This is a genomic window from Microvirga medicaginis, assembly GCF_052658925.1.
Map to the genome: position 1 here is coordinate 1 of NZ_JBQWEL010000005.1, position 113,052 is coordinate 113,052.

106 protein-coding genes and 1 pseudogene (1 of these 107 only partly in view) are annotated in these 113,052 nt (G+C 62.6%); 65 read left to right on the forward strand and 42 right to left on the reverse strand.

Annotated elements, in window-relative coordinates:
- Positions 1-86: 86 nt before the first annotated feature.
- A complete protein-coding gene (locus tag ACUXUR_RS08580) occupies positions 87-989 on the reverse strand; it encodes an MBL fold metallo-hydrolase (protein WP_445501933.1) in 903 nt (300 codons plus the stop codon).
- A gap of 93 nt (positions 990-1,082) precedes the next feature.
- Entirely contained in the window at positions 1,083-3,602 is a 2,520-nt protein-coding gene (locus ACUXUR_RS08585; RefSeq protein WP_445501934.1) for an ABC transporter ATP-binding protein, read from the reverse strand.
- Positions 3,603-3,770: 168 nt separating this feature from the next.
- Here ACUXUR_RS08585 and ACUXUR_RS08590 point away from each other — a divergent pair, with 168 nt between their 5' ends.
- Together ACUXUR_RS08590 and ACUXUR_RS08595 are read left to right on the forward strand one after the other, a co-directional pair.
- Entirely contained in the window at positions 3,771-4,325 is a 555-nt protein-coding gene (locus ACUXUR_RS08590) for a tetratricopeptide repeat protein (RefSeq protein WP_445501935.1), read from the forward strand.
- Between the two features lie 134 nt (positions 4,326-4,459).
- Positions 4,460-4,957 (forward strand): MmcB family DNA repair protein, encoded by a 498-nt coding sequence (locus ACUXUR_RS08595; RefSeq protein WP_445502161.1) that lies wholly within the window; start codon positions 4,460-4,462, stop codon positions 4,955-4,957.
- Positions 4,958-5,013: 56 nt separating this feature from the next.
- On the opposite strand, the gene ACUXUR_RS08600 is transcribed toward ACUXUR_RS08595, so the two are convergent.
- Both ACUXUR_RS08600 and ACUXUR_RS08605 read right to left on the reverse strand, forming a co-directional pair.
- Positions 5,014-5,571: an ActR/PrrA/RegA family redox response regulator transcription factor gene (locus ACUXUR_RS08600; protein ID WP_133239247.1), complete on the reverse strand. Its 558-nt coding sequence runs from the start codon at positions 5,569-5,571 to the stop codon at positions 5,014-5,016.
- Positions 5,572-5,652: 81 nt separating this feature from the next.
- On the reverse strand, positions 5,653-7,008 hold the full coding sequence (locus ACUXUR_RS08605; RefSeq protein WP_445501936.1) for an ActS/PrrB/RegB family redox-sensitive histidine kinase: 1,356 nt from the start codon (positions 7,006-7,008) through the stop codon (positions 5,653-5,655).
- Positions 7,009-7,242: 234 nt separating this feature from the next.
- Here ACUXUR_RS08605 and ACUXUR_RS08610 point away from each other — a divergent pair, with 234 nt between their 5' ends.
- Positions 7,243-8,484, forward strand: coding sequence for a polyhydroxyalkanoate depolymerase (locus ACUXUR_RS08610; protein WP_445501937.1), 1,242 nt, complete (start codon positions 7,243-7,245; stop codon positions 8,482-8,484).
- Between the two features lie 97 nt (positions 8,485-8,581).
- Positions 8,582-9,325 (forward strand): M48 family metallopeptidase, encoded by a 744-nt coding sequence (locus tag ACUXUR_RS08615; RefSeq protein ID WP_445501938.1) that lies wholly within the window; start codon positions 8,582-8,584, stop codon positions 9,323-9,325.
- A gap of 268 nt (positions 9,326-9,593) precedes the next feature.
- Here the strand turns inward: ACUXUR_RS08615 and ACUXUR_RS08620 are convergent, their stop codons facing one another.
- Positions 9,594-14,909 (reverse strand): hypothetical protein, encoded by a 5,316-nt coding sequence (locus tag ACUXUR_RS08620; RefSeq protein WP_445501939.1) that lies wholly within the window; start codon positions 14,907-14,909, stop codon positions 9,594-9,596.
- 559 nt (positions 14,910-15,468) lie between these two features.
- Here ACUXUR_RS08620 and ACUXUR_RS08625 point away from each other — a divergent pair.
- Positions 15,469-16,656, forward strand: a complete 1,188-nt coding sequence (locus ACUXUR_RS08625; RefSeq protein ID WP_445501940.1) for a multidrug effflux MFS transporter — start codon at positions 15,469-15,471, stop codon at positions 16,654-16,656.
- On the opposite strand, the gene ACUXUR_RS08630 is transcribed toward ACUXUR_RS08625, so the two are convergent.
- A complete protein-coding gene (locus ACUXUR_RS08630; protein ID WP_445501941.1) occupies positions 16,653-18,791 on the reverse strand; it encodes a transglycosylase domain-containing protein in 2,139 nt (712 codons plus the stop codon). The two genes, ACUXUR_RS08625 and ACUXUR_RS08630, sit on opposite strands and share 4 nt — an antisense overlap.
- Before the next feature lie 139 nt (positions 18,792-18,930).
- Here ACUXUR_RS08630 and ACUXUR_RS08635 point away from each other — a divergent pair, with 139 nt between their 5' ends.
- The gene (locus ACUXUR_RS08635; protein ID WP_445501942.1) at positions 18,931-20,172 is read left to right on the forward strand and encodes a cation:proton antiporter; all 1,242 of its coding nucleotides are present in this window, start codon (positions 18,931-18,933) and stop codon (positions 20,170-20,172) included.
- A 3-nt stretch (positions 20,173-20,175) separates the two neighbouring features.
- On the opposite strand, the gene ACUXUR_RS08640 is transcribed toward ACUXUR_RS08635, so the two are convergent.
- Positions 20,176-21,615 (reverse strand): UdgX family uracil-DNA binding protein, encoded by a 1,440-nt coding sequence (locus ACUXUR_RS08640; protein WP_445501943.1) that lies wholly within the window; start codon positions 21,613-21,615, stop codon positions 20,176-20,178.
- 395 nt (positions 21,616-22,010) lie between these two features.
- Here ACUXUR_RS08640 and ACUXUR_RS08645 point away from each other — a divergent pair, with 395 nt between their 5' ends.
- Genes ACUXUR_RS08645 through ACUXUR_RS08655 form a run of 3 tightly spaced genes read left to right on the forward strand, consistent with a single transcriptional unit; the run spans position 22,011 to position 24,889 of the window.
- Positions 22,011-22,556, forward strand: coding sequence for a TRAP transporter small permease (locus ACUXUR_RS08645; RefSeq protein ID WP_445501944.1), 546 nt, complete (start codon positions 22,011-22,013; stop codon positions 22,554-22,556).
- Positions 22,557-22,559: 3 nt separating this feature from the next.
- Entirely contained in the window at positions 22,560-23,876 is a 1,317-nt protein-coding gene (locus ACUXUR_RS08650) for a TRAP transporter large permease (protein ID WP_445501945.1), read from the forward strand.
- A gap of 29 nt (positions 23,877-23,905) precedes the next feature.
- Positions 23,906-24,889 (forward strand): TRAP transporter substrate-binding protein, encoded by a 984-nt coding sequence (locus ACUXUR_RS08655; protein WP_445501946.1) that lies wholly within the window; start codon positions 23,906-23,908, stop codon positions 24,887-24,889.
- Positions 24,890-24,966: 77 nt separating this feature from the next.
- On the opposite strand, the gene ACUXUR_RS08660 is transcribed toward ACUXUR_RS08655, so the two are convergent.
- Both ACUXUR_RS08660 and ACUXUR_RS08665 read right to left on the reverse strand, forming a co-directional pair.
- Complete coding sequence (locus tag ACUXUR_RS08660) at positions 24,967-25,566, reverse strand: PRC-barrel domain-containing protein (RefSeq protein ID WP_445501947.1); 600 nt, start codon at positions 25,564-25,566, stop codon at positions 24,967-24,969.
- A 183-nt stretch (positions 25,567-25,749) separates the two neighbouring features.
- Positions 25,750-26,172 (reverse strand): OsmC family protein, encoded by a 423-nt coding sequence (locus ACUXUR_RS08665; protein ID WP_445501948.1) that lies wholly within the window; start codon positions 26,170-26,172, stop codon positions 25,750-25,752.
- A 123-nt stretch (positions 26,173-26,295) separates the two neighbouring features.
- Here ACUXUR_RS08665 and ACUXUR_RS08670 point away from each other — a divergent pair, with 123 nt between their 5' ends.
- Both ACUXUR_RS08670 and ACUXUR_RS08675 read left to right on the forward strand, forming a co-directional pair.
- Positions 26,296-26,934, forward strand: coding sequence for a DUF1345 domain-containing protein (locus ACUXUR_RS08670; protein ID WP_445501949.1), 639 nt, complete (start codon positions 26,296-26,298; stop codon positions 26,932-26,934).
- Between the two features lie 141 nt (positions 26,935-27,075).
- The gene (locus ACUXUR_RS08675; protein WP_445501950.1) at positions 27,076-27,627 is read left to right on the forward strand and encodes a GNAT family N-acetyltransferase; all 552 of its coding nucleotides are present in this window, start codon (positions 27,076-27,078) and stop codon (positions 27,625-27,627) included.
- Here ACUXUR_RS08675 and ACUXUR_RS08680 read toward each other — a convergent pair.
- From ACUXUR_RS08680 to ACUXUR_RS08695, 4 genes are read right to left on the reverse strand one after another with little or no spacing between them, the layout of a single operon-like run.
- Entirely contained in the window at positions 27,624-28,169 is a 546-nt protein-coding gene (locus tag ACUXUR_RS08680; protein ID WP_445501951.1) for a regulatory protein RecX, read from the reverse strand. The two genes, ACUXUR_RS08675 and ACUXUR_RS08680, sit on opposite strands and share 4 nt — an antisense overlap.
- On the reverse strand, positions 28,166-28,918 hold the full coding sequence (locus ACUXUR_RS08685) for a phosphatase PAP2 family protein (RefSeq protein WP_445502162.1): 753 nt from the start codon (positions 28,916-28,918) through the stop codon (positions 28,166-28,168). The genes ACUXUR_RS08680 and ACUXUR_RS08685 overlap by 4 nt, the downstream gene beginning before the upstream one ends.
- A 50-nt stretch (positions 28,919-28,968) precedes the next feature.
- Positions 28,969-30,162 (reverse strand): winged helix-turn-helix domain-containing protein, encoded by a 1,194-nt coding sequence (locus tag ACUXUR_RS08690; RefSeq protein ID WP_445501952.1) that lies wholly within the window; start codon positions 30,160-30,162, stop codon positions 28,969-28,971.
- A 28-nt stretch (positions 30,163-30,190) separates the two neighbouring features.
- A complete protein-coding gene (locus tag ACUXUR_RS08695) occupies positions 30,191-30,685 on the reverse strand; it encodes a DUF1772 domain-containing protein (protein WP_445501953.1) in 495 nt (164 codons plus the stop codon).
- Between the two features lie 196 nt (positions 30,686-30,881).
- On the opposite strand from ACUXUR_RS08695, the gene ACUXUR_RS08700 reads away from it, so the two are divergent.
- Positions 30,882-32,384, forward strand: a complete 1,503-nt coding sequence (locus ACUXUR_RS08700) for an MDR family MFS transporter (RefSeq protein WP_445501954.1) — start codon at positions 30,882-30,884, stop codon at positions 32,382-32,384.
- 109 nt (positions 32,385-32,493) lie between these two features.
- On the opposite strand, the gene ACUXUR_RS08705 is transcribed toward ACUXUR_RS08700, so the two are convergent.
- A complete protein-coding gene (locus ACUXUR_RS08705; protein ID WP_445501955.1) occupies positions 32,494-32,652 on the reverse strand; it encodes a hypothetical protein in 159 nt (52 codons plus the stop codon).
- A 425-nt stretch (positions 32,653-33,077) separates the two neighbouring features.
- Between ACUXUR_RS08705 and ACUXUR_RS08710 the strand changes: the two genes are divergently transcribed.
- The 8 genes from ACUXUR_RS08710 to ACUXUR_RS08745 all read left to right on the forward strand — a co-directional run bounded on the left by ACUXUR_RS08710 (position 33,078) and on the right by ACUXUR_RS08745 (position 42,195).
- A complete protein-coding gene (locus ACUXUR_RS08710) occupies positions 33,078-34,622 on the forward strand; it encodes a helicase HerA domain-containing protein (protein WP_445501956.1) in 1,545 nt (514 codons plus the stop codon).
- A 144-nt stretch (positions 34,623-34,766) separates the two neighbouring features.
- Positions 34,767-35,189 (forward strand): GFA family protein, encoded by a 423-nt coding sequence (locus tag ACUXUR_RS08715; RefSeq protein WP_445501957.1) that lies wholly within the window; start codon positions 34,767-34,769, stop codon positions 35,187-35,189.
- A gap of 289 nt (positions 35,190-35,478) precedes the next feature.
- Positions 35,479-35,715 carry a hypothetical protein gene (locus tag ACUXUR_RS08720; protein WP_445501958.1) on the forward strand — a complete coding sequence of 79 codons (237 nt, stop codon included), beginning with the start codon at positions 35,479-35,481 and terminating at the stop codon, positions 35,713-35,715.
- Positions 35,716-35,790: 75 nt separating this feature from the next.
- Positions 35,791-37,227: a M20 family metallopeptidase gene (locus ACUXUR_RS08725; protein WP_445501959.1), complete on the forward strand. Its 1,437-nt coding sequence runs from the start codon at positions 35,791-35,793 to the stop codon at positions 37,225-37,227.
- A 141-nt stretch (positions 37,228-37,368) separates the two neighbouring features.
- On the forward strand, positions 37,369-38,313 hold the full coding sequence (locus tag ACUXUR_RS08730; protein WP_445501960.1) for a ring-cleaving dioxygenase: 945 nt from the start codon (positions 37,369-37,371) through the stop codon (positions 38,311-38,313).
- A gap of 484 nt (positions 38,314-38,797) precedes the next feature.
- Positions 38,798-39,313, forward strand: a complete 516-nt coding sequence (locus tag ACUXUR_RS08735; RefSeq protein ID WP_445502163.1) for a putative pterin-binding protein — start codon at positions 38,798-38,800, stop codon at positions 39,311-39,313.
- Between the two features lie 28 nt (positions 39,314-39,341).
- Entirely contained in the window at positions 39,342-41,765 is a 2,424-nt protein-coding gene (locus ACUXUR_RS08740) for a putative bifunctional diguanylate cyclase/phosphodiesterase (RefSeq protein WP_445501961.1), read from the forward strand.
- 40 nt (positions 41,766-41,805) lie between these two features.
- Positions 41,806-42,195: a 6-carboxytetrahydropterin synthase gene (locus ACUXUR_RS08745; protein WP_445501962.1), complete on the forward strand. Its 390-nt coding sequence runs from the start codon at positions 41,806-41,808 to the stop codon at positions 42,193-42,195.
- Between the two features lie 65 nt (positions 42,196-42,260).
- On the opposite strand, the gene ACUXUR_RS08750 is transcribed toward ACUXUR_RS08745, so the two are convergent.
- On the reverse strand, positions 42,261-43,097 hold the full coding sequence (locus ACUXUR_RS08750; protein ID WP_445501963.1) for a MipA/OmpV family protein: 837 nt from the start codon (positions 43,095-43,097) through the stop codon (positions 42,261-42,263).
- Between the two features lie 138 nt (positions 43,098-43,235).
- Here ACUXUR_RS08750 and ACUXUR_RS08755 point away from each other — a divergent pair, with 138 nt between their 5' ends.
- Entirely contained in the window at positions 43,236-43,679 is a 444-nt protein-coding gene (locus ACUXUR_RS08755) for a host attachment protein (RefSeq protein WP_445501964.1), read from the forward strand.
- Positions 43,680-43,773: 94 nt separating this feature from the next.
- Complete coding sequence (locus ACUXUR_RS08760; protein ID WP_445501965.1) at positions 43,774-43,977, forward strand: hypothetical protein; 204 nt, start codon at positions 43,774-43,776, stop codon at positions 43,975-43,977.
- Here the strand turns inward: ACUXUR_RS08760 and ACUXUR_RS08765 are convergent.
- The 3 genes from ACUXUR_RS08765 to ACUXUR_RS08775 all read right to left on the reverse strand — a co-directional run bounded on the left by ACUXUR_RS08765 (position 43,974) and on the right by ACUXUR_RS08775 (position 46,457).
- Entirely contained in the window at positions 43,974-44,825 is an 852-nt protein-coding gene (locus ACUXUR_RS08765) for a sulfite exporter TauE/SafE family protein (RefSeq protein ID WP_445502164.1), read from the reverse strand. The two genes, ACUXUR_RS08760 and ACUXUR_RS08765, sit on opposite strands and share 4 nt — an antisense overlap.
- 63 nt (positions 44,826-44,888) lie before the next feature.
- The gene (locus ACUXUR_RS08770; RefSeq protein ID WP_445501966.1) at positions 44,889-45,758 is read right to left on the reverse strand and encodes a Clp1/GlmU family protein; all 870 of its coding nucleotides are present in this window, start codon (positions 45,756-45,758) and stop codon (positions 44,889-44,891) included.
- A 9-nt stretch (positions 45,759-45,767) separates the two neighbouring features.
- Positions 45,768-46,457: an alpha/beta hydrolase gene (locus ACUXUR_RS08775; protein ID WP_445501967.1), complete on the reverse strand. Its 690-nt coding sequence runs from the start codon at positions 46,455-46,457 to the stop codon at positions 45,768-45,770.
- On the opposite strand from ACUXUR_RS08775, the gene ACUXUR_RS08780 reads away from it, so the two are divergent.
- Positions 46,447-46,641 carry a hypothetical protein gene (locus tag ACUXUR_RS08780; RefSeq protein WP_445501968.1) on the forward strand — a complete coding sequence of 65 codons (195 nt, stop codon included), beginning with the start codon at positions 46,447-46,449 and terminating at the stop codon, positions 46,639-46,641. The genes ACUXUR_RS08775 and ACUXUR_RS08780 overlap by 11 nt on opposite strands.
- Here ACUXUR_RS08780 and ACUXUR_RS08785 read toward each other — a convergent pair.
- The gene (locus ACUXUR_RS08785; protein ID WP_445501969.1) at positions 46,638-47,189 is read right to left on the reverse strand and encodes a BON domain-containing protein; all 552 of its coding nucleotides are present in this window, start codon (positions 47,187-47,189) and stop codon (positions 46,638-46,640) included. The two genes, ACUXUR_RS08780 and ACUXUR_RS08785, sit on opposite strands and share 4 nt — an antisense overlap.
- A gap of 60 nt (positions 47,190-47,249) precedes the next feature.
- Here ACUXUR_RS08785 and ACUXUR_RS08790 point away from each other — a divergent pair, with 60 nt between their 5' ends.
- Positions 47,250-47,522, forward strand: coding sequence for an HNH endonuclease (locus tag ACUXUR_RS08790; RefSeq protein WP_445501970.1), 273 nt, complete (start codon positions 47,250-47,252; stop codon positions 47,520-47,522).
- Positions 47,523-47,602: 80 nt separating this feature from the next.
- Positions 47,603-47,782, forward strand: a complete 180-nt coding sequence (locus ACUXUR_RS08795) for a hypothetical protein (protein WP_445501971.1) — start codon at positions 47,603-47,605, stop codon at positions 47,780-47,782.
- On the opposite strand, the gene ACUXUR_RS08800 is transcribed toward ACUXUR_RS08795, so the two are convergent.
- The gene (locus tag ACUXUR_RS08800) at positions 47,779-48,864 is read right to left on the reverse strand and encodes a patatin-like phospholipase family protein (RefSeq protein WP_445501972.1); all 1,086 of its coding nucleotides are present in this window, start codon (positions 48,862-48,864) and stop codon (positions 47,779-47,781) included. The two genes, ACUXUR_RS08795 and ACUXUR_RS08800, sit on opposite strands and share 4 nt — an antisense overlap.
- Before the next feature lie 158 nt (positions 48,865-49,022).
- A complete protein-coding gene (locus tag ACUXUR_RS08805; RefSeq protein ID WP_445501973.1) occupies positions 49,023-49,724 on the reverse strand; it encodes a winged helix-turn-helix transcriptional regulator in 702 nt (233 codons plus the stop codon).
- Positions 49,725-49,781: 57 nt separating this feature from the next.
- Between ACUXUR_RS08805 and ACUXUR_RS08810 the strand changes: the two genes are divergently transcribed.
- The 3 genes from ACUXUR_RS08810 (at position 49,782) to ACUXUR_RS08820 (ending at position 51,219) form a co-directional block, all read left to right on the forward strand.
- Positions 49,782-50,213 carry a VOC family protein gene (locus ACUXUR_RS08810; protein ID WP_445501974.1) on the forward strand — a complete coding sequence of 144 codons (432 nt, stop codon included), beginning with the start codon at positions 49,782-49,784 and terminating at the stop codon, positions 50,211-50,213.
- Between the two features lie 67 nt (positions 50,214-50,280).
- Complete coding sequence (locus ACUXUR_RS08815) at positions 50,281-50,703, forward strand: YciI family protein (RefSeq protein WP_445501975.1); 423 nt, start codon at positions 50,281-50,283, stop codon at positions 50,701-50,703.
- A 30-nt stretch (positions 50,704-50,733) separates the two neighbouring features.
- The gene (locus ACUXUR_RS08820) at positions 50,734-51,219 is read left to right on the forward strand and encodes a VOC family protein (protein WP_445501976.1); all 486 of its coding nucleotides are present in this window, start codon (positions 50,734-50,736) and stop codon (positions 51,217-51,219) included.
- A 68-nt stretch (positions 51,220-51,287) separates the two neighbouring features.
- On the opposite strand, the gene ACUXUR_RS08825 is transcribed toward ACUXUR_RS08820, so the two are convergent.
- The gene (locus ACUXUR_RS08825; protein WP_445501977.1) at positions 51,288-51,953 is read right to left on the reverse strand and encodes a GntR family transcriptional regulator; all 666 of its coding nucleotides are present in this window, start codon (positions 51,951-51,953) and stop codon (positions 51,288-51,290) included.
- 176 nt (positions 51,954-52,129) lie between these two features.
- On the opposite strand from ACUXUR_RS08825, the gene ACUXUR_RS08830 reads away from it, so the two are divergent.
- The 12 genes from ACUXUR_RS08830 to ACUXUR_RS08885 all read left to right on the forward strand — a co-directional run bounded on the left by ACUXUR_RS08830 (position 52,130) and on the right by ACUXUR_RS08885 (position 64,728).
- Entirely contained in the window at positions 52,130-53,059 is a 930-nt protein-coding gene (locus ACUXUR_RS08830) for a dihydrodipicolinate synthase family protein (protein ID WP_445501978.1), read from the forward strand.
- An 82-nt stretch (positions 53,060-53,141) separates the two neighbouring features.
- Entirely contained in the window at positions 53,142-54,164 is a 1,023-nt protein-coding gene (locus ACUXUR_RS08835; protein WP_445501979.1) for a 4-hydroxyproline epimerase, read from the forward strand.
- 70 nt (positions 54,165-54,234) lie between these two features.
- Positions 54,235-55,473 carry an NAD(P)/FAD-dependent oxidoreductase gene (locus ACUXUR_RS08840; protein WP_445501980.1) on the forward strand — a complete coding sequence of 413 codons (1,239 nt, stop codon included), beginning with the start codon at positions 54,235-54,237 and terminating at the stop codon, positions 55,471-55,473.
- 301 nt (positions 55,474-55,774) lie between these two features.
- Positions 55,775-56,581, forward strand: coding sequence for an ABC transporter substrate-binding protein (locus ACUXUR_RS08845; RefSeq protein ID WP_445501981.1), 807 nt, complete (start codon positions 55,775-55,777; stop codon positions 56,579-56,581).
- A 78-nt stretch (positions 56,582-56,659) separates the two neighbouring features.
- Positions 56,660-57,325 (forward strand): amino acid ABC transporter permease, encoded by a 666-nt coding sequence (locus tag ACUXUR_RS08850; protein WP_445501982.1) that lies wholly within the window; start codon positions 56,660-56,662, stop codon positions 57,323-57,325.
- 10 nt (positions 57,326-57,335) lie between these two features.
- Positions 57,336-57,989: an amino acid ABC transporter permease gene (locus ACUXUR_RS08855; protein ID WP_445501983.1), complete on the forward strand. Its 654-nt coding sequence runs from the start codon at positions 57,336-57,338 to the stop codon at positions 57,987-57,989.
- The gene (locus ACUXUR_RS08860) at positions 57,982-58,704 is read left to right on the forward strand and encodes an amino acid ABC transporter ATP-binding protein (protein ID WP_445501984.1); all 723 of its coding nucleotides are present in this window, start codon (positions 57,982-57,984) and stop codon (positions 58,702-58,704) included. The genes ACUXUR_RS08855 and ACUXUR_RS08860 overlap by 8 nt, the downstream gene beginning before the upstream one ends.
- A 65-nt stretch (positions 58,705-58,769) precedes the next feature.
- Positions 58,770-59,798 (forward strand): trans-3-hydroxy-L-proline dehydratase, encoded by a 1,029-nt coding sequence (locus ACUXUR_RS08865; RefSeq protein WP_445501985.1) that lies wholly within the window; start codon positions 58,770-58,772, stop codon positions 59,796-59,798.
- Positions 59,799-59,852: 54 nt separating this feature from the next.
- On the forward strand, positions 59,853-60,869 hold the full coding sequence (locus tag ACUXUR_RS08870; RefSeq protein ID WP_445501986.1) for an Ldh family oxidoreductase: 1,017 nt from the start codon (positions 59,853-59,855) through the stop codon (positions 60,867-60,869).
- A 14-nt stretch (positions 60,870-60,883) separates the two neighbouring features.
- Positions 60,884-62,626 carry a cis-3-hydroxy-L-proline dehydratase gene (gene lhpI / locus ACUXUR_RS08875; RefSeq protein WP_445501987.1) on the forward strand — a complete coding sequence of 581 codons (1,743 nt, stop codon included), beginning with the start codon at positions 60,884-60,886 and terminating at the stop codon, positions 62,624-62,626.
- A gap of 226 nt (positions 62,627-62,852) precedes the next feature.
- Positions 62,853-63,377, forward strand: coding sequence for a PAS domain-containing protein (locus ACUXUR_RS08880; protein ID WP_445501988.1), 525 nt, complete (start codon positions 62,853-62,855; stop codon positions 63,375-63,377).
- Positions 63,361-64,728 carry a methyl-accepting chemotaxis protein gene (locus ACUXUR_RS08885; RefSeq protein WP_445501989.1) on the forward strand — a complete coding sequence of 456 codons (1,368 nt, stop codon included), beginning with the start codon at positions 63,361-63,363 and terminating at the stop codon, positions 64,726-64,728. The genes ACUXUR_RS08880 and ACUXUR_RS08885 overlap by 17 nt, the downstream gene beginning before the upstream one ends.
- Before the next feature lie 72 nt (positions 64,729-64,800).
- Here ACUXUR_RS08885 and gyrB read toward each other — a convergent pair whose 3' ends face one another.
- The 11 genes from gyrB to mutM all read right to left on the reverse strand — a co-directional run bounded on the left by gyrB (position 64,801) and on the right by mutM (position 78,244).
- Positions 64,801-67,227 carry a DNA topoisomerase (ATP-hydrolyzing) subunit B gene (gene gyrB, locus ACUXUR_RS08890; RefSeq protein ID WP_445501990.1) on the reverse strand — a complete coding sequence of 809 codons (2,427 nt, stop codon included), beginning with the start codon at positions 67,225-67,227 and terminating at the stop codon, positions 64,801-64,803.
- 202 nt (positions 67,228-67,429) lie between these two features.
- Positions 67,430-68,044, reverse strand: coding sequence for a LysE family translocator (locus ACUXUR_RS08895; protein ID WP_445501991.1), 615 nt, complete (start codon positions 68,042-68,044; stop codon positions 67,430-67,432).
- Positions 68,045-68,144: 100 nt separating this feature from the next.
- Complete coding sequence (locus ACUXUR_RS08900; protein WP_445501992.1) at positions 68,145-68,942, reverse strand: CPBP family glutamic-type intramembrane protease; 798 nt, start codon at positions 68,940-68,942, stop codon at positions 68,145-68,147.
- Positions 68,939-70,099 (reverse strand): DNA replication/repair protein RecF, encoded by a 1,161-nt coding sequence (gene recF, locus ACUXUR_RS08905; protein ID WP_445501993.1) that lies wholly within the window; start codon positions 70,097-70,099, stop codon positions 68,939-68,941. Before recF ends, ACUXUR_RS08900 begins: the two co-directional genes overlap by 4 nt.
- 299 nt (positions 70,100-70,398) lie before the next feature.
- Positions 70,399-71,517, reverse strand: coding sequence for a DNA polymerase III subunit beta (gene dnaN, locus ACUXUR_RS08910; protein WP_445501994.1), 1,119 nt, complete (start codon positions 71,515-71,517; stop codon positions 70,399-70,401).
- A gap of 141 nt (positions 71,518-71,658) precedes the next feature.
- Positions 71,659-73,110: a chromosomal replication initiator protein DnaA gene (gene dnaA / locus ACUXUR_RS08915; protein ID WP_445502165.1), complete on the reverse strand. Its 1,452-nt coding sequence runs from the start codon at positions 73,108-73,110 to the stop codon at positions 71,659-71,661.
- 1,016 nt (positions 73,111-74,126) lie between these two features.
- Positions 74,127-74,393 carry a 30S ribosomal protein S20 gene (gene rpsT / locus ACUXUR_RS08920; RefSeq protein ID WP_445501995.1) on the reverse strand — a complete coding sequence of 89 codons (267 nt, stop codon included), beginning with the start codon at positions 74,391-74,393 and terminating at the stop codon, positions 74,127-74,129.
- Positions 74,394-74,561: 168 nt separating this feature from the next.
- Positions 74,562-75,377, reverse strand: a complete 816-nt coding sequence (locus ACUXUR_RS08925; RefSeq protein ID WP_445501996.1) for a TSUP family transporter — start codon at positions 75,375-75,377, stop codon at positions 74,562-74,564.
- 2 nt (positions 75,378-75,379) lie between these two features.
- Entirely contained in the window at positions 75,380-76,153 is a 774-nt protein-coding gene (locus ACUXUR_RS08930; RefSeq protein ID WP_445501997.1) for an enoyl-CoA hydratase, read from the reverse strand.
- 249 nt (positions 76,154-76,402) lie between these two features.
- Positions 76,403-77,200, reverse strand: coding sequence for a DUF2189 domain-containing protein (locus ACUXUR_RS08935; protein ID WP_445501998.1), 798 nt, complete (start codon positions 77,198-77,200; stop codon positions 76,403-76,405).
- A 147-nt stretch (positions 77,201-77,347) separates the two neighbouring features.
- Positions 77,348-78,244 carry a bifunctional DNA-formamidopyrimidine glycosylase/DNA-(apurinic or apyrimidinic site) lyase gene (mutM, locus tag ACUXUR_RS08940; protein ID WP_445501999.1) on the reverse strand — a complete coding sequence of 299 codons (897 nt, stop codon included), beginning with the start codon at positions 78,242-78,244 and terminating at the stop codon, positions 77,348-77,350.
- Between the two features lie 183 nt (positions 78,245-78,427).
- Here mutM and ubiE point away from each other — a divergent pair, with 183 nt between their 5' ends.
- From ubiE to ACUXUR_RS08990, 10 genes are all read left to right on the forward strand, one after another.
- A complete protein-coding gene (ubiE, locus tag ACUXUR_RS08945) occupies positions 78,428-79,177 on the forward strand; it encodes a bifunctional demethylmenaquinone methyltransferase/2-methoxy-6-polyprenyl-1,4-benzoquinol methylase UbiE (RefSeq protein WP_445502000.1) in 750 nt (249 codons plus the stop codon).
- Positions 79,178-79,180: 3 nt separating this feature from the next.
- Positions 79,181-80,755 (forward strand): 2-polyprenylphenol 6-hydroxylase, encoded by a 1,575-nt coding sequence (gene ubiB, locus ACUXUR_RS08950; protein ID WP_445502001.1) that lies wholly within the window; start codon positions 79,181-79,183, stop codon positions 80,753-80,755.
- Positions 80,752-81,966, forward strand: a complete 1,215-nt coding sequence (gene coaBC / locus ACUXUR_RS08955; RefSeq protein ID WP_445502002.1) for a bifunctional phosphopantothenoylcysteine decarboxylase/phosphopantothenate--cysteine ligase CoaBC — start codon at positions 80,752-80,754, stop codon at positions 81,964-81,966. Before ubiB ends, coaBC begins: the two co-directional genes overlap by 4 nt.
- On the forward strand, positions 81,963-82,418 hold the full coding sequence (dut, locus tag ACUXUR_RS08960; RefSeq protein WP_445502003.1) for a dUTP diphosphatase: 456 nt from the start codon (positions 81,963-81,965) through the stop codon (positions 82,416-82,418). Before coaBC ends, dut begins: the two co-directional genes overlap by 4 nt.
- Before the next feature lie 10 nt (positions 82,419-82,428).
- Positions 82,429-82,878 carry an RrF2 family transcriptional regulator gene (locus ACUXUR_RS08965; protein ID WP_445502004.1) on the forward strand — a complete coding sequence of 150 codons (450 nt, stop codon included), beginning with the start codon at positions 82,429-82,431 and terminating at the stop codon, positions 82,876-82,878.
- Positions 82,879-82,952: 74 nt separating this feature from the next.
- A complete protein-coding gene (gene cysK, locus ACUXUR_RS08970; RefSeq protein WP_445502005.1) occupies positions 82,953-83,933 on the forward strand; it encodes a cysteine synthase A in 981 nt (326 codons plus the stop codon).
- Positions 83,934-84,079: 146 nt separating this feature from the next.
- Positions 84,080-84,436 carry a hypothetical protein gene (locus tag ACUXUR_RS08975; protein ID WP_445502006.1) on the forward strand — a complete coding sequence of 119 codons (357 nt, stop codon included), beginning with the start codon at positions 84,080-84,082 and terminating at the stop codon, positions 84,434-84,436.
- A gap of 12 nt (positions 84,437-84,448) precedes the next feature.
- Entirely contained in the window at positions 84,449-84,682 is a 234-nt protein-coding gene (locus tag ACUXUR_RS08980; RefSeq protein ID WP_445502007.1) for a hypothetical protein, read from the forward strand.
- A 12-nt stretch (positions 84,683-84,694) separates the two neighbouring features.
- Entirely contained in the window at positions 84,695-84,937 is a 243-nt protein-coding gene (locus tag ACUXUR_RS08985; protein WP_445502008.1) for a hypothetical protein, read from the forward strand.
- A 20-nt stretch (positions 84,938-84,957) separates the two neighbouring features.
- Positions 84,958-85,122: a hypothetical protein gene (locus ACUXUR_RS08990; RefSeq protein WP_445502009.1), complete on the forward strand. Its 165-nt coding sequence runs from the start codon at positions 84,958-84,960 to the stop codon at positions 85,120-85,122.
- A gap of 173 nt (positions 85,123-85,295) precedes the next feature.
- Here the strand turns inward: ACUXUR_RS08990 and typA are convergent, their stop codons facing one another.
- From typA to ACUXUR_RS09020, 6 genes and pseudogenes are all read right to left on the reverse strand, one after another.
- Complete coding sequence (typA, locus tag ACUXUR_RS08995; RefSeq protein WP_445502010.1) at positions 85,296-87,125, reverse strand: translational GTPase TypA; 1,830 nt, start codon at positions 87,123-87,125, stop codon at positions 85,296-85,298.
- Between the two features lie 226 nt (positions 87,126-87,351).
- Positions 87,352-88,473, reverse strand: a complete 1,122-nt coding sequence (locus tag ACUXUR_RS09000; RefSeq protein WP_445502011.1) for a site-2 protease family protein — start codon at positions 88,471-88,473, stop codon at positions 87,352-87,354.
- Positions 88,474-89,289: 816 nt separating this feature from the next.
- Positions 89,290-90,618: pseudogene (locus ACUXUR_RS09005) on the reverse strand (PQQ-dependent sugar dehydrogenase); the annotation flags it as partial.
- Entirely contained in the window at positions 90,611-91,075 is a 465-nt protein-coding gene (locus tag ACUXUR_RS09010) for a DUF2231 domain-containing protein (RefSeq protein ID WP_445502012.1), read from the reverse strand. The gene ACUXUR_RS09010 and the pseudogene ACUXUR_RS09005, both read right to left, overlap by 8 nt.
- Positions 91,076-91,270: 195 nt before the next feature.
- Positions 91,271-91,813 (reverse strand): MOSC domain-containing protein, encoded by a 543-nt coding sequence (locus ACUXUR_RS09015; protein WP_445502013.1) that lies wholly within the window; start codon positions 91,811-91,813, stop codon positions 91,271-91,273.
- 4 nt (positions 91,814-91,817) lie between these two features.
- On the reverse strand, positions 91,818-93,050 hold the full coding sequence (locus ACUXUR_RS09020) for an argininosuccinate synthase (RefSeq protein WP_445502014.1): 1,233 nt from the start codon (positions 93,048-93,050) through the stop codon (positions 91,818-91,820).
- A 178-nt stretch (positions 93,051-93,228) separates the two neighbouring features.
- Here ACUXUR_RS09020 and ACUXUR_RS09025 point away from each other — a divergent pair, with 178 nt between their 5' ends.
- The 15 genes from ACUXUR_RS09025 to ACUXUR_RS09095 all read left to right on the forward strand — a co-directional run bounded on the left by ACUXUR_RS09025 (position 93,229) and on the right by ACUXUR_RS09095 (position 107,573).
- Positions 93,229-93,858: a 2-hydroxychromene-2-carboxylate isomerase gene (locus ACUXUR_RS09025; RefSeq protein WP_445502015.1), complete on the forward strand. Its 630-nt coding sequence runs from the start codon at positions 93,229-93,231 to the stop codon at positions 93,856-93,858.
- Between the two features lie 427 nt (positions 93,859-94,285).
- Positions 94,286-95,581 carry an MFS transporter gene (locus ACUXUR_RS09030; RefSeq protein WP_445502016.1) on the forward strand — a complete coding sequence of 432 codons (1,296 nt, stop codon included), beginning with the start codon at positions 94,286-94,288 and terminating at the stop codon, positions 95,579-95,581.
- Positions 95,582-95,921: 340 nt separating this feature from the next.
- Positions 95,922-97,619, forward strand: coding sequence for a 30S ribosomal protein S1 (gene rpsA, locus ACUXUR_RS09035; RefSeq protein WP_445502017.1), 1,698 nt, complete (start codon positions 95,922-95,924; stop codon positions 97,617-97,619).
- A gap of 416 nt (positions 97,620-98,035) precedes the next feature.
- A complete protein-coding gene (gene sppA, locus ACUXUR_RS09040; protein WP_445502018.1) occupies positions 98,036-99,004 on the forward strand; it encodes a signal peptide peptidase SppA in 969 nt (322 codons plus the stop codon).
- A 26-nt stretch (positions 99,005-99,030) separates the two neighbouring features.
- Positions 99,031-99,345 (forward strand): integration host factor subunit beta, encoded by a 315-nt coding sequence (ihfB, locus tag ACUXUR_RS09045; protein ID WP_047188125.1) that lies wholly within the window; start codon positions 99,031-99,033, stop codon positions 99,343-99,345.
- Positions 99,346-99,362: 17 nt separating this feature from the next.
- Positions 99,363-99,722, forward strand: a complete 360-nt coding sequence (locus tag ACUXUR_RS09050; RefSeq protein WP_445502019.1) for a lipopolysaccharide assembly protein LapA domain-containing protein — start codon at positions 99,363-99,365, stop codon at positions 99,720-99,722.
- Between the two features lie 15 nt (positions 99,723-99,737).
- Positions 99,738-100,685, forward strand: coding sequence for a bifunctional Delta(1)-pyrroline-2-carboxylate/Delta(1)-piperideine-2-carboxylate reductase (gene lhpI, locus ACUXUR_RS09055; RefSeq protein ID WP_445502020.1), 948 nt, complete (start codon positions 99,738-99,740; stop codon positions 100,683-100,685).
- A gap of 9 nt (positions 100,686-100,694) precedes the next feature.
- The gene (locus ACUXUR_RS09060; protein ID WP_445502021.1) at positions 100,695-101,357 is read left to right on the forward strand and encodes a phosphoribosylanthranilate isomerase; all 663 of its coding nucleotides are present in this window, start codon (positions 100,695-100,697) and stop codon (positions 101,355-101,357) included.
- 15 nt (positions 101,358-101,372) lie between these two features.
- Positions 101,373-102,623 carry a tryptophan synthase subunit beta gene (gene trpB, locus ACUXUR_RS09065; protein WP_445502022.1) on the forward strand — a complete coding sequence of 417 codons (1,251 nt, stop codon included), beginning with the start codon at positions 101,373-101,375 and terminating at the stop codon, positions 102,621-102,623.
- Positions 102,624-102,773: 150 nt separating this feature from the next.
- Positions 102,774-103,613, forward strand: a complete 840-nt coding sequence (trpA, locus tag ACUXUR_RS09070; RefSeq protein ID WP_445502023.1) for a tryptophan synthase subunit alpha — start codon at positions 102,774-102,776, stop codon at positions 103,611-103,613.
- Between the two features lie 148 nt (positions 103,614-103,761).
- Positions 103,762-104,664 carry an acetyl-CoA carboxylase, carboxyltransferase subunit beta gene (gene accD / locus ACUXUR_RS09075; protein WP_445502024.1) on the forward strand — a complete coding sequence of 301 codons (903 nt, stop codon included), beginning with the start codon at positions 103,762-103,764 and terminating at the stop codon, positions 104,662-104,664.
- Between the two features lie 14 nt (positions 104,665-104,678).
- Entirely contained in the window at positions 104,679-106,004 is a 1,326-nt protein-coding gene (locus tag ACUXUR_RS09080) for a bifunctional folylpolyglutamate synthase/dihydrofolate synthase (protein ID WP_445502025.1), read from the forward strand.
- A gap of 11 nt (positions 106,005-106,015) precedes the next feature.
- On the forward strand, positions 106,016-106,414 hold the full coding sequence (locus tag ACUXUR_RS09085) for a VOC family protein (protein ID WP_445502026.1): 399 nt from the start codon (positions 106,016-106,018) through the stop codon (positions 106,412-106,414).
- A 277-nt stretch (positions 106,415-106,691) separates the two neighbouring features.
- On the forward strand, positions 106,692-107,162 hold the full coding sequence (locus ACUXUR_RS09090; protein ID WP_445502027.1) for a methyltransferase family protein: 471 nt from the start codon (positions 106,692-106,694) through the stop codon (positions 107,160-107,162).
- A gap of 78 nt (positions 107,163-107,240) precedes the next feature.
- The gene (locus ACUXUR_RS09095; protein WP_445502028.1) at positions 107,241-107,573 is read left to right on the forward strand and encodes a DUF4242 domain-containing protein; all 333 of its coding nucleotides are present in this window, start codon (positions 107,241-107,243) and stop codon (positions 107,571-107,573) included.
- A 65-nt stretch (positions 107,574-107,638) separates the two neighbouring features.
- Here ACUXUR_RS09095 and trxA read toward each other — a convergent pair whose 3' ends face one another.
- From trxA to addB, 3 genes are all read right to left on the reverse strand, one after another.
- Entirely contained in the window at positions 107,639-107,959 is a 321-nt protein-coding gene (gene trxA / locus ACUXUR_RS09100; protein WP_445502029.1) for a thioredoxin, read from the reverse strand.
- A 104-nt stretch (positions 107,960-108,063) separates the two neighbouring features.
- The gene (gene addA / locus ACUXUR_RS09105; RefSeq protein ID WP_445502030.1) at positions 108,064-111,501 is read right to left on the reverse strand and encodes a double-strand break repair helicase AddA; all 3,438 of its coding nucleotides are present in this window, start codon (positions 111,499-111,501) and stop codon (positions 108,064-108,066) included.
- Positions 111,498-113,052, reverse strand: partial view of a double-strand break repair protein AddB gene (addB, locus tag ACUXUR_RS09110; RefSeq protein ID WP_445502031.1) — the end only. 1,616 nt of this gene lie beyond the right edge of the window; 1,555 of the gene's 3,171 nt are visible here — the last part of the coding sequence; its start codon lies beyond the right edge, outside the window; the stop codon is at positions 111,498-111,500. Before addB ends, addA begins: the two co-directional genes overlap by 4 nt.

The window sequence follows — 113,052 nt, forward strand, 5'->3', positions numbered from 1 at the left end:
GAAGGACATCGAAAAAGCCCGCTTGAACATTTCTGCTGGAGCATTGGCTTATCGACGAACCGGTGTCCACTTCGCCCGACAATGCTCTAAACGGCGGGCACCTTAGCGGCCTTGGGCCAATCCGCAACCGCCTCTCTGCCGGAAGCGTCCAGGATGATGGATTGCCGTTCGCGGGCCACGAAGGCTGTCGGCATCACGGCCTTCATCTCGGTTTCCATGGCGCGGATGAAGGCGTCGTCATGCCCCGGATAGAGATGGAAAATGGCCAGAGCCTTCACGCCGGCGGCCTTGGCGAGATCTACGCCCTTTTCCCAGGTGGAATGGCCCCAGCCCCGGCAGCGCGGATATTCGGCCTCGGAGAACATGCCGTCATAAATCATGAGGTCGGCATCGCGCACGAAATCGGTGAGACCTTGATCCGGCCAGGCTTCGCTGTGCTCGACGTCGCTGATGTAGCAGATGCTGCGATTCCCATGCCGGAAGCGGTAGCCCGTAGCACCGCCCGGATGGTTCAGGGAATGGGTCTCGACGCGGGCGCCGTCGTCGAAGGTCAGGATTTCTCCGGCCTTGAACCCCACATGCTCGAACCGGGCCGGGAACTGGCCGAGGCGCACCGGAAAGAGCGGCGGCGAGAACAGCTTGTCGAGAGACTCCATGGCGCTTTCGCCATCGAGATTGCCGCAATAGGTGCGCACTAGGCGCTCTTTGGTGAGCGCCGGCTTGAAAAAGGCCAGGCCGCCCACATGATCGAGGTGAAGGTGGCTGAAGAGGATATCGATGGTGTCGGGGACATCCTCGCCGAGCGCACTGCCCAATGCTGAAATTCCCGTTCCGGCATCGACGATGAAGAGACGCTGGCCGCAGCGGATCTCGACACAGGCCGTATGACCGCCGAATTCCATGAACTGAGGGCCGGAGGCGCAGGTGGAGCCGCGGATACCCCAGAAGCGGACCTGTAGCTCGTCAGAAGATGCAACTCGGCTTACCATCGCTGGATCATGCCCAACCGAAAACCCCATATCTGTGCGATAGCACACATGATGAGATGACCCCAGGCGCCGCCGGATAGCAAGTGCGGGCTTTCATGCACTCAAGGCCTCCGGCTGCCTGATGCGGGGAGCCACCACGGGTTCGCCCCGCTCGAAACGGATAACGGCGTCGAAGGGCGGTTGATCCATGATGGGGGAAACCGAAGGCGTGACGACGACGAGCCCACGCCCGACCATGGCGCGGCGAAGCGCTGCCACCAGCCTATCGGCGGCCGGACCCGGCAGGCCATCGAGCGCCCGTTGAACCACGAGAATGCTCGGCCGGCGCACGAGACAGCGCACCAGATCGACGGCCGCGATTTCGGTGAGGCTGAGATCATCGCCCTGAGGGTCGATGGGCAGGTCGAGGCCGATGCGGGAGACCTCGCCGTCAAGGCCCCGCTCGGTGAGGACGCATCGGATGACACCCTGCACAGCTTCCGCCGCGCCGGCCTGATCGGCGGCGATGCGCCCGAAGAGCAGGTTATCCTGCACGCTCGCGGCCGAGCAGAAGAGCGCCTGATCGTAGAACTCGATGGAAGGTCTGAGGCTCACCGGCAGCATGCGGGCGAAATCCGCCCGTGCCGTGAGAATGCGCGCTTCGAGCGCCTCATCGAGAAGGCCCAAGCGGTGGCGGCTTTCGTTATAGCGGAGGGCGAGGCCGATCAGGCGCTCCTGATCGCGTCCGGGCCGGCGCTGGCCGCTTTGGCGCTCCACGAGATCCTGAAAATAGGCCCTGTCGGCAGCCGAGAAGAACGAGAAGCGTTCGAAGAGAGGATGTCCATCCGGGATATCGGCAAAAATCTCGATCATGCTCGATGCGATGGACAGGCCGATTTGGCTCAGGATCTTGGTGAGGTCGTTGGCCTCGAGAATGGCCCGCACGTAAGGATGCGCGGAAAGCCTGTCCTCTCGGAACGTGTCGCCGACCGGCTTTCCGAACAGCAGGTTTTCGCCGATCGTGGCGTAGCGGTTGTAGCGAGCGGCATCGAATGGATCGACGAAACGGTCAAGCTGCTCCCGGGCCAGCGCCGCCTGAACGAAGCGGCGGGCCTCCACGATAGCCGCTGCGATCGCGGGTTCCTTTCGGGGATCGAGTGTGCCGGACAGGCCGCGTGCATGGGTGAGGCGGTCAAGACCCGTGATGGCAATGGCTTCCGAGAGCCGATGCTCGAGTTCTTCTGCCGGCGCCTGGCAGCCATAGAGCAGGTTTTCCTTCAGGCTGCCTTCGATCAGCACTGTCTCACCGGCAAAGGCGATGCGCTGACTGCGCTCATAAGGATTGGCCTCGACCAGATCCACGCCGCCATAGGTCATGCGGCCGACGGAAGGGTGAATCTGTCCGCTCATGAGGGCGGCGAGCAGACGAGAGCCGGAATCGCCATCGCCCACGAGAGCGACATGGGAGGGGAAGGCGAGGTTCAGATTGACGGAGGTGATGCGCGCGCCGCTCGCCGGGTCATAGGCCGAGACGCCCTGCGCCACGAGGGCACCGTTTTCAGGCAGTGACGCCTTGCCCTTCCTGATGTCACGCGGCTTAAGCGCGGAAAGGCTCTGTGCCACGTCGGTGAGCAGAGCGCGAGCCCGCAAGGCCATGCGGTGCCACTGCACGAGTTCGCGGACGCCGTAAGCCGCGAGCGCGGAGGCGAGAGCACAGGCTGCCACCATGCCTGCCGTCAACGGGTGAGATCCGGCGAACCATGCACCAAGCGCCAGCACCGCGACGGGTGCGAGCATCAGCACGATGGCAGCGGTGGAATCGACGAGTGCCAGACGGTACTCGCGCCGTGCGACGGGGCGATGGCCTTCGATGAGGAGATTGTGCACCCGGTCCCGCTCATAAAACCCCGTGCCATGGGCGCGCATCGCCGGAATGCGGTGTTCGAGATCGGCCAGAATGCTTTCGGCGCTCTCGCCTTCCTTGTGGCGTGCGGCCGTCGCATCAAACCGCAGCAGCGCGCGGCGAGCATTCAGGATGGCGCCGACGCTCAGGGCCACAGCCAGAGTGGCACCGAGATACCAGTTCATCGCGAGCACATAGGCAAACGACAATCCGATCATGCCGCCGAGCTTGACCGGGACGAACAGGCTCAATCCCAGCACCGAGTTCTCGCGGGCAAGCCCATGGGCTGCGAGCGCCGTCGCCGTCGAGAGATCGTCCTGCGCCGAAGGCGGTGCCTTGAGGATGGCTTCAAGGGCCAGGGCGCGAAGCTTGGCCAAAGCCCGCGAGCCAATGCTGACCGCAATCCCGTCGACGGGGATCAGCAGCAGCGCAATCAGAATGGGAACAAGCAGGATGCCGCCGATGGAGGCAAGCGTGAAGGTCTCCGGGCTGAGCGCGATGCCTGAAAACAGCACGAGCGATTCCGGCCAGAGGCTCGCGGGTGGGGTGAGGACGATGCGGAGCAGGGCGGGTGGAGCAGAAACTCCCCCTGCAACGGCCCGGTCCACCACGATGCGGATCAGCTCGAGCCCGACGAGCAGGCAGAAGCCGGCCAGTGCCAGAAGACAAAATCCGAAGACATGGCGAATCCGAGAGGTCTTCCACGCCAGGCGCAACGGGTCGCGCTCCATGCCACCTCCCTCGACAGTTTTCTCGTTGGTTGAGCTTTGGGAGTGAAACTAGCGAAGCCTGGGCCGTCCGACCAGCCTAAACTCCGCAATTGGCCCCTCGCCGCCCCTGCCTTCGCGCCTATCTCACCTTTCCTGCAGTATTTCCAGAGAGGGAGATCGGGCTCCATTATGTCGTCGTCCCTGCCGGTCGATCCCGTTTTCCAGCTCATCCTCGAAACACCCGGCCGCACGCCGTCTTCCGTGTTGCCGAGCCGTTTGAATGGTCTTTTCAAGGAGCTGGCCGATGTCGATTCCGTCACGCCGGTCGAGGAGGTCGAAGAGCAGATCTGGACGCTCTGGGGCTCTCACGAGGATCGGCTGGCAGAAGAAACCCTGGCAGCGGCAGTTGAGGCCATCGCGTCAGGAGAGTTGCAGAGGGCGCGGCCTCTTCTCGATCACCTCGTCATCAAGCATCCCGATTGGGCGGAGGCGTGGAACAAGCGCGCGACGCTCGCTTATATCGAGAAGCGCGATGCGGACAGCCTCTTCGATATCGCTCAGACCTTGAGACTCGAGCCCCGCCATTTTGGTGCAATTTCCGGCTTCGGCAACGTGTGCCTGCGTCATGGGCATCTCAACGAAGCCCGCGCGGCTTTCCAGATCGCTCTTTCCATCAATCCGCACATGGAAGAGCTGCGTGACATGCTCGAGAACCTCTCCCCGCATAATCTGATGCTGCATTGAAGGCTGCTGAGGGAGCAGAGCGGCGGCCACCATGAAGCGCTCTCCTCATCCTGAGGAGGCAGGATCGAAAGAGCTGTCTAATGCGCGACATTCCTGCCGTTGCAGCCATGCGCGGAGAGGCTACTCTGCGTCCCATGCCCGATTCGTCCGCAGCCCGTCTCTCCAACATCATTCTTCCCGCCGATGGAAGGCAATCGCCTGTCGCCGCCGGAATTCAGCGTGGTGTGCGCCGACTCTTTGCCGAGTTCGGCCATGTGACCCTGCCGGAATTCACGCTCGCCAATGGCAGGCGCGCCGATCTCATTGCCCTGGCACCCGACGGAATGCTCACCATCATCGAGATCAAGTCGAGCGTTGCGGATTTCCGAGCCGACCGGAAATGGCCGGATTACGAAGATTTTTGTGATCGGTTCTATTTCGCCGTGCCGGAAACGGTGCCCTTCGACATTCTGCCGGAGGATCGCGGGCTCATCATCGCGGACAGTTTCGGCGCAGCGGTGATGCGCGAATCGGCACATCATCCGCTTGCCGGTGCGCGCCGCAAGGCGGTGACGCTCCGCTTTGCCCATGCGGCGGCCGCCGCCCTGCATGCCTTGGCCGATCCGGACAGAATTGCGGACGGACGCCTGTAAGGACTGGAGCACCGTGTGGAAAGTAGACCCGGTTTTCCGCTTTTGGGTCCGATGCTTTAGCGCGGAGCGCGCTTGGCGAGGATGCGCTGCAGCGTGCGGCGATGCATGTTGAGCCGGCGTGCGGTTTCCGAGACGTTGCGGCCGCACAATTCATAAACCCGCTGAATGTGCTCCCAACGCACCCGGTCCGCGGACATGGGATTCTCCGGCGGCAGCGCACGCTCGCCCGGCTGGGCCATGAGAGCCGCATGGATCTCGTCCGCATCGGCGGGTTTGGCAAGATAGTCGAAGGCACCCATCTTTACCGCCGTCACGGCGGTGGCGATGTTGCCGTATCCGGTGAGAATGACGCCCCGCGCATCGGGGCGGCGGTTTTTTAACCGCTCGATCACGTCGAGGCCGTTGCCGTCGCCGAGGCGCATGTCGATCACGGCAAAGGCCGGAGGATTGGTTTCGATCTCGGCGATGCCGTCGGCCACGCTTTCGGCCACGCGCACCTGATAGCCGCGGCCTTCCATCGCGCGGGCGAGACGGGTCGAGAAGGGCCGGTCGTCATCCACGATCAAGAGGCTCTTGTCGGCACGATCCTCGAACGCAACAGGCGCGTCGGCCATCAGAACTTCTCCTTGCATAACGGAACAATTCCTTCCTGAAACGGGCCGATCGGGCCCGTCCTCAATATGGGAATTCTTCCTCTATTCTTTGAGAGACCCCTTGGATTCTCCCTGCGGCGAAATTGCCGCACCCTGTGCAAACGCGTGACGCGGCCAAACGATCCGTGCGACCGCTCCTGTGGCAGGTGGCGCGGCATTGGTCAGAGTCAATTCGGCGCCCGAGCGTTCGATCAGCGTCTTGGCGATAAAGAGCCCTAAGCCCAACCCCCCTCCCTCGTCATTGTCGGCTTCCGTGCGCTCCGCCGCGCTGCGGGTCGTCACATAGGGTTCCCCCACCCGCAGCAGGATATCGGGCGCGTAACCCGGTCCGTCATCGCGGATCTCGATGAAAACCTCGTGAGGTGTCCACGAAGCCTCGATGGTGACCTGGCTCGCAGCGAAGTCGGTGGCATTGTCGAGAATGTTGGAAAGGCCATACACGACGCCAGGGTTGCGGCGGCCCACAGGCTCGGGTCCTTCGCCGTGGGCCAAGACCCGTACATCGAATCCGACGGCCCGCTGCGGTTCGACGATCTCTTCCACCAGATGACTCAAGGCAATCGTTTCCAGGAAGCCTTCTTCCTCCTCTCCCATGGAGGTGAGTTTGGTGAGGATCGAGCGGCAGCGATCCACCTGCTCCTGCAGGAGCCGCAGATCGTCCGCCACCGGGCCGTCCTTCGGCAGGGCATGGCCAAGCTCCTTGGCCACGAGCGCGATGGTGGCCAGTGGCGTCCCCAGCTCATGGGCGGCGGCGGCGGCGAGACCGTCGAGCTGCGAGAGGTGCTGTTCGCGGGCGAGAACGAGCTCCGTTGCGGCCAGCGCCTGCGCGAGCTGGCGTGCCTCCTCCGCGACACGCCAGGCATAGATGCCGGTAAACACCGTTCCGAGAAGGATCGCCGTCCAGATTCCCGATACGTAGAGGAAGGGCAGGCTCAAGGTTTGCCCCGGAAACCATGGCAAAGGCCTGTGGGCAAGCACGAGAAAAGTGGCGGAGCCCACCGCGAGAAGGCCGAGAGCGAGAGTTCTCTCCGGGGTCAGCGCCGTCGCCGAGATCAGCACAGGCGCGAGGAAGAGCATGGCGAAGGGGTTTTCCAGTCCGCCCGTGAGATACAGCAACGCCGCCAGCTGCAGGATGTCGAAGCCGAGCAACGCCGTGGCGGCATTGTCGCTGAGTCGGTGGCTTGCCGGATACTGGATGCGCAGCAGCAGGTTGGTCCAGACCGATGCGGCGATGACGAGAAAACACAGCTCGAAGGGCAGCGGGAATCCAAGGCCGAAGCGCACGCCTGCGACAGCTGCCGCCTGTCCCACGATTGCGAGCCAGCGGAGCCTGACCAAGGTATCGAGGCGCAGCTGGCGGGGAGACGGTTTGAGACTATTGGCTGGGATGGCGACCATGAACGAACAGAATAGGGTTAAAAAAACTGTTCGCCAAGCAACAGCATAAAGGCAGAAAGTCCTAAATTGTCGCCGGAGGGATGCTTCGGAGGAGGTAAATCGCAGGCGTTTTCGGCTATCACGACAATGGTGTTGCAATAAGCGGAAGGAACTTTAATCTTAAAATTACGGTTGAGGATAAAGCCTACCCCGCGGTGCGGGAGAAACCAGGCGCCCGGCCTTTGGGGACATGTGATGAATTTTTCTTATTACTGGTACGATACGGCGCATTGGCTCCTGAGCCCCGCCCGCGCAGCGTCCGATATTACAAAGCTCTTCTTCGACAACCCCGTCAACCCGCTCAACAACACGCCCTACGGCCGCACCGTTTCTGCTGCCTGCGAGCTCTTCGAGCGCACCACCCGCCGCTATACGAAACCTGAATTCGGCTTGGCTACCACCACCCTCGGCAACCAGGAGGTCGCCGTTACCGAAGAGGTCGTGTGGGAGCGCCCCTTCTGCCGCGTGATTTCCTTCGAGCGCGACCATGCACTCGCTGCGAATCAGCCTAAGCTTCTGATCGTCGCTCCCATGTCCGGCCATTACGCCACATTGTTGCGCGGCACGGTGGAAGCCTTCCTGCCCACCCATCAGGTGATGATCACCGACTGGGCCGATGCGAGCATGGTGCCGCTTTCGGAGGGCCGCTTCGATCTCGACGATTATATCGACTATCTTAAAGCCATGTTCCGGGAGTTCGGCCCGGACCTGCACGTGATGGCCGTGTGTCAGCCGGCGGTTCCGGTCGTGGCAGCCGTTTCGCGGCTCGAGGCCGAGGACGATCCGGGTATCCCGCGCTCCATGATTCTCATGGGCGGCCCCATCGACACCCGCCGTTCGCCCACCGCCGTGAACCGGCTGGCGGAGGAGCGCGGCATCGAGTGGTTCAAGCAGCACTGCATCGTGAAAGTGCCGCCGACCCACCCGGGCTTCTGGCGCGATGTCTATCCGGGCTTTCTGCAGCTTTCCGGCTTCATGGCCATGAATATCGACCGGCACCTGACGGCCCATTGGGAGATGTTCAACCACCTCGTGGAAGGTGACGGCGATTCGGCCGAGAAGCATCGCGACTTCTATGACGAATACCTCGCCGTCATGGACCTGACCGCCGAGTTCTATCTCCAGACGGTGGAAACGGTGTTCGTGAAGCATCAGCTGCCGAAGGGCGAGATGATGCATCGGGGCGAACCGGTGGATCTCAAGGCCATCCGCCGCTGCGCCATCATGGCGATCGAAGGCGAGAGGGACGACATTTCAGGTGTCGGCCAGACCCTGGCGACCCTGGACTTGACCCCCAATCTCCCCTCCGACAAGAAGCTCTATCACCTGCAGACCGGGGTCGGTCACTATGGCGTCTTCAACGGTTCTCGTTTCAGGGCTCAAATCGCTCCTCGAATCGTTGAATTCATTGAGAATCACGGCCGAGAGGCAGCCTGAAAGGCCACGTCAAGAGCCGGATCCTGTTCTCCATACGTTCTTGGGAGCGGCAAACGGCTGCGCTGACAGAATCGATGTGAGCGGGCAGATTGCGGACATGAAATCCGCTCTGTTCCGCCGCGTTCCTGCGGACCCGCCTCATTTGAAAGTCTCCCATGAGGGCCAGTCATTTAAAGTGGCTCTCAAACGGCGTCCGACTGCCAAGCGAATCACGCTGCGCGTCTCCCACGCGACGGGCGAGGTCGTGCTCACCATCCCCGAGCGCACCGATGTGGGCCTAGCGCAAAAATTCGCTGACAGCCACAGCGAGTGGATCGCAAGCCGTCTCGCCAAGGTGCCTGACCGGGTGCTGTTCGAGCCGGGTGCGCTCGTTCCCTTACGGGGCGTGCCGCACCGCATCGTCCATTGGTCCTCGATTCGGGGTGTCACTCAGGCGACCCGCGACAATGCGGGTGAGCCGATCATTGCGGTGGCGGGCGAAGCCGTCCACGTCGCGCGCCGCGTGCGCGATTTTCTTGAGGCTGAGGCCAAGCGCGATTTCGCGGTGGCCGTGAAGAAGCATACGGCTCAGCTTGGCATCCCGGCAAAGCGCATCACCGTGCGCGATACCAAGAGCCGCTGGGGCTCCTGCTCGGCCAATGGGGCGCTCAACTTCTCTTGGCGCCTCATCATGGCTCCGCCCTTCGTGCTGGATTACCTCGCCGCCCATGAGGTGGCGCACTTACGCGAGCTCAACCATTCCCAGCGCTTCTGGAAGATCACCTACCAGCTCTGCCCGCGCACGGACGAGGCGGAGGCCTGGCTCAAGACCTATGGCAGTGCCCTGCACCGCATCGGCTAGAGCTTTGGACGAGAAAAGGGGACCTGCACTTTCGGATTGATCCGATGCTCATTCTTGAGAGGAGCGCATCGTTGGACGCGGAAAACCGGAGGTCCGCGTCAGCGAAAAGTGGACCTGGTTTTCCGCAAAGAGCGATGCGCCACGCCGAAGTCCTGCGCGCTCCGAAAGCCGAGCGGGTTCAAACAAGGGCTGTGCAGCGGAGGAAACTCTGAGACACGGAAGGCGGCTCTTCCAGAGAAGAGTCGCCTTCACGCCGATCGAGCTCTCGTCAGATGACGTAGAAGCTGGCGTGCGTCAGATCTGGCTTTGCACCATCTGGGTTGAGCGTGGCGAACAGGACCGGCCTGATATCTCTCGTTGTACCGCCGGTGCCATCCAGGTCATAGAAGAGTTGCCCCGTCGCCCGGTCGTAGATGATCCGGTCGTCCTGATCCCGTGCTTCGGTGCCGAGCACGAAGACGCTGGCATCCAGCTGGCCAAGTCCGAGGCCGCTGAAGATCTTGTGCGACAGGCAGATCCGGTCTCCCTCGGCGATGCTGAAATCAAGGATCGTGTCGGCGGCGGTCTTCATCACGGCCGTATCGAAGACGAAGGCATCCGCCCCCGCACCGCCGGTCAGCAGATCGCGTCCCTCACCGCCATGCAGCGTGTCGTTTCCGGCCGCACCATTGAGAGTGTCGCTTCCAACGCCGCCGCGGATCACGTTATCGCCGGCATTGCCGACCACATTCTCGCGACGCAGATCTTCCAGGGTGATCGTGAAGGTCCTGTTCACGGTCTCCAATCCGTCGCTCACGGCGACGGTAACCGTGAACTGAGCGTGCTGCTCATAGTCGATCTTCGTCGCATCCTTGACCCGCAGTTGGTTGCCCGCGAGTTCCACGCTACCACCGGCATTATCCAGAAGAGTGTAGGATAAAGCCGTTCCATTCGGATCGCTGGCCGAGACCAGCCCGATGACTTGCCCTTCAGCAAAATTCTCCTCGACAAGGGAATTGGAGAGCTGAAGATTCGTCGGAGCCTTGTTGATGTCGGCAACCACGATGGAAATGCCGCCGGAGGTATGGCCCCCATGCCCATCCGATGCGATCACGTTGTATGTGAAGGTGGAGTCCTGCGAGACCTGGATGAGCTTCGGATCGCGGAGGACGACCACATTATTGACGATCTCGAACCGTCCATCCGCGCTGATCAGGCCGTTGGAATCTGCCAGAGCTTCACTGAAGGTATAGATGAGAGCATCGCCGTTTTGATCGATGGCCGAAAGAGTGCCGACCTGGCTTCCAGCATTTGCCATGTCGCTGATCGAGCCGTCCGTCAGCTGGGGTGCGGTCGGCGCAATGTTCGAGGCTGTGGATGCGACCGAGACGTTGCTGTTCGGCTGACCCTCGACCCCGTTGCTGTCGATGACGGAAATCGTGAAGCTCGTCGTTTGCACGGAGCCGACCGACGCAATGCGATCCTCGGGGTCGAACTGCAGAGCCTGGATCGCCGCCTGAACCTGAGCCGCCGTTCCGGTCACCGTGTAGGTTCCGGCGCTCTTGTTGTATGTGCCGATGCCCAGATTCGTGAACTCACCCTCCGTGGCGGTGTCCATCGTAACGGTGACCGTCACCGTCGAGCTATCGTCCGTGATCGTCACATTTGCGAACGGCGAGGCTATCTCCGTATCCGCTATCGTTACCGTCACGGGAGCATCGGCTCCACCGATCACGGGGGCTAGGTTCACGGTGTGAACCGAATCCACACTGATATTAGTGTTCGGAGCGGTCGACAAGCCGCCCGCATCCGTCACCACGATCGAGAAGCGAGAGGTCTCGATGCCGTTCTCTGCGTCAGGACGATCGCTCGGGTTGTACTGCAGGGCACGGACTGCCGCCTGCGCTGCGACCGCCGAACCGGTGAAGGTGAAGATACCCGTCTGCGCATCATAGGCACCACCATTCACCGGCACCAGAACGCCCTTGCCGGCGGCATCGAGCGTAATCGTCACGGTGATTGTATCGTTGGCGTTCGTGTCTCCGATCGTCACTGCGGAGAATGGAGTGGCGAGATGGGTGTTCTCGTCATCGGCGATCGTCACGGTCACGACCGGCGCGTCGAGCGTGGGAGCGCGGTTCGTCGCCGTCGCATTCACGGCGATGTTGGTATTCGTCGCCACATGGGTGCCGTCCGAAGCCGTGATTGTGAAGGCGGTTGTCTGGATGGATCCTACCTGCGCATTCGGGCGATCCTCGGGATCGAACTGCAGAGCCTGGATCGCCGCCTGAACCTGGGCCGCCGTTCCGGTCACCGTGTACGTTCCGGCGCTCTTGTTGTATGTGCCGATGCCCAAATTGGTAAATTCGCCTTCCCACGGTGAATCCATGGCGATGATAACCGTCACGGTCGGGTCATCATCCGTGATCGTCACATTTGCGAAGGGCGTTGTCAGGTCGACGTCGGTAACGGTCACCGCCACAGGGGCATCAGCGCCTCCGATGACAGGAGCCGCGCCTGGAAGCGTACCGTGAACTGAATCCACCTTGATGCTGGTGTTCACATCGCTCGACAGACCGCGGACATCGATGACTCGAATCGAAAACGTGGTGGTCTCGATGCCGGGCTCGCCATCACGATCACGCGGATCGTACTGCAAGGCCCTCAGCGCAGCTTGGACAGCCGCAACGGTTCCCGTGAACGTGTAGAGGCCGTTTGCATAGGTGCCTCCGCTGCCCGGCACCAGAACGCCCTTGGCCGGATCGTCGAGGGATACCCTGACGGTTACGGTATCGTTGAGATTCACATCGTCAATCGCGACTTCGGAGAAGGGTCGCGCAAGGTCATCGTTCTCGTTGTCTGTGATCGTGACCGTCCGGGCCTGCGCAACAAGGGTCGGTGCCTGGTTGGCGACCGATGGGTTCAGCGTGAAACTCGTACTGGTCGACGTGAAGCTGTCGTCAGTCACCGTAATGGTGAACTTCCTTGTAAAGGTCGAACCGATCTGACCGTAGGTCGGAAGGTTCGCATCATACTTCAAGGCCCAGATGGCTGCCTGAACCTCGGCGACGGTTCCGGTCACCGTATAGATTCCGTTGACGGCATCGTAGGACCCGATGCCGAGATTCAGGAACTCGCCGCCGCTCGGGGAGTCCATCGCAACCGTCGCTGTGATTCTCGCACTATCGTCGGAGATCGACAGCTTGGTGAATGGGTTTATGGGACCGGTGTCATTGTAAGTGATTGTATCGGAGCCTGAAATGATCGGTGCTGTACCCGCAGGAAGCGTGCCGTGAACGGAATTGACGCGAATGGTGCTGAACGGACCATTGGAGAGGCCCCCGGCATCAGTCACGTTGATGGTGAAGGTAGTCGTCTCGATGCTGCCGGGTTCGGCGCCCATGCGATCCGTCGCATTGAACTTCAGCGCCCGCACGGCTGACTGCACGTCGGAGGCCGACCCGGTAAACGTGTAGACGCCCGTAGCAGTGTCGTAAGAGCCTTTTGTGAAGACCAAAGAGCCCTTAGTTGGCAAGTCCAATGTGATCGTCACAGTGACGATGTCACTTAAATTCGTATCATTGATCGCAACGTTGGCGAACGGCGACACAAGATTGACGTTCTCCGTGTCGACGACGGTGTAGGCTGCCGACGGGGCAACGAGGATCGGCGTCCGGTTGGTGGCAACGATGTCGACGGAGATGTTGCTGTTGGGCGCCGACGTAATGCCACGATCATCGACAACACTGATCGTGAAGGTCTCCGTCCTGATGCTTCCGACTGCCCCGGACGGGGTTTCCGCTGGATCGAACCGCAGGGCCCGCAGCGCCGCCTGCACCGTCGCAATATCGCCGCTGACCGTGTAAGTGCCGGCGATTCTGTCGTAAACTCCAGGGCCGAGATTGGTGAAGAAGCCCTTCTGCGAACCTTGAGAGGGTGGGGTCATCTGAACCGTGACTTTCACCCATGCACCGTTGTCCGTGACTGTGAGGTTTGAGAAGGGTGCGGCAATGCCCGTGTCCGCAATGGTGAACCTTGTCGGACTCGATGCGCCGAGGATCTCCGGCGCGCGGTTGCTGTAGTCGATGGTGCCTTCGCCCACGAGAACCACGTTCTCGATATTGGCCAGCTTGAGATGATCGTAGCCTCTGACGGATACGTAGACGGTATCGGTGCCGCCACCGGCCAGCTCCGTCATGGAATCGTTGATGTCGTCCACGTAGTAAGTATCGTTGCCGCTGCCGCCTACCATGCTGTCGGCGCCGATGCCGCCGTCGAGCGTGTCGTCGCCGTTCCCGCCCTCCAGCGTATCTCTGCCGCTGCCGGCCAGAAGATTATCGTGACCGTCTCCGCCCTTGAGAGAATCATTATTGGCGCCACCGTCCAGCGTGTCGTTGCCGATGCCACCATCGAGCATATCGCTGCCGTCACCACCGTCGAGCACATCGTTGCCGTCGGCTCCCCAGATGTTGTCATCGCCGGCAAGACCCGTCAGGCGATTGTCCAGCGTATTGCCTCTGACGTAGTCTCGTCCTCTGGTGGCGACGAGATCGTAGACGATCCCCGGAGTAATGTTGTCTTCTCCGAGCCTGTCGAGGTCCGTAACCGTACCGCTCGAATTGTTCTTATACTTGTAGACATACCCCATCTCCAGGTCTGCTGAGATGAAGCCAGCGATATTGTGCCCAAGGGTATCGAGCCATACGAATTGGTCGTAGCGAAGGGTTGTCACGCCGTCGACTGTAATCCCGTCGCTCCCCGCCGACCCGTAAACCACGTTGGTCCCTGATCCTGTATAGAGATCGTCGTTGCCAGCTCCGCCATACAGGGTGTCATCCCCGGCGCCGCCGTCCAGCGTCGCAGATGCGTCGGCAGCCCTGATCAGGTCGTTGCCGTCGCCGCCGATCACGTAAGAGATCGATTGCAGGGTGTCCGTGCCCTGCCCCGTGGCGATCCCCGCCCGCAGATCCACCTGAACGGCATCGGCACCTTCGAAATAAGCTATTCCGCCGATCAGGACGTCGTCGCCCTGACCGCCGATGAGAAGATCGAGCCCCCACGGGTCGCTATCCCCGCCCATAAGCGTATCGTTCCCGGCTCCGCCGTAAAGAACGAACTGGTCCGGCGTATCGCTCGCATTGATGATGTCGTTTCCTCGGGATCCGACCAACGCCTCGATTTGAGCATAGCTGTCGATGGATCCCCAGGTGTCCTTTCCCGTCATTGACGCATAGGTCCGGCCCCCATAGGTCCAGGATGAGGCCGTCAGATTGACCACGATGCCCGCACTCCCGGTCTCCGTCTCGTAAGAGACCGTGTCGTACCCGTCGCCGCCATCGAGCGTGTCGCCGCCCTGCCAGCCGATCAGAAGATCGCTGTCTTCATCTCCATAGAGCTTGTCGTTGCCGGTGCCGCCCCGCAGAGTGTCGTCTCCAAGCCCCCCATGGATCGTGTTGGAGGTAGTGCTGCCATGGCTGCCGAGATCGTTGTTGCCGGAATCACCGGTGATCACGGCCTGAGTTCCAACGCTGGCGATCCCGAACCCCGTGGTGTCCTGCGCCGATGACTCTTTGTCAGCCTCAACTGGCAGAGCGATATCAGACAAGACATCTCCTGACTGGATGACGATAAGATCAAGGGCAGATTTATCCATTGGAAACACCCTTCCATAGGCTTCTTGGAGCCAACACGTTTCAACGGATCATACGTGAACTGTTATATTGTACATGCTCCCTGAACAAACAGGTGCTTTGTGAAAAAATGCAAATTGGAATAATGTTCGGAAATTTGGCTTAGAGATCAGGTATTTAGCTCGTAAATAGGATATCGCAAAGATGGTTTGCGAAAGGGCAAAATGCGCTAATCGCCAGCAATGCCAACCACTTAGCGAGCCGGCGGAGATTCGGAATAAAAGCCGCCTCATCTGAGATTTGCTACTTACAGGTGCAATTCCGCTCTCCCTGCAGGAGCTGAGGCTTGGGTCGGGAAGCGGCAACGGCATGCATTGGATCCGCTGGCCTATTTCGAGCGCGCTTATCCCTCTCCCGGCTGATTGCCGAAGCCACGCTGAGCTTTCGTATGAGGGATTCGCAATGGCTTAAGCTCGTGACAGACGGTGCTTTTCGGCTTAGTCCGAGCCCCACTCTGTCTTTGCTGTGATCATCATGCTCAAGCCCGATACCCTGGCCCTCACCGTCGTCCTGGCGCTGCTCACTGCGCTCGGTCCTCTCTCGACGGACATGTACCTGCCTTCATTGCCGGCGATTGCGGCGGGTCTTCAGGCGAGCACGGCACAGACGCAGCTCACGCTGTCGGCCTTCCTCTTCGGCTTCGCGGCAGGGCAGTTCTTCTATGGGCCGATTTCCGACCGGGTGGGACGCAAGCCCGTGCTGCTCTTCGGGCTCGGCCTCTTTGCATTGGCGAGCCTCGTTTGCGCGCTGGCGCCCAACATCGAGGTCCTCATTGCCGCCCGCTTTGTTCAGGCGCTCGGCGCATCAGGCCCTATTGTGCTGGGACGCGCCATCGTACGCGACTTTTACGAGGGGCCTCGTGCGGGACGGGAATTGTCGCGCATGGGGACGATCATGGGTGTCGTGCCGGCGCTTGCGCCCGTTCTCGGCGGGCTGATCGCGCAGTTCTATGAGTGGCGAGTCACTTTTGGCGTGATGCTCGTCTGCAGCATGGCGCTGGCCGCAACTGTTCTGCTGCGCCTGCCTGAGAGCATCCGCAGGAAATCCGATGCACCGATCTCCTTCGGCTCGATCTTGAAGGGCTTCGGGACGCTGCTGCAACACCCCGGCTATCGCACCTATGTGAGCTTTTCGATGCTCGCCTATGGCGGTCTCTTCGCTTTCATCTCCGGCTCATCGTTCGTGCTGCAGGGCGTCTACCATCTCGATGAGTTGTCTTACGCCTTCTCCTTCGCCTTCATGGTCGTAGGCTATATCGGCGGCACACTTTCTGCGCAGCATCTTGTCGGCCGATATGGCCTGGACGGCACAATCCGTTTCGGCGTGACGAGCCTCGCCATCGGCGGCGTGCTGATGATTGCGCTCGTCGTCTCCGGCGTCCCGTCATCCTTCGCAATCACAGGACCGATGGCGATCTACGCATTGGGCGTGGGCCTCACCATGCCGCAGGCCATGGCCTCGGCTCTCATGCCGTTTCCTGAGCGCGCGGGCGCGGCCTCGTCATTGCTTGGCATCTGCCAGATGAGTTTTGCCGCCATCCTCGGCATCGTATTGGGGCAGAACCTCGGCGCCTCCGCGCTGCCGCTGCCGGCCGCCATCGCGACCACGGGCGTGCTGGCGCTTCTGGTGTTCGCGGCAACGGGTCGAGCGCGGAAGGCTTAAAGCCCGAACAGTTTCTCGAAGAAGTTCTTCTCGCGCACGCTGGCCCGACGCTGGGGCTGGGGTTGCGGCTGAGCCCAGGCGTCGCCGCCATTACCGACAGTGGCATAGCGGGGATCGCCGCCGGTATCGGCCATGGGCACGTCGTCGCGGAAGCGCTCACCGCCCGGCAGAGCCACAGGCTGCTTGTCCTTCAGTGCGATCTTCATGAAGTTGTGCCAGACTTCTGTGGGCAGATTGCCGCCGGTCACGCGCTTCGTCAGTTCCCCGTCATCGTTGCCAAGCCAGACGCCAGCGACGAGATTGCCGGTAAAGCCGACGAACCACGCATCCTTGTAATCGTCCGTCGTGCCGGTCTTGCCGGCCATGGGCCAGCCCGGAATCTGCGCCTTCCGCGCGGTGCCGATGACGAAGGTGTTGTGCATCATCTCGTTCATCATCGCGACGGCGGATGGGTCGATGACGCGGCCGAGGCTGCCGGCAGAGGCCGGGCGCTTGTAGACGATCTTGCCGTCGAGGGTCTTCACCTCGGTGATCACGTAAGGCGTCACACCGATGCCGCCATTGGCGAAGGCCGCATAGGCGCTGACCAGTTCGAGCGGCGTCACTTCGGAAGTGCCCAGCGCGAGCGAGCCGTTGGCCTGAAGCGGGGAGGTGATGCCGAGCCGCTGCGCCGTCTGCACCACGGCCTTCGGCCCGACCTCCATGTTGAGTTTGATGGCAATGGTGTTGAGCGAGAGCGCCAGGGCATCGCGCAGGGCGATCGGCCCGCGGTACTTGCGATCATAGTTCTGGGGAGCCCAACCCTTGTAGTTCACCGGGGCATCCTCGAGAACCGTATCGGGCGTATAGCCCCGCTCGATCGCCGTGAGATAGACGAAGGGCTTGAACGACGAGCCCGGCTGGCGGCGGGCTGACGTGGCCCGGTTGAACTGGCTCGTTTCGTAATTCTTGCCGCCCACCAGAGCCCGCACGGCGCCGTCCGGCTGCAAGGCGACGAAGGCGCCCTGACTGACATTGAACTTCTGCCCTTTGGCGTTGAGTTCATCCACGAGCACCCGCTCCGCGGCAGACTGCATCATGGGGTCGATGGTGGTGAAGACCGCGATGTCCGTGTCGATGGTGCCGACGAAATCGTCGAGCACATCCATCACGTAATCGGCCGCATAGTTCGCGGAACCCGCACCGTTCGGGCGCACGGGTTCGGCGGGCTGCCCAAGCGCGGTCTTGCGCATGTCCGGCGTGATGAAGCCGAGCTCGTTCATGGCCGCGATCACGAGTTCCGCGCGCGCCTGCGCCGCTTTCGGATTCCGGTTGGGCGCAAGGCGCGAGGGCGATTGCACAAGGCCTGCGAGCACGGCTGCTTCGGAGAGCGACACATAACGCGCGGACTTGCCGTAATAACGCTGGGCGGCGGCCTCGACGCCATAGGCGCCCGCGCCGAAATAGACGCGGTTGAGATAAAGCTCGAGAATCTGGTCCTTCGAGTAGTTGCGCTCCAGCCAAAGGGCGAGGATCGCCTCCTGGATCTTGCGGGAGGCGGTGCGTTCCTGCGTGAGGAAGAGGTTCTTTGCCAGCTGCTGCGTCAGTGTCGAGCCGCCCTGCAGGCCGCCGGAACGGCTGAGGTTGCGATAGGCCGCACGGGCGATGCCCATCGGGTCGACGCCGAGATGATCGTAGAAGCGCCGGTCCTCGATGGCCACGAAAGCCTTCGGCAGGTAGGGTGGCAGCTCTTTCAAGGTGACGGTGCGTCCGCCCGTCTCGCCGCGATTGGTGATCAGCGAGCCGTCATTGGCCATGATGGCGATGTTCGGTGGCCGCTTCGGAACGGTGAGCTGGTCGATGGGAGGCAGCTGCGAGGCATAATAGGCTACCACGCCGCCGAGGGCGATGATGCCCCAGAGGCCCAGCACGACACCGGCATAGATCAGCTTCCCGAGAAACGAGCGGCCCTTGCGCTTGGATTTCTTCGAGCGCGAGCGTCGGGGCGGCCTGTCCTCGTCATTCTGCCTAGAAGCACGCCGTCTTGCCATGGATCCCCCTGCCCGGTCTTCGGGCGAGAGGTAGAAATCCATCTCCCCCGCTTCCGTAGCGGGCGCATCGAAAACCGGCTCCCGCCGGCCACGTCCGTTCGCCACGTCTTTTAAAACCCCGCATTCTGTGAACCGGTCGATTCCGGCCTTTTACGCTCTGGAGCACCCTAATTGTGGCGGTTTAAGGGGCAGTTAACCTCCTGAGACACTGGAACTGCCGAGTCTACACAGCGTTCGCTGCCTTATGAGTGCTTACATCGTCGTGCTGGCCGGTTTCGGAGTCGTCGTCCTGCTAACCGCCTGGCTTCCCATGGTCCTGAAGGAGCTGCCTCTGTCCCTGCCGATCTTCTGCGTGGGCCTGGGCGCACTCATCTTCGCCATTCCCGACGTTCCCGGCGTGATTCCCCATCCCAGCGAACAAATCGCCTTGGTCGAGCGGTTGAGCGAGCTGGTCGTGATCATATCGCTCATGGGGGCGGGCTTGAAGATCGACCGGCCGTTCGGCTGGAAGCGATGGAGGCTCACCTGGCGGCTGCTTGGCATCTCCATGCCCCTGACCATTCTTGGTCTCGCCTGGCTCGGGTACAGCCTTCTGGGCTTAAGCTTGGCCGCGGCCGTTCTGTTGGCCGGGGCGCTCGCACCGACCGATCCTGTGCTCGCAAGCGACGTGCAGGTGGGACCGCCGGGCGGGGGGCAGGAGGACGAGGTGCGTTTCACGCTGACCTCGGAAGCGGGTCTCAACGATGGCCTCGCCTTCCCCTTCATCCTGCTCGCGATCACCTTCGTCCATGAGATCACCACGACAAGCGTGGCGGACTGGTTCGTCTATGCGGTGATCTGGAAAATCGGGGCTGGCATCGCCATGGGCTATGTGGTCGGGCGCGTTCTCGGCTGGCTCACCTTCCACCTGCCGAACCGAGCGAAGCTCTCGCGCACCGGCTCGGGCTTCGTGGCGCTCGGCATCACGTGCTTGGCTTATGGGGCGACCGAGATGGTGAAGGGCTACGGCTTTCTCGCCGTCTTCGTCGCCGCCCTGGCGTTGCGCGCGACCAAGCGCGAGGACGCCTATCATGAAAAGCTCCACGATTTCGCGGAGGAGTTGGAGCGCCTTCTCATGATGGTGCTGCTCGTGCTGCTCGGCGGTACCATGACGGGCGGGCAGCTGTTTCGCGCGCTGAGCTGGGAGGCAGCGGTCTTCGGCTTGTTGGCGCTGTTCGTCATCCGCCCGCTCGCCGGATGGATCGGGCTGATCGGAACCCATCCTCCTTCTGGTGAGAAACTGGCGATCAGCTTCTTCGGCATTCGCGGCCTCGGCTCGATCTACTATCTTGCCTATGCCCTGAACCATGAGGAATTCGACAATGAGGATGTCCTTTGGAGCACGGCGGGCTTCATCATCCTCGTCTCCATCGTGCTGCATGGCATCACGGTGACGCCGGTAATGCGCCGTCTCGATCACCGGCGAAAGCTCGCGGCACGAGCGTAAGACCTACTCCGCCGCGAGCGGCAATTCACCCGTCTCCGGATCGGCTTGTGCCAGATCGTGGATACGGCGAAGGTCGTTGACGAAAGCCTCATAAGCCTCGCGCTTCGAGGCCTCATCGGGCAAGCGCAGCAGATAGCTCGGGTGCACGCTGATATAGCCGCGCCAGGGGCCGAATTGCGCGCGCCCGCGCGAACGGGAGATTGGTGTCGATTTGCCGGTGAGCGCGAGAAGGGCGGTTCCGCCGAGCGCCACCACAAGCTTGGGCCGCACCAGCTCCAGCTCCTTCATCAGCCAGGGCCGGTAATGCTTCACCTCGCCTGCTGTGGGCTTCGAGTGAATGCGGCGATGGCCGCGCTGCTCGAATTTGAAATGTTTCACCGCATTTGTGAGATAAGCCTTCGAACGGTCGATACCGGCTTCTTTCATGGCCTTGTCAAAAAGCCTGCCTGCAGGTCCCACGAAGGGGCGGCCCTGCAGATCCTCCTGATCGCCGGGCTGTTCGCCGACGAAGGCGATATCCGCATGTTTGGGCCCTTCACCGAACACGGCCTGCGTGGCGCCGGGCACCAGCGGTCCTGCCTTGGCAATGATGGCGTTGAGTTCGTCGAGCGTCTTGGGCTCCTGATCCCACATGGCTTCAAGAGCGCGCTCCGGCATGCGCTTGGCGGGCATGGTCGCCTCCTGTTCGATCATGGTATCAACGCGTTGAGAGGCGGTTTGGATCAGGCCGGGAATAGGGACGGTTTCCGGCAGGTTGCGCCAGTACTTTTTAGGCATCTCCGCACGCGTGGCGGGGTTCACCCGCGCGGAATTGAAAACCCTCTCGTCATAGCCGCGCCAACTCTCCTCGAAGCCGTCCTTCGAGGGCGCATCCTCACGCTGGGCAGGCGGGCCGAAGGTCAGTTCGTGCCGGCTCCAGCGCATCGAGCCGATGGGCGTGAGGATCGTCCAGTCGAGAGAACGGAAGCGGTCAATGAAAAATGGAGCCGAGGCCTCAAGAATGAAGTGCTCCGGCTCATACCAGGCAGCAAAGCGTTCCAGATGCTCACCCTTCATGCGCCGGAAGCGCACGAAGGCATACATCTTGTGAAGATCGCGCCTGACCGCATGCGCCATCATGTCGATGCAATGGACCAGCGGATCACTCGCGATCTCCAGAAGATCACGCTCGCCGTTCAGGACACGCCAGACGAGCTGGTAGAGCAGGGCATAGCGCTCAGGGTCCCTGTGGCACACGCCAAGCTCAATGAGGCGTGCCACGCTTCGCGGCAGCGAAACGGGTGGTGCGCTGCTCATGCCCTCGTCTCCAAAAAGGCCCGATGTCTCATCGAGCGACCAGACGATGTGCTGCGGCGCAAGCTCCTCGGCGATCAGCCAGCGCACGGCCCGGCGAAAGCCGTCGAGATCCGCGCCGTCTTTCAAGGTGATGCAGTGCAGGCTCATGCATTTCCCCTCTCGGCACCCCGGACGAAGTACGGCGAAGATCCAGAATCGTGTGCAGAACAGGATGCCATATCGGTCTTGTGCCCAGGCACGCGGAAAGAGGAACAGGAGGCATCGTATGTCGCCGCATCCGCCAGGATGCGCGGCTTGCGGCTGAGCGTCTCGTCCATGGAATCAAAGGCCTTCCGCTGGATTGTTCGTGCTTTGTTCTAGCACGGAAAAGCAGGCGAGGCGAGGGAGAGAGACGTGGGCGGGAGGTCGCATGCGGATGCAACTGCCCAAAGCTCTGGCGGGAAAGATGCATCCTTCAGCACCCTCGCCCATCAAGACCCTTGTCCTAGGCTTGCCGAACGGTAATCTCATTTCACGCATTCCGCGCGGAAAGAATGTTCTTGATGATCCGCTCCGTTCTAGACGGCCTTTATCTTCTCGCCGGCTACCTCGCCGGTCTGTTCCTCATCCTGATCTTTCTCCTGATGATGAGCCTGTCGCTTGGACGGGAGGTCGGAATCAATATTCCCGCAGGCGATGACTTTGCCGCCTGGTCCATGGCTGCCATGGCTTTCCTCGGTCTTGCTCATACCTTCAAGTCAGGAGAGCTGATCCGCGTCGGGCTTATTCTCGAGCGGTGGCCGACAGGGGCGCGGCGCATCGTCGAAATCCTTTGCCTTCTGATCGGCACTGCAGTGATCGGCTACTTCGCCTGGTATGCCGTGCAGATGACCTATGACAGCTGGCGCTTCAACGACATCTCTCAGGGCGTGGTCGCGGTGCCGCTCTGGATCCCGCAGCTCGGCTATTCCTCCGGTCTCGTGATTCTGGCCATTGCCTTCCTGGACGAACTTGTTCATGTGCTGGCGGGTCATCCGCCTCGATACGAGAAGCCCCCTGCGGCTACACCTGAAGAGGTCGTGGAACGCGCCATCGAGAGCGGGATCTGAACAATGTTTGCAGATCTCGGTCTCGTTCCCGTCGCTGCCATTCTCTTCGGACTCTTGGCTGTTCTTCTGGCGTTCGGCGTCTGGATCGGCATTGCGCTGTTCATCGTCGGATTTGCCGCAATCCTTCTGGTGACCAGCGTGCCGATCGGGCCGGTGCTCGCCACGACAGTCTGGGCGAGTTCCGCCTCCTGGTCTCTTGCTGCCCTGCCTCTGTTCATCTGGATGGGCGAAATCCTGTTCCGGACGCGCCTTTCGGAGCAGATGTTCCTAGGGCTTGCCCCCTGGCTCAACTGGCTCCCCGGTCGCCTGCTGCATGTGAATGTGGTGGGCTGCGGAATTTTCGCGGCCGTATCGGGTTCCTCCGCCGCCACCTGCGCTACCGTCGGCAAGATCGCGCTGCCGGAGCTGAAGAAGCGCGGATATGACGAGCAGATGAGTTTGGGAAGCCTTGCCGGTTCCGGCACGCTCGGCCTGCTGATCCCGCCTTCGATCCCCATGGTGGTCTATGCGATCGCGGCGAATGTCTCGGTCATACAGGTGTTCTTGGCGGGCTTCCTCCCGGGCCTTCTCGTGATGGCGCTTTATTCGGGATACATCCTCGTCTGGTCTCTGCTGAATCCAGACAAGTCGCCACGGCCCGAGCCCAGAACATCCTTCGGCTTCAAGCTGCGCCAATCGGCAAAGCTCCTGCCGGTTTTCCTGCTCATCGCCTTCATCTTCTCGGCCCTGATCTTTGGGTGGGCGACGGCGACCGAATGCGCGGCCTGGGGTGTGACAGGCGCTCTCCTTCTCGCCTGGTGGTCGGGCACGCTGACCTGGAAAACCTTCGTCGAAAGCGTGCTGAGTGCCACGCGCCTGACCGTCACGATCATGATCATCCTGGCAGGAGCGGCCTTCACTACGGCTGCCATGGCCTATACGGGCATTCCCGCCGCCTTGGCGTCCTGGGTCGAGTCGCTTCAGCTTTCGCCCTATGTGCTGATCGCGGCGCTCACCCTCATGTACATCCTCCTGGGATGCCTCATCGATGGAATCTCGATGATCGTGCTGACCACCGTCGTGGTGCTGCCCATGATCAAGCAGGCCGGCTTCGATCTCATCTGGTTCGGCGTGTTCCTCATCATCCTGGTGGAGATGGCGCAGATCACGCCGCCGGTCGGGTTCAACCTCTTTGTGCTGCAGAACATGAGCGGGCGGGATAGTTTTGCGGTCGCCAGGGCGGCGCTGCCTTTCTTCTTTCTGCTCGTAGCGGCAGTCGCGGTTATCACTGCATTCCCGGACATCGCCCTGTTCGTGCCGAGACTCGCTTTTCCAGAATAGAAACATCGAAACCAGAGGGAGACGGATCGATGAAACGCATGACACGTTGGGGTCTTGGCCTCGCAGGAGCCCTGCTTCTGAGCCTGCCTGCTCAGGCGCAAACCAAATGGAACCTGCCTGCGGCTTACCCCGCCGACAACTTCCACACGGAAAACCTCAATGCTTTCGCCAAGGACGTGGCGGATGCGACCGGCGGCAAGCTGCAGGTCACGGTTCACGCCAACGCTTCGCTCTTCAAGGCGCCTGAGATCAAGCGCGCGGTTCAGACCGGACAGGCACAGGCCGGCGAAGTGCTGATGTCGCTCCACGAAAACGAGGATCCGATCTACGGGCTCGACGTGGTGCCGTTCCTCGCCACCTCCTTCGATCAGTCGAAGAAGCTCTGGGACGTGCAAAGGCCGGCCATCGAGAAGAAGCTGGCAAGCCAGGGCCTGATGCTGCTCTTCGCCGTGCCGTGGCCGCCGCAGGGCATCTTCGCCAAGAAAGACATCAACACCGTCGAGGATCTGAAAGGGGTGAAGTGGCGCTCCTACAATCCCGGCACCGCCCGCATCGCGGAACTCGTCGGCGCGCAGCCGGTGACGGTCCAGGCAGCGGACCTGCCGCAGGCGCTCGCCACGGGCGTGGTCAACACCTTCATGACCTCGGGCGCCACCGGTTACGATTCGAAGGTGTGGGAGTCGCTCACTCACTTCTACGACACGCAGGCCTGGATTCCGAAGAACATCACCTTCGTCAACAAGGCGGCTTTTGATGCCCTCGACAAGCCGACGCAGGAAGCGGTTCTGAAGGCCGCCAGGACGGCGGAGGAGCGCGGCTGGAAGACGGCTCAGGAAAAGACCAAGTGGTACACGGAGCAGATGGCCTCGAAGGGCATGAAGGTCCAGCCGCCGAGCCCGGAACTCAAGGCGGGCCTTCTGAAGATCGGCGAGCAGCTGACGCAGGATTGGCTGAAGAAAGCGGGTCCTGACGGCCAGGCCATCATCGACAGCTACAAGAAGGCAGCGATGTAACCACTCTCGTTGAATGTGGCGCAGAAAAGGAAAGGGGCCCCTGTAGGGCCCCTTTCTCATGTCAGTCCTCATCCAGCTTAGCGGGTGTACTTGAACTCCGGCATCGCCTTGAGCTGATCCTTGGTCATGTTGACCATGGCGTGATCCGGGGCCGAGCGGTCTCCAGTGTCAGCCGTGGTCGCTGTGGTGCCGGCGGTGGAACCCGTGGTGCTCGGCGCGGTGGTCGTCGTGCTCGGAGCCGTGGCGCCAGTGCCAGCGGTACCGGTCGTGGTGGTGGTCGTCGTCGCAGCGGTGCGGCGCGGCTCGTTCACGAACTTGACCTGGTCGAAGGGAATGGCCACGTCGTGCTCGCCGATGCCGAGGAAGCCGCCGACGCCGACCACGATGGCCTGGACCTTGCCGCTCTGGTCGACAAGCATTTCGCTGATGTCGCCGATCTTCTCATCATTTTGATTGTAGACGTTCAGACCCTCGAGTTTTGAGGCGCGCCACTGGCCGGGCTGCATCTGGGTCATGGAACCGGCGGCACCGGCTGCCGGAGCGGTAGTGGTCGTCGTCGTGGAAGTCGCGGCCGGGGCGCTGGTCGTGCCGGAGCCGGCCGGCTGGTTCTGCGCCAATGCCGGTGCGCCGATCAGAGCCGAGCCGAGAAGTGCTATTGCAAGATGTTTCGCAACCATGTTGTTCCTCCTGAGGTCGAATGCGGCGCGAAGCACCGCTTGCCTTCTCAACGGGCCAGCTGGGAATTGGTTCTATCTTCAGGCTTCACAGAATGCGGGCAGCTTGGCAGTATCCGGGATTTTTTAAAGAAAGTAGATGGCCGGGACGAGCCCGGCCACCGTAACAGGACCATCAAACTGACCTCAGGCCAGCGTGAAATCCATCGTGATGTCGGCGTTGAGCACCTTCGAGACAGGGCAGTTCTTCTCGGCCGCGCGGGCAAGCTCCTCGAACTTGGCGCGGTCGATGCCCGGCACATTGGCGTTGAGCGTGAGAGCCGACTTGGTGATCGTGAAGCCGCCACCCTGTTGCTCGATGGAAACTACGGCTTCGGTCGCCAGCTCCGTCGGCGTGAAGCCGGCATTCTGAAGCTGGAAGGCAAGGGCCATGGTGAAGCAGCCTGCATGCGCCGCGGCGATCAACTCCTCCGGGTTCGTACCCTTCTCGTTCTCGAAGCGGGTCTTGAAAGAATAGGGCGTGGATGACAGCACCCCGGAATCGGATGTCAGGTGTCCGGTGCCATCCTTGCCCGTGCCCTGCCAGACGGCTCTTGCCTTGCGGTTCATCGTGATCTCCTTTGAAGGTCGCGGAGGGTGATGTAGGACAAGGCAAGCCGGGCTCCAGACCGTGAGGGCGCAAAACGGGTTTGCGTCATGCCTGCTTGGAGTCCGGCCCAACGAGACATGTCGATGATCCATCTCCAGTCCCGCCTGCGTCCTCGGCTCCTCGGCTCGACCCTTCTGGCCATTCTCGTCTATGTCCTCCTGCCGGAGGCCTGGAGCGTAAACACGCGGCTTCTGATGGCTTGGGATATCGGTGTTGCTTGCTATCTGGTGCTCGCCTGGGCTATGGCCGCACGCTCCTCCACCGTCCAGATGCAGCAGAGGGCGGCGGCAGAAGACGAGGCGGCGGTGGTTTTCCTGATCCTGACCCTGGGGGCCGCCGTGGTGAGCCTTGCGGCCATCGCCGTCGAGCTTTACGGGATCCACGGTGCGGGAAACGAGGAAGTCTTCCGGCTCACCATCGCCGGGATCACCATCCTGTGCTCCTGGTTCTTCGTGCACACGATTTACGCCATCCATTACGCGCATGAATATTACGGCGACGAGGGCGAGCGGCAAGGCTTGGCCTTCCCGCACAACGACAAACCCGACTACTGGGACTTTTTCTACTTTTCGTTCAACTTTGGCGCGGCGGCCCAGACCTCCGACGTAGTGATCGTCTCCAAGCGGATGCGGCGCTTGAGCCTGGCTCATTCGATCCTGGCCTTCCTGTTCAACACCACCATCCTGGCCCTGGCCGTGAATGTGGGAGCGGGGCTGCTCTAAGGAGTCCGGCAAACAAGCGACAGATCATAGAAGCCTGACGACGTCATGAGCCGGAGCGCTCACCGCCTCTCCTGTGGAGCGGAATATGTGGTGGAAAGGCCGGCCATTGCACGGGGTCGGAGATCAACGCAAAATCACCCCATGCAATCCGCGTCTCACCCAGTCGCCGCTCCAACGCTCGAAACGGAACGACTCGTTCTCCGGGCCCATCGCGTTTCCGATTTTGCCGATAGTCTCGATCTCTGGAGTGATCCGGAGGTGACGCGCTTCATCGGCGGAAGGCCCTTCACGCAAGAAGAGATTTGGGCGCGGCTCGTCCGCTATGTCGGACATTGGGTGCTGTTGGGCTACGGCTATTGGGTCGTGACGGACAAGAAGACAGGCTGTTTCCTTGGCGAAGTCGGCTTTGCCGATTTCAAGCGCGATATCGAACCGTCATTCGAAGGGATGCCGGAGATCGGCTGGGTGCTGGCAGCTCATGCTCATGGCAGAGGCTATGCGACGGAGGCCGTGCGCGCGGCGATTGCCTGGGGTGACGATCACTTCAAGGCTTCGCGCACGGTCTGTATCATCGCGCCGGAAAACCGTTCCTCGATCCGCGTGGCGGAGAAATGCGGATACCGGGAGTTCCTGCACACGACCTACAAGGACAAGCCGACAATCATGTTCGTGCGGGATCGAGCAACGATTTAAATCCCGCCGTCTTCCTTCTCTCCATCTATGACCTGACGCGCTATGTCGAAGCGAAAGCCCGCGCGGGCGAGGGTCGCGAGATCCTTGTCGCGATGGGGAGCACGCTCACCGGGACGGTAGGGCCCGAGCTTGCGGCGGCGGGCGAGCGCGTGCGCCGCCTTCTCCTCATCGTCCTCTTCGCCGCCTTCGAGCGCTGTCGCGATCGTGGCGCGGTCGATGCCCTTGGCCGAGAGCTTGGCCTGTATGGCGCGCGCCGATCCGCCGCGACGGCGCAGGGTCGCGATGCGGGCTTCCGCATAGCGCGTGTCGTTGACGAGGCCGGTGCGCAGGCTCTTGGCCACCACCTCGTCGATCATCTCCTGGAACTCCGCCGGATCCTCGCCGCGCAGGCGGCAGCGCTTGTCCACCTTGCGCTTCAGGACGCGCCGCAGGTTCTCGGCGGAGGAGGCATAGCGTTCGAGATAGGCGAGCGCCGCCCGCTGCAGATAAGTGGGCGTGACCTTCCGTGGGGGTTTTGGAGCCGGCTTCTCGTGATCCGTCATGCCGAATCGGCCTCGGACGGCAGGGAGGTCTCGCCCGGCTTTTCCACCTGGCCCTTGCGCTGCAATTGCAGGGCCACGAACCAGCACAGCGAAGCCCAGGCCGCGCCGACAGCCCAGCCAGCGAGGACATCGCTCGGCCAGTGAACGCCGAGATACACGCGGCTTGCACCCACGAGCAGGGTCATGACGATGGCAAGCCCCATGATGAAGGCGCTGAGGCGCCGGCTCTTCTCGACGCGGGCCAGCAGGGCGCCGAGCGTCAGATAAGTGATGGCTGACAGCATGGCATGGCCGCTCGGAAAGCTTGCCGTGTAAACTCGCGCGGCATGGGGCACGAGATCAGGACGGGGCCGCTCGAAGCCGATCTTGAGGCCCGTCGAGAGAAGTGTTCCGCCCACGATGGAGATCAGCACGAGAACGGCCGCACCTCGCTTTCCCGCCATCAGAAGATAGGCGACGGAGGCTGCGGTCAGAAGCGTAAGGATTGCGTAGCCGCCGAGGCCGGTGATGTCTCGTGCGGCCTCCTCCAGCCAGCTGGGCCCCAAGGGATTGGCGATATCCTGAGGATTGCGCAAGGCGAGCAGGATCGCGCTGTCGAAGGCATGGGTCTCGCCTTCGAAAACCTCATCGGCCAATGCTATGAAGGCCCACGCGAAGAAGCCGCAGGCGGCCAGGGACAGGAGTGGTCCGACCTCGTTCAGCCGCAAGCGAAACCACAAGCCGGTGATGGGAGATAGAAAGCGCTTCATGACCGCAGGAGATAGGGGCAGGGCGCGATCCGGCGAGGGCATGGTTTCTCTCAAACTCCCAAGCGCTTGCGCCAGTCCTTTGGCGCTTTGATGTCGTCAAGGCCAAGCCAATTGGCCATCAGGCGAAGCTCTTCGCCGAGTAAAGGCGCAATGTCCTCGGGGGAGGCCGACGCTTCCGGATGGATGGAATGGACGATGAGATGACCCTTGGCACGGTCCGCCTTCAAGTCCACGCGAGCGACGATGTTTTCGCCGAGCAGGAACGGCAGGCAGTAATAACCGAACTCGCGCTTCTCGGCAGGGGTGTAGATCTCGATGCGATAGCGAAAACCAAATAGGCGCTCCGTGCGTGTCCGCTCCCAGACGATGGGGTCGAATGGCGAGACGAGCGCCTGCGCCTCGACACGGCGCGGGGCCTTGGCCTGAGGATCGAGATAGACGGGACCGCTCCAGCCATCGACGGTGACGGGAATGAGATCGCCCGCTTCTACGAGTTCCGGAATGCGTGCCTTCGCGTCCTGCGTCTCCAGACGGAAATAGTCGCGCAGGCAGCGCTCGGAGGCGATGCCCAGCGCGCGGATGGAGCGCCGGAGAAGCTCACGCTGCGCTTCGTCCTCGGCAGGCGTGGGTGTGTCGAGCACCTCGGAGGGAATCACTCTCTCCGGCAGGTCGTAGATGCGCTCGAAGCCGCGCCGCGTGGCCGTGGTCACTTCGCCGGCCCAGAACAGCCACTCGAGAGCGCGCTTGCCGTCGCTCCAGCCCCACCAGGCGCCCTGGCCCTTGCCTCCGATGGAGAGTTCGCCCGCGCCCATGGGCCCTCGCGTTGCAATCTCGCGCCGCACCTCTTCGATGAAGGCGCGCTTTTCGCGTCCGAAGCGGGCCAACCCTCCATAAATGCCCTCGCCCTTTGCCGCCCGCGCCATGCGCCAGCGGAACAGGGGATGAAGGTCGAGGGAGATCAGGGAAGCCTCGTGGCCCCAGTATTCGAATGTCTCGCGCTTCTTCGGGTGATAGGCGGCCTTTTCGAGCAGATTCCGGTCGTAGGCCCCGAGCCGCGAGAAGAGCGGCATGTAGTGGGCCCGCACGAGCACGTTCACTGAATCGATCTGAAGCAGGTGCGAGCGCTGCAGCAGGCGCTTCACATGGCGAAGATTGGCGCCGCCCGGCCGCGCCTCGTGAAAGCCTTGGGCGGCAAGGGCGATGCGGCGGGCCTGGGCGAGGGAGAGCTTGGTGCGGGCGGTCATGGTTCAAGAACGGAACAAGGATCTCCAGCTAGCGCGACCGCGACGCTTCCGGCAAGGGCCTTGCAGTGGGCGTAACGGCAAGCGCCGTCGCCATGAAGCCGAGGAGCTTGAGGGCGGCGACAGCCATATGGCCTGTTTCCCAGCGGTTGCGAACAGTGACGAAGTTTTCGGGGAGAGGACCCGGCTGCCATGTGGCGAGCACGCTGTTGGCCGGAGCAACCCAGCCGAACCACACGGCAAGGCCAAGTGCGAAGAGAAGGGCCCCTGCCAAAGCGAACCGGAATCGGCTTTTGTCGCCTCGCAGGAGAAAGGCCAGAACGGCTGTGGTGAAAATAGCCGCAAGATCGAGAGGGCCGCCGATCAGGGCGAAGAGCTCGAACTGGCCGTTGAAGACCGTTGCCTCGCGCCACAGCTCCGGCGACCAGACGGTCAGGCGTGGCGGAGCCTCCAATACATGGGCGAAGGAGGGGCCGAGGCTCAGCGCCGCCAGAGTGAGGGCCACAAGGCCCCAAATCCGAAGCATCGTGCCGGTCCTTTCACGAAATCACGTGGGGAAACACTCGATTGCGTGAACCGTTCTCTCCAATGGCCGCTATCCTCCTGCCGAGAGGCCGATTCGTTGCGCCGTAAACCGAATGCATATCTGCTCTGCGCCGATGAGTAAGGCAAAGCGGGGCCGGGTCCTCTAGATGGGACCTCCCCAAATGCGAAGGACACAGATGGACCAGCCAGCACCCCAGGCCGCGAGGGGCCATGCGCATTCTGCCCTCAGCCATGCCGAAATCCGCACGATCATCATCGGCATCATGCTGGCGATGCTGCTGGCGGCCCTGGACCAGACCATCATCGCGACGGCGCTTCCCACCATCGGCCGGGAACTCGGCGATCTCGAACATCTGCCCTGGGTGGTGACGGTCTATCTCCTGACCTCGACAGCCGTGACGCCGCTCTATGGAAAATTCAGCGACAGCCACGGCCGGCGCGTCACCATGCTCATCGGCATCGTGATCTTCATCATCGGCTCCATCGCCTGCGCCATTGCGCCGAATATGCTCATTCTCATTCTCGCGCGCGGCTTGCAGGGTCTTGGCGGCGGAGGATTGATTGCTCTTGCACAGACCATCGTCGCCGATCTGGTCCCGCCGAAGGAACGCGGGAAGTACCAGGTCTATTTTGCCAGCGTCTTCATGGCATCGAGCCTTCTCGGCCCGGTCCTTGGCGGCTTCTTTGCAGAACATCTGCACTGGTCGGTGATTTTCTGGATCAACCTGCCGCTCGGCCTTATCGCCCTGTTCATCACCTTCCACACGCTCAAGAAACTGCCGCGCCATGACAGGCCGCATAAGCTCGATGTGCTCGGCGCATTGCTGATGGTCGCCGCGACGGTGTCGCTGCTGCTAGCCTTGAGCTGGGGCGGCCTGCGTTATCCCTGGATGTCGCTGCCGGTCATCGGTCTCGTTGCCGGTTCGCTGGTTCTGTGGGCTCTGTTCGCCATGCGCATGCGCGTAGCGCCCGAGCCGCTGATCCCGCCCGGTGTGCTGCACAATCCGGTCGTGCGCATGGGCGTGCTCTCGGCCTGTTTCGGCATGGGCACCTACATCGGCCTGACCATCTATCTGCCGGTTTATTTCGAGGCCGTGCGCGGCCTCTCGGCCTCTGAGTCGGGGCTTGCGCTCATTCCGCTCATGGCCGGCACCGTCTGCGGGGCGACGCTCTCCGGGCGCAGCATGGCCAAGGTGAAGCATTACAAGCGCCTGCCGCTGGCGGGCCTTCTCGTTGCGATGCTGGCGACGGGTGTTCTGGCAGCCTTCGCGCGCGATCTGTCCATCACGCTGGTCGAGGTGCTGCTCGCCGTCATCAGCATCGGGCTCGGCACGCTGCTGCCGGTCTCGACGGTGTCGATCCAGAATGCGGTGGCACCCCACGAACTCGGCACCGCGACGGGCACGGCCAACTTCTTCCGCTCGCTCGGTGGCGCGCTCATCGTCGCCGCGTTTGGCGCCATCGTGCTGAGTGGCTCGGGCCTGTCGGGGGCTGCGAGCTTCGAGACCTTAGGCGCCGCAGCGGCGCAGAGCGGGATCGATCTGGCCGATGTCTTTTCCGACGTGTTCGTCGCCGCCATCGTCGGATTTGGGCTGGCGCTCGCGTTCCTCGTCGCCATGGAGGAGCGGCCCCTGCGCGGCGGTGCCGTGAAGGCGGCGGAAGCGGCGATTGCCGATTGACGCGTGTCGGGCCCAAAAGTGGGGTGCACTTTTGGACCCATCCGATGCTCATTTCCTTAGGGAGCGCATCACCTTACGCAGGCCTTCGGTTCCGCATGATGCGTGAGCGTCAAATCCGATTTCGGATGAGAATCCAGGCGGCGGCGAGAACGATCAGAAGCACCAGAATGAGGCCCATGGTCTCAAAGACCGTCTCGGCGCGCTCAGTGGCAGCCGGAGGAGGGCTTATCTCCGTTCCCTCGTCGAGCGCCGGGCGCTGGCCGAGCACCTTTATGATCCGCGGGTCCGAATCCCCTTTCGGAAAGGTCGGGGCAGAGGGAAAAGCGCCAGGAGCCAAGGGAGGAGCCAAGGGATTCGAAGGCATGGTTTTTCCGAAGAGCTTCTGGAAAAATCCCAGCCTGATCTTGATCATGGCCGGAAACGTGGCCTGTTTCCGTCAAACCTGCGGCGTCATGCCTGGGGATAGCATTGCAAGTCTGTGGAGGAGTCCGTAAACCCGGGCACTGAGCCACGCTTTGCCGTGTTAGGAGGAGCGCATCGTGCGGACCCGGAGGGCCGCGTCAGCGAAAAGTGGATCCGGTTTTACGCGCAAAACGATGCGCTGTTTAAGACAGGAGCATCGGACCCAAAAGTGGAGACCACTTTTCTCGTCTGATGCTCTAGCGCGGTTTCAAACGTGGAAGAGGGAGGCTGATGAAGGTCGGCATCGACATGGGAGCGGTTTCCTCCACCCCCGGAGGACAGAGGGCTCAGCTCGATCTGGAGGAACTTCTGGCGACGCGTCTGCTCGTCCAGGGCAATTCCGGCTCCGGCAAGTCCCACCTCCTGCGCCGCCTTCTCGAGCAGAGCGCCTCCCTCGTCCAGCAGGCCGTGATCGACCCTGAGGGTGATTTCGTCACGCTTGCCGACAAGTTCGGCCATGTGGTGGTCGATGCCTCGCGATCGGAGGGCGACATCCAGCGCATCGCCGCCCGCGTGCGCCAGCATCGGGTCTCCGTCGTCTTGAGCCTGGAAGGCCTCGATGCCGAGGCGCAGATGCGCTGCGCGGCGGCCTTCCTCGGCGGCCTCTTCGATGCGGACCGCGATTTCTGGTATCCCATGCTCGTGGTGGTGGACGAGGCCCAGCTCTTTGCGCCCGCCGCCGCAGGCGAGGTGTCGGACGAGGCCAGAAAGGTCTCGCTCGGCGCGATGACCAATCTCATGTGCCGCGGCCGCAAGCGCGGGCTCGCGGGCATCATCGCCACGCAGCGCCTCGCCAAGCTCGCCAAGAACGTGGCGGCGGAAGCCTCCAACTTCCTCATGGGCCGCACCTTCCTCGACATCGATATGGCCCGCGCCGCCGATCTTCTGGGCATGGAGCGCCGCCAGGCCGAGATGTTCCGCGATCTCGATCGCGGCCACTTCGTGGCGCTCGGCCCCGCGCTGTCGCGCCGCCCGCTGCCGATTCGCATCGGCGAGGTGGAGACCTCCACCCGTTCCGGCACCTTCAAGCTCATGCCGCTGCCCGAGCAGCCGAAGGAAGATGCGCGCGACCTCATCTTCAAGGCCGGCGAGGACGAAGTGGTCGCCCGCCCGGTCATGCCGCGCCGCGCCCCACCGCCGCCGGCTCCCTCCACCAACGATCTTCTGGCCCAGCTCGCCCGCACCCGCGCGGTGGCAACGCCCGAGCCTCAGCCGGAGGTGACGGAGGAAACGAAGGCCGAGCGTGAGGCTGCAATCGATGGAATCTTACGCGAAATTCTCGATGATCCCGAAGCGGCCTTCCGCTCGGTCGCCGTGCTCTATCAGGATTTCCTCGTGCGCTGCCGCATTCGCCGCGTGACTGGCGAGCCCTTGAACCTCAACGCCTTCCGCCGCCGCCTCGCGGTGGCGCGCGCTGGCGTCGACACCGCGACGGCCGAGGGCACCGAATGGGATCGCGCGGTGGCTTTCGCGAACGATCTCGAAGAAGACATCCAGGGCGTCTATCTGCTCCTCGCCCGCGCGGCGATGGAAAGCGCACCTTGCCCGCCCGACGGCGAAATTGCGCGTGCCTGCGGCAGCCGCTCCCCCGGCCGCGCGCGCCGCCTCATCGCCTATATGGAAACCCGCAACATCGTCGTGACCCGCAACGACCCGCGGGGCCTACGCATCATCGCGCTGCCGGATCTAGGCTGGGAGACGGGACCGGGCGATCCGAATGCGTTCGAGGAGCCGGTGTCGTCATCGGACAATCGGGATTTGTTTGCGGCTGGATAGGAGGGCCAACATCCTCGTCAGCCGAGCTCAAAGGTATAAGGGTTGGTTTTGTCCCTTGTCAGGGCACCTATTCGTTGTTCAATGGGCCGTTGAACAGGCCGTCCCGTTTGCTGACGCGACTGCCGACGAACCAAGGAGAGAGCCATGGCTCACTTGGGAAGCTGCTTTTGCGGTGCCGTTCAAGTTGAAGTCACCGGATCGCCAGAGCTTATGGGCTACTGCCATTGCCGGTCTTGCCGCTCGTGGTCCGGCGGACCCGTGAACGCCTTCAGTCTGTGGAAGCCGGAGGCCGTGCGGGTCACTGCGGGAGCCGAGCATGTCGCAACCTTCCAGAAGACGCCCTTCAGCCAGCGGCAATACTGCGCAAAATGCGGTGGGCACCTGATGAACAATCATCCGACCATCGGCTTAGTGGACGTTTTCGCAGCGACGATTCCCACCCTCGATTTCGTTCCGAGCATTCACCTCAACTATGCCGAGACGGTCCTGCCCATGAGCGATGGCCTGCCGAAGTTTAAAGACTTCCCGGCCGAGGTGGGGGGCTCCGGTGAGATGATCCCGGAATAACGGCGCGTTCGAGGAACCCACGGGCAGTTTCAGGCACTTGCGATCTGTTTGCGGCGGAATGAACCTCCGGGAATATAGATCGAAATTCATAGCCAGTGATTTGAGCAGGCGGCTTCGGGTTCTACCGGGGCTGCAGATCTCGCGCTTCTTTTCCTCATTCCCGGCGACACATCGAGGATGAAGGGAGAGAAGGCATGAAGGAAGGCGATCGTCTCAAGCTTATCCGGCTCCTCGGCATGCTCGGATCGGAGCAGCCGCGGCATTGGCCGCGCACCGGCAGGTCAAGGCGATGGGAACTACGTGGGGTGATCTGTTTTGTGCTCCGCCGGTTCCGCGTTCCGGCGATATCATCATCAGAACCGTCTATGAGTACGGCGTTGATCACGCGCGCGCCGCCGAAGCCCGTATGCGCCAGTTGCGGGGCGAGATCGAAGGGCTGCGCCGTGAGAATGCACAGCTCGAGAACAGGCTCGCTGTGCAAGTGGACCAGGAACGGCGTGCGCGCATGAGTACCATGGACCTTTGAGCGGTTGGCTCTTTCGTCTCGCATTGATCATGGATAATGTGCACGCCGCTCAAGAAATGAAGAGACGAAGTAACTATGCAGAACGACCCTCTGAGCCTCGATGAAATCGTCCGTCGCGTGGATGCGAAGGCTGCCGATTACTGCGCCTTGAGCGACCGCATCTGGGCGATGCCGGAACTGGCCTTCGAGGAGCATCGCTCCGTGGCGGAGCAGATCGCCATGCTGGAGCGCGAGGGCTTTCGCATCACGAAGAACGTGGGCGGGATGGCGACAGCCTTCGTCGCGGAATATGGCAGTGGCGGTCCCATCGTCGGAATCTTGGGCGAGTTCGATGCGCTGCCCGATCTCGCGCAAGAGTCGGGCGTGACCGCGCACAAGCCGACGACGAAAGGTGCGCCAGGGCATGGCTGCGGACACAACCTTCTCGGCTCCGGCTCGGCGCTCGCGGCCGTGGCGTTGAAGGATGCGCTGGAAGCGGAGGGCATGGCGGGCACCGTGCGCTATTATGGCTGCCCCGCGGAAGAGAGCGGCTCGGGCAAGACCTTCATGGCGCGTGTCGGTCTCTTCGATGAGCTCGATGCCGCTTTCTGCTGGCATCCGAGCGTCGTGAACGAAGTGCAGAGCACGTCGTCGCTCGCCTGCATCCAGGCTTACTTTCGCTTCTCGGGCCGCGCCGCCCATGCGGCGGCTTCGCCTCATCTGGGGCGCAGCGCGCTCGATGCGGTGGAGCTGATGAATGTGGGCGTGAACTACATGCGCGAGCACATGCCCTCCGATGCGCGCGTGCATTATGCCATCACCAACACGGGTGGCGATGCGCCGAACGTGGTGCAGGCCTATGCGGAATCGCTCTATCTGGTGCGTTCGCCGCACCTGCCGGATGCGGAGCGTCTCTTTGAGCGCGTGAAGAAGATCGCGGAAGGCGCTGCCCTTATGACGGAAACCTCCGTGAAGGTGCAGATCACGGATGCGACCTCCAACGTGCTGCCCAACAAAGTGCTGCAGGAGGTCATGTACGAGAACATGAAGCGCCTCGGCGGTCCGGGCTTTGACGCCCGGGATTATGCCTTCGCCGAACAGCTGCAGAAGGATGCGCTGACGAAGGAGGAGATTCTGGCGAGCGTCGCGCCGTACGACCGCTCGCTTGCGACCCGCGTGCTGCACGACGGGCTTCTGTCCCTGCCCGCGCGCGAGGAGGTGTCCATGGGCACCACCGATGTGGGCGACGTGAGCTGGATCGTGCCGACCGTGCAGTGCCATACAGCCTGCTTTGCCATCGGCACGCCATTCCACACTTGGCAGCTCGTCACGCAAGGCAATCTGCCTGCGGCCCATAAAGGCATGGTGCTGGCGGCGAAAGCCATGGCCACCACGGCGGCGGATTGCCTGCGCAACCCGCATCTCATCGCCCGCGCCAAGGCCGAGCTGAAGGAACGCACCGGTGGGCGGGCTTATGTCTGCCCGATCCCGCCGGAGGTGACGCCGGACGACCTGCGGGCGGAGGCGGCCTGACCCTGACTTTTCAATGCTGCAAGAACCCTGCTGTTTGAAGGTGGGGCTCTTGCATTTCGGCAATGTCGAGTTGGCGCGTCGCTGGGTCGTCCTTCTGCCGAGACAGGCCTATCTTCCGGTCAACATTTATGGAGCATTCCTATGCAACTGACCGGCATTCATCACCTCACCGCCGTGACCGCCGACGCGTCCGGCAATCACACCTTCTACACTCAAGCGCTCGGTCTGCGGCTCGTGAAGAAAACCGTGAACCAGGACGACGTCAGCGCCTATCACCTGTTCTACGCGGATGGGCAAGCCACGCCTGGCACGGACATCACCTTCTTCGACTGGCCCGTGGAGCGCGAGCGGCGCGGTACGCACAGCATCTCGCGGACCGGCCTGCGCGTGAATGGCGCGAAGGCGCTGCACTGGTGGAAGGACCGCCTCAGTTCCCTCAACATCGCGCATCAGCCGATCACCGAGCGCGACGGGCGGCTCGTGCTCGACTTCGAGGATTTCGAGGGCCAGCGCCTGAGCCTCGTCGACGATGGCGGGAAGGGCGAAGCGCATCCGTGGGAGCGCAGCCCCGTGCCGGCGGAGTACCAGATCCGGGGTCTTGGTCCCATCACCATCAGCGTACCGAAGCTCGAGCGCACCGCGCGTGTGCTTACGGAAGCGATGGATATGCGGGCTGCCCGTGAATACCGCATCGGCGATACATCCGTGCATGTGTTCGAGATGGGCGAGGGTGGACCTGCGGCGGAGTTGCATGTGGCCGTGGAACCGAACTTGAGCATGGCGCAGCCGGGTGCCGGCGGCGTGCATCATGTCGCCTTCCGCACGCCGAACGAGCAGACCTATCAGGAATGCTGGGAGCGCCTGCAATCCTTGCGTGCGCCGTCGAGCGGCCCTGTAGATCGCTACTATTTCCGCAGCCTCTATTTTCGTGAGCCCAACGGCATCCTGTTCGAGATCGCGACCGACGGTCCCGGCTTTGCCACCGACGAGCCAATGGAGAAGCTCGGCGAGCGCCTTGCGCTGCCGCCTTTCCTGGAGCCGCGCCGCGCCGAGATCGAGGCAGGTTTGAAGCCGCTGAAGGCTTAAACAGCCTGGAGCCTTCAATCTGCCCCAGCCCCTGAACCGCCTCGCCAACCGTGGCGAGGCGGTTTTTGTCCGGCGAGCCATTCAGCCGGTTCCGTGATCTCTCCCGGGTGGGTCGCCGTGACCCAAAGTCCGCGCTCGTTCAGAACCCTTCCATGAAGCGGGGGCAGGGCGCTAAACCCGATCGCATAAATTGCCACAATTGCACTTGCGTTGTGAACGCGCCTTGTGAAACAGAGTGACCGCTCTAGATCCCGTTCGGTGGATTGGCCATCGACAGGGCGGGATTACTTTCATGTTTAAGGAAAAAGCTCTATTTCCTAACGTGTGAGAACTTGGGCAATCCCATGTACAAATGCAATGAGAATATACTTTATAATATTATAGCGACTATATATTTTGCATTTGACCTTTTAAATAAAGTTTTACCCCGGTCTGCAAAATTGGGTAACTACGGCTTGTTATCGTGGGGTGGATCATGTTCCTTTTGAAGGCGAAAACGGTTTTTCTTGGCGCAGTCCTTGCGCTTGCCGCTTGGGTCGGCGCGACAATTGCGGAAGCCGCACCGCTTCCTGCCCCGAAGGATAAGCCGATCCTGACGGTTTCGGGCAACATCTCGGTCACGAACAAGGGGGGAACGGCCGAGTTCGACCGGGACATGCTCGAAGCAATCGGCACGGAATCCTTCACGACGGAAACACCATGGTACCCCGGTCCCGTGACGTTCGAGGGCGTTTCCCTCGCCAAGCTCATGCAGCAGCTCGGCGCGAAGGGGAAAACGCTGAGCGTGGTCGCCCTCAACGATTACAGCAGCGAGATCCCGTTCGAGGATTTTCAGAAGTTCAATGTCATCCTCGCCCTGAAGCAGAACGGTGAGTACATGTCCGTGCGCGACAAGGGACCGATCTTCGTCATGTACCCCTTCGACAGCGATCCTGTCCTGAAACACCAGACTTATTACGGTCGTGCAGTCTGGCAGGTTTCCAAGATCATCGTGAAGTAAGCGGGCATCCCGTTTCGGAGAAAATCGTTTGTCGCTGCGCACGCTCAAACTAGTGCTCGCCGTCGTTATCGTCGGCTTTATAATGTCAGCCGCCTACATCGCGGTTCTGATCGTTGAGCGGCAGGACGTTCTCAAGCACGTCGCGCGTTACAACACGCCATGGCATGCGGCCCAGGCGGTGCACGAGTTCACACGCCTGGAGCAGCGCCTCAGCGCGTATGCCGCTCCTGGCATCAACGTGACGAAGGACGAGGTGCTCCTGCGCTACGACATCGTCGTGAGCCGCAGCAATCTGCTCTCCATGGGCGAGTTCCGGGAATTCCTCCAATCGGCACCGCAATGGTACGATGTCGTTATGGAGTTCCAGAAGGTCGTCCACGATATCCAGCCTTATATCGAGAACCTGGAAGAACCTGGTGCGGCTATCGAGGCGCTCAAGAGGCTCGAACCGTTGGGTATCAAGCTCGCCGGGCTTGCCGCCGCCGCCAACCATTATGGCGGACAAAGAGCCGAGCAGGACCAGAGCGAACTTCTTCGCCTGCACTGGATGTTCTCGAGCCTGGCTGCCGGCCTGATCGTGTTCGGGATGTTCCTGCTGGCTCTGCTCGGCTGGCATAACCGGCTTTTGGAAAAGGCGCATACCGAGCTTAGGCTGTATGCCGACAATTTCGAGAACATCTCCGTAAAATTGGAGAAGACCAACAAAGCTCTGAGCAGCGCCTATGAGGAGCTTCAGCTGCGCAACGAAGCGCTGCAGGCGCAGGAGCATGAACTCAGGACCCAGAACGAGCGTTTCGATGCCGCACTCAACAACATGTCCCATGGACTGTGCATGGTGGACGGGTCGGAGCGCATCATCGTCTTCAATGCCCGTTTCGCCGAACTCTTCGGCATCGACACGACGGTTCAACCCGGCGTGACGCTGAGCTGCCTGGTCGCCCAGGCAGAGGCGCAGCATTGCAGGGGGGCCGAGCCGCTGCGAGAAGTCCTGACCGAGCAGCAAGAGATCATGAGTAGAAGGCAGCAGTTCGCCTTCATTCACGAGCAGCCCGATGGCCAGACCTTTGCCATCTCTCACCAGCCCATGTCGGACGGCGGCTGGGTGGCGACTTACGACGACATCACTGAGCGCAGGCAGGCCGAGTCGCAGATCGCCTATATGGCCCATCACGATGCGCTCACCGATCTTGCCAATCGTGTGCTCTTCCGCCAGCAGATGGAGCACGCGCTCGAGGAGACGGAACGCCAACGGCTGAAGATGGCTGTGCTTTGCCTCGACCTCGACCGCTTCAAGGACGTGAACGACTCGCTCGGCCATGAAACGGGCGATTCCCTTCTCAAACTTGTAGCCGAACGGCTGCGCAGCTGCATCCGGCAGCAGGATGTGGTCGCCCGTCTCGGTGGTGACGAATTCGCTATCCTGCAGCTTGCTATCGACGACCAGCAGGATTGTGCAGCGCTTGCTCTCCGCATCGTCGATGCCATCAGCATGCCCTACGATCTCGACGGTCAGGAAATCGTCATCGGCACCAGCATCGGCATCACCGTCGCGTCCGAGGGCAATCTGTCTCCTGATCAGCTGCTCAAACAGGCCGACCTGGCGCTCTACCGCGCCAAGGCCGACGGACGCGGAACCTTCCGCTTCTTCGAGCAGGAGATGGACGCGGAGCTGCAGGCTCGCCGCTCACTCGAAATCGATCTGCGCAAGGCGCTCGCCAACCGCGAGTTCGAACTCTTCTTCCAGCCGCAGGTCAATGTGCGCGCCAACGAGATCGGCGGCTACGAGGCATTGCTGCGTTGGAGGCACCCCGAGCGCGGCATGGTCTCGCCTGGCGATTTCATTCCGATTGCCGAGGATATCGGCCTGATCTCATCCCTGGGCGATTGGGTGTTGGAGCAGGCCTGTATGACCGCGACTGCGTGGCCCAAGACCATCAAGGTCGCGGTCAATCTCTCGCCCGTGCAGTTCCGCAACAAGACCCTCGTGCAGAGCGTGAGCCGGGCGCTGGCGCGTTCCGGCCTGGCGCCGGACCGTCTGGAGCTGGAAGTTACCGAATCCGTCCTGCTGCAGGACAACGAGTTGACGATAGCGACATTGCATCAGCTGCGCCGCATGGGCGTGCGCATCGCCATGGACGATTTCGGCACCGGCTACTCCTCTCTCAGCTATCTGCGCAGCTTCCCCTTCGACAAGATCAAGATCGATCAGACCTTCGTGCGCGAGCTGTCCTCCCGCGCGGATTGCCTGGCGATCGTGCGGTCCATCGCGGGTCTCGGCGCGAGCCTCGGCATGTCCACCGTGGCTGAGGGCGTCGAGACGGAGGACCAGTTCCTTCAGATCACCGCAGCCGGATGCACCGAGGTGCAGGGTTTCTACTTCGGGCAGCCCAGGCCTGCCTCTGAACTCACCCACACGCTCGCGGCCGCGAGACGCAAGGCGGAAGTGGCCTGATCCCGAGCGATCGTTCCCACCATAGACTGGAGCAGGAGAGATGAAGACCTATTGCGAGTTCACGTTCGAAGCGGCCCATTCCGTGCATCCCTATTCGGGGCTGCATGGGCACACCTTCATCGCGAAGCTCACCTTCGGCGGCCCGGTGGACGAGGTCTACAACTGGCCGGTGAATCTCTATGACGTGGAGAACTACATCAAGGAACTGAAGGGCGACCACGGCACGGGGCTTGATCACACCAATCTCGACCTCAAGCAGAACGAGATCGGCCTCGCCTCGCTGGAGAACATCACGATCTATATCTGGCGCAAGGTTAAGGAGCGCTTCCCGAATCTCGAGGAAGTGGAGCTCAAGCGCGGCATGACGGGCTCGTCGGAGGGTTGCATCTATCGCGGTGAGACGCTGCAGACCGCCGATCTCGCGGCCTGAAAAATAAAAAACAAATGCGCCTGGCGAACCGGTCTCCAGGCGCTTTTTGATTTCTTGGACGAATTTTATCGGCCTATGCCGAAGGAGCCCACGCCGAAGGAATAAGAGACGGTCAGGCCAAGACCGACCTGGTTCTCTGATCCGAATTCTTGAACGATCGGGCTGTCCGCAGCATCGCCCACGAGGCGTTTGTAGGAGACGAATGCCGTCGTCGACCATTGCTCCGACCAATTGTAGGATGCGCTGGCGGTGGCGCCCACCGAAGTGATGCCGCCGGAGGGGCGATAGGCCTCGACCTGTCCATTGAGCGCCGCTTCGACGGGCGTGACGCCGAAATAGGTGCGGGTGAATTCGCTGTCGCCGAGCGACAGGCGCGGACCCGCCGACATGGTGAAGGCGCCAAAGGTCTGCACCAGGTCGAGGCCGAGATCGGCCACGAAGCCGTCATGCCCGTTGATGCCATGTCGGATCTCGGCGCGGGCGCGCAGGAACTCCACGGGCCAGTATTCCACGAAGAGGCCGGGCTCCACCGCCCAATCGATCTTGTTCAGGCCGAACAGTCGCCGGTCGTCCTCCAGGTCTCGTCCGCCTTGGAAACGGCCGACCGCGCCGAAGCGCAGGGCGGACTCATCGATGAACGAGAAGCTCAGGCCGTCATCAGGGGCGCTGAAACGTTCCACGGTGCCCGCGCGGCGGAAACTCATGGAGGGATAGCCGACGAAGCTCAGATCGTCCGCGCCAGGATAGGACGGTTGCAGCTGCAGGTTCGCCTTGAGCGTCACGATCCAGCCTGAGGGAGCTGCCGGCAGCAAAGTGAAAGTCGGATCCGCCGCCTGCACCGAAACCGACGCCGAGCCTGCAAGAAACAATGTGGCGACGGCGAGAGATTTCGAGAAGCGCATGGTTCGTCACCTCGTAAGCTGATCGGGGCATCCGTCCTGACGGCAAACGGCGGAGAGGTCAAGCCGCCGCTATGATTTAGGTCAAGGCGGGGTGAACGCGTGGGTGCAAGGATCATCACCGTCACAAGGAGTATGGCCGTGAACAAAGATCTCAAGCTTCCCCATGACGGCATGGTTCTCGTCAGCGACGGGCGCAAGGCGCTGTTCCTGAAAAACCAGGGGGACGATGTTTTCCCGAACTATCAGGTCGAGCGCGTGCTTCAGGCCGAGGACGATCTCCAGGCGCGCGAGCAGGGGGCCGACAAGCCGGGTATTCACGGTGAACGCCACACCATCGAGCAGCCCGACCGGCATGATCTGGCCGAGCGCAAGTTCGCCACCGAGGTTGCGGATGCAATCAACGTCGTTGCTGCAGCGGCAGCCATAAAGGCCATCGTGGTCGCGGCACCACCGCGCACCCTGGCGCAGCTGCGCACCCATTTCTCGGATACGGTGAAGCAGAAGATTCTCGCCGAGGTTAACAAGGATCTGACGAAGCATCCCGTCTTCGAGATCGAGCAGCATCTGACGGGGCGCACCTGATCCGCCTTGCGGGGGCTGTACCTGCGGCATCCCTGAGCAGAACCTTTTGTCGGTTCGGGCGGTTGATGGATGAAACGATGAGGAGAAGGCCTTCTTGACCCTGATCGCCAGCAACCGTCCGCAGCCCGACGAATTCTATCCGAAGCCGCCTCCCACGGAGCCGGTGCCCGGCGTGCCGACTCCACCTGAGACGCCGGTGCCCCCTGTCCCTCCGAGCGTCCCGTCCTCCCTGCCTGAGCAGCCGCCTGAGCCGGAGAAGCCGGTCATCCACCCGACGCCGCAGCCCGAGGTGCCTTAAGCGAGCAGGCCGGCGGCAAAGCGCGCGCAGACGATGAGCAGGAAGATACCGAAGGCAACCTCCAGCCGGCGCTTCGAGAGCCGGTGTGCGAGACGCGCGCCGATAGGCGCCATCCAGGTGCTGGTGGGGATGAAGAGGACAAGACCGATGAGAGAGATGTAGCCCAGCGCCCAAGGCGGCTGGAAGGCGATGACACTCGGATAGTCAGCCATATGCGGCCAGCCGGCATAAATGTAGCCGAGCGCGCCGGGAATCGAGATCAGGATGCCCAGGCCCGAGGAGGTGGCCACCGCCTGATGGATCGGGCGGCTGTAGAAGGTCATGAACAGGTTCGACAGTTGACCGCCGCCGATGCCCATGAGTGCTGAAAGCACGCCGATGAGCCAGCCATAGGCCACCATGATGGGCCTGCCCGGCATATCGAGGCCGAGCCGCCAGGTATCCTTGCCGAAGAGCAGGCGGATGGCCGAAACGCCGGCCACCAGCACGAACACCGCCTTGAAAAGGTCCGCAGGGGCATAGCGGGCAATCAGGCTCCCCATCACCACGCCGAGCACCACGGGCACGGCCCAGATTTTCAGGATCGACATGTCCACCGCGCCCTTGGCGTGGTGCGCATTGAAGGAGCGGATCGAGGTGGGCACGATGATGGCGAGCGACGTGCCCACGCACAGCGGCATGCGCACCTCATCCGGCACTTCCAGGATCCGGAACAGCTCATAGAGGATCGGCACCGCCACCGCACCGCCGCCGACGCCGAAGACACCGGCGAGCAGGCCGGTAATCCCGCCGGCCGCGAGAAGAGCGACAACGAGCCAGGCGAGATCGAGGAGTGGAATGCCGAACATGAGGAAACACCGGAAAGGCAGACGACGGACGCTGATGGCCAGCGTCATGGAACCTTTGACAGGCTAAAGCAAGGATCTTGTCCCAGGCCAGCCCTGGCCTTCCATTTTGAGGCGGGTCTCTGAATAGGTCTCGTCCAGGGCAAGCGAGCCTGGCACGATACTCTGAATTCCCGCCCGCCTGACAGGCGTCAGGACTTCGATGGCCTCATTGTCTCGGGCACCGCTCATGAGCCCCAGGCCGAGATCGTTTCCCAGCGCGTTCCGCAAGCCCACCAGCAGCCGCCGTTCAGGGGGAATGGCAGGCGGTGCCTCCAGGAGCAGAGAGGGATCGAGGGAAAGTATGGCAGCATCCTCGAAGTACTGATGGAAAGCCCGCCTTCGGCCAGCCCGCCGCTCCCCGTCGGTCTTACGTCTGGCGTAAGGGGACGAGGGGAGACGAAGGACAGGGATGTCGGGACGCTCGCTGATGATCGGTTCGAGCTCCGGGGCATCTCCGAGCGCAATCAGCAGATCGGGCTGGATCACCTGGAGCTTTGCCGCCTTCAGTCTTCGTCCGGGACCCGACAGGAGGCCACTGGTGTTGACGATTATGATTGCCGCATCCGTTACCGAAAGAAGCCGTCGCGTTCCTTCGAGAAGCGGTTTCCAGCCGAAAACGGGATCCGTCGATCCAACGAAAACGAGCGCCAAGCCTTGAGCGTCGCTCATGGTGACGCAGGCGGGAGGGCCGATCATCTTCTGGCCGAGATCGGTATCGATGAGAGCCGCGTCACGGCCGGTCTGTGTCGCGGACGTGAAGAGGTAGTGGACAAGCATGCTCTTGCCGCAGTCCGTCCGGCCGATCACCCCGATTGTTCGGATATCGTCGCGCTCGAGCCGCTGCGCAGCCTCATGCCATTCGCGCGGCACATGCAGATCTGAGAGTGATCTCATCGAGCGATGCTAACCGAGAAAGCGGGCGACAGCGAGGTCCACCATATCCGGCGGGACAACATGGCTCCCATCGAACTCGCGGTACTCGACATCGTAGCCCGCCCTCTCGAGTGACGGCACGATGCGGCGGCTGCAGGGGCCGATAGGCAGGACTTCGTCGTGAACGCCGTGGGAGATGAAGATCTTCGGTGCATCTTCCGTCTGCGTGGGGGCCACGAATCCCGGCGAGAAGGCGAGGATGTGATCGAACAGCTCGCCATTGATGACACCAACGGAGAGCGCGTAAGAGGCGCCGTCCGAAAAGCCTGAGACGGCGATCCGCTGAGGGTCGACCGGGTGCATCTGAAACACCTTTTTCAGTGCTTCGTCGATGAAGGAAATATCCGGCCCATAGCCACCCCTGATCACATCCCAGGTGTGACCGCGCGATTCCGGGGCGAGAAGGATCATGCCCCTTGCTTCCGCGGAGCGGACGAACAGATCCAGCATCTGCGAGGCAATGCCGCCAGCTCCGTGCAGGGCGACGATCAGGGGAGCAGGTTGGGCGGGATCGAGCCTTGTGGGAATGTAGATCATTCCATCGCGCTCCCTGCCAAGTCCCAATGCCTGACGGCCCGGCGCTACGCGAGGCGGTACTGCAATTGTCTCAGGTCTCGCGCTGAGATGGCCGGATGCGTGGGCTAAGGATATGCTCGCCATCCTCGAGATCTTTTTGGAGTGCGCGCCAACGCTGGGCTGTTTCTCCGACAGGGGGCTCCACGAAGCAGGCTGCATCACGATCGACCGTGATGCCGAGGACCTCTTGAAGAACTACGACGGCTCTCCTCTTGCGACGTCGTGGGATCTCTGCCGGACCTCGCCAGCGATGATCGTGCAGCGCTAGACGCGGCTCTCGACACGAAGATTGTTCTGCACGTGCCGAACGCCCGAGGTTAGCTCGGCCAGATCCTCGGCGCGGTACTTGAGACCACGGCTTTCCACTGTGCCGGAGAGCGTTACCTCGCCATCCTTCACCGTCACTTCGACGTTCGAGGCATCAATGAAGCGGTCTTCCGTCAGGCGCTCGCATAAATCTTCATGGATGCGCTCGTCCGAACGCTTGTACCCTTTCGGGCCCCGACCACGGTGAGGACCTGAGATTTCATGCCCCGCGTTGTGGTCCGCGCGCAGCTCCGGATCGTTCGGGTCGCGGTCACCCAGCGCCCCTAGGCCTGAACGGTAGCGGGAATAATCCGGCGCGAAGCCCTCATCATCGGGAGGACCACCGTGGCCGTCCTCGATGACGCCGCCATAGAACTCGTTGGCGTCGCTGCCGTAACCGCCCGGATATTCCCGGCCCTCGCCACGAAAGCCGACGGCGCCCTTCGGCACGTCGCCATAGCCGTTGTCATCATTGTAAGGGTTTCGATTCCTGCGGCGGGTGTCTACCATGGCTCCAGCTCCTGTCCTGTGCCAAGAGCAACAACCCGATGTTCCTGTGGTTCCCATTCCATGAAAGCAGCGCAACGCATCAAGCTGTTCGAGACAATTTTCGCGCGCGATGGCGGACGCTGCGTCTATTGCGGAGTGGAAACGCACCGCTTGGGCAAGGGCCTCAGCCGCTCCCCTGCTCTTGCCACTCTCGATCATGTGGTGCCGCGCTCACAGGGTGGCCCTCTCAACCCCGCCAATCTCGTGCTGGCCTGCCAGGCTTGCAACAACCAGCGCGGCGTCATGGATGCGCAAGAGTTCCGCGTCCTCAGACAGCGCATGCCTTCACCTTGATCGTGGAACGCTCGCTCCTGGCCGGACGTTCGGCAGGCAATGGAATGTCCAGTGGAATTTCCTGGTGAAGGAGTGAACCCATGAACCTCGAAGACAAGGTGCGCGAGGCGATTATCGCCGAGCTTCGCCGTCAGGCGGAAGCGGGGCAACAAGGCCTGCGGGTCGATGCCAAGGCGGCTGAGATGATGACGATCGAGGGGCGTGTGAATCTCGATGAACTGGCGATGGCCATCGTAGGATCGCTGGCCGGCGGACCTTAAGCTCGCGCGCGAGCGCCCATCTCTGCCGAAACGGTGGCGTCATTCGGATGGAGCCTGACCACATTGAGCTTCCTCTTCTCTAGGGGTGAACTCTCAAGCTGTGCGAGTGCGTGCTCCATGTCCCGCAAGCCTGCCGCCCACCGATCCTGAAGCGAGGAGGGTGAGTAATCGAAGGTCTTCCCCGCGCGCTCGTCGCTTCCCGATTGATAGGCGAGATGCAGCAGGATGACGGATGAGCCATCGGGCTCGATCCGCTCGTGCAGCGCATATTCCCGCTTCAATGCTTCGATGGTGCGTCGCGACGAACTCGCCAGGATCAGATCATTGGCGCGCTCGGCGCTGGCATCGAGCGAAGCCGGGCGAGAGGCCTTGAGGCTGAACAGCTCGACGGCGATGCAGAGCGTGTCTTCCTGAGGCGGTGCGGCCAGTGCGACGTCGATCGGCAGATTGTTGGTGAAGCCCGGATCGCACAGCAGACGTCCGCCAATCTCCACAGGCGGAAAGACCGGCGTGATGGCGGTCGAGGCCAACAGATGCTCAGGCGCAATCTCGTCACGGGTCGTGTCAAAGAAAACCTCTTCGCCCGTTTCAAGATCGACGCATCCGGCCGTGAAGCGAATGGCACTCTTGTTCAATCGCTTGAAGTCGATCAGGTGCTTCAGGGTCTGTCGCAAGGGCCTGTGATCGTAGAGAGCGATATCGCTCGGCATCCAGGGCAGCATCGAGAGCAGGCCCGGGAACCGATGCCCGAAGAGGCCCGGACGCCCGAGCAGGAGAGTGAGGGCCGTGTGGGCCTCGTTATAGGCATGCCGGAGCGACGAACCACGATGGAGTGCAAAGCCCGAATGAATCTTTGCCTGCTCCCAGAACTCTCTGAGGCGGGGCACGCGATCCTCCGGCGCATTGCCGGCGATGATCGCGCCCGTGATCGCGCCGATGGAGGCACCGACGATCCAGCGGGGTTCGATGGCCCGCTGCTGCAAATGCTCGTAAGCGCCGGCGAGATAGGAGCCGAGCGCATTGCCGCCGCCGAGAACCAGCACGACGGGCTGGCTGCGATCCGGAATGGACGGGAGAAACATCGTCGCCGCCTTGATGGGAGATGGCGGGGAACGCGGGCCTTCTCTCGATAGTTCCGGTAAAGCTCTTAGCGCATTGTGCGGACCCAGCGGGCCGCGTCAGTGACCCGCAGGGCCGCGTCAGCGAAAAGTGGACCCGGTTTTCCGCAATCAACGATGCTCTAGGCCCGGTGCGACGCCTTCGGCGGCAGTGGGAACAGCCCCACGAAGCGCTCCGCCAGTGCCCTGTCTCCTTCGACCTTCACGATGCCTGCGCTCTCCAGAGTGTCCAGAGGTTGGCCGCCATAAATGGCGCCCGCCAGCATCGGCGGCGTGCCGGTGAAGATCAGATCGGCACCCTCGACAGGCCCGCGCGCAATCTCGATCCGGCCATCGGCGAGGTGAGCGAGGAAGGTTTCGTCGTTCAGGCGAAAACCGATCCGCGCATCGAGGCCCTTGGCACGCTCGGCATCCAGCATCGTGCGCAGCGACAGCAGGAAGGATGCGGCGCTGAACGGCAGGGTGGGATCGTGCAGGGGCGAGCGCGCTGCCCAGCGGCCGAGGGCCTGGAAGATGGGCTCGCTCTCATAGCCCCATTCCGTCAGCTCATAAACCTGGGCGGGAGCGGGCGGCGGCAGCTTGCGACGGGTAAGAACGCCCGCGGCCTCCAAGCCCTCGAGGCGCTGGGTGAGGATGTTCGCGCTGATGCCGGGCAGGCTCTCGCGCAGATCGCTGAAGCGCTTCGGTCCGAGCATCAGCTCGCGCATGACCAGCAATGCCCAGCGCTCCCCGACGAGGTCGAGGGCATGGGCGGCCGCGCAGGCGTCCTCGTAATGGCGCCTGGACCGCGTCTCTTCCTTTTTGGTTATTTTTTCTAACTTCATAGTTGCTATTTATAACTTTATCTGGAATCAATGTCAAAGCCAAACAGGGAGGAAGCCATGCCGAAGCTCGTTTTCATCAATCTGCCGGTCGCCGATCTCGACCGTGCCAACGCGTTCTATGAGGCCATTGGGGCCGTCAAGAACCCGCAGTTCAGCGATCACACCGCCACCTGCATGGTCTTCTCCGAGACCATCCATGCGATGCTGCTGACCCATGACAAGTTCCGCCAGTTCACGCCGAAAAAGATCGCCAATGCACGGGAAACGACCGAAGTGCTGGTCTGCCTCTCCGCCGACAGTCGCGAGGAGGTTGACGGCATCGTCGCGAAAGCCGCCGCTGCAGGCGGTCGCGCCGATCCCGGCCCGAAGCAGGATTACGGCTTCATGTATGGCCGCAGCTTCGAGGATCCGGACGGCCATATCTGGGAAGTGATGTGGATGGATGTGGAGGCGGCCAAGACCGCCATGGCCGAAATGACGAATGCCTGATGGTCGACCATTCGAGGCAAAAGCCGGCAGGCCAATGGGGCCTGCGTGAAACACAGGGGAGAAGACAATGCGCGTCATGGTTCTGGTGAAGGCGACGAAGGACAGCGAAGCGGGCCTCATGCCCTCGACCGAGCTCTTCGAAGCCATGGGCAAGTACAATGAGGAGCTGGTCAATGCCGGCATCATGAAGGCCGGCGAAGGACTGAAGCCGTCGTCTCAGGGCAAGCGCGTCGCCTTCGACGGCCCGAGCCGCACGGTCATCGACGGGCCGTTCGCCGCGACCAACGAGCTGGTCGCCGGCTTCTGGATCTGGGAGGTCAAGGACATGGCCGAGGCGGTCGAATGGGTGAAGCGCTGCCCCAACCCGATGCCGGGGCCCAGCGAGATCGAGATCCGCCCGTTCTACGAGATGGCCGACTTCGCCGAGGCCCTCACGCCGGAAATCACCGCACAGGAGGACCGGATCCGCAAACAATTGTCCGGCCGCTGAGACCCCGCAGGATACAGAGGAGGAGAAGTAATGTCCAAAATCGCACCCTGCCTATGGTTCGACGGCAAGGCCGAAGAGGCCGCGAAGTTCTATGTCTCGCTGCTGCCCGACTCGCATATCGACACCGTTTTGCCTTACACGGTCGAGACACCCGGCGGAAAGCCGGGTGACGTGATGTTGGTGGAATTCACGCTGGCGGGTTCATCCTACACGGCGCTGAACGGCGGGCCATACTTCCAGTTCACGCCGGCGATCTCGCTCTTCGTGAGTTGCGTTGATCAGGCAGAAGTTGACCGCTTGTGGAATGCCTTGCTGGAAGGCGGAACGCCGATGGAATGCGGATGGATCACGGACCGCTACGGCGTCTCCTGGCAGATCGTGCCGGAAGCGCTCGTCCGCATGATCAAGGACAAGGATTCTGCAAAGGTCCGCCGCGTGATGGAAGCGATGATGACGATGGTCAAGCTTGATGTTGCAACACTCGAGCAGGCTTATCGCGGACAATCGGCGGCCTGAGCTGAAAGGATGCGCCGTACTCCCCGCAGCCGCTCACGAAAAAAGGCGAGACAGTTCACACTGTCTCGTTAATTCTGCGCGCTCGTCTTCTGATGCTCTTCCAGGTAGCTGTGCAGCGACTTTCCTGCACCCTCGATATGCTTTTTCAGAAGCGAGCAGGCGGCGCTGATCTTGCCTTGCGTGCAGAGTTTCAGAAGTTCGGCATGCTCGCTGGCCGCGCGCTCCATGCCTTGTGTCAAAGAGAGCTGGAGGCGCGTATGGCGGTCGCTCTCCTGCAGGAGGTTGGCGACGATGGCGAGCGAGCGCGGCTGCTTGGCATGCTGATAAAGCACCATGTGGAATTCGGTGTTCAGCTCGCCCCAGCGGCTGATATGCATGGCCCGCAGCTCGGAGCTGTATTCCTGTAGAATCTCGTTCAGCCGCTTGTAGTCGGCTTCCGTCAGGCGCGGGGCCGAGGCCTTAAGCAGACGCGGTTCGAGCCAAGCCCTCAGCTCGAAGAGTTCGTCGATCTCTTCCGTCGAAAGCTCGGAGACGATCGCGCCCCGGTGAGGGTGGATTTTGACGAGGCCTTCCGCCTCCAGCTGCATCAGGGCCTCGCGGACCGGAATGCGGCTGACGCCGAATTCGGCGGCAAGCGCGTCCTGCCGCAGCTGGAAGCCTGATTGGAACTCCCCGTTGACGATCCGGCGCCGCAACTCCTCCGCAACGGCAGAGGAGATGGTTCTATGCTGCAATGACTTCTGGGCAGGTCTGGAAGGCGGCATGGGCGCTCGGATCTCGGTTGCGAAAAGGCGGGAAAATGAATTTTATTACTCTATAGCAGATCGTCTAGAGATTGGCTTGACATCGGCGATTTTATACAATCTACATTAACAAGATTCAACGCCTCATCGCAGGAGCTAAGAGCACAATGGCGAAGAAAATCGGCTGGGAAGGCGTCTTTCCCGCAGTGACCACCCAGTTCAAGCCAAATTACGAGCTGGATCTTGAGGCCACCGCCAAGGTGATGGACGGCTTGATCCGTGACGGCGTGTCCGGCCTCATCGTCTGCGGGACCGTCGGTGAGAACACCTCGCTCAGCCGGTCCGAGAAGGTCGCAATCATGGAAACGGCGAAGGCTGTCTCCGCTGGTCGGGTGCCCGTCATTGCCGGCATTGCCGAGTTCACGACCCAGTTTGCCTCGGAGGTCGCGAAGGAGGCTGCTCGTGTGGGTCTCGACGGCATCATGGTGATGCCTGCTCTCGTCTATTCCTCAAAGCCCCATGAGACGGCCGCTCACTTCCGCGGCGTCGCCAAGGCGACCGATCTTCCGGTGATGGTCTACAACAACCCACCGATCTACAAAAACGACGTGACGCCTGACATTCTCGCTTCGCTCGCCGATTGCGAGACCGTCGTCTGCTTCAAGGATTCGTCCGGAGACACGCGTCGCTTCACTGACACGCGCAACATGACCGGCGACCGCTTCGTGCTGTTTGCGGGCCTCGACGACGTGGTGGTCGAGAGCGTGATGCTCGGTGCCGTCGGCTGGATCTCCGGCATGTCAAATGCCTTCCCGCAGGAGGGCGAGACCCTGTTCCGCCTCGCGAAGGCCGGCCGCTATGAAGAGGCGCGCGCGCTCTATGACTGGTTCATGCCGCTGCTTCACCTCGATGCCCGTCCCGACCTCGTCCAGTGCATCAAGCTCTGCGAAGAGATCATGGGTCGCGGCTCCGCGCTCACCCGTCCGCCGCGTCTGGCCCTCGAAGGCAAGGACCGCACTTACGTCGAGGAGATCATGGCTCAGGCGCTGAAAAGCCGCCCGAAGCTCCCCGATGTGGGATTGAAGACGGCAGCCTGATAAGGTGACGGCGGGGGAGCAACATCTCCTCCGCCTCTTTACTTTCCATTCACGAGAACAATCCGATCTCAAGAGCGAAGCCATGGCGCGTCACACCTTTTTCTGCATCGACGGTCACACCTGCGGCAATCCTGTCCGCGTGGTGGGCGGCGGCAGCATTCCCCAGCTCAAAGGGGAGACGATGTTCGAACGGCGTCAGCACTTCCTGGCGGAATACGACTGGATTCGCACAGGTCTCATGTTCGAGCCGCGCGGGCACGACATGATGTCGGGCTCGATCCTCTATCCGCCGACGCGTCCCGATTGTGATGTGGGCATTCTCTTCATCGAAACCTCCGGCTGCCTGCCCATGTGCGGCCACGGCACCATCGGTACGGTGACGATTGCGCTGGAGAACGGCCTCATCCATCCGAAGACACCCGGTCTTCTCCGGCTTGATACGCCGGCAGGCGTCGTCGAAGCACGCTACGAGCAGAACGGTCCGTTCATCGAGCGCGTGCGCATCACCAACATTCCTTCGTTCCTCTATGGCACGGGCTATGAGGTCGAAGTCGAAGGCCTCGGACACCTTACCGTCGATGTGGCCTATGGCGGCAATTTCTATGCCATCGTCGAACCACAGAAGCTCTATTCCGATCTTGCGGACGTCAACCCGTCCGACATCCTGCGCTGGAGCCCGAAGTTGCGCGAGGCGTTCAATGCGCGCTACCAGATCGCACATCCCGAGAACCCGAGCATCAATCGCCTGACGCACGTTCTGTGGACCGGCAAGGCGCAGACGCCCGGCGGCACGGCGCGCAATGCGGTGTTCTATGGCGACAAAGCCATCGACCGTTCGCCCTGCGGCACGGGAACATCGGCCCGCATGGCGCATCTCGCCGCGCGCGGTGCTCTGAAGGAAGGCGATGCCTTCGTGCATGAGAGCATCATCGGCTCGACCTTTACGGGCCGCATCGAAGGCCGCGCGAAGGTGGGTGACCGCGATGCCATCATCCCGTCGATCGAAGGCTGGGCGCGGGTAACCGGCTTCAACACCATCTTCATCGACAACCGGGATCCCTTTGCGAACGGCTTCCAGGTCGTGGATCAAACCCGCTCTGCTTAAAAGATGAATGCGATGGGCGGCTCAGGCGTGGGCCGCCCTTGCCTTTGAGGTCTCTCCCACAACAGGTTTCATGATGCGGATCGCGATTGTTGGTGCAGGTATCGTCGGCCTTGCGGCGTCTCATGCGCTTCTCGACAAAGGACACCAGGTCACTCTTGTCGATCCCGGCAACAATCAGCAGCGCCCGACCGACGGCAATGCGGGCTGGATCGCGCATATGGATGTGATGCCGCTGGCGTCGCCCAAGGCTTGGAGAAACCTGCCTCGCTGGATGATGGATCCGCTTGGGCCGCTCACCATCAGACCAGCTTATCTTCCCGCTCTGGCTCCTTGGCTGTTGCGATTCGTTCTGGCCTCATCTCCAGCGCGCATCAAATCCAGCATCGCCGCCATTCGCACGATCAATGCGGAAGCCCTGCCGTCGTGGAAAGCACTCCTCGCCTCGCTGAGCTTGGATGGCCATCTTCGTGAGAAGGGCATTCTCTCAGTGTGGCGAGATCGCAATCACTTTCTGCGAGCCGAAGACATCATCGCCCGTCAGAAGAATTTCGGAATTCCGCTGGAAGTCCTCACGCCGGAGGACCTGAAAGAGATTGAGCCGGCGCTGCATAGCATCGAAGCGGCGGTTCTCTATCCGGATGGCTGCCATGTGTCCGATCCCGCGCTCCTGGCTGCCGATCTGCTGCGGCTTGCCTTGGAGCGGGGGGCCATGCTTGTCTCCGCAAAGGCGCTCGCCGTCGAGCCTGCGAGCGATGCCGTCCATATTCGCACCGACGGTGCGGTGAAGGATGTTACCGCTGATCGCGTTCTGATCTCCTCCGGTGTCTGGTCGCGCGCGCTCGCCAAGCAGCTGGGCGACAATATTCCGCTGGATACCGAGCGTGGGTACAATGCGACATATGCGAAAGGTGCCTTCGGTTTGAGCCGTCCGGTGATGTTCGAAGGCGAAGGCTTTGTCGCTTCGACGCTCGATACCGGCGATCGCGTCGGTGGTGCCGTGGAATTCGCCGGAACGCAGACTCCACCCAATCACGAGCGCACTTCCGCCATGATCACGCGCCTCAAGCGCTTCCTGCCGCATCTCGATGAAAATCAGCCCGCCAAGCGCTGGATGGGTTTTCGTCCCTCGATCCCGGATTCGCTGCCTGTCATCGGCCAGGCCAGGCGCGACAAGCGCATCATCTACGCGTTTGGCCATGGTCATCACGGCTTGACGCAAGCTGCCATCACATCGCGTCTCGTCACGGAGTTGATCGAAGGCAAGCCCAGATCTCTCGATGTAACGCCATTCTCTGCTCAACGTTTTTGATGCAACGCGTCACAGCGATTGATGTGACGCACAGGCTGAGCTGAAGTAGGAGGATGCGCTCAAGGCAGGGCACCCCGCGTATTTGTCAGCGCCGCTTTTCCGGTACTGACAACGAGGACTTAGCGTTTCGAATGCCTGAAACGATCGCCGTTTGAGCAACCGCTACGCAATGTCGCTCAGACCTTAGGCGAATTGAAATAAATTTCATATTGCAAATTGTATCCAATATGCAGATGCTGCGCCTGCTGATCTCAGGCGAGGACTGCCGGGCTCGGACACGAATCAACCAGGGGACCAAACGATGAAACTGAGGACCACCGCGGCCGCACTTCTTCTCGGCATGCTCGCCGCCATGCCTGCCAAAGCCGACAAGCTCGACGACATCATTGCTTCCGGCGTGCTGCGCTGCGCCGTGGTGCTCGATTTCCCGCCCATGGGTTCGCGCGATGAAAAGAACCAGCCCATCGGCTTCGACGTGGATACCTGCAACGATCTGGCCAAGGCCCTCGGCGTGAAGGCTGAGATCGTCGAAACGCCGTTCCCGGATCGTATTCCGGCGCTGGTTTCGGACCGCGCGGATGTGGGCGTCGCCTCGACCTCCGATACGCTGGAGCGCGCCAAGACCGTCGGCTTCTCGATTCCTTACTTCGCCTTCAAGATGGTCATCCTCACGAAGGAGGATACGGGCATCAGTACCTATGAGAGCCTGAAGGGCAAAAAGACCGGATCGACCTCGGGCACCTTTGAGGCGATTGCACTCGAGAAGGACGTAAAGGCATGGGGCGGCGGTTCGTTCCGTCCCTACCAGACCCAGGCTGATGTGTTCCTAGCGCTCTCACAGGGCCAGATCGACGCGACGGTCGTGACGAACACCGTGGCGCATGCCGTCGTGAAGTCCGGCAAGTACAAGGGCTTTACCGTGAAAGGCGATGCTCCCTATGTCACGGACTATGTCTCCCTCATCGGGCTGCGCCAGGAGCAGGGCCTCCTCAATTACCTGAACCTGTTCGTGAACCAGCAGGTACGCACGGGCCGCTACAAGGAGCTGTTCGAAAAGTGGGTCGGCGGCGAGGCTCCGGACCTGACCGTGAAAGGCGTCTACTACTAATCGACATGCATCAGGCCGGGGGCGAAGACTTGCCCTCGGCCTTCATTGGTTATTGCAACCTCCTCAGGCACGCCCTTCATGCTGAATTACACATTTCACTGGCGTCCAGCCTTGAACGCTCTGCCAGACATGCTGGCAGGCGCGTTGGTGTCGCTTCAGATTGCCGTGCTGTCGATGGTGATCGGCGTCGTCTTCGCGGTGTTCCTGGCGCTTGGTCGCCAGTCGAACAACAAGCTTTTCTACGGTTTCTCGACCGGTTGGGTGGAACTGGCGCGTAATACACCGGCTCTGTTCCAGGTCTACATGACTTACTTCGGACTAGGCTCCTTCGGGATTCATCTCGACTCTTACGTAGCGCTTCTGGCCGGTATCGCCTTCAACAATGCGGGTTATCTCGCGGAAACGTTCCGCGGCGGCCTTCGCGCCATCCCGCATACGCAGGCGCGCGCCGCACGCTCGCTTGGCATGAGCGCGCCGCAGGCTTTCCGCCTGATCGTGCTGCCACAGATGTTCAGGATCGTGTTCTATCCCATGTCCAACCAGATGGTCTGGGCCCTTCTGATGACGTCCCTCGGCGTCACGGTCGGCCTCAACACGGATCTCACCGGCGTCACGCAGGATCTGAACGTGCGTACCTTCCGCACCTTCGAATATTTTGCCATCGCAGCGATCATTTATTACCTGCTGGCGAAGTTCATCACCCTCTCGTCGCGCCTCTTCGCCTGGCGCCTGTTCCGGTACTGAGGAGACGGCGATGTTCGAGACAAGTCTCACCTGGAACGACGTTCTTTTCCTTCTCCACGGCGCAGGAACGACACTGGCGATCACCTTCTGGGCCGTGCTCGGCGGCACCATTTTAGGCATGCTCTTCGGCCTCATCCGCGCGTCTGCGCCGTGGTGGCTCAATGTACCCGTCGGCTTCGTGCTGGATATCCTGCGCTCGGTGCCGCTCCTGATCCAGTTCGTTCTCGCGAACTCGTTCAAATCCATCCTCAAGCTCAACGTGACGGCGTTTACGGTGGGCTGCGTGGTGCTGGCGCTCTACACAGCGGCCTATTGTGCGGAGATCGTGCGCGGCGGCATCCTGGCCGTGCCTCCGACCACACGGCGAGCCGCTCGCTCCCTCGGCATGACCTACACCCAGGACCTGACCAACATCGTCTTCCCGATTGCCTTACGTGTCGCGCTTCCCAGCTGGATCGGCCTCACGCTCGGCGTCATGAAGGACACGGCCCTCGTTCTCTGGATCGGCATCGTCGAGCTGCTGCGGTCTTCCCAGATCCTCGTGACCCGCCTTCAGGAGCCGCTCTTCATCCTTTCGATTGCGGGCCTGATCTACTTCCTCATGAGCTTCCCGATTGCACGGCTCGGGGCACGGCTCGAAAAGCGGTGGCGTGAAAATGATTGAGTTGAAAGATGTTCGTAAATCCTTCGGCAGCCTCGAGGTGCTGAAGGGCGTTAGCCTCACCGTTCAGAAGGGCGAGGTGCTCTCGGTGATTGGCGGATCGGGTTCGGGAAAATCCACGATGCTCATGTGCATCAACGGTCTCGAACCGATCCAGGGCGGCCAGATCCTTGTCGATGGCATCGACGTCCATGCCCGCGGCACGGATCTCAACAAGCTCCGTCAGAAGATCGGCATCGTGTTCCAGCAGTGGAATGCCTTCCCGCATCTCACCGTGCTCGAGAACGTGATGCTTGCGCCGCGCAAGGTGCTCGGCAAGAGCAGGAAAGAGGCGGAGGAGATTGCCGTCAAGCAGCTCACCCATGTGGGCCTGGGCGAGAAGCTGAAGGTCTATCCCTCCAAGCTCTCGGGCGGCCAGCAGCAGCGCATGGCCATTGCGCGCGCGCTCGCCATGTCGCCGGATTACATGCTCTTCGACGAGGTGACTTCGGCGCTCGATCCGCAGCTCGTCGGCGAGGTGCTGGATACGCTGAAGATGCTCTCGGAAGAGGGCATGACCATGATCCTCGTCACGCACGAAATCCGTTTCGCGCGCGACGTGTCGGACCGGGTGGCTTTTTTCCACAAGGGCCTGATCCACGAGATCGGTACGCCCGAGCAGGTGATCGGAAACCCGCAGAAGCCCGAGACGGTCGACTTCCTGAAATCCGTTCTCTGACGGCACGAGGTTTCATCCCTGTGCCAGCCTCTTCACCATAAGATCACCCTGACTCGGAGAGCATCATGCGCACCTCGAAAGTCATTCATGTCGTCAGCTGCCACGCGGAAGGGGAGGTCGGCGACGTGATCGTGGGTGGCGTCGCACCGCCCCCAGGTGACACCGTGTGGGAGCAGTCGCGCTTCATTGCCCAGGACGAGACGTTACGAAAATTCGTGCTGAACGAGCCGCGCGGCGGCGTCTTCCGGCACGTGAACCTTCTGGTGCCGCCGAAGAATCCAAAGGCGCAGATGGGCTGGATCATCATGGAGCCCGCCGACACGCCGCCTATGTCAGGCTCCAACTCCATCTGTGTGTCCACCGTGCTGCTCGATACCGGCATCATTCCGATGCAGGAACCGATCACCCGCATGGTCCTCGAGCCTCCCGGCGGTCTCATCGAAGTGGAGGCGGAGTGCAGGAACGGCAAGGCCGAACGGATCAGGGTTCGCAACGTCCCCTCTTTCGCCGACAAGCTCGACGTGAAACTTGAAGTCGAAGGTGTCGGCACGCTCACCGTCGATACGGCCTATGGCGGTGACAGCTTCGTGATCGCGGATGCGCAGGCCCTGGGCTTCGCGATCCGTCCCGACGAGGCGAAGGATCTGGCTGAGATCGGCGTGAAGATCACCCGCGCGGCCAATGAGCAGATCGGCTTCAGGCATCCTGAGTTGCCGGGCTGGGATCACATTTCATTTTGCCAGATCGCGGCACCTCTCGTTGACCGCGACGGCGTTCCGCATGGCTCCAATGCCGTCGTGGTGCGGCCAGGCAAGATCGATCGCTCGCCCACGGGCACGGGCTGTTCGGCCCGCATGGCCGTGCTCCATGCGCGCGGCATCCTGAAGGTGGGCGACAGCTTCGTCGGCCGCTCGATCATTGATTCCGAGTTCATTTGCCGGATCGAGGGCGAGGCGACGGTCGGTGGCAAAACGGGCATCATCCCTTTAATCTCGGGACGGGCCTGGATCACGGGCACCCATCAGCACATGCTCGATCCCGACGACCCGTGGCCGGACGGCTATCAGCTGTCGGATACCTGGCCACAGATGTAGGCCGAAGAGAACGCGTCTTTCGATAAATCGGAACCGAACGGACAACGAATAAGCATGAGCGAAGAAGTATCCCTCTCGCTGGACGAGGTCCGGCGCATCAGCATCGATGTTCTGAAAGCTGGCGGTCTTTCCCAGGAGCATGCTGAAGCCATCGCCGGTGTGATTTATGCCGGACAGCGGGACGAATGCCACTCCCATGGCATGTACCGGCTGCTTGGCTGCGTGCGGTCCGTGAAGGAAGGCAAGGTTAATCCGAGCGCCGTGCCGGATGTGGTCGATCACGCGCCTGCCATCGTGCGCGTCAACGCCCATTACGGTTTCTCGCCGCTGGCGTTCGAGCGCGGCAGGCCGCTGCTCGTCGAAAAGGCCCGCAGGACGGGCCTTGCGGCCATGGCGATCAATAATTGCTATCACTTCTCGGCCCTCTGGCCGGAGGTGGAGGCTATCAGCGCAGATGGCCTCGTGGCGCTTGCCATGACACCGAGCCACAGCTGGGTTGCGCCGGCAGGCGGCAGAAAGCCTGTGTTCGGCACGAATCCGATCGCTTTCGCCTGGCCACGTCCTGACGGCCCGCCCTTCGTATTCGACTTCGCCACCAGCGCCATCGCCCGCGGCGAAATCGAGCTGCACCGCCGCGCAGGCAAGGCCATTCCCACCGGCTGGGCCATCGACAGCGAGGGCAACCCGACGAACGACGCGACGGCCGCTTTGGCCGGCGCCATGCTCACCTTCGGCGGCCACAAGGGCTCGGCTCTGTCTGCCATGATCGAGCTGATGGCAGGCCCTCTGATCGGCGACATGACGAGCGCGGAATCCATGGCCTTCGATGAAGGCATAGGTGCCGCGCCGTGCCATGGCGAGCTGGTTCTCGCCTTCGATCCCAAGGTGTTCCTCGGCGCAGATGCCGCGCAGCATGTGGCCCGGGCCGAAAAGATGTTCGACGCCATCGTAGGCCAAGGTGCGCGTCTTCCGTCGCAGCGCCGCTACGAAGCGCGTGAGCGCAGCAAGGCGAATGGGGTTCGCATCCCCAAGGCGCTCTACGACGACCTGCAGGCTCTCCTGCCCCGTTGATGAAAGGGACCGTCATGAGCGAAGCTGTCATTTCGGGCAACGCCTTCGTTCATGGCGAGGCTGTGGGAGAAATCATCGCCAGCGATGTGGAACTGAGCTTCTGGGGCGGCGTCGACCCGTTTAGCGGTGAGGTCATCGACCGGCATCACCCCCTCAGCGGACAGATCCTGACCGGGAAAATTCTCGTCATTCCCGGTGGGCGCGGCTCCTGCTCCGGGAGTGGCGTGATCCTGGAGCTGCTCCTCACCGGAAAGGGACCCGCGGCCATGGTAGTCGAGCGGGAGGACGATATCCTCACTCTCGGCGTCGTGATCGCGGAAGAAGTCTTCGGCAAATCCATCCCGGTCGTGACGCTCGATCCAAAGGATTTTCGCCAGGTAGCCGCAGCACGCTATGCGCGTGTCGACGGCAATCGCGTTGTCTGCGGCGACCATCCTGAAGCGCTGCGCGAGCTTCCGCCTGCTGAGGAAGGACCGGAGGCCAACGCTTCCCCTATCGAGCTGAGCGAAGAGGATCGGGCCTATCTGGATGGCACGCACGGTAAGGCCGCGCAGGTGGCGATGAAAGTCATCCTGCGGATGGCTCGTCTGCAAGGTGCAGATCGGCTGATCGACGTCACGCAGGCGCATATCGATGGCTGCGTCTATACCGGCCACGGCTCCCTGAAGTTCGCGCAGCAGCTGCGGGATTGGGGCGGGACGGTTGTCGTGCCGACAACACTCAATTCCATTTCCGTCGATCACCGCCGCTGGCGAACGCAAGGCATGGATCCCGCCTTTGGAGAGCCGGCGAGCCAGCTGGGTGACGCCTATGTGGACATGGGCGCGCGACCGACCTTCACCTGTGCGCCCTATCTCCTGGACAGCGCTCCCGGGAAGGGCGAGCAGATCGTCTGGGCGGAGTCCAACGCGGTCGTCTATGCCAACAGCGTGCTCGGCGCGCGGACGATGAAATATCCCGATTTCCTCGACATCTGCATCGCGCTCACCGGCCGTGCACCGTTGGCCGGATGCCATATCGAGAGCAATCGGAGAGCGGCTCTTCAAATCAATCTGCCGAAGCTCAAAGACCTCGATGACGCGTTCTATCCGCTGCTCGGCTATCACCTGGGCCTCGTGTCCACGAACCGGATCCCTGTCATCACCGGGCTGGAACAGGCTTCACCCTCACAGGATGACCTGAAAGCTTTCGGGGCCGCATTCGCCACCACCTCGAGCGCACCCATGTTCCACATTCTCGGTGTGACGCCCGAGGCAGCGACACTGGAAGATGCGACCGGCGGTCAAAGCATTCCGACCATCGACATTCGCATGGAGGGCCTGCTTCGGAGCTGGCGCGAACTCGACAGCGCCTCGGATCAATCGGTCGATCTCGTATCGCTCGGTAATCCGCATTTCTCTTTCAGCGAATGCGAAAAGCTCGCCACTCTCTGCCGCGGGCGTACGAAACATGAGGACGTGACAATCGTCGTGACCTGCGGACGCGCCACGCATGACAAGGCACGCGAGGCTGGCATTCTGTCAGAGCTCGAACACTTCGGCGTTCAGTTCGTCACGGATACCTGCTGGTGCATGATCATCGAACCGGTGATTCCGCCGACGGCTGAAACGATCATGACGAATTCCGGCAAATACGCCCATTACGGCCCGGGCCTCACAGGACGGCGCTTCCATTTCGGAAGTCTTTCCGCCTGCGTCGAGACCGCCTGCACGGGCGTTGCGAGCGAGAATCTACCTCTTTGGCTCCGAGAGGGCTAAGCTCTCAACCAAGGGATTAAGACGGCGATGCCGAGGTATCGGGAACGGGGATCACCGGCTTGGGAGAAGCGGATGCCGGGTTCGAGCGCGATCTGATTGCCGCGCAAGATCAACCCTTCTGCGAACGATATCACTCTTGATGTCATCAGGCTCGCGCAAGCCAGCTTTGCGAGAAGTAGAGTTGATTCCCAGGATCCAACAGGCTGCCGCCCCTTCTCAAATCCAGATGACCAGAGCGATCACCCCCACTCAACATGAGATCTTCTTCGATCCCGATTCCTTCATCGTCTCGAAGACGGACCTGAAGGGCCGGATAACTTATGCGAACAGGGTCTTCTGCGAGGTCGCGGGCTACTCGGAGGAGGAGTTGATCGGTCAGCCGCATAGCCTGATTCGGCATCCGGATATGCCCCGCGCGGTCTTCAAACTGCTGTGGGATACGATCCAGGACGGACGCGAAGTCTTCGCCTATGTGAAGAACATGGCACGTAGCGGCGACTATTACTGGGTTTTCGCTCATGTGACGCCGTCCTTTGACAGCAACCTCAAGGTCTGCGGCTTTCACTCCAATCGACGCGTGCCGAAACGGGACGTGGTGGAGAAGATCATCACGCCTTTCTACGCTGAACTCATTCGCATCGAGGCCTCCTACCGCAATGCCAAGGAGGGCCTCGCGGCGTCCCATCAGCACCTCATGAAAACCGTCACTGCGGGCAAGGTCAGCTATGATGAATTTGTCTTCTCTCTCTAAGGCGAGCATCGGTTTTGCCGTCGCTGCCCTTGCCATCACGGGGCAAGTCATTGCGTCCCTCGTCACCGGCTCGATGCCGTCGATAGCCCTGCTCGTTGCCGATATCGGTTTCATCTTCGGTGGCGCGATGCTGCTGCGCACATACCGCGCGCTCGCAACGGCCACTGAAATCCTCGATCGTGTGGGCCATGGCGACTTGGAGGCTCGGGTCATTGGCAGCAAGGAAGGCGGGGCTCTCGGAAAGCTGCATGACACGATCAACGATGCCACCGACCGGATCGATGCCTATATCCGCGAGTCTTCGGCAGCGATGAACGCCATCCGCAACAATCAATACTTCCGCCGCATCCTGCCGGATGGCCTGCATGGCGCTATGCTCCACGGCACGTCCATCATCAATGAGGCTTCGCACATCATCGAGGGACGCCTCGCCGCCTTCAACGAATCGACTGCGGAATTCGAAGAGGCGATCAATACGATCGTGAAGGCCCTCTCCGAATCCTCATCGAGCATGAGCGCCATGGCGTCCGTGCTGCAGGAAGGTGCGACCCTCACCGACGACCGCACCAATCTCGTGGCTTCGACAGCGGCAGAGATGGCCGTCAATGTGCAGACCGTTGCTGCTGCGGTGACGCAGCTTGCCGCTTCCGCCCAGGAGATCGGCACCGAGGCCGATCATTCGGCGACGCGGGCCCGGCAGGCGGCGCAGGAAGCGCAATCCACCGGCGCCATCGTCAACGGTCTCAACAATGCGGTCGAGCGGATCAGCACCGTGGTGGGCCTGATCACCAGCATTGCCGAGCAGACTAACCTCCTTGCCCTCAATGCCACCATCGAAGCCGCTCGCGCGGGCGAAGCCGGGCGTGGATTTGCCGTGGTGGCTCAGGAGGTCAAGGCACTCGCGACCCAGACTGCCAGGGCAACAGAAGAGATTGCCAGCGAGATCTCGGAGTTGCGCTCCGCTTCCACGGCAGCCGTTTCTGCCGTTGCCGAGATCTCGACCATCGTGGCGGATATTGATCATGCCACTTCGCGGATCGCTCAGAGCATCTCTGGTCAAACTGCCGCCACCGCCGAGATCGCGCGCAGCGTCGAGCAGACCTCGGTGGGGACGCAGGGCGTGACGGACAACATTCAGAGCGTGAGCCAGAATACAGCTGAAACCAAGCATCTGGCCGGATCGGTGCTCGACACGTCGCAAGAGGTCGCGGTTCAGGGCGAGCACTTGGCCGAGGAAGTGCGAAAGTTTCTCGTGGCGCTGCGTCGCGGCCCCATGGACCGCCGGCAGGACGAGAGCAGCAACTCCAATAATGAAGAGCACCATCTGCGCGCTCTTCCACGCGCGGCCTAAGACGATAACCGGACATGAAAAACCCCGCTCGCGAGAGCGGGGTTTTTGTTGTTCAGAGCTGCGCTGGAAGCCTCAGACGTCCAGGTTCGCCACGGAGAGTGCGTTCTCCTGGATGAATTCGCGGCGGGGTTCCACCACATCGCCCATGAGCTTCACGAACAGGTCGTCGGCATCGGTGGTGTCCTTCACCTTCACCTGCAGGAGCGAGCGGATCTCCCGGTCGAGCGTGGTCTCCCAAAGCTGCTGTGCGGTCATTTCGCCAAGGCCTTTGTAGCGCTGCAGCTGCAGGCCCTTGCGGCCGGAGGCGATTACAGCGTCGAACAGAGAGAGCGGACCGTCGATCTGCATCTCGTCGTTCTTGCGCACGAGCGTTGCCGGCTTCGCATAAACGTCCTGCAGGGAAGCGGCGCGCTCGTCGAGCTTCTTGGCTTCCTGGCTGGCGATCAGCGCCTGATCGAGCGTAGCGCTCTGCGTCACGCCACGCACGGTGCGCGAGAAGATATAGCCGCCTTCCCGGACTTCACCCGTCCAGCCGCGCTCGAGCTCTTCCGAAATCGCATCGAGACGCTGCGCGATGTAAGTGGCAGCAGCGGGGCCGCGCTGCGGATCTTCCACCACGTCGGGGCGCAGCGCGCCGGCAATGGCGGCCTGCTCCACGGCCTTGCGGTTGTAGCGCGTATGCAGGTTGCTCAGCACCTGGCGCACGAGGCGGGCCTCGTCGATCAGGCCCTTCAGCTGATCGCCCTGGAACTCCACGCCGGACTCGAGGCGCAACGATGCGCTCTCGATGCCTGCATCGATGAGGAAGTCTTCCAGCGCACGCTCGTCCTTGAGATAGATCGAGGACTTGCCGCGAGTGGCTTTGTAGAGCGGCGGCTGTGCGATGTAGAGGTGGCCGCGCTCGATCAGCTCCGGCATCTGACGGAAGAAGAACGTGAGCAGGAGCGTGCGAATGTGCGAGCCGTCCACGTCCGCGTCCGTCATGATGATGATGCGGTGATAACGCAGCTTCTCGATGTTGAACTCCTCGCGTCCGATGCCTGTGCCGAGCGCGGTGATCAGCGTGCCGATTTCCTGGCTGGACAGCATCTTGTCGAAGCGCGCGCGCTCGACGTTGAGAATTTTGCCGCGCAGCGGCAGGACGGCTTGGAAGGCACGGTCGCGGCCTTGCTTGGCGGAACCGCCGGCCGAGTCACCCTCCACGAGGATGAGTTCGCATTTCGACGGATCGCGCTCCTGACAATCGGCGAGCTTGCCGGGGAGCGACGCCACGTCGAGCGCGCCTTTGCGGCGCGTGAGCTCGCGCGCCTTGCGGGCAGCTTCACGCGCGGCTGCGGCTTCCACCACCTTGCCGACAAGCGTCCTGGCTTCCGTCGGATGTTCTTCGAGCCAGTTGTTGAGCGCCTCGTTGACCACGTTCTCGACGGCGGGACGGACCTCGGAGGAGACGAGCTTGTCCTTGGTCTGCGAGGAGAACTTCGGATCCGGTACCTTCACGGAGACGACGGCGGTCAGGCCCTCGCGGCAATCGTCGCCGGTGAGCGAAACCTTTTCCTTCTTCGTCATGCCAGTGGATTCGGCATAGCCGTTCACCTGACGGGTGAGCGCCGCGCGGAAGCCCGCGAGGTGCGTGCCGCCGTCGCGCTGCGGGATGTTGTTGGTGAAGCAGAGCACGTTCTCGTGGTACGAGTCGTTCCACCAGAGCGCCACTTCTACGCCGATGCCGTCCTTCTCGGAACGGATCATGACAGGCTGCTGGATCAGCGGGGTCTTGGCGCGGTCGAGATAGCGCACGAACGCTTCCACGCCGCCCTCATACATCAGCTCTTCGCGCTTATGCTCCGCATGGCGCTTGTCGGTGAGGATGATGCGCACGCCCGAGTTCAGAAACGCCAGCTCGCGCAGGCGATGCTCGAGAGTCGCATAGTCGAACTCCACCATGGTGAAGGTTTCAGGCGAGGGCGTGAAGGTCACTTCCGTACCGCGCTTGTCCGGCGCGTCGCCGACAACGGCGAGCGGGGCTACGGCATCGCCGTGGCGGAACTCCATGTAATGTTCCTTGCCGTTGCGGTAGATGCGCAGTTTCAGCGAGGTCGAGAGCGCGTTCACCACCGACACGCCCACGCCGTGCAGACCGCCAGAGACCTTGTAGGAATTCTGGTCGAACTTACCGCCCGCGTGCAGCTGGGTCATGATGACCTCGGCCGCCGAGACGCCTTCGCCCGGGTGGATGTCGGTAGGAATGCCGCGGCCGTTATCGGTGACGGTCACCGAGCCGTCGGCGTTGAGCGTAACGGTAACTTCCGTAGCGTGACCAGCCAGGGCCTCGTCGATGGCATTGTCCACCACCTCGTAAACCATGTGGTGGAGGCCCGAGCCGTCATCGGTATCGCCGATATACATGCCCGGCCGCTTGCGCACCGCATCAAGGCCTTTGAGCACCTTGATCGATTCCGCGCCGTAGGCATCGGCATTCACGTTGATAGCAGGTTCGGCCATTTGGGATCCTTGCAAGGCGCAGCGGAAAGGGTGAGGGGCGCGCCAGGGGTTTGATTCGTCAGATCAGATATTTAGTGACGATTGTTTGAAATTTCACCCCCGCGCGCGTGTACGCGCGTGGAATGGGGCTGAAAAATCCACGGAAAAGTGCCGTTTTAGGGCTCCTGAGGGGCGGTTCTTTGCCTCAGGCCCAAAAGGAGCCTCAGCGGGCTGCTACAGCTGCCGCAGCGCCCGCCATCACCGTGCCCGTGACCCGGTTGAGAATGCGGATGGCCCCGGGCTTGGTGAAGAGCCGACGGGCCCGGGCGGCGAGCACGATATAGAGGCCGAACACCACCGACAGCACGGCCATGGTCGCCAGAGCCAGCTCCAGGTAGCCCAGTATCGTGATCCGCGTCAGATCGAGGAAAGTGGGCAGAAGCGCAAGGTAGAACACGATCGCCTTGGGGTTGCCCAGCGTCAGCGCCAGCCCGCCCAGCAGGAGCTTCGCCGGATGCTCGGCTTTCCCCTCTGCGATTACGTTCCGAGCCGTGGCTGGTGCCGTCCAGAGCTTGTAGGCGAGATAGAGCAGATAGGCCGCGCCCGCGTATTTGACGGCCAGGAAGACTCCATGGAAGGTCTGGGCCAGGGCGGCAAGCCCCAGCACCGCGAAGGTGAGCCATACCAGATCGCCCAGAACGATCCCGGCGCTGAGCGCCACTGCTCCCTTCGAACCCCGCCCCAGCACCCGCGCCACGATCGCGGCAATCCCCGGTCCCGGAGAGGCGGCGGCGATGAAGAGGGCGGACGAGAACAGGATGAGGCCTGCGGGTTCCATGGCGATCACCGGCAATAGAGAGGCTGCTGCGGCTTCTTCATAGGATGAAACAGCATCTCACGCCATCAAGGAGTTTTGATGTGTTCGATCACACCACGTGTCACTGTGCGAGGTTGTGTCCAAGACGCACGAAAAGCAGGGGCGCAGTCCAGAAGATGACGTGGACAAACGCATGAGCCAGCATGGCATGCTCCAGGCTGCGTCTCGCATAGAGCCAGCCGAAGAGAAGGCCAAGCAAGCCGTTGAGGCTCAGCGTTCTGACGATCAGCACACCCTGATCGTCCGCTGAAGCTCCCGCGATGACACCCAGATGCCCCGCCGCGAAGGCGAAAGCCGAGAGCCCGATGGATATCCAGGCGAGAAAGGGGCGGAACCGGCCTGCCGTCAGGCGCAGTCCTGCCCAGAGCAGGAAGGACATGAGCCCGAACCGAAACACCAACTCCTCGGTGATACCGCCATAGAGCAATCCGAGCATGCGTTCGCTCAAAGTGACGTCATCGAGGCTCGGGATGCCCGCGAAAGCTGCTGGAAACTGCGACCTGAAGACGAGGTCGGCGGCGATTGTCGCGGAGGCGAGAACAATCGTCAGCAGCAGCGTCGAACGCCAGCCTCCTGTGGTCGCTTGGGCGGGTTCGCCACGTAGCCAGAGAATGACGAGGGAGCTCAGTCCAGCCTTCTCCGCCAGTGCAACGCCCAAGGCAACACCCGCCAGGAGAAGGATCGCTGGCTGGACAAGCAGGAGGACAGCAAGAGCCGGTGTCGGAAGATCGGTGGTCTCGGGCAGTCCACGCACCAGTTCTGCGGCGCGCTGCGTTACCGGGATCAGGGACAGGATGCCAAGGAAACCAAGGCCGCTCATGGCCAGGAACGGCTTCAGGAAAGGGCGTTGAGCCGTCATGGCGTCGACAGCGCCTCGATTTTTCCGGGCGAGACCTGCAGCACATCTGCGCGATCCTCGAGCTCTGTAAAAAGACTCGGATCCGCGCCCGTCATCCAGACCTGCCCGCCCAGCGATTCCAGCGCCGCAAAAAGCCCCGCGCGGCGGCGCGGGTCGAGATGGGCGGCGACCTCGTCGAGCAGCACGAAAGGCGCGATGCCGCTCATGCTGGCGACAAGCCGCGCATGGGCGAGAACGAGGCCAATGAGAAGTGCCTTCTGCTCGCCGGTGGAGGCGGTGTTGGCGGGAATGTCCTTCGGTCCGTGCCGCACGAGAAGATCGGAGGCCTGCGGGCCCACGAGGGTACGCCCGGCCGCCCGGTCGCGTGCGCGATAGTCGCGCAGGATCGCGCGGTAGCGATCCTCCGCATCGACGGCAGGAAGTGTGGCGACAAGCATATCGATCTCGCCTTCAAGCCCCATTGTGGCGAAGGGGAAGGGGGAATCCTCCTCGCGCGTTTCGAGGATGAGCGCCGCCAGGCGTTCCACCGTCTCGCGACGCGCAGCCGCGACGGCGATGGCAAGCTCCGCCACCTCGCGCTCCAGCGCATCGAGCCAAAGGCGGTCGTCGGGATTGTCCTCGAGCACGCGATTGCGGGAGCGCAGCGCACGTTCGAGAGCATTCACCCGCGCACCATGCTCGGCATCGACGGCGAGCACCAGGCGGTCAAGAAAACGGCGGCGGTCGCCGGCGGGTCCCCGAAACAAAGCATCGAGATCGGGCGTGAGCCAGACCACACGGAGGAATTCCGCGAAAGCCGTGGGCGAGGATGCGGTCATGCCGTCGATGCGGCAGATGCGCGGGGACCGGCCGTTTTCGCCCTGCGGCTCAAGCCCGGTGCCGAGGCGATGCTCGCCGTAGGGTGCGTCAAGGGCGAGTGAAACGGCAAAGGAGCCGGGGCCGCCCTGGCGCGCCATGTCGCCGAGCTCCGCGCGGCGCAGGCCACGTCCCGGCATGAAGAGAGAGATCGCCTCCAGCACATTGGTCTTGCCCGCGCCGTTCTCGCCGACGAGCGCGACGAGTTGGCGCGACACGGGGAGGTCCAGGCTCGCATAGGTGCGAAAATCCTGGAGGATCAGGCGGACGATTCGGGACGCGGGGACGGGAGCGGATGACATGCGCTCCCTTCATTCAGGAGCACGCGCGAAAGATCAAGCGTTGGCACGGCCGAACAGCGTTTCTCATTATCGTGAGCACGCTTTGAGCCCGTGTTTCCAGACCCACCGCCCCCATCCTGAGGCGTCTCCAGTACTCTCTGGATCATCCTTCGAGACGCCGCTAATGCGGCTCCTCAGGATGAGGATGGAATTAAGGTTGAAAGCGATCACCGGCACAAGGCCGGTGATGACGAGGAGCTTGATCCTGAAACGATCCCGGATCGGCTGACGCCGTCCGGGATGACGCCTGTCGAAAATGCTTACACGCGCATCGGCATCAGGACGTATAGCGCCGCTGCGCCCTCGCGGTCCTGAATAACGGTGGGTGAGCCGGGATCCGCGAGCTTGAACAGGGCCGTGTCGCCGTCGAGCTGGGCCGTGATGTCGAGCAGATACCGGGCATTGAATCCGATATCGATCGGAGCTGCATCGTAATCGACCTCGATCTCTTCCGTCGCGCTGCCCGAATCCGGGTTGTTGACGGTGAGCGTCAGGCGACCGTCGGCAAGCGCGAGCTTCACCGCGCGGCCACGCTCGGAGGAGATGGTGGAAACGCGGTCCACGGCCTTGGCGAAATCGCCGCGCTCGACCACGAGGATCTTGTCGTTGCCGGCGGGGATGACGCGTTGGTAATCCGGGAAGGTGCCGTCGATGAGCTTCGAGGTCAGCACCACGCCATCGAATGTCAGGCGCACCTTGGCCGAGGACAGCTCGATGGTGACGTTCTCGGAGCCGTCCTCGACGAGCTTCACGATTTCGGCTACCGCTTTGCGTGGAATGATCACGCCGGGCATGCCTTCGGAACCGGTGGGAGCGGGAAGCTCCACGCGGGCGAGGCGATGGCCGTCGGTGGCAACCGCGCGCATCATGAGCTGGCCGCCCACATCGAGCGTGTGGAGATAGATGCCGTTGAGATAGTAGCGCGTCTCTTCCGTCGAGATCGCGAATTGCGTCTTCTCGATCAGGCGCTTGAGATCGGCGGCGGGAAGCGTGAAGCGGTGCGGCAGGTCGCCGGCAGCGAGATCCGGGAAGTCGCTCTCCGGCAGGGCCTGCAGCATGAAGCGCGAGCGGCCCGAGCGGATCTGCATCTGGCCCATATCGGCCGTCATCTCCAGCGACACCTGCGCGCCCTCAGGCAGCTTACGCACGATGTCGTAGATCATGTAGGCCGGAACCGTGGTGGAGCCTGCCTCCGTGATGTCGGCGGGGATCGTCTCCGTCACCTCGATGTCGAGGTCGGTCGCGCGCAGGCGCAGGGTTCCTTCTTCCGCGCGCAGCAGCACGTTCGACAGGATCGGAATGGTGTTGCGGCGCTCGACGACGCGATGCACATGCCCCAACGCCTTCAGAAGAGCGGCGCGCTCAACAGTAACTCTCATAACCGGCACCTATTGTCGGCAAAATTCTTGGCCTGCCCCGAAGAGGAGCAAGCGAGGCGGCAAGATTGGCGGTTGTTGCCCGAGAAAGCAAGCCTGCCTCGGGCACCTCGAAGGGGTCCTCAAGCCGCCTCTGGTCAGGAATTATTCCTGCAGCATCCGCTTGAGGAGCTCGACCTCATCCGAGAGCGCGTGGTCCTCGCCCAGAGCCTTCTCGATCTTGCGCACCGCATGGAGCACGGTGGTGTGATCGCGTCCACCGAAGCGGCGGCCGATCTCCGGCAGAGAGCGTAACGTCAGCACCTTGGACAGATACATGGCGATCTGACGCGGGCGCACCACGGCGGCGGTGCGGCGCTCGGAGAGGATGTCCGAGCGGGAGACGTTGTAGCGCGAGGCCACCAGCTTCTGGATGTCCTCGATCTTCACGCGCTTGGGTTCGCGGTTGCGCACGAGGTCGCGAATTGCGGTCTCGGCGGTCTCGAGCGTGATGGCCGAGCCGGTGAGCGTGGCATGCGCCAGCAGGCGGTTGACCGCGCCTTCGAGGTCGCGGCCGTTCGCCGTGATGGAGCGAGCGACATAGGAGATGACGTTGGGGCCGACCTCAAAGGTCGGGTGAATGGTCTTCAGCGCCTCGATGCGAGTGGACAGGATCGAGGTGCGCAGCGCCTCGTCGAGCGCCGTGACTTCGACCACGAGACCGCCGGCCAAGCGCGAGCGCACGCGCTCGTCAAGATTCTCAAGATCCGCCGGCGGGCGGTCGGCGGCGATCACGATCTGGCGGCCCGCATCGATGAGGGCGTTGAGGGTGTGGCCGAATTCCTGCTGGATCTGCTTGCCCTGGATGAACTGCACGTCGTCGATGATGAGGAGATCGATACCGCGCAGACGCTCCTTGAAGGCGAGCGACGTCTGGGCTTTGAGCGACGCGACGAAGCCGTACATGAAACGGTCGGCGGTGAGATAGATGACGCGGCGGCCTTGGGTGCGCATCTCATGACCGATGGCGTGCAGCAGGTGGGTTTTGCCGAGGCCCACGCCCGCATGCAGATAAAGCGGGTTGTAGATCACCTGACCGTTCGGCGCATGGGCCACACGGTCCGCTGCAGCATGCGCCAGCGCATTGGAGCGGCCAACGATGAAGCTTTCGAAGGTCAGGCGCGGGTCGAGCGGTGCACCACCGAGATCAGAGTTTTCGCCCCGCTCTTCCTGGGGAAACGTGAGTGTGGGCGCCTTCGGTTCACTGACTTGGGCAGCGGTTGGCACGGGAGCGGCCGTGCTCGGGCGCGGAGCCTCGTTGGGGCGGCGCTGGGGGGCAGCGTCGCGACCAAGGGTGTTGCGCACCCCGATCACAACGCGCTCCACGTCATGGGTCTCGGAGCGATAAACCGACAGGACACGGTCTGCGTAGTGCGACTCGATCCAGCTCTTCAGGAAGCGGGTGGGCACCGTCAGATAGGCGCAGCCCTCCACAACCGAATCCAACTCCAGGCGGCCGAACCAGCTGGCAAAGATATCCTCGCCCAGCTCGGCGCGAAGGCGGCGCTTCACCCGCGCCCAGACATCTGCTGCCGTTTGCTCGCCGGAAGAATCCATGCCGCTCTCGTTGGCAGCGGCAAAGGTTCGGTGGTCCTCGCTGCGATACATCAAATTTCCTCCACGAGATTCCAGCCGAACTTGGCTAGAACCCCCACGCATGCCCCGTTTTGAACAAGAAAAGCGGACCCGCTTCACAGGTTATTCAAAACGTGACGCCCCCAATTGTACTGAAGATTATCAAACGGTTTTTAAGTCGAGGCGATCTGAAAGCGCCGCCTCTTGTCCACCTTCTCAAGCTCTATCAAGTCTACCCCTAGGTAAGGGACGTGCTTTCGCTTGCTTCTTGTTAGAATGAAACAAAGCCCTGACCCCGCGGTTGTGTTCTATTGCTTGTGACTTCGGTGGATGACTTAACGGCAAGCCGTTGAAGCAAGTTGACCATATACAGGGTGGGTGAGGGCGCGCAACACGGTCGAGTCAACAGGCATCCGGCCGAGATCCCCAAAACGGCTCCACAGACCCGTCCACAGCTTTTGGGGTGCGACGATAAAGTCCTGACTCTTCAACCGATTCACTGTCTCATCCCCTCCCATTTCTCTGCCCAAAAAAGCTTTTTCCTGAAACCTTGATTCAGGATCGATTCGGGGCGTGCCGAGGTGTGATTCCGATGCTTCGCGATCCTTTGCCTGCTAAGCTGCTGAATAAACTTAGCATTTTATGTGCAACTTGAATCTCTGTTGTGCGCCCTGTCACCCCGTGTTTTGACCATAAAGTCAAGCTCGCGTGTGGATAAAAAGGCGGCAAAATAATGCCGCCGAAGCGACATGATTCTCTTCTCCCCGGAGTGGCCAGGAAGGAGAGCGGAGAGGACCCTCGGAAGGCAGCTGAAGTGCCTCTTCTCGCTCTGCGTGGAGAGGTGGTGAGAGCTGCGTGGCCGAAGCAAAACCGAACCCGCTCCCGAGCGGGGAAGTTCGCCCAGGTGAATGCGTCAGGTGAGGGACGATGGTTTCAAGACAACAAAAAACCCGGCCGCGAGGCCGGGTTTGACGATCTCGTTGAGCCTGATGGGCTCATTAAGCACTCAGAGCCTTGATGCGGCTCGTCAGGCGCGACACCTTCCGAGAGGCGGTATTCTTGTGCACGATGCCCTTCTGGGCGGCGCGCATCATCTCCGGCTCGGCGGCGCGGAGCGCAGCGAGAGCCTCGGTCTGGTTGCCGGAGGCGATTGCCTCCTCGACCTTGCGCACGAAGGTCCGCATGCGGCTGCGGCGCGACTTGTTGATCGCGGTGCGCTTCGCAATCTTGCGGGTCATCTTCTTGGCGGACACGGTGTTGGCCATGGCCAATCCTCGTTCTTTAAAAGTCCGACGCGACAAGCCCGGCTTGGAGCTCCGTCAGCGACCGGTTGATTGAATGGAAACCGAAGAGCCCGCGGGACGCGCGGGCTCGTGTGGGGCGGCTTATAGACGTGATCCTTCAGAACGTCAATGTCCGTGGGCCTTTGCGCGTCAAAAAAGCGCCGCGATGGTTTTCGAAGCGCCCTCCGAAAGCATCCTGTGCCAGGGATTGGCAGGATCCAGAAGCAGCCGCAAGGCCATCGCCGCCGAGACCAGAACCAGGAGCGGGCGGATAAGCCTCGATCCCAGCCGCATGGCCAGGCGCGAGCCCACCTGTGCTCCGAGGAAGGAGGCTGCGGCCATCACGAGTCCCAAAGGCCAGACCACGGCTCCGGTCGCCGCATAGAGAAGAAGACTGCCGAGGTTGCTTGCCAGGTTCAGGAGCTTGGTATGGGCGGTGGCCCGCACCACCCCGTAGCCGAGGAGCATCACGAAGGCGAGCATATAGAAGGAGCCGGCGCCAGGCCCGAAGATGCCGTCATAGAAGCCGACTGCCACGGGCGCGGTGAAGCCGAAGGTCAGCGCCGTCATCCGGGCATGGGCATCCTCATCCTTCACCTTCTGCGAGAGAGTGAAATAGAAGGCAATGGCGATCAACAGCACCGGGATCAGCATCTCCAGCACAGAGCGTGGCAGGAAGCGTACGCAGAGCGCTCCCGCAACGCCGCTGATGAAGGCCGCTCCGGTAAAGACCCATGCCCTGCGCCACTCGATCATCCCTCGGCGTCCGAAGGTGTAGGTGGCGGACGCGGCTGCGAAAGCGCCCTGCACCTTGTTGGTGGCAATGGCACCGGCAGGACTTAAACCCGCGAGGAGGAGGGCAGGCACCGTCAGCAACCCGCCGCCGCCTGCGATGGAATCTACGAAGCCTGCGAAAAAAGAGATCGCGGCTAACGCCGCGATCATGTCGAACCCGATTTCTGGCACGGTTACTGGTCTTTGAACTCGGCCGCGCGCTTTTCCACGAAGGCGGTCATGCCTTCCTTCTGGTCGGCGGTGGCGAACATGGCGTGGAACACGCGCCGCTCGAAGCGGATGCCCTCGGAGAGGGTCAGCTCGTCGGCGCGGTTGATGGTTTCCTTCGTCATCATGGCAATCGGCAGCGACATGGAGGCGATGGTCTCCGCCGTCTTCATGGTCTCAGGAATGAGATCCGCGAGAGGCACCACGCGGGCGACGAGGCCGGAGCGCTCGGCCTCTTCCGCACCCATCATGCGGCCGGTCAGGCACATCTCCATGGCCTTGGCCTTGCCGATAAGGCGTGTGAGGCGCTGCGTGCCGCCCATGCCGGGCATGACGCCGAGCTTGATCTCGGGCTGGCCGAACTTGGCGTTGTCGGCGGCGATGATGAAATCGCACATCATGGCGAACTCGCAGCCGCCGCCCAGGGCAAAGCCCGCGACCGCCGCAATCATGGGCTTGCGCCGTCCCGCCACCTTTTCCCAGCCGGAGAAAAGGTTGTCGAGATAGATCTGCGGATAGGTGAGCGATGCCATTTCCTTGATATCGGCGCCGGCGGCGAAAGCCTTCTCGGAACCGGTGACCACGATGCAGCCGATCTTCGGGTCGGCCTCGAAGGCATCGAGGGCTTGGTTCACCTCGTTCAGAAGCTGCGAATTGAGAGCGTTCAGGGCTTGGGGCCGGTTGAGGGTGATGAGCCCTACCTTGCCGCGCGTTTCAGCGAGAATCGTCTCATAAGCCATGCCGGTATCTCCTCCCCGATGGAGATTCACCGGTAGGCGAGGGAAAGGGTATCAGGCAAGCGGAAACTAGAGCCTCGGACCTAAAAGTGGGATGCACTTTTGGGATCCATCCGATGCTTCCTTTCTAGAGCAGCGCATCGTTCGTGCGGAAAACCGGGTCCACTTTTCGCTGACGCGGCCCCTCGGGTCCGCACGATACGCGAACGGCCGCGCCTTGAAGCTCTCGGCAAGGCGCGGCGTGACGAGGCTTTACTCGACCACCTTGCGATAGAGGTGCCAGGTGGCGTGACCGAGGATCGGCAGCACCACGGCCAAGCCGACGAAGAGCGGGATGAAGCCGACGACGAGCGCCCCGGCGACGATCAGCGCCCAAACCAGCATGGGACCGGGGTTGGCGGCGACCGCCCGGAACGATGTGATGATCGCCGGCATCGCACCCACGTCCCGGTCGACCAGGAGCGGGAACGAGATCGCGCTTAAGGCAAACACCACGGCGCTGAAAATGAAGCCGAGCGCATTGCCCACGATGATGAGGGTCCAGCCCTTCTGCGTGGTGAACACCTCGCTGAGGAAGGCACCAATAGATTCAGGGGCGTGCCAGCCGAAGAGGGATTGATAAAGCGCCTGCGCCGTCAGGAGCCAGGCGATGAAGATCACCATCAGCAGGACGCCGAGCGCCGCGATGGAGCCGATGGAATGCGAGTAGAAGACATTGGAGACGCTGCTCACGGAGACGTCCTGTCCGCGTTCGCGCTCGCGGCTGATCTCGTAAAGGCCCACGGCAGCGAGCGGTCCCACCAGGGCAAAGCCCGACATGAGGGGAAAGAGGAGCGGCAGCATGTTGTAGCCGAAAGCAAGCCCCGCGAAGAAGATGCCGAGGAGCGGATACATCAGGCAGATGAAGAAGATATGTGTCGGAGCGGCCCAGAAATCCGCGGCGCCCTGTCTCAACGCGTCCATGAGGTCATGGGTGCTGATCCGGCGGATGCCCAGGTGCTCCGATACCGGGTCTCTTTGGACGTGGGAGAAGACAGTGAGTTTGGCCATGGCGGTCCCTCCTGAACCTCGAGTTCAAGCGGTCGCGAGCCTGTCATGCAGAAGATGCCGACGATAAGGTCGCAACCTGCAGAGCAATAATATTTGATGCTCTTTCGGGTTTTTTCGAGGACACGCCGGAAAAATAGCCTGATCACATCATCGCGTGCGGGGCCGCTTCTGGCAGACGGGGCAATAGAACGTCGAGCGGCCGGATTGGACGAGCCGTTCCACTGTGCCGGTGCATTCGGGCGTCACGCAGGGCTCTCCCTCCCGGTCATAGACACGGAAGGAATGTTGGAAATAGCCGAGCGAGCCATCGACCTGCGCATGGTCCCGCAAGGTCGAGCCGCCCGCCTCCACGGCCTCCGAGAGTACATCGCGGATCACCTCGGCGAGCTGGTGCGCCTTCTCCGTCGGCTTTCCGGCCTTGGTAGCGAGCGACCCTGCCGGAGCCTCCGGATGAAGGCCGGTGCGGAACAGGGCCTCACAGACATAGATGTTGCCGAGGCCTGCGATGAGACGCTGGTCGAGGAGGGCGGCTTTGAGCGGCGTACGCTTGCCGGCAAAGAGATCGGCGATGGTCTCGCCCGAGAGTTCGTTGCCGAGGGGCTCGATACCCATCCCGGCGAAATGCTTGCAGGTTTCAATCTCGGAACGGGGCACCAGGTCCATGAAGCCGAAGCGGCGGGCGTCGTTATAGGTCACGCTCGTCCCGTTGGAGAGCCGGAAGATCACGTGATCGTGGGCTCCCAGGGCCCCGTGGTCATGATGGAACTCCCCCGGCATCCGGGTGGCGCCGCCTTGCGTGACCAGGAAGCGCCCCGACATGCCGAGATGCATGATCAGCACCTCGCCGGAGGAGAGATCGGCCAGGAGATACTTGGCCCGGCGGCCCAAGGCCCTAACCTCCTGTCCTTCCAGGCGCTCCGTGAACCTTTCGGGGAACGGAAAGCGCAGGTCCGGACGGCGCTGCAGCACCTTGGTGAAGCGGGCTCCCACCATGGCGGGCTCCAGGCCCCGGCGTACGGTTTCGACTTCGGGCAGTTCGGGCATCAACCATCTCTTCGGTTCTTGGAAGCCCTTACATAGCCATCGGGCCCTGCTTCCGCTATGGATCGCCGTCAAGGCATTTTTCGGCGAAGTGGATCCGGTTCGCCGAAAAATGCGGCAAAGCAAGACGGGAGCCGGTTCCGCGTGAGCGGAGGGGCGGCCGATGCGACATGAAGGTGATAGAGCATGACCGACGAGACCACCCATTTCGGGTTTCAGTCCGTGCCCCTGGGCGAGAAGCAGGATCGCGTGAACGAGGTCTTCCGCTCGGTGGCGAGCCGCTACGACCTTATGAACGATCTCATGTCCGCAGGCCTCCATCGGCTCTGGAAGGACAATCTCATTTCGACGCTGCGTCCGCCCAAGGACCGGCCCTTCCGCCATCTCGACGTCGCCGGCGGCACGGGGGATATCGCCTTCCGCATTCTCGATTCAGGCGGGCCGCAAACCCGTGTGACCGTGCTCGACATCAACGGCGAGATGCTGAAAGTCGGCGCCGAGCGTGCCGGCCGCCGCTATGAAGGGCGCATCGACTTCGTCGAGGCGAATGCGGAAGAGCTGCCGCTCGAGTCCAGCACCTATGACGCGTACACCATCGCCTTCGGCATCCGAAACGTGCCGCGTATCGATGCGGCGCTGCGCGAGGCGCATCGGGTTCTGAAGTCCGGTGGGCGCTTCCTCTGCCTCGAATTCTCGAAGGTGGACGTGCCGCTCATCGACAAGATCTACGACGTCTATTCCTTCAACATCATTCCACGCATGGGCCAGATGGTGACGGGGGATGCCGAGTCCTATCAGTATCTCGTGGAATCGATCCGTAAATTCCCGCCGCCTGCTGCCTTCGCGCGCATGATCGAGGAGGCGGGTTTCAGGCGAGTCACCTATCGCCAGCTCACGGCAGGCGTGGTTGCCATTCATTCAGGCTGGAAGATCTGACAAGTGATTGGCAGCCTCGTCCATCTCGCACGCAACCTGCGCGCCGGCTTCGTTCTCGCCCGCGAAGGCGCTTTGGGTCTGTTCGATCCGAGTGCCCTGCCGCCTTCCGCGCGCCTGGCCTTGCGCCTGGCCCGCCTCATCGAGCGGCGGCAGACGGAAGACGGCGCGGCGCGCCTATCCAAGGCACTGACGCGGCTGGGTCCCTCTTACGTGAAGTTCGGCCAATTCCTCGCCACGCGTCCCGACATCGTGGGCGTCGCCGCCGCGCGTGATCTCGAACGCCTGCAGGACCGGATGCCTCCGTTCCCGCGCGCCCAGGCCATCGCGACCATCGAGGCGGCTCTGGGGCGTCCCATTGACGATGCGTTCCTCGAATTCAGCGAGCCCCTGGCAGCTGCGTCCATCGCGCAGGTGCACAAGGCGCGCATCCGCACGCCGGAAGGCGAAGAGACTGTTGCGGTGAAAGTGGTGCGCCCGGGTGTCCGTGAGGGTTTCGCCCGTGACCTTCAGGCGATGCGTGCGGCGGCTCGCCTTTTCGAGCGCATGGTGCCCGATGTGCGGCGCCTGAAGCCGATGGAGGTGGTGGAGACGCTCGCGCGCTCTGTCGCTGTCGAGATGGATCTGCGCTTGGAAGCTGCGGCCGTCTCGGAACTCGCCGAGAACACCAAGGGCGATCTCGATTTTCGCGTGCCGAAGCCGGAATGGGATCTCACGGCGCGGGACGTACTCACCACGACTTGGATTGATGGCATTCGTTTGAGCGACCTGGAGGCAATCGAGCGTGCAGGTTTTGACCGCGTGGCTCTGGGCAGCACGGTGATCCAGTCGTTCCTGCGCCATGCGATCCGCGACGGCTATTTCCATGCCGACATGCATCCCGGCAATCTGTTCGTCGATGCGGAGGGGCGCCTCGTTGCCGTCGATTTCGGCATCATGGGCAGGCTTGGCATGAAGGAGCGCCGCTTCCTTGCGGAAATTCTTCTCGGCTTCATCCGCCGCGACTACCTGCGCGTGGCGCAGGTGCATTTCGAAGCGGGCTATGTTCCGCCGCATCATTCGGTGGAGGATTTCGCGCAGGCCATCCGCGCCATCGGCGAGCCGATCCATGACCGGCGCGCGGACGAGATCTCGATGGCGAAGCTCTTGACGCTGCTCTTCGAGATCACGGCCCTCTTCGACATGGCGACGCGCACCGAACTCGTGATGCTGCAGAAGACCATGGTCGTGGTCGAGGGCGTGGCGCGCAACCTCGACCCGAAGCTCGACATGTGGACCACGTCGGAGCCGGTGGTGCGCGAGTGGATCGAGCGCAACCTCGGACCGTTGGGTCGCGTCGAGCAGGCCGGTCGCGGTTTGTGGACGCTTGCCGGCGTGATCGGCGATCTGCCGGAATTGGCGTTGCGGGCCGAGCGGGTTCTCAACCAGATGGAAGAGGTGACGGCCCGCGGCGTCTCACTCGACCAGGAGAGCGTCGCCGCCATCGGACGTGCCGAGGCGCGTGGCAACCGCTGGGGCGTGGCGGCCTTGTGGATCATCGCCGTATCGCTGATGATCATGCTGCTGAGAGGTTTTGCATGACGGCGCTTTCCGGCAAACGCATTCTGCTTGTGATCGGCGGCGGGATCGCGGCCTACAAGTCCCTGGACCTGATCCGGCGCCTGCGAGAGCGCGGCGCCTCGGTGCGCTGCATCCTGACGAACGGGGCGCAGCAGTTCATCACGCCGCTTGCGGCGTCCGCCCTCACAGGGCAGCGCACGCATACCGATCTCTTCAACCGCGAGGGCGAGGCCGATATCGGGCATATCAAGCTGGCGCGCGATGCGGACCTCGTGATCGTTGCCCCCGCCACTGCCAACCTCATGGCGAAACTGGCAGGCGGCCATGCGGATGATCTCGCCTCCACGGTGCTGCTGGCCACGACGCTTCCGATCCTGATCGCGCCCGCGATGAACGTGCGCATGTGGCTGCATCCGGCCACGCAACGGAATCTGAAGACGCTCCAAGCCGATGGCGTTCACAGGGTCGGCCCCAACGAAGGCGCGATGGCCGAAGCCGAGTTCGGTCCGGGCCGCATGGCGGAGCCGCTGGAGATTGCTGCTGCCGTCGAGCGTCTGCTTGCACCTTCCGGTCTTCTGGCCGGCCGGCATGTGATCGTGACCTCCGGCCCGACGCATGAGCCTATCGATCCGGTGCGTTACATCGCCAACCGCTCGTCCGGCAAGCAGGGTCATGCCATCGCGAAAGCGGCAGCCGAGGCAGGCGCCCGCGTGACGCTGATCTCCGGCCCCGTCGATCTGCCAGATCCGAAAGGCGTCGCCACCGTGCATGTCGAAAGCGCGCGCGAGATGCTGGCGGCGGTGGAGAAAGCCTTGCCTTCCGATATCGGCATTTTCGCCGCCGCGGTCGCCGATTGGCGTGTGGCGAATGCGGGCGAGCAGAAGATCAAGAAGAAGGACGGCGCCTTGCCGAACCTGTCTCTCACCGAGAACCCCGACATTCTCGCCACGATCTCGCGTCTTGCGCAGAACCGTCCCGCGCTCATGGTGGGCTTCGCCGCCGAGACGGAGAACGTGATCGAGCACGCGAAGCAGAAGCTTGCGAAGAAGGGCTGCGATCTCATCCTCGCCAATGACGTGTCGCCTGCGGCCGGCGTCATGGGCGGTGACAGCAACACGGTGCATCTCGTCACGAAATCGGGCGTCGAGACCTGGCCGACGCTTTCGAAGACGGAAGTGGCCGAGAGATTGATCGCGCATGTGGGCGCATTGATCGGAGGCGCAAAACCATGACCCATGTGTTGCGCGTTCAGCGCTTGCCTCACGGCGCGGATTTGCCGCTGCCGCGCTATGAGACGGCAGGCGCTGCAGGCATGGATCTCATTGCCGCCAATCCGGCGGATGCGCCTGTGGTGCTCGCACCCATGGAGCGCAAGCTCGTGCCCACGGGCCTCATCATTCAGTTGGAGCAGGGCTTCGAGGCGCAGGTGCGGCCCCGCTCCGGTTTGGCGTTCAAGCATGGCGTGACGGTTCTCAACGCGCCGGGCACCATTGATGCCGATTATCGCGGCGAAGTGCAGGTGCTGCTCGTCAACTTAAGCACTGAGCCGTTCACCATCACGCGCGGGATGCGCATCGCGCAGATGATCGTCGCGCCGGTGACCATGGTCGAGCTGGTGGAGGTGGTTGCCGTGAATCACACGCCGCGTGCCGCCGGCGGCTTCGGATCGACGGGTCTGAACTGAAAGACATGCGATGAACTTTCTCTCTCGTCGTTCGCTTCTCGCCATCGCGGCCGTCACCGATATCGCGCTTCACGCCCGCCCCATGCCGGTTTCGGCAAAGGCCCTTGCCGCTCGTCACAACCTGCCCCCGCGTTATCTGGAGCCGGTGCTCCAGGCATTGGTGCGCCAGGGCATTCTGAAGGGTGTGCGCGGCCCGCGCGGCGGCTATGAGCTTGCCCGCGAGCGGCGGCGGATCACGGCGGGCGATATCGTGCGCATCGCCATGGCTGCGCAGGAGGACGATGGCAGTTCTCCGTTGCCGGAATCGCGCTTGGCCGAAGCGGTTGTGGCGCCTCTCGTTGCGAAGGGCACAGAGGCCTTTCTCGCTGAGCTCGACAAGGTGACGGTGGAGGATCTGTGCAACCGTGCTCAGGCCGAGGCCGTTCTGGACCAGATCACTCCCGTTGATTTCACGATATAATTTGTAAATTTAACCAATTATCGACACCAGATGCGGAAAGGACTAAGATCCTCGAAGTCTTCATGGAGGATCTTATGGCTGACACGCTCAACGCCTCGGGCGCCAACACCAAGCCCGGCCGCGGCCGCATCTACGGTTCGATTACTGAAACTATCGGCAACACCCCGCTCGTGCGGCTCAACAGACTGCCGAAGGAGCACGGGATCGATGCGGAAATCCTCCTCAAGCTCGAGTTCTTCAACCCGATCTCCAGCGTAAAAGACCGTATCGGCGTCAACATGATCGACGCGATGGAAGCCGCCGGCCACGTCAAGCCCGGCGGGACGCTGATCGAGCCGACCTCCGGCAATACCGGCATTGCACTCGCCTTCGTCGCAGCCGCACGCGGCTATCGCCTGATCCTCGTCATGCCCGAGACGATGTCCATCGAGCGCCGCAAGATGCTGGCCTTCCTGGGTGCCGAACTCGAGCTCACTCCCGGCCCGCAGGGCATGAAGGGGGCGATTGCCCGCGCCGAGGAACTGCTGAAAGAGATCCCGGGCTCGGTCATCCCGCAGCAGTTCAAGAATCCCGCGAACCCCGAGATCCACCGCAAGACCACGGCGGAGGAGATCTGGAACGACACCAACGGACAGTTCGATGCTTTCGTCGCAGGCGTCGGCACCGGCGGCACCATCACGGGTGTCGCTCAGGTCATCAAGCCGCGCCTGCCGAACATGAAGGTGTTCGCCGTGGAGCCTGAGGATTCACCGGTCCTCTCCGGCGGTCAGCCCGGTCCGCACAAGATCCAGGGCATCGGCGCCGGCTTCGTGCCGGATGTGCTCGATCGCTCGCTCATCGATGGTGTGATCACCATCGGCAATCAGACGGCTTTCGATACCGCGCGCAGGCTTGCGAGGCTGGAAGGTATTCCGGGCGGCATCTCCACCGGCGCCAATGTGGCGGCTGCGCTGGAGCTCGCGGCGCGTCCCGAGTTCAAGGGCAAGCGCATCGTCACCGTCGCGCCGTCCTTCGCCGAGCGTTACCTCTCGACGGCTCTGTTCGAAGGCCTCTGAGATCTCATCATCTCGATCCTGCAAGGGCGGCTCTCACAGCCGCCCTTTTTGTTTGCGCTCGTCTCAAGCGTGGCAAGAACTTCCCTTCATCCCTTGGGTTTCTCCTTGCGGCACATGCATTCAATCATTGTTTCAAGGAGTTCGTCATGGCGGAGCGCAAGGCGCCTCATTCATTGAAAGACCAGGATGCGGATCAGATCCGCAACGAGCAGCGCGGCGGCGTCGACAGCCCCATCGATCCGAACCGCGACGGTGGTCCCGAGGGCAATGCCACATTGCGCCGCGTGTGGAGCGAACCCGGAGGCGAAGCCCACAATTATCGTCAGGGTCAGACGGGTCAGACCAGCAAGGCCGGCATGGACGGCCATGACGAACTCACCGCCGCCGAGACGCCCGAGGCCACGAAGCGCTTAAGCGATGCCACACTCTCGCCGAAGGACAAGGATGCGACGGGAGAGGCCATCGAGCGCGCGACCGCCGTCGACGGCAAGGATCAAGGCTGACAGGAGAGTGCCATGGGCAATGCAGGCTACGGCAACTACACCGAAGACAACAAAGACTATGTCGATTCCGAGCGGCCGGATCCGCAGGCGGGTCGCATGGGCTCGTCCCAGAACAAGCCCGGCGATCGTCCTCCGGCGGCAGGTCCGCATAGCAAGCCCTCGCTGACCAATCCGGATTCGACTCCTGGCACGGGTGCGCTGCCCGAGCCGGGTGATAGCGAAGGCATCGATTCCACCAGTTCATAACAGGACCCGATCATGGCGCAGAACCAGAATTCCGGCCCTCGTGTCCCGACCGAGCGGCCCGATCCCGCAGATGCGGCCCGCAATCCGAGACCCGGATCTCAGGATCGTCCTGGTTTCGACCTCGGCGGCTCGGTGAATGAACCCAATGCGACCGGCACCGGCTCCAACACCGTACCCGGCGGTCCGAAGGGCGGCACGCCGAGCGGCACAGATGCCGCTGGTGGCGTCACTGACGGCACCAATGGTCCCGCCTAGATTCAGCAAGGCATGAAACGATGGCTCAATCCGACAAGAAATCCGATCAGGCGAAAGAAGCCGATATCAGCGCTCCGCGTCTGACCCCGCAGGGTCGTGATAATCCAAACGCCGCTGGCGAGGACTCCACCAATCCGATGGGTGAAGGCGCGAAGAAGGGGCAGAGCGACAAGGCTGAAGGGTAGAGACAGGCGTCTCCCGGACGAAGCGTAGCGAAGATCCGGGATCGTCTTCAGAATAGAGCGGCCATTCTCATCACACGATCCCGGGTTCTGCTGAGCAGCCCCGGGATGACAGAAGCGGATACCAAAAGGCCGCCCAATGGGCGGCCTTTCGACATTTGCTCAAGGCGTTGCCTTTACGCGCTCAGCGCTTCCTTCTGCTTCTCGGAGCGCTTGCGATCGTTCGGATCGAGGATCGCCTTGCGGATGCGGATCGACTTCGGAGTGACTTCCACGAGTTCGTCGTCCTGGATCCAGGCGAGCGACTTTTCGAGCGTCATGCGGATCGGCGGCGTCAGGCGCACCGCTTCGTCCTTGGAGGTCGTGCGGATGTTGGTGAGCTTCTTGCCCTTCAACACGTTCACCTCGAGGTCGTTCTCGCGGTTGTGCTCGCCCACGATCATGCCCTGATAGACCTTCCAGCCGGGCTCGATCATCATCGGGCCGCGATCTTCCAGGTTCCACAGCGCATAGGCCACGGCTTCACCGGAATCGTTCGAGATCAGCACGCCGTTGCGGCGGCCGGCGATCTCGCCCTTGTAAGGCTCATAAGAATGGAACAGGCGGTTCATGATCGCGGTGCCGCGCGTGTCGGTCAAAAGCTCGCTCTGGTAGCCGATGAGGCCGCGGGTCGGAGCGTAGAACACGAGACGCTGGCGATTGCCGCCGGAGGGGCGCATCTCGACCATCTCGGCGCGGCGCTCGGACATCTTCTGCACCACGACGCCGGAGAATTCCTCGTCCACGTCGATGACCACTTCCTCGACGGGCTCGAGAAGCTGGCCTGTGGCCTCGTCCTTCTCGAACACCACGCGGGGACGCGACACGGCGAGCTCGAAGCCTTCGCGGCGCATGGTCTCGATCAGGATGGCAAGCTGCAATTCGCCACGGCCCGAGACGTAGAAGCTGTCCTTGTCGGCGGCTTCCTCGATCTTGAGGGTCACGTTGCCTTCCGCTTCCTTGAACAGGCGGTCGCGGATCATGCGGCTCGTCACCTTGTCGCCTTCGGTGCCCGCGAGTGGGCTGTCATTGACGATGAAGGACATGGTCACGGTCGGCGGATCGATGGGCTGCGCCTGGATCGGAATGTCGTTCTCAGGGGCGCAGAAGGTGTCGGCCACCGAGCCCTTTTCCAGGCCCGCGATGGAGACGATGTCGCCGGCCTCGCCCACCTCGATGGGCTGGCGCTCCAGGCCGCGGAAGGCCAGGATCTTGGAGACGCGGCCGGTTTCGACCAGCTTGCCCTCGCGGTCGATCACCTTGATCGACTGGTTCGGCTTCACCGTGCCGGAAGAGATGCGGCCCGTGACGATGCGGCCCAGGAAGGGGTTGGATTCGAGCAGCGTTCCGAGCATGCGGAACGGGCCCTCCTCGGTCTTGGCCGGGGGCACGTGCTCGAGCACGAGGTCGAAGAGCGGGGCGAGGCCTTCATCGCTCGGGCCTTCAGGGGACTTCGCCATCCAGCCGTTGCGGCCGGATCCGTAGAGGATCGGGAAGTCGAGCTGCTCGTCGGTGGCGTCCAGCGCCGCGAAGAGGTCGAACACCTCGTTGATCACCTCCTGATGGCGGGCATCGGGACGGTCGATCTTGTTGATGGCGACGATGGGGCGCAGGCCGATCTTGAGGGCCTTGGACACCACGAACTTGGTCTGCGGCATCGGGCCTTCGGCCGCATCCACGAGAACGATCGCGCCGTCCACCATGCTCAGGATACGCTCCACCTCGCCGCCGAAATCGGCGTGGCCGGGGGTGTCCACGATGTTGATGCGGGTGTCCTTCCAGACCACCGAGGTCGCCTTGGCCAGGATGGTGATGCCGCGCTCCTTCTCGAGGTCGTTGGAATCCATCGCGCGCTCTTCCACGCGCTGGTTCTCGCGGAAGGCGCCGGACTGCTGGAGCAGCTTGTCGACGAGGGTGGTTTTGCCATGGTCGACGTGTGCGATGATGGCGATATTGCGTAGTTTCATACGGGGTCTTTCAAAGCAAAGCGGCCCGGCACGCGGCAAGCGTAGCCGCGCCCCTGGCTCGTACCGGGCGGAAATCTGATGCGCTGCAATATAATGATTACTCTGCGGCGGCAATAGGGCGGCCTGGCAGATCGGCCCCAGGAGGCCAAAAAAGCTCCCGCTACATCGTTTCTCGGATGGAGGTTTGTCGACGGCAGCGGAACGAGCCGAAACAGCCGCCCAATCCTTAAAAGCCGCCCTGGACGTAGGATCGGCGGGTCCGGAACCGCCAATCCGGGCGGATGCTGCGCACCATCATCATCTCGCCGAGGTTTTCGGGCGTCAGGAGCCCGATGAGCCGCTGATCCCGGTTCAGGACCAGAAGGGCAGGGGCCCTCGTCTTGTTGAGCAGGGCGACGGCGGCATCGAAAGGCTGCCAATCCAGGATCGTCGGCAGGTCCTGGCTCATCACGTCCAGCACCGGCGTCGCGGGTCCGCCCTGCCGCAGCGCCACGATCAGGCCGTCGCGGGTCAGGAGACCGCGCGGCATCCCTGCGCCGTCCACCACCGGAAACTCCTTCTGCGAGGTGCGCAGCATCAGGTCCACGGCATCGTCCAGGGTCGAGGAGGTGGAGAGCGTCTCGACCGGGCTGATCATGCCCGCATGCACGGGCAGCCCCTGGGTTGCGCCCCGGAAGGACACGTCCTGCGCTTCGGCCGAGGCGGCGAGATAGATGAAGAGGGCGATGATGATCAGCATCGGATTCCAGAACAGCCCGAGGAACGCGAACAGGAAGGCCGCACCCTGGCCGATCCGCGCCGCGACGCGCGTGGCCTCCGCATAGTTCATGCGCATGGCCAAGGCCGCGCGCAGCACCCGGCCGCCATCCATGGGGAAGGCGGGGATCATGTTGAACACCACGAGAAAGATGTTGGCGGCGGCCAGCCGCATCATGAGACCGGCGCGCGGATTTTCGAGCTCCGTCATCGCGGCGGTGTCGAGGCTGAATCCGAGAAAGAGAATGATCGCGCCTGCGATCACCACGTTCACCAGGGGACCTGCGATCGCGACCACCAGCTCCTCGCGGGGATTGTCGGGAATGCGCTCGAGGCTCGCCACGCCGCCGATGGGCCAGAGCGTCACCTCGGGCGTGTTGATGCCGTAGCGCTTGGCCGCGAAGATGTGTCCGAATTCATGGGCCAGCACGCAGGCAAAGAGCAGCACCATGAACAGCACGCCTTCGACGGCTGCCGCCTGCCCGCCTGAGCGCCACTGCCCCGCGCCGATCCAGACCAGAAACAGCAGGAAGGTCACATGAATGCGCACCATGGTACCGGCAATGCGCGCGACAGGAATGGACCAGGGCATGAGGATCTCCAAACAGGCCTTCCGATGCTCAAGGTAGGGCAAGGGAGAGATTGCGGAAGTCAGGAGAAGTACGGGCAGCGAGCAGAAATCCGGTCGGAATTGTCAAAGAGCATGCAGCAGCGGCCTCGGAGCCGTGCGGCATTCCGAGGGTGATCGGTCGAGGGGGCGCGAGGAGCGGTCCGGCTCGATCTGAGGTATAAGCGTGGAACCGAACGGCTCCTCGCGCACGGCTTTTTTTAGGCGGACAGGCGGCACCGGCTCCGTCAACCGCCGCAAGCGGACACCGCAGCAGTCGCGTTTCGACCTGCGGGCGGCTTGTGACCGATCCGAGCCCGACTTGCACAGCCTGGGCCTCCCGTCGAGTCGATCTGCGTCGGATCTCCTCACGGGACCGCTCCCGACCCCGCAGTCACGACGCCTCGCGAGCGCGCCCCCGGCAGGTCGGGATGCAGCAGATGTAACTCAGTTTAGGCATATTGTCAAGAACAGAGTGAGAACATGTTCCGGCTGCACCCTCCCGCCTGCCGCAGCCTCTCGCGTCATCCCCGGCCGTGGGCCGGGGATCCACGTCTTCATGGCTCAGCGGGTCCAAGACGGGGAGGGCCGCATCAGGTGCGGCCATGCCGGTGGAGGGGGCGGCACAAAGCAACAGGACTGGAATGACGGGGAGAGCGGCTGTGACCTTCTGCTCGCCGCCTCGCTTGAGAGGACCGGGTACCTCCAGTTGAGCTGACAGCCGGGAAGCCCGGCTGGCGCTCTCCCCCTCTGCCCGCAATGCTCCTCGTCTTGGCCCTATTGACTCTGCGGGACCGGGGCGCTGGCTGCCACACGCCAGACGGTATTGCCCGCATCATCGGCGATGAGGAGGGCGCCGGTGCCGTCGATGGTAACTCCGACGGGCCGGCCGCGGGCCTGGTCACCCTCCAGGAACCCGGTGACCACATCCTGCGCCTTGCCGGTTGGCCTGCCGTTCTCGAAGGGCACATAGACCACCTTGTAGCCATTGAAGGTATTCCGGTTCCAGCTGCCGTGCTCGCCGATGAAGGCGCCGTTCCCATAAGGCTCCGGCAGGCTCGAATTCATCGAGAAGGTCAGGCCGAGCGCCGCGACATGACTGGACAGGGCGTAGTCGGGCTTGATCGCTTGTCCCACCATATCCGGTCGCGGCGGGTGCACCCGCTTGTCCACGTGGTTGCCATAATAGCTCCACGGCCAGCCGTAGAAGCCGCCCTCCTGCACGGAGGTCAGGTAATCCGGCACGAGATTGGGGCCGAGTTCGTCGCGCTCGTTCACGACCGTCCAAAGGATTCCGGTTTCGGGATGGAACGTCAGACCGTTCGGGTTGCGCAGGCCGGAAGCGTAGACCCGGACAGCGCCTGTCGCGCGGTCCACCTGCCAGATCGCGGCCCGGCCCTTCTCGGCCTCGAGCCCGCGCTCACCCGCATTCGAGTTGGAGCCGACCGAGGCATAGAGAAAGCGCCCATCGGGGCTCAATGCCAGATCCTTGGTCCAATGGTGGTTGATCGGCCCTCCCGGAAGCGGCGCCAGCTCCTTCGGCTCAGCCGTGATCTTCGTCTCTCCGAGCTGGTAGGGATAGGCCAGGATCGCATCGGCTGCGGCCACGTAGAGCGTGCCGTCGCGCCAAACGACACCGAAGGGCGAGTTGAGCCCCGTCAGCAGGTCCCTGCGCTCGTCGACCTGCCCGTCGCGGTTCGTGTCCCGCAGAAGCGTGATCAGATTGCTCTTTTTCTGCGGCTCGCCGCCGCCGCCCTTGGCAATCGACATGATCCATTCGCGGATCACGTCCTTGGGCCGGGCCAACGGCTTGCCTTCGGGTGCGCGCGATTGCACGACGAGCACGTCGCCGTTCGGCAGCGTGCGCACCAGGCGCGGGTTGACGAGGTCCTTGGCGTAGGCCGTCACCGTGAGGCCCTGGGGGACCCTCGGCGTCTGACCCTCTTTCCAGCCGACGACCTCGGCCACCTTCAGGTCGGGCATGAGCTCCGCGCTGGGCTCCGGCAGGACCGGATCGGGGCCAATCTGGCTGAGGACGTCGAAGTTTTCATTGCCGCCGTTGCAGCCGCCGAGCGCGAGGAGACAGAGTCCGGCGATGACGGCGCAAGGCCGTCGGAAGCGATCAGTCATAGGTGCGCACTCCCCCGCCAGGACCATGAGCAAACGAGGTGCCAAGCCAGACCGTTACGAGCATGGCCAGCACCGTCAGAGCCGAGAGAGTGAGCCCCCAGGGCATGATCGCGGTCCAGCCATCGGCCGCATGCACCAGATTGTTGAAGAAAGCCAGGACCAGCACGATGAGAGTGCCGATGACGGGAGGCCAGCCAAACCTCACCGCGCGGGTTCCGAAGCGGACCAGGACATGGATTGCACCGAAAACAGCCGCAGCGACGCCAAAGACGATGCCCGCCAACAGCAGCCAAGTGGAGAACTCCAGCCACATCAGATAGGACGTCCGCCAGTAGGTGATGTCCGTCACGAGCGCGAGCGTGAAGCAGGCGATGGGAAAGGACGCCAGGATCGTGTGGATCGTGTGTCCGGCAATCGCGGCGGTCGATGGCGGATGCTGGACATGGGACGCCGGCATCGGGTCTCCCTCAATCGATGAGACTCTCTGTCTACGGCCGAGATTCGGTTAAGTTCCCCGTTCTCCTCCGAGGGTGCCGTCACATTCACGAGATGGGAGCGATGGGTCACCGGGCGGGATAAATGAAGCGTGCGCCAAAAACGAAAATGGCCGGGACATGCCCGGCCATGATGCGGTACGCCGCATCGGACGTTCTCAAACCCGCTCAAGCCGCCGATATGGTTCTGTCGGCAGGGTGATGGAAATCGGGTCGCCTGCGTAAACCTCTCCGCCTGCCAGCACGATCCCCATCACGCCCGCCTTGCGGACGAGCTGGCCTTCGCCGTCGCGGTCGAGAACCGCCGCCATAAGGCCTTTCCGAAAGCGGTCGATCTGAACGCAAGGATTGCGCAGGCCCGTCAATTCCACCATGGCGGATGAGCCGATGTGCAGCTTGGTGCCGACAGGAAGATTGAGAAGATCGATGCCGCGTGTGGTGATGTTCTCGCCCATCTCTCCCGGCGCGACGGGGAAGCCTTTCGCGGCAAGCTCGTCGAACAATTCGGCGTGGATGAGATGAACCTGGCGCAGGTTTGCTTGCGTGGGATCGACTTTCACGCGCGAGCGGTGCTTCACCGTTTCTCCCGCGTGAGCGTCACCTTCGATGCCGAGATCGGCCATGAGCCGGATGCTCTCCGCATTCGGCTTGGAAAAGGAATGCGTCGGGCTGCGGCTGACGGCAACGACCGACGCATTCATTGTCTCAAAGCCCCAGCTTCTTCTTGCGCTGGGCCAGCGTGCGCAGGCGCAGGGCGTTGAGCTTGATGAAGCCCGCGGCGTCGCGGTGGTCGTAGGCCACGGCGCCTTCCTCGAAGGTCACGAGATCCTGGTCGTAGAGGGTATAGGGGCTCTCACGGCCGATGAGGTGGACGCCGCCCTTGTAGAGCTTGAGCGTCACTTCGCCGGTGACGAATTCTTGGCTTTTGTCGATCAGCGCCTGGAGCATCTCGCGCTCCGGCGAGAACCAGAAGCCGTTGTAGACGAGCTCGGCATATTTCGGCATCAGCTCGTCCTTCAGGTGCGCCGCGCCGCGGTCGAGGGTGATCGACTCGATGCCGCGATGGGCGAGGTGAAGGATCGTGCCGCCGGGGGTCTCGTACATGCCGCGGCTCTTCATGCCCACGAAGCGATTCTCGACGAGATCGAGACGGCCGATGCCGTTGAGGCGCCCCAGCTCGTTGAGCTTCGCGAGAAGGTCGGCCGGACCCATCTTCTGGCCGTCGATGGCGACCGGGTCGCCTTTCTGGAACTCGATCTTGATCACGGTCGGCTTCTCGGGGGCCGTCTCCGGATCGTTGGTGCGCGAATAGACGTAATCCGGCACTTCCAGGGACGGATCTTCCAGCACCTTGCCCTCGGAGGAGGCGTGCAGGAGGTTCGCGTCGACGGAGAACGGGGCCTCGCCGCGCTTGTCCTTGGCGATCGGAATCTGATGAGCCTCGGCAAAGGCGATCAGCTGCTCGCGGGAGCGCAGATCCCACTCGCGCCAGGGGGCGATCACCGTCACGTCGGGCTTCAGCGCATAATAGCCGAGCTCGAAGCGCACCTGGTCGTTGCCCTTGCCGGTCGCGCCGTGAGCGACCGCATCGGCGCCGACCTTCTCGGCGATCTCGATCTGCTTCTTGGCGATCAGCGGACGGGCGATGGAGGTGCCGAGGAGGTACAGGCCCTCGTACTGCGCATTGGCGCGGAACATTGGGAAGACGTAATCGCGCACGAACTCGTCGCGCAGATCCTCGATGAAGATGTTCTCCGGCTTGATGCCCAGCAACTCGGCCTTCTTGCGGGCGGGCTCCAGCTCCTCGCCCTGGCCGAGATCGGCGGTAAAGGTCACCACCTCGCAGCCATAGGTGGTCTGCAGCCACTTGAGGATGATGGAGGTGTCGAGGCCGCCGGAATAGGCGAGCACGACCTTGTTCACGCGCTTCTCAGCCATGGTCGAAGTTCCAATGATAAAGGTTCCCGCGACTTAGCCGGGAAGGCTTTTGAGCGCAACGGCAAAAGCTTTAAGTGCGACATGCTTATGGGGCATTCCTGCCTACCAAAAGGGATGCCTATCCAAGAACCGAGGGATGCCTTAGCTCCTCTTTGCCTCAAGGGAAGGAGAGGTGCCCATGGTCCGTCGTCCGCAATGCGAGTTCTGGTACGAATTCGCCTCCACCTATTCCTATCTTGCCGCCATGCGCATCGAGCCGCTGGCGGAGGCAGCGGGCGTCGAGCTCGTCTGGCGGCCGTTTCTCCTAGGTCCCGTCTTCAAGGCGCAGGGGTGGGACACCTCGCCCTTCAACCTCTATCCGGCCAAGGGGCGGTACATGTGGCGGGACATGGAGCGCGAGGCCGTGCGCTTCGGTCTTCCCTTCTACAGGCCCAGTCCTTTCCCGCAGAACGGGCTGCTTGCCGCCCGCATCGCCCTCACCGGCCTCGACCGGGGCTGGACGCCGGTCTTCACCAAGGCGGTCTACACGGCCGAGTTCGGGGAGGGGCGGGACATCTCCGACCAAGAGGTGCTCTCCGGCATCCTGGCGGGTCTGGGCCTCGACCCGGAGGAGGTCATTGCGGACGCCCAATCGGACACCAACAAGACCCGCCTGCGGCGCCTGAACGACGAGGCGCTCTCCCGCGGCATCTTCGGCGCACCGACCTTCTTCGCCGAGGACGGCGAGATGTTCTGGGGCAATGACCGGCTCGAACAGGCCCTCGACTGGGCCGTCACCCAGGCGAAGCGGTCGGAGATTCCTCTCTAGCGCATCGTGCGGACCCGAAGGGCCGCGTCAGCGAAAAGTGGATCCGGTTTTCCGCACGATGCGCTCACTAAGTGAGATAGCATCGGATGGATCCCAAAAGTGCAAGTTCACTTTTGGGTCCGATGCTCTAGAAGGTCCCGGAGGCGCGGATGTGGCGAGTGCCTCTTTAGTCGCAAAGGACGAAGCGCCGCCGAGAGATTTTCCAGAAATATCAAAAATTTATATCAGGCCTAGCGGTGGTCGTCCGGCGGCATTCAGCCTGCTCGTTTGACCAAGCGTCCTGCCGGGCGTATGTCCGCAGCAACCATAACGGCCGCAGTGGACGCCAACGCTGCTGCTCCCCCTTCCAAAAAGCCTCTGCCCCTCCTTGAGCCATGCGCTTTCCGGCGCGGTGGAGCGCATCCCATTCTTGGAAAGAAAAATCCTCATGCTCATGCAGAATACGCTTGCGGATCGCAGGCAGCGCCTGAAATCGATCATCGGCGGCTCCGCCGGCAACATGGTCGAATGGTACGACTGGTACGTCTATTCCGCCTTTACCCTCTATTTCGCACCCATCTTCTTTCCCAAGGGCGACCAGACCGCTCAGCTTCTGAGCGCTGCAGCCGTGTTCGCCGTCGGCTTCGTCATGCGCCCCATCGGGGCCTGGATCATGGGCATCTACGCGGATCGCAAAGGCCGCAAGGCGGGCCTGACTCTCTCGGTCACGCTCATGTGCCTCGGTTCGCTCATGATCGCCGTGACCCCCGGCTACGAGAGCATCGGAACGCTCGCGCCCGTCATCCTGGTTCTGGCGCGCCTGATCCAGGGCATCAGCGTCGGCGGCGAGTACGGCGCCAGCGCCACCTATTTGAGCGAGATGGCCGGCAAGGACCGCCGCGGCTTCTTCTCGAGCTTCCAGTATGTCACGCTGATTTCCGGTCAGCTGCTGGCGCTGGGCGTGCTGCTGATCCTGCAGCAGGTCCTGCCCGAACAGGACCTCGAGGCCTGGGGCTGGCGCATTCCCTTCGCCATCGGCGGCGTTCTGGCCGTGCTCGTGTTCTATCTCCGCCGGGGTCTTTCCGAGACGCAATCCTACAAGAACGCTCAAGGCTCGAAGGAGCCCCGCTCCAGCGGCATGACGCTCTTCGTCAAATATCCGCGCCAGGCTTTCACGGTCATTGCGCTCACCGCCGGCGGCACGCTCGCCTTCTATGCCTACACTACCTACCTGCAGAAGTTCCTGGTCAACACTTCGGGCTTCGGGCGCGAGACGGCGAGCCAGATCACGGCGGCGGCCCTGTTCGTGTTCATGCTGCTGCAGCCGGTGGCGGGCGCCTTGTCGGACCGCATCGGGCGTAAGCCGATCATGGTGGGCTTCGGCATCTTCGGCGTGCTGTTCACCTACCTGATCTTCTCGACGCTTGCGGGCACCAGGGATCCCCTCATGGCCTTCGCCCTCGCGATGGGAGCCCTCGTGATCGTGACCGGCTACACCTCGATCAACGCGGTGGTGAAGGCCGAGATGTTCCCGGCCCATATCCGCGCGCTGGGCGTCGCGCTTCCCTATGCCATCGCCAATACGGTGTTCGGCGGCACGGCGGAATACGTGGCGCTCTGGTTCAAGCAGGCCGGCATCGAATACGGCTTCTTCGTGTACGTGACCGTGATGATCGGCCTGTCCCTCATCGTGTACCTGCGCATGAGGGACACCAAGCACCACAGCCAGATCCACGAGGATTGAGGCAGCCTTACCGCTCCATGGGCCTCTCAAGGCACTCGCCGGGAGGCTCATGGGGTTGAAAGCCTTGTGATCCAAGGCCATTTGCGATAAAGGAACGCCCATCAGACAGACATTGACGGTGTGCTGAGTTCGCGGGTGCGTGATGCGCGCCTTGTAAGCGTTCCGCTAAGGTCTTGATGATAAAAGCGTTTCCATCCGCCGGTGATACGCCGGCCCGCTTTCGAGTGGTATGCCTTGGACATGGCCCTAAAGGGGCGTCCCGGGCAGCGGCGGAGGGAGGCGATCCATTAACACCAGCCGCCGGCGTTGCCCCTTAAACGAGGGCCATTCAGGAGAACCTATGTCTGCAGCTTTCCAGCAGCCGAGCCGTGAAGATTTCGCCGCTCTGCTCGAAGAATCCTTCCGCACGTCCGAGATCAACGAAGGCTCGGTGGTGAAGGGCAAGGTGGTCGCCATCGAGAAGGATGTCGCGGTCATCGATATCGGCGCGAAGACCGAGGGTCGCGTCGCTCTGAAAGAATTCACCGGCCCCAACCGCGACCGTGAGATCAAGGTCGGCGATGAGGTCGAGGTTTATGTCGAGCGCATCGAGAATGCGCTGGGCGAGGCCGTCATCTCCCGTGACAAGGCCCGCCGCGAAGAGTCGTGGGTGAAGCTCGAGAAGGCCTTCGAGGCCGGCGAGCGCGTCAACGGCACCATCTTCAACCAGGTGAAGGGCGGCTACACGGTCGACCTCGACGGCGCCGTGGCGTTCCTGCCCCGCTCGCAGGTCGATATCCGTCCGGTCCGCGACGTCACCCCGCTCATGGGCGTGGCTCAGCCGTTCCAGATCCTCAAGATGGATCGCCGTCGCGGCAACATCGTCGTGTCGCGCCGCACGGTTCTCGAGGAGAGCCGCGCCGAGCAGCGCTCCGAGCTCGTGGCCAACCTCGAAGAGGGTCAGGTCATCGACGGCGTGGTCAAGAACATCACCGAGTACGGTGCGTTCGTTGATCTCGGCGGCATCGACGGCCTCCTGCACGTCACCGACATGGCATGGCGCCGCGTCAACCATCCGTCCGAGGTCGTAACCATCGGCCAGACGGTGAAGGTGAAGATCATCAAGATCAACCACGAGACGCACCGCATCTCGCTCGGCATCAAGCAGCTCCTGGCCGATCCGTGGGAAGGCATTGCCGCCCGCTACCCGGTCGGCGCCAAGCTGAAGGGCCGCGTCACGAACATCACCGATTACGGTGCGTTCGTTGAGCTCGAGCCCGGCATTGAAGGCCTGATCCACGTCTCCGAGATGTCCTGGACGAAGAAGAACGTTCACCCCGGCAAGATCATCTCCACCTCTCAGGAGGTTGAGGTCGTGATCCTCGAGGTCGATCAGGTGAAGCGCCGCATCTCGCTGGGTCTGAAGCAGACGCTGCAGAACCCGTGGGAAGCCTTCGCCGAGAAGCACCCTGTCGGCTCCGTCGTCGAGGGCGAGGTGAAGAACAAGACCGAGTTCGGTCTCTTCATCGGTCTCGAGAACGACGTCGACGGCATGGTCCACCTCTCGGACCTCGACTGGAACCGTCCGGGCGAGCAGGTCATCGACGAGTTCAAGAAGGGCGACATGGTTCGCGCTCAGGTTCTCGACGTCGACGTGGAGAAGGAGCGTATCTCGCTCGGCATCAAGCAGCTGGCGGGCGATCCCTTCGCCGAGGCCGGCGAGTTCAAGAAGGGCCAGGTCGTCACCTGCGAGGTTCTCGAGGTGAAGGACGGCGGCCTGGAGGTGAAGATCGTCGATACCGACCTCACCACCTTCATCAAGCGTTCGGAGCTCGCTCGCGACCGCGCCGATCAGCGTCCCGAGCGTTTCGCTCCGGGTGAGAAGATCGACGCCCGCGTCACGCAGTTCGACCGCAAGGCTCGCCGCGTCACCCTCTCCATCAAGGCCCTCGAGGTCGCTGAGGAGAAGGAGGCCATGGCTCAGTACGGCTCGACCGACTCGGGCGCGTCGCTCGGCGACATCCTGGGCGCGGCCCTCAACAAGGCCGGCAAGAAGTAATCTCTCTCTGATCGTCAGAGCGTGATGGATCCCCGGGCTCCGGCCCGGGGATTTTTTGTTTCAGGATGTCCTATCAGCTCTCGCTCTTCCCCTCCCCGCAAGGGGGAGGGAACATGCGCCACATCTTGCTTGTCCAATTCACAAAAAAGCCCCGCGCGATCCATCGCGCGGGTTTTTTGTTGGATGGATCTCTTGCCGCCCTATCTGCCTTCACGGCGCATCGTGCGGAACTGGAGGGCTGCGTCAGTGACCCGAAGGGCCGCGTCAGCGAAAAGCGGCCTCGGCTTTCCGCGCAACACGATGCGCTCCTTAAGGAATCGGGCATCGGAGGGATCCCAAAAGTGGTTTCCACTTTCGGGCCCGATGCTCTAGGGTGCTGCCTCCACACATCAGTGAACCGAGTTAGAGACGAACCGATGTCCATCGATGCCGAAGCCATTGCCGACCGCCGCCGTCTGCGCCGCAAGCTGTCTTTCTGGCGCATCGCGGGGTTCTCCGGGTTGATCGCTGCCGTCGCCGCCATCGGCTATGCTGCCGCGGACCGCATGGGCTATGGCGGCGTGCAGCAGCAGATCGCCCGCATCTCCGTCGACGGCCTGATCACGGGCAATCAGCAGCGCATGGCGGACCTCATGCAGCGGGTCGCGGATTCCAATCTCGTCTCCGGTGTCGTGATCTCCGTCAACAGCCCCGGCGGTACGACGACCGGCTCCGAGGAGCTCTACCGGAACATCCGCCGTCTCTCCGAGAAGAAGCCGGTCGTGACCTTCGTCGATGGCACGGCCGCTTCCGGCGGCTACATCACGGCCATTGCCTCGGACTACATCGTCGCCCGCGAAACCTCGCTCGTGGGCTCCATCGGCGTGCTGTTCCAGTATCCCGATCTCTCGGGACTGCTGAACACGGTCGGCGTGAAGGTGGAGGAGGTGAAGTCCTCGCCGCTCAAGGCGGAGCCCAGCCCTTTCAAGCCCACGAGCCCGGAAGCCCGAGCGGCCCTCCAGCACGTGGTGGGCGATACCTATGACTGGTTCAAGAACCTCGTTCGCGAGCGTCGCCGCCTGAACGAGGGCGAGCTTGCCGCGGCCTCGACAGGCCAGGTCTTCAACGGTCGTCAGGGCCTGCCCATGAAGCTCGTGGACAAGGTTGGCGGCGAGCGTGACGCCGTCGCCTGGCTGGAGCAGGAGCGAAAGGTTCCGAAGGATCTGCCGATTCGGGATTGGAAGCCGCGCTCCGACCGGGATATTTCCCTGTTTGCCATGGCGGCGACGGCTGTCGACCTCCTGGGTTTCGAGAAAGTGGCCGAAGCCCTGCGCAGGACGGAGGCTCATGCTGGGATTGCCCAGCTTGACGGTCTGCTGGTCGTCTGGCAACCTTCCGAAAAATAAAAGCACCATCAAAGATATAGCTTCTCATGATCAAGTCAGAACTCGTGCTCAAAATCGCTGAGCAGAACCCGCATTTGTATCAGCGCGACGTGGAGAAGATCGTGAATGCGATCCTCGACACCATTGCCGATGCGCTGGCTCGCGGCGATCGGGTGGAGCTGCGCGGCTTCGGCGCGTTTTCGGTGAAGAAGCGCGATGCCCGGACGGGCCGCAACCCGCGCACGGGCGAATCCGTTTCGATCTCCGAAAAGGTTGTTCCTGTCTTCAAGACGGGTAAGGAAATGCGTCAGCGGCTCAATGCTCCGGCATCCAAGGTGATGAAGGCGGCTGCCGCGCAATAACGATTGAAGAGGCGCTCGTGATTCGCTTCCTGAAGGCACTCATTCTCCTGCCGATTGCGATTCTGGTGATTCTGCTGGCGGTGGCGAACCGCGCGCCGGTGACCCTGTCGCTGGATCCGTTCTCGCAGGAGGCACCTGAATTCGCGATGCAGTTGCCCCTCTTCGCCGTGATCTTCGCCGCCGTCATGGTGGGCGTCGTGATCGGCGGCATGGCGAGCTGGCTCGCCCAGGGCAAAACCCGCAAGGCCCGCCGTCGCTACCGCCGCGAGGCGGACCAGCTGCGCCACGAGACCGAGCGCCTGCGCAGCCAGAATACGGCGGCCGGCCTGCCTGCAACGCTGCCGTCTCCGCAATCATCCCGATTCCAGGCTCTCTAGAGCGTCCCCTCGTCCATGCGCGTCATTTCTTCCGCCGAGATTGATCGGGCCCTCACCTTTCCTGCTCTGGTCGATGCTCTGAGCGATGCCTTTCGGGGCGATATGGTCACGCCTGTCCGGCATCACCATGAGATCGAGCGCGCGGGTTCTCATGGAACGCTGCTGCTGATGCCGGCTTGGACGGGCCCCGCCACGCAGGACGGCTTCGTCGGCGTGAAGGTGGTCTCCGTATTCCCGGAGAACGGCAAGAGGAACCTGCCGAGCGTCATGGGCTCCTATCTGCTCATGGATGGCGAGACGGGCCAGCCCGTAGCGGTGCTCGACGGCACGCGGCTCACCGTCTGGCGGACCGCCGCCGCCTCGGCGCTCGCCGCGCGGCATCTCGCGCGTCCAGACGCGAGCCGCATGGTGATGGTGGGGGCGGGGGCGCTTGCACCCTTCATCATCCGGGCCCATATGAGCCAAAGGCCCATCCGGGAGGTTCGCTTATGGAACCACCGGCCCGAGAGGGCTGAAAACATGGCGGCCGAGCTTCGTGCCGAGGGGCTCCCCGTCACGGCCGTGACGGACCTCGAAGCGGCTTTGCGTGAGGCCGATCTGGTCTCCTGCGCCACGCTTTCCACCGCACCCATCGTGAAGGGCGCGTGGCTCAAGGAGGGGGCGCATCTCGATCTCGTCGGCGCCTTCAATCTGAAGATGCGCGAGGCTGACGATGAGGCCCTGCGCCGCGGCCAGGTCTATGTCGATACCGATGCCGCCAAGACCGAGGGTGGGGACGTGGCCGTCTCTCTCCGGGAGGGCGCTATTTCGGAGGGCCATGTCCGTGGCTCGCTGTTCGAGCTTTGCCGCAACCCGCCGCAGCGGAGCGACAAGGCGATCACCGTGTTCAAGTCTGTGGGCTCGGCGCTGGAGGATCTGGCTGCGGCAATGCTGGTATGGCGCTCAGCATCCAAACCATCGTAAAATGAAACAATGAATAACCTGATCAAGATCTGCGGGCTCTCGACCCCCGAAACCCTGGCTGCTGCGTTGGATGCCGGCGCGGACATGGTGGGATTCGTGCGCTTTCCGAAGAGCCCGCGCCATGTCACTCTCGATCTCGGCCATCGCCTCTCGCTGCAGGCGAAGGGCCGCGCCCTGCGCGTCGTGCTGCTGGTCGACCCCGGCGACGAGGATATCGCGCAGGCCATCGAGGCCATCAACCCTGACCTGATTCAGCTGCATGGGAGCGAGAGTCCCGAGCGCGTTGCCGAGATCCGCTCCATGATTCACCGCCCGGTCATGAAGGCCCTCGGCGTCGCGCAGAAGAGCGATCTGAAGGCGCTTGCTCCCTATGCGAAGGAGGCCGAGCATATCCTGCTCGATGCCAAGCCGCCTCGGACGGCGAATGCGCTTCCCGGCGGCAACGGCGTGTCCTTCGACTGGAGGCTTCTGAACGGGCTTGACCCGGCTCTCCCCATCATGTTGTCAGGGGGCCTCAACCCCGACAACGTGGCGGAGGCCATCAGGCTCACCAGGCCCAAGGCCGTCGACGTCTCGTCGGGGGTGGAAAGCGGACCGGGTTTGAAGGACCCGGCAAGGATCGAAGCCTTCATCAAGGCAGCCCGGACAGCATTCGCTGCCCAGAATTTTTAAGGCAGAGGACAGGCCGTGTCAGCTCAAGCTCAACCCAATTCCTTCCGCACCGGTCCCGACGAGCGCGGGCATTTCGGCCAGTTCGGCGGACGCTTCGTCGCCGAGACCCTGATGCCGAACATCCTCGAACTGGAGAAGGCCTACAACGAGGCCAAGAACGATCCGGCCTTCCATGCCGACATGGAGTATTTCTCCAAGCACTATATCGGACGTCCGAGCCCGCTTTATTTCGCGGAGCGCATGACAGAGCATCTTCGTGAGGTTTCTACGGCCTCCGGCCTATCGGGCGGCGCGAAGATCTATTTCAAGCGCGAAGAGCTGAACCATACCGGCGCGCACAAGGTGAACAACGTGCTGGGCCAGATCCTTCTCGCCCGCCGCATGGGCAAGAAGCGCATCATCGCCGAAACGGGCGCCGGTCAGCACGGCGTCGCGACCGCGACCCTCTGCGCGCGCTTCGGGCTCGAATGCATCGTCTATATGGGCGCAGTCGACGTGGAGCGGCAGAAGCCGAACGTCTTCCGGATGAACATGCTGGGCGCCAAGGTCGTGCCGGTGCAGTCCGGCACGAAGACGCTGAAGGATGCCATGAACGAGGCCCTGCGCGACTGGGTCACCAACGTCGCCGACACGTTCTACTGCATCGGCACGGTCGCCGGCCCGCATCCCTATCCCGCCATGGTGCGCGACTTCCAGTGCGTGATCGGCGAGGAGACCCGCAAGCAGATGATGGAGATGGAGGGCCGCCTGCCGGATTCGCTCGTCGCCTGCATCGGCGGCGGATCGAACGCGATCGGCCTGTTCCACCCCTTCCTTGACGACAAGACCGTGGAAATCTACGGCGTCGAGGCGGCGGGCCATGGTCTCGACAAGCTCCATGCGGCCTCGCTCTCCGGCGGCCGCCCCGGCGTGCTGCACGGCAACCGCACCTATCTGCTCATGAACCAGGACGGGCAGATCCAGGATGCGCACTCCATCTCCGCCGGCCTCGACTATCCCGGCATCGGCCCCGAACACGCATGGCTCCACGAAATGGGCCGCGTGACATACATCTCCGCCACGGACGACGAGGCGCTGGAAGCCTTCCAGCTCTGCTCGCGGCTCGAGGGCATCCTGCCCGCCCTGGAGCCCAGCCACGCGCTCGCCAAGGTCATGGAACTCGCGCCGAAGAAGCCGAAGGACCACCTGATGGTGGTCAACATCAGCGGCCGCGGCGACAAGGATCTGTTCCAGATCGCCGAGCATCTGGGGAACAGGATCGCCTGAGATCTCTTCCGTCATGGCCGGGCTTGACCCGGCCATCCATGTCTTGGGAATCGTAGCGCCAGAAGACGTGGATACCCGCGACGAGCGCGGGCATGACGGTGGTGTTGAATCGGTTTCACCCTGCCTTCCTCCCATGCTAAAGACCCCGCCATGACCAAGCGCATCGAAGCCCGTTTTGAACAATGCCGTGCGGAAGGCCGCGCCGCTCTCGTCACCTATGTGATGGCGGGCGACCCGGACCCGGAAACCTCGCTGGCCATCCTGAAAAGCCTTCCCAAGGCTGGCGCCGACATCGTGGAGTTCGGCCTGCCCTTCACCGATCCCATGGCCGACGGCCCGGCGATTCAGGCAGCGGGTCTCAGGGCCCTGAAGGTCGGTCAGGACACGGTCAAGACCCTCGACCTCATCCGTCGCTTCCGGGCCGAGGACCAGGACACGCCCGTGATCCTCATGGGCTATTTCAACCCGATCTTCGTCTACGGCGTCGACCGCTTCCTCGCGGACGCCAAGGACGCCGGCGTCGACGGCCTGATCGTGGTGGATCTTCCGCCGGAGGAGGACGACGAGCTCTGCCTGCCGGCCCTGAAGGCGGGCCTCGCCTTCATTCGCCTTGCGACTCCGACCACGGACGACAAGCGCCTCCCGGCGGTGCTCGCCAATACGGCAGGGTTCGTTTATTACGTTTCCATCACCGGCATCACCGGCGCGGCGACCCCGGATTTCGGCAAGGTCGCCTCGGCGGTGGAGCGCATCAAGCATCACACGCCTCTTCCCGTCGTGGTGGGCTTCGGCGTAAAGAGCGGCGCTCATGCGGCGGCGGTGGCCAAGGGCGCCGACGGCGTGGTGGTGGGCTCGGCCCTCATCGACGTGCTGAAGGGCACGTTGGACGATCAGGACCGCGCCACCTCGCGCACGGTCGAGGCCGTCACCACCTTGGTGAAGGAATTGAGCGAAGGTGTGCGTTCGGTCTCGAAGCGCGCGGCCGCGTAAAACTGCAAGGGATCTCGTCCCGAGGAGCCGCAAAGCGGCGTCTCGGGATAAGTCCAGTAGGCGCTGGAGACGCCCCCGTCCTTCGAGATGGCCTTACAGGCCTCCTCAGGATGAGGGCTCAAGAGGCGCCTCTGAAAGGAAGTAAACGATGAACTGGATTTCCGAAGTCGTCCGTCCGAAGATCAAGACGCTCTTCAAGCGCGAGACGCCGGACAATCTCTGGATCAAGTGCCCGGATACGGGACAGGTCGTGTTCCACAAGGACGTGGAGGCGAACCAGTGGGTGATCCCCGGCTCCAACCACCACATGCGGATTTCCGCCACGCAGCGCTTGGCTCTCATGTTCGACGGCGGCACCTGGCTCGATGTGCCGCTGCCGGAAGTGCCTGTCGATCCGTTGAAGTTCCGCGACGAGAAGAAGTATATCGACCGCCTGAAGGATGCCCGCACCAAGACCGGCCAGCAGGATGCCTTCAAGGTGGGCTTCGGCCGCGTCGAAGAGCTGCCGATGACCATTGCCGTGCAGGATTTCGGCTTCATGGGCGGCTCGCTCGGCATGGCGGCGGGTGAGGCCTTCATCAAGGGGGCCGAGACCGCGCTCGACAAGAAGACGCCTTTCGTGCTCTTCGCCGGTTCCGGCGGCGCGCGCATGCAGGAGGGCATTCTCTCCCTCATGCAGATGCCGCGCACCACGGTGGCGATCCGCCGCCTGCGCGATGCGCGTCTGCCCTACATCGTCGTGCTGACGAATCCCACCACCGGCGGCGTCACCGCGTCCTACGCGATGCTGGGCGACGTGCATCTCGCCGAACCCGGCGCTCTCATCGGCTTTGCCGGTCCGCGTGTGATCGAGCAGACCATCCGCGAGAAGCTGCCCGACGGCTTCCAGCGCTCCGAATACCTGAAGGAGCACGGCATGGTGGACATGGTGGTGCATCGCCACGACCTGAAGCCGACGATTGCCCGCCTGTCGCGTCTGTTCATGAAAGCCCCGGCGGCTGCTCCGACCTCAGGCACGTCCACGACCGCTGTTGCGGCTGCGGCTGAGTAAGCGAGGACAGGGCGTTGGACTCATCCGATGCGCTGATTGCGCGCTTTCTCGCCCTGCACCCGAAGACCATCGACCTGTCGCTCGGGCGCATTCAGCGGCTCCTGAAGCAGCTGGGAAACCCTGAGCGCCGTCTGCCGCCCGTGATCCATGTGGCCGGCACCAACGGCAAGGGCTCCACCATCGCCTTCATGCGGGCGATTCTGGAAAGCGCGGGCCTTGCCGTTCACGTCTATACCTCGCCCCATCTCGTACGCTTTCATGAGCGCATTCGCCTCGGGCGCTTCGGCGGTGGGCATTACGTGACCGAGGATCGTCTCGTCGAAGCCTTCCGCCGCTGCGAGGCGGTGAATGCGGGCGAACCGATCACGGTGTTCGAGATCACCACCGCCGCGGCGCTCCTCATCTTCGCCGAGGAGCCTGCCGACGTACTGCTGCTCGAAGTGGGATTGGGCGGACGCTTCGATGCCACGAATGTGATCGACAAGCCTGCGGCCGCCGTCGTCACGCCGATCGGTCACGATCACGCGGAATATCTCGGCACGACCTTGCAGGCCATCGCCAGGGAGAAGGCTGGCATCTTCAAGCGCGGATGCCCGGCGATCATCGCGCCGCAGGATTACGTGGAGGCCGATCAGACCCTTTGCAGCGAGGCGGAACGCATCGGTGCCTCGCCTGTGCTCGTCGGCCAGCAGGATTTCTCCGTACATGAGGAGGGCGGTCGCCTCGTCTATCAGGACGAAAAAGGCCTGCTCGATCTGCCGCGTCCCAAGCTCGTCGGGCGTCATCAATTCACCAATGCCGGCACGGCGATTGCAGCCTTGCGCGCAGCAGGTTTCGAGAAGTTCGAAACCTCCGCTTTCGAAGCAGGCCTCACCCGGGCGGAATGGCCCGGGCGTTTGCAACGTCTCTCGAAAGGCCGTCTGCCGGAGATCGTGCCTGAAGGCTGCGAGCTGTGGCTCGACGGCGGCCACAACGCGGACGGCGGGCGCGTTCTCGCCGCCGCCATGGCCGATCAGAGCGAGCGCTCCGATGCGCCTCTCGTGCTGATCACCGGCATGCTCGGCACAAAGGACGCCCGAGCCTTCTTCAAGAACTTTTCAGGTCTCGCGCGCGAGGTAATCGCGGTGCCGATTGCGGGCCAGATCGCGGCGCGCCCGGCGGAGGAGGTGGCGGCGATTGCGGGAAGCGTGGGGCTGACCACCTCCGTCGCGTCGAGCGTCGAATCCGCGCTCGCCTCGCTCCACAACTACGTTTGGGACCGCCCGCCCCGTGTCCTGATCTGCGGCTCGCTCTATCTGGCAGGAGAAGTGCTGGCAGCCAATGGAACGCTGCCTGAATAGGAAAAGCGGCCATGGCCACCAAAATCTACGTCAACCTGCCGGTGAAGGACCTTCAGCGGTCGGTGCGCTTTTTCAAAGCCATGGGCTTTGGCCTCAATCCCGAATTCTCTGACGAGAGCGCCGCCTGCATGGTGATCGCGGACAATATTTTCGTCATGCTGCTGACCGAGGCGAAGTTCCGGGAATTCTCCCGCAGGCCTGTTGCCGACGCCTCCAAGATGGCCGAGATGCTCACCTCGCTTTCCGTGGAGAGCAGGGCGCGGGTCAATCAGCTCGTGAACAAGGCCTTGGCGCAGGGCGGCCGAGAAGTGCGCGAGCCGGAAGATCACGGCTTCATGTTCGGGCGCAGCTTCAGCGACCTCGACGGACACATCTGGGAGATCATCTACATGGCTCCAGATGCCATTTAAGACCAATCCCATTGATCAGAACTGATGTGCCCGATCGCGCAGGCCGAGACATGATGGTCCAGAGGTGTGGGGCAGCTTTTGAAGCAGTTTGATCATAGCGCATCGTGCGGCCCCGAAGGGCCGCGTCAGCGAAAAGTGGGCCCGGTTTTCCGCTCCGAACGATGCGCCGCTTAAACAGGAGCATCGGATCGAATCCCAAAAGGGGATTCCACTTTCTTCGTCCGAGGCTCTAGTCTGCAAGTAACATGGGCAAGGACCTTAAGTTCACAATCCCGCTATGGCTGACACGGCAGATACCGCTCACGTCATGATTCGGCCGCCGCTTGCATGGGGGCTTGCCGTCCTTGCCGGGTTTGCGCTCAATGGGCTCGTGCCCTTGCCGTTCCTGCCAACCGACCTGCCTGCAGGCTGGCTTGGCGCGATGGTGTTCGTCTTCGGACTGGCGCTGGTCGCCTGGGCCATCGTGACGATGACCAGGGCCGGTTCGAACGTCCCCACCAATCGGCCGACCACCACCATCGTCGAGACGGGGCCGTACCGCTTTACGCGCAATCCCATCTACCTCGGCATGTTCCTGGGTCTGATCGGCTTGAGCATCGCATTCGACAATCTCTGGCTGCTGCTGATGCTGGTACCCTTCGCGATCATCATCCGCTACGGCGTCGTGGCTCGCGAAGAAGTCTATCTCGAGCGCAAGTTCGGCGATGTCTACCGTGGCTATCGCGCGCGTGTACGGCGCTGGCTGTAGCGCCACCCTGATGAATCTGCGCTCGATCCGATAGCCCCTTTGCGCATTTGCCAATCCGGTCCTTGAGGCAGAACCTCCTTGGCGTCTGGAAACGATCCGCCCAATCAGGGAGGCGCGGGCACGTCCGGCGAGATGATCATGCCGCAATTCGTCACGGAGCGAAACATGCCTGGCGTGGGCAACGCGTCCGCCGAGGATTTGAAAGGAGCGTCGCAGACCTCGTGCGGGGTTCTGCGAGACCTCGGGCCCGAGATCCAATGGGTCCACAGTTACGTCACGGATGACAAGCTCTACTGCGTCTACCGCGCGCCGAACGAGGACATCATCCGCGAGCATGCCAAGCGGGGCGGATTCCCGGCGGATCGCATCTCGCGGGTCCGTACCATGATCGATCCCACGACGGCCGAGTAGATCGATCAAACGGAACAGAAAAAGGGGCCGGAAGGCCCCTTTTCATTCTCTCGCTCTGCGAGCGGTCAGGCCGAAGCCTGGATCCACTTGGTGAGGTCGCCCTTCGGGGCGGCGCCGATCTTCTGGGCCACCACCTGACCACCCTTGAACATCATGAGCGCCGGGATCGAGCGGATGCCGAGCTGCGAGGCGATCTGCGGGTTCTCGTCCACATTCACCTTCGCGATCTTCACCTTGCCGGCCATCTCGTTGGAGATCTCTTCCAGAGCCGGGCCGATCATGCGGCAGGGGCCGCACCACTCGGCCCAGAAATCGACCACGACGGGCTCGGAGGATTGCAGGACGTCCTGCGCGAAGCTTGCGTCGGTCACCTTAACGGTCGCCATCACATCACCTTTGAACTTTGATACAGCGACTCACCTGAGAGCCGCTCGACGATAGGGCCAAGGTAAGAACGGCCGTCGAGGGAATCAAGCAAGGGCTCTTTCCCTCACGCCGCTTTGATGAGGGTAAGAGCCGACTCAAGCTCCGGTTCCCTCAGTTCGTGGATCACCGGCCCCGCGGTCCAGACCAGGAAGGTTCGGATGCGTTTGTCCGGATAGATCTTGGAGAGGAGCGTCCGGTAAAGAGCAAGCTGGGCCACATAGGATCGAGGCGGCGGCTGACCGGGCCTGGGCGCCCGTGCCGTCGTCTTGAAATCCGCCACCAGGACCTCGTTCTCCAGGATGGCCAAGCGGTCGATCTGGCCGGAGACCATGAGTTCCCCTTGAGCTGTCAGAACCGTGCCCGCAATCGGAGCTTCGGCCCGGGAGCCAGGTCCGAAGAGGGTTTTGAGATCCTCATGCGCCAGGACGTCGAGCGCATTGGCGATGACCGATTCGCGCACCTCCGCGGGAAGGCGCGGCGCGCGGGCCCGCACATAGGCGCGCGCCATGGTTTCCCGATGCTCCGCCCCGAGGGCCGGCAGGCGTTCCAGCAAGGCATGGACCAGGGTCCCGCGAAGCCGCGCCTCGGGGGCATAGGGGCCATCACCCGGCCGCGTCATGCGCTCGGCGGCTCCCAGGGCGCTCGAGGGGCGGATCGGGGGCAGGGGCTCGGGTTCGGGTTGGGCGGGAAGGGTGAGCCACTCCGGCACCTCGAAGGGCTCGAGCGGCGCGATATCCGATTCGGCGGCGAGCGTGCGCGCGAGCGGCGAACCTTCGCGCCAGAGCTCGATCGGACCGTAAGGCGCTTCGCCACGCTCCAGGCCGCCCGCCTTTTCGACGAGCCCGTGACGGATCATCTCGCACCAGGCATTGTGCGGGTCTTCGTTGCCGCTGGTGCGATATGGCGCAATGACCAGTCTGTCCTTGGCGCGAGTCATGGCCACGTAGAGCAGACGATTATGCTCCTCATACCCCTTCGCATGCAGGAGATCGCGCGCCTCTTGGACCAGGCTGCAATCCTCTTTTTTGCTTGGTGACCAGACGGGAATCGTCTCGCCCGTCTTGGTCTTCAGTTGCAGCAGCGGCGGATCGCGGCCCAGCACCTCGCAGCCGTCGATGAGAATGACGATGGGGGCTTCGAGACCTTTTGCGCCGTGCACCGTCATCACGCGCACTTCGTTGTTCACCGAATCGAGATCGCGCTTGATGGTGTGGGAGGCGGCTTCGAAACGGTTGAGGAAGACGGTGAGCGAAGGCGTCTCCGTCATTTCCGATTGATGCGCGAAGCACAGAAAAGCGTCGATGGCGTCACCCGCTTCGCTGCCCAAGCGCGCGACAAGCTGCGAGCGTCCACCACGCGGTCCGAGCAATGTGGCGAAGAAGCCGAAGGGGCCGTGCTGCGCGGCGAGTTCGCGCCACGCCTGCAGCGCCTCGCAACCACGCTTGGCTTTCGCATCGCCTGTTGCCGCATGACGTTGCAAGGCCGCATGCAGCGACTCGTCATCCGCGCGATCGGCTGCGATGCGGATGAGGTCATCATCGGTGAAGCCGACGAGCGGCGATTTCAGGGCCGTCGCGAGCGTCAGGTCATCATCCGGCAGCAAAGCTGCGCGGCCTGCGGCCACGAGATCGAGCACGGCGATGTGCTCGCCGATATTGAGCCGGTCCGCGCCCGCGACCGGTACACCTGCTTCCTTCAGCGCGCGGATCACGGCCTCGAAAGCGGCACCGCGCTTGCGCACGAGAACGAGCACATCGCCTGCCGTCCACACGCGGCCATTCTCGTCGCCCTTGGTGGTCCAGCACTTCACGGCCTGCGCGATGCGGCGCGCGACGACGACGGGCGGCGATTGCTGTTCGGGCTCGTCGACAGGCAGAACCCAGGCTTCCGGCTCTTCCTCGTCGGCGGGCGTTTCGGTGGGCCACAATTCCACGAGGCCCGGCGCATGCGGGCGGGCGCTTTCGTGCACGGTGCCGATAGCCTTGTCCTCGAAGGAGAGGCCCTTGAAGTTTTTTTCGACCGCGAAGGTGGCATCGACTGCCGACAGCACGGCCCGGCCTGAGCGGAAGGACATGGTGAGCGACACGTCCTCGAAGAGGAGATCCGCCTCGCGCACCTTCTTCGACCAGTCGCGGCGGGTGGATTCGAATTCTTGCGGGGCAGCTCCTTGAAAGCCGTAGATCGACTGCTTGGGATCGCCCACCGCGAAGAGCGTGCGGATGCGCGCGCCCGCGGCACCCTGGCCTGCGGTGAAATCCTCCGTGATCTTGCGCAGGATGTCCCATTGTTGCGGGTTCGTGTCCTGCGCCTCGTCGATCAGCACATGGTCGATGCCGCGATCGAGCTTGTAAAGCACCCAGGCCGTGTCGCCGCGCGAGAGTAGCGCCAGCGTCTTGTCGATGAGATCCTGGAAATCGAGCGCACCGAGCCGCATCTTCGCCTGCTCCACGCGGTCGTGGATTTCGGAGGCCAGCATGAAAAGCGCCTGCGTGCGTTCCACGGCACGCGCGGCCTTGCGCTTGTCCATGAGATTCCAGATGCGGCTTTGCTCATCGAGCAACCGCTCCTTCAGGGCAGGATCGACGGACTTGGTGACGAGGCGCGATTCTGCGCGCGGCAAGCCGTCGGATTCCTTCAGGAAGATCGAGAGATAGTGCTTCAGCTTCTCAGGCTGCTCGGTGGCATTGGCGGCAGCGATGAAGGCTTCCGCCCGCTCCTGATCGGTGGCTTTACCTGTCATCAGGTCCTGCGCGATGGCGGGCCAGCTCTCGGGCTTGAATCCCCCTTCCAGCATCGCCTGCTCAATGCTCGCAAGCGTCTCGTCATTTTTGAGACCAAGCTCCTGGCGCAGACGCGCGATGCCTCTTGAATCGTGCAGAAAGTCTTTGCAGCGGAGTGCCGCATTGAGGGCGGACGTCAGCGCATCGCCCACCGCATCGACGCTGATGATGTCGAGCGCATCCTTCAGGTGAGGGACATTGCCGTTGGAGGTGTCCGCCAGCACGTTCCTGATGGCCTGCGTCAACATCTCTTCGGTCTGGCTTTCGTCGAGCACCGCAAAGCGCGCAGGCACATTGGCTTCGAAGGGCACGAGGTGCAAAAGCCGCTCGCAGAAGGCGTGGATCGTGTCGATCTTCAGGCCGCCCGGCGTTTCGACGGCGCGCGCGAAGAGCGTGCGGGCGAGCTTCACTTGGTTTCGCGTGGGTCTCTGGCCTTCGAGCTCCGTGAGTTCGGCAACGAGGCTTTCCTCGTCCATCGTCACCCAGCGTCCCAGCCGCTCGAACACGCGGATCGCCATGTTGGCGGCGGCGGCCTTGGTGAAGGTGAGACAGAGGATGCGCCCCGGCAGCGAGCCTGCGAGCAGCAGGCGCACGACGCGGTCGGTGAGCACTTTCGTCTTGCCCGCGCCCGCATTGGCCGACACCCAGGCCGAAGCGCGCGGGTTCGCCGCGCGGCGCTGCGCTTCCTTGGTGTAATCGGGAATGACGAGATCGTTGCTCATTCGCCGGCCTCGCCGCCGCCGGCGCTCGCCAGCGACCATTCCTTCACGCGCGCCAGATGATCGTAATCCGAGAAGCGCCGCGCATATTTCGGGAAGGGCCGGGAGACATAAGCCGCCTCGCCCTTCACGAAACGCACGATCATGCCCTCGAAGCGGCGGCGATGCTCCTCCACGATCTCTGCGACGGAGCGTTCCTCGTTGCGCCCCGGCTCAATCTGACGAGGCTTGATCGGCTCGCGCCCGCCGGTGGTGTGGACGTAGACGAGATCCGGCGTTTCCTTCGCCATGGGTAGGCCCTTGAAGGCGCCCTTCATCAGCATCACCGCTTCGAGCGTCAGCTGCGGCGAGAAGCCGGCATAGACTTCGCGCACGCCCGGCGGCTGGCCGGTCTTGAAGTCGATGATGGTGAAGCCGCCATCGCGGCGATGCTCGATGCGGTCGGCGCGGGCGCGAAGGTTGAAGATCGAGCCATCGGGGAGCGGAATCGACAATCGGCCCGAGCGCTCGGCATAGACTTCCAGGAGATCCGGGCGACGCTGCTGCTCCCAATCCAGGAACGCGATGGCAAGCCGCTCGAAGCGCGGCCACCATTCGGCATAGAGTTCCGGATAGGCTTCAGCAATATCGGTGAAAGCTTCTTCGCCGAGACCCAGCAGGATTTCCGATGCGTGTGCGGGCAGATCCTTCGGATAGCGCTCGCCAAACTGACCGATCACGTCGTGAATGATCGTGCCGCGATCGGCAGCACCCGGCGCAACCGCAATCGCTTCCAGCGCATCAAGCTTCAAGACGTGGCGCGCGAAGATGGAGTAGGGATCGCGCACCAGCGTCTCGACTTCCGTGACACTGAGAGAGCGCGGGAAGAGCGCAGGATCGGGCTTCGGGCGAGGGCGCGGCAGCGGCGGGGCGGGCTCCGGCGTGTCGAGCGTGCGCGCAAGGCGGCGGTAGTATTCGCCTGACCTCACCATCTGCTCCCACACCTCCTTGCCGGTAAAAGCCTTGAGGCGCTGCAGGAAGCGCGAGGGCACCATGGGCGAGCCGTCGCGCTTACTAGCCCGCGTGATCACCACGTCATGGGTGCCGAGGGCCTGCACGAAATCGTGCGCCGTCTGGCCGATGCGCCGCTCCGGCGGCATCAGGCCGACGCGGGCGCGCATGGGCCGGTTGAGGAATGCATCCGTCACCGTGCGCGGCGGCCACGTGCCTTCATCCAAGCCGCCGAGCACGACGCGGTCGACCGAGAGAAGACGCGCTTCGAGCAGACCGAGAATTTTCAAACGGCGATGCGTGGAACGCGGCGAGGGGCTCAGAGAGCGCTGCTTGGCGAGCGCGGTGAAGAACGAGGGATAATCGACGAAGCGGCCGAGAAGCGGATGGCCTTCCTCTTCGCGGATATCCGAGTTCTCGAGATCGTCGAAGAGAGCGGCAAGCGGTTCGAGCGAAGGTTCGCTCTCTCCCGGTTCGTCTTCAGGCCCCGCGCAGAGCAGCTCGAAGGCACGCCGGTGGTGTTCCACCAGAGCCATCAGGTCGATGCGCTCCTCGCCATGGACG

Excerpts from the sequence above, each read along its gene's own strand:
- trpA (WP_445502023.1), top strand. The coding sequence starts at position 102,774 with ATGACCAAGCGCATCGAAGCCCGTTTTGAACAATGCCGTGCGGAAGGC.
- ACUXUR_RS08605 (WP_445501936.1), bottom strand. The coding sequence starts at position 7,008 with ATGGTCGCCATCCCAGCCAATAGTCTCAAACCGTCTCCCCGCCAGCTG.
- ACUXUR_RS08580 (WP_445501933.1), bottom strand. The coding sequence starts at position 989 with ATGGTAAGCCGAGTTGCATCTTCTGACGAGCTACAGGTCCGCTTCTGG.
- addA (WP_445502030.1), bottom strand. The coding sequence starts at position 111,501 with ATGAGCAACGATCTCGTCATTCCCGATTACACCAAGGAAGCGCAGCGC.
- ACUXUR_RS08765 (WP_445502164.1), bottom strand. The coding sequence starts at position 44,825 with ATGTTCGGCATTCCACTCCTCGATCTCGCCTGGCTCGTTGTCGCTCTT.
- ACUXUR_RS08585 (WP_445501934.1), bottom strand. The coding sequence starts at position 3,602 with ATGGAGCGCGACCCGTTGCGCCTGGCGTGGAAGACCTCTCGGATTCGC.
- lhpI (WP_445501987.1), top strand. The coding sequence starts at position 60,884 with ATGAGCGAAGCTGTCATTTCGGGCAACGCCTTCGTTCATGGCGAGGCT.
- ihfB (WP_047188125.1), top strand. The coding sequence starts at position 99,031 with ATGATCAAGTCAGAACTCGTGCTCAAAATCGCTGAGCAGAACCCGCAT.
- ACUXUR_RS09015 (WP_445502013.1), bottom strand. The coding sequence starts at position 91,813 with ATGAATGCGTCGGTCGTTGCCGTCAGCCGCAGCCCGACGCATTCCTTT.
- ACUXUR_RS08845 (WP_445501981.1), top strand. The coding sequence starts at position 55,775 with ATGAAACTGAGGACCACCGCGGCCGCACTTCTTCTCGGCATGCTCGCC.
- ACUXUR_RS08985 (WP_445502008.1), top strand. The coding sequence starts at position 84,695 with ATGGCGCAGAACCAGAATTCCGGCCCTCGTGTCCCGACCGAGCGGCCC.
- ACUXUR_RS08690 (WP_445501952.1), bottom strand. The coding sequence starts at position 30,162 with ATGACCGCCCGCACCAAGCTCTCCCTCGCCCAGGCCCGCCGCATCGCC.
- ACUXUR_RS09030 (WP_445502016.1), top strand. The coding sequence starts at position 94,286 with ATGCTCATGCAGAATACGCTTGCGGATCGCAGGCAGCGCCTGAAATCG.
- ACUXUR_RS08710 (WP_445501956.1), top strand. The coding sequence starts at position 33,078 with ATGAAGGTCGGCATCGACATGGGAGCGGTTTCCTCCACCCCCGGAGGA.
- mutM (WP_445501999.1), bottom strand. The coding sequence starts at position 78,244 with ATGCCCGAACTGCCCGAAGTCGAAACCGTACGCCGGGGCCTGGAGCCC.
- ACUXUR_RS08840 (WP_445501980.1), top strand. The coding sequence starts at position 54,235 with ATGATGCGGATCGCGATTGTTGGTGCAGGTATCGTCGGCCTTGCGGCG.
- ubiE (WP_445502000.1), top strand. The coding sequence starts at position 78,428 with ATGACCGACGAGACCACCCATTTCGGGTTTCAGTCCGTGCCCCTGGGC.
- ACUXUR_RS08685 (WP_445502162.1), bottom strand. The coding sequence starts at position 28,918 with ATGAAGCGCTTTCTATCTCCCATCACCGGCTTGTGGTTTCGCTTGCGG.
- ACUXUR_RS08600 (WP_133239247.1), bottom strand. The coding sequence starts at position 5,571 with ATGGCCGACGCGCCTGTTGCGTTCGAGGATCGTGCCGACAAGAGCCTC.
- ACUXUR_RS09010 (WP_445502012.1), bottom strand. The coding sequence starts at position 91,075 with ATGCCGGCGTCCCATGTCCAGCATCCGCCATCGACCGCCGCGATTGCC.
- ACUXUR_RS08980 (WP_445502007.1), top strand. The coding sequence starts at position 84,449 with ATGGGCAATGCAGGCTACGGCAACTACACCGAAGACAACAAAGACTAT.
- ACUXUR_RS08780 (WP_445501968.1), top strand. The coding sequence starts at position 46,447 with ATGCTCGCCATCCTCGAGATCTTTTTGGAGTGCGCGCCAACGCTGGGC.
- ACUXUR_RS08935 (WP_445501998.1), bottom strand. The coding sequence starts at position 77,200 with ATGGCCAAACTCACTGTCTTCTCCCACGTCCAAAGAGACCCGGTATCG.
- ACUXUR_RS08640 (WP_445501943.1), bottom strand. The coding sequence starts at position 21,615 with ATGAGCCTGCACTGCATCACCTTGAAAGACGGCGCGGATCTCGACGGC.
- ACUXUR_RS09020 (WP_445502014.1), bottom strand. The coding sequence starts at position 93,050 with ATGGCTGAGAAGCGCGTGAACAAGGTCGTGCTCGCCTATTCCGGCGGC.
- ACUXUR_RS08775 (WP_445501967.1), bottom strand. The coding sequence starts at position 46,457 with ATGGCGAGCATATCCTTAGCCCACGCATCCGGCCATCTCAGCGCGAGA.
- ACUXUR_RS08930 (WP_445501997.1), bottom strand. The coding sequence starts at position 76,153 with ATGGCTTATGAGACGATTCTCGCTGAAACGCGCGGCAAGGTAGGGCTC.
- ACUXUR_RS08860 (WP_445501984.1), top strand. The coding sequence starts at position 57,982 with ATGATTGAGTTGAAAGATGTTCGTAAATCCTTCGGCAGCCTCGAGGTG.
- ACUXUR_RS08750 (WP_445501963.1), bottom strand. The coding sequence starts at position 43,097 with ATGCGCTTCTCGAAATCTCTCGCCGTCGCCACATTGTTTCTTGCAGGC.
- accD (WP_445502024.1), top strand. The coding sequence starts at position 103,762 with ATGAACTGGATTTCCGAAGTCGTCCGTCCGAAGATCAAGACGCTCTTC.
- ACUXUR_RS08865 (WP_445501985.1), top strand. The coding sequence starts at position 58,770 with ATGCGCACCTCGAAAGTCATTCATGTCGTCAGCTGCCACGCGGAAGGG.
- gyrB (WP_445501990.1), bottom strand. The coding sequence starts at position 67,227 with ATGGCCGAACCTGCTATCAACGTGAATGCCGATGCCTACGGCGCGGAA.
- ACUXUR_RS08615 (WP_445501938.1), top strand. The coding sequence starts at position 8,582 with ATGAAATCCGCTCTGTTCCGCCGCGTTCCTGCGGACCCGCCTCATTTG.
- ACUXUR_RS08815 (WP_445501975.1), top strand. The coding sequence starts at position 50,281 with ATGCGCGTCATGGTTCTGGTGAAGGCGACGAAGGACAGCGAAGCGGGC.
- ACUXUR_RS08790 (WP_445501970.1), top strand. The coding sequence starts at position 47,250 with ATGAAAGCAGCGCAACGCATCAAGCTGTTCGAGACAATTTTCGCGCGC.
- ACUXUR_RS08850 (WP_445501982.1), top strand. The coding sequence starts at position 56,660 with ATGCTGAATTACACATTTCACTGGCGTCCAGCCTTGAACGCTCTGCCA.
- ACUXUR_RS08720 (WP_445501958.1), top strand. The coding sequence starts at position 35,479 with ATGGGAACTACGTGGGGTGATCTGTTTTGTGCTCCGCCGGTTCCGCGT.
- rpsA (WP_445502017.1), top strand. The coding sequence starts at position 95,922 with ATGTCTGCAGCTTTCCAGCAGCCGAGCCGTGAAGATTTCGCCGCTCTG.
- ACUXUR_RS08975 (WP_445502006.1), top strand. The coding sequence starts at position 84,080 with ATGGCGGAGCGCAAGGCGCCTCATTCATTGAAAGACCAGGATGCGGAT.
- ACUXUR_RS08785 (WP_445501969.1), bottom strand. The coding sequence starts at position 47,189 with ATGGTAGACACCCGCCGCAGGAATCGAAACCCTTACAATGATGACAAC.
- ACUXUR_RS09090 (WP_445502027.1), top strand. The coding sequence starts at position 106,692 with ATGGCTGACACGGCAGATACCGCTCACGTCATGATTCGGCCGCCGCTT.
- ACUXUR_RS08770 (WP_445501966.1), bottom strand. The coding sequence starts at position 45,758 with ATGAGATCACTCTCAGATCTGCATGTGCCGCGCGAATGGCATGAGGCT.
- ACUXUR_RS08745 (WP_445501962.1), top strand. The coding sequence starts at position 41,806 with ATGAAGACCTATTGCGAGTTCACGTTCGAAGCGGCCCATTCCGTGCAT.
- ACUXUR_RS08830 (WP_445501978.1), top strand. The coding sequence starts at position 52,130 with ATGGCGAAGAAAATCGGCTGGGAAGGCGTCTTTCCCGCAGTGACCACC.
- cysK (WP_445502005.1), top strand. The coding sequence starts at position 82,953 with ATGGCTGACACGCTCAACGCCTCGGGCGCCAACACCAAGCCCGGCCGC.
- ACUXUR_RS08590 (WP_445501935.1), top strand. The coding sequence starts at position 3,771 with ATGTCGTCGTCCCTGCCGGTCGATCCCGTTTTCCAGCTCATCCTCGAA.
- dnaA (WP_445502165.1), bottom strand. The coding sequence starts at position 73,110 with ATGGATTCTTCCGGCGAGCAAACGGCAGCAGATGTCTGGGCGCGGGTG.
- trxA (WP_445502029.1), bottom strand. The coding sequence starts at position 107,959 with ATGGCGACCGTTAAGGTGACCGACGCAAGCTTCGCGCAGGACGTCCTG.
- sppA (WP_445502018.1), top strand. The coding sequence starts at position 98,036 with ATGTCCATCGATGCCGAAGCCATTGCCGACCGCCGCCGTCTGCGCCGC.
- ACUXUR_RS08695 (WP_445501953.1), bottom strand. The coding sequence starts at position 30,685 with ATGCTTCGGATTTGGGGCCTTGTGGCCCTCACTCTGGCGGCGCTGAGC.
- dnaN (WP_445501994.1), bottom strand. The coding sequence starts at position 71,517 with ATGAGAGTTACTGTTGAGCGCGCCGCTCTTCTGAAGGCGTTGGGGCAT.
- typA (WP_445502010.1), bottom strand. The coding sequence starts at position 87,125 with ATGAAACTACGCAATATCGCCATCATCGCACACGTCGACCATGGCAAA.
- ACUXUR_RS08700 (WP_445501954.1), top strand. The coding sequence starts at position 30,882 with ATGGACCAGCCAGCACCCCAGGCCGCGAGGGGCCATGCGCATTCTGCC.
- ACUXUR_RS08635 (WP_445501942.1), top strand. The coding sequence starts at position 18,931 with ATGAGTGCTTACATCGTCGTGCTGGCCGGTTTCGGAGTCGTCGTCCTG.
- ACUXUR_RS08670 (WP_445501949.1), top strand. The coding sequence starts at position 26,296 with ATGATCCATCTCCAGTCCCGCCTGCGTCCTCGGCTCCTCGGCTCGACC.
- ACUXUR_RS08895 (WP_445501991.1), bottom strand. The coding sequence starts at position 68,044 with ATGGAACCCGCAGGCCTCATCCTGTTCTCGTCCGCCCTCTTCATCGCC.
- ACUXUR_RS08800 (WP_445501972.1), bottom strand. The coding sequence starts at position 48,864 with ATGTTTCTCCCGTCCATTCCGGATCGCAGCCAGCCCGTCGTGCTGGTT.
- ACUXUR_RS08990 (WP_445502009.1), top strand. The coding sequence starts at position 84,958 with ATGGCTCAATCCGACAAGAAATCCGATCAGGCGAAAGAAGCCGATATC.
- dut (WP_445502003.1), top strand. The coding sequence starts at position 81,963 with ATGACCCATGTGTTGCGCGTTCAGCGCTTGCCTCACGGCGCGGATTTG.
- rpsT (WP_445501995.1), bottom strand. The coding sequence starts at position 74,393 with ATGGCCAACACCGTGTCCGCCAAGAAGATGACCCGCAAGATTGCGAAG.
- ACUXUR_RS08665 (WP_445501948.1), bottom strand. The coding sequence starts at position 26,172 with ATGAACCGCAAGGCAAGAGCCGTCTGGCAGGGCACGGGCAAGGATGGC.
- ACUXUR_RS09060 (WP_445502021.1), top strand. The coding sequence starts at position 100,695 with ATGAATAACCTGATCAAGATCTGCGGGCTCTCGACCCCCGAAACCCTG.
- ACUXUR_RS08645 (WP_445501944.1), top strand. The coding sequence starts at position 22,011 with ATGATCCGCTCCGTTCTAGACGGCCTTTATCTTCTCGCCGGCTACCTC.
- ACUXUR_RS09085 (WP_445502026.1), top strand. The coding sequence starts at position 106,016 with ATGGCCACCAAAATCTACGTCAACCTGCCGGTGAAGGACCTTCAGCGG.
- coaBC (WP_445502002.1), top strand. The coding sequence starts at position 80,752 with ATGACGGCGCTTTCCGGCAAACGCATTCTGCTTGTGATCGGCGGCGGG.
- ACUXUR_RS08880 (WP_445501988.1), top strand. The coding sequence starts at position 62,853 with ATGACCAGAGCGATCACCCCCACTCAACATGAGATCTTCTTCGATCCC.
- ACUXUR_RS08715 (WP_445501957.1), top strand. The coding sequence starts at position 34,767 with ATGGCTCACTTGGGAAGCTGCTTTTGCGGTGCCGTTCAAGTTGAAGTC.
- ACUXUR_RS08820 (WP_445501976.1), top strand. The coding sequence starts at position 50,734 with ATGTCCAAAATCGCACCCTGCCTATGGTTCGACGGCAAGGCCGAAGAG.
- ACUXUR_RS08680 (WP_445501951.1), bottom strand. The coding sequence starts at position 28,169 with ATGACGGATCACGAGAAGCCGGCTCCAAAACCCCCACGGAAGGTCACG.
- ACUXUR_RS08730 (WP_445501960.1), top strand. The coding sequence starts at position 37,369 with ATGCAACTGACCGGCATTCATCACCTCACCGCCGTGACCGCCGACGCG.
- ACUXUR_RS08660 (WP_445501947.1), bottom strand. The coding sequence starts at position 25,566 with ATGGTTGCGAAACATCTTGCAATAGCACTTCTCGGCTCGGCTCTGATC.
- ACUXUR_RS08870 (WP_445501986.1), top strand. The coding sequence starts at position 59,853 with ATGAGCGAAGAAGTATCCCTCTCGCTGGACGAGGTCCGGCGCATCAGC.
- ACUXUR_RS09025 (WP_445502015.1), top strand. The coding sequence starts at position 93,229 with ATGGTCCGTCGTCCGCAATGCGAGTTCTGGTACGAATTCGCCTCCACC.
- ACUXUR_RS08795 (WP_445501971.1), top strand. The coding sequence starts at position 47,603 with ATGAACCTCGAAGACAAGGTGCGCGAGGCGATTATCGCCGAGCTTCGC.
- ACUXUR_RS08675 (WP_445501950.1), top strand. The coding sequence starts at position 27,076 with ATGCAATCCGCGTCTCACCCAGTCGCCGCTCCAACGCTCGAAACGGAA.
- ACUXUR_RS08725 (WP_445501959.1), top strand. The coding sequence starts at position 35,791 with ATGCAGAACGACCCTCTGAGCCTCGATGAAATCGTCCGTCGCGTGGAT.
- ACUXUR_RS08595 (WP_445502161.1), top strand. The coding sequence starts at position 4,460 with ATGCCCGATTCGTCCGCAGCCCGTCTCTCCAACATCATTCTTCCCGCC.
- ACUXUR_RS08855 (WP_445501983.1), top strand. The coding sequence starts at position 57,336 with ATGTTCGAGACAAGTCTCACCTGGAACGACGTTCTTTTCCTTCTCCAC.
- ACUXUR_RS08610 (WP_445501937.1), top strand. The coding sequence starts at position 7,243 with ATGAATTTTTCTTATTACTGGTACGATACGGCGCATTGGCTCCTGAGC.
- recF (WP_445501993.1), bottom strand. The coding sequence starts at position 70,099 with ATGTCATCCGCTCCCGTCCCCGCGTCCCGAATCGTCCGCCTGATCCTC.
- ACUXUR_RS08805 (WP_445501973.1), bottom strand. The coding sequence starts at position 49,724 with ATGAAGTTAGAAAAAATAACCAAAAAGGAAGAGACGCGGTCCAGGCGC.
- ACUXUR_RS08900 (WP_445501992.1), bottom strand. The coding sequence starts at position 68,942 with ATGACGGCTCAACGCCCTTTCCTGAAGCCGTTCCTGGCCATGAGCGGC.
- ACUXUR_RS08655 (WP_445501946.1), top strand. The coding sequence starts at position 23,906 with ATGAAACGCATGACACGTTGGGGTCTTGGCCTCGCAGGAGCCCTGCTT.
- ACUXUR_RS08650 (WP_445501945.1), top strand. The coding sequence starts at position 22,560 with ATGTTTGCAGATCTCGGTCTCGTTCCCGTCGCTGCCATTCTCTTCGGA.
- ACUXUR_RS08965 (WP_445502004.1), top strand. The coding sequence starts at position 82,429 with ATGAACTTTCTCTCTCGTCGTTCGCTTCTCGCCATCGCGGCCGTCACC.
- lhpI (WP_445502020.1), top strand. The coding sequence starts at position 99,738 with ATGCGCGTCATTTCTTCCGCCGAGATTGATCGGGCCCTCACCTTTCCT.
- ACUXUR_RS09000 (WP_445502011.1), bottom strand. The coding sequence starts at position 88,473 with ATGCCCTGGTCCATTCCTGTCGCGCGCATTGCCGGTACCATGGTGCGC.
- ACUXUR_RS08835 (WP_445501979.1), top strand. The coding sequence starts at position 53,142 with ATGGCGCGTCACACCTTTTTCTGCATCGACGGTCACACCTGCGGCAAT.
- ACUXUR_RS08810 (WP_445501974.1), top strand. The coding sequence starts at position 49,782 with ATGCCGAAGCTCGTTTTCATCAATCTGCCGGTCGCCGATCTCGACCGT.
- ACUXUR_RS08625 (WP_445501940.1), top strand. The coding sequence starts at position 15,469 with ATGCTCAAGCCCGATACCCTGGCCCTCACCGTCGTCCTGGCGCTGCTC.